The sequence below is a fragment of the Mycobacterium sp. MS1601 genome (genome assembly GCF_001984215.1).
GTDB lineage: Bacteria > Actinomycetota > Actinomycetes > Mycobacteriales > Mycobacteriaceae > Mycobacterium.
Map to the genome: position 1 here is coordinate 1592189 of NZ_CP019420.1, position 110566 is coordinate 1702754.

The window sequence follows — 110566 nt, forward strand, 5'->3', positions numbered from 1 at the left end:
AGACCTGACACTCTTCGACTACCTGACACTGAGCCACATCTCCGAAGCGCCCGAGCGCCGGATCCGGATGAGCGAGCTGGCATTCCTGGCGAACGGGTCGCTGTCGCGACTGTCCAATGTGGTCAAGCGTTTTGAGCAACGCGGCTGGGTGACCCGCTCCCCGGATCCCGACGACGGCCGCTACACCGTCGCCGAGCTCACCGACGCCGGGTACCGCCTGGTGGTCGAGGCCGCGCCGATCCATCTGCGTGCCGTGCGCGAACTGGTGCTCGACCGGCTCACCGCCACCGACCTGCGGGCCATGACCAGAATCGCCGACAAACTGCGGGTGGTTCCGGACGATCTGCAATAACGACTACAGACTGAACGCCCGTGGCGGTCCGGCGAGCGCCGCCTTCGCCTCGACGCCCATGGTGTCCAGGATCTCGATGTCCCCGGCTTCCAGGCCATCTAGCGCCAGCCGCACGAGGTCTGCCGGATCCTGCACCACGCCGTCGGCGAATTCGATGCCGTGACGTTCGGCGAAATCGAAAAGCGTTTGGGTTCCCACCAATCCGGGCACCAGCGCCGAAACAAGCGTGCCCTGGCTTTCGAGTTCGATCCGCACTCCATTGGTCAGGCCCCACTGTGCGGATTTGGCGGCGGCGTAAGCGGTGTTGCCGTCGACGGTGGCCCATGCCGCTGCGGACAGCACGTTGAGGATGGCTCCGCCACCATTGCGGGCCAGGATCGGAGCGAAGGCGCGGATCATCGCCAGGGTGCCGTAGAAGTTCGAGTCCATCGTCGATCGGATGGCGACCATATCGCCGGTCAGCAGATTTCCGCCGGCGGTATCGGCGGCATTGTTGATCAGCACGTCCACGTCGGCCGCCTGCGCCGCCGCCGCTTCCACCGAGGCTTGGTCGGTGATGTCGAGGCGCAGCAGTTCCGCACCGGCGATCTCGACCAGCTCGGGACGGCGCGCCGTGGCGTACACCTTGGCGCCACGGCGCAGCAGTTCGGTGGCGAAGTGATGACCTATCCCCCGGTTCGCGCCGGTGACCAACGCGGTAGCACCCTGCAACTTCATCTGTCCTCCAAAGATTTTCGCACCACAACACAAGATGACCATGCGGTCACTTTGACTCGAGCCACGGTGCCACAAGATGACCGGCCGGTCAACTTGGTAGGCTCGAACGATGCCCGCCCCCGCGCAGATGCCGCCCGCAACCGCCAGTCACTGCTGGCGGCAGCCGAGGCAGAGTTCGCCGAGCGCGGACCGGCCGCCTCGGTGGCCGACATCGCCCGACGGGCCGGGGTGGCCAAGGGAACGGTGTTCCGGCACTTCGCCACAAAGGAGGACCTGATCGCCTCCATCGTCATCGGGCACGTCCGCACCCTCGCCGACACGGCCCGACAGCTCGTCGACGCCGCCGACCCCGGTGCCGCACTGCTGGAGTTCCTGACCGTCGCCGCCGATCAGCGTCAACAGCACGACCTGACGTTCGTGCAATCCGCCAGCGGCGACGATCCGCGTGTGACGGCGGTGGTGGACCAGCTACACACCCATCTCGGCACACTCGTCGACCGCGCCCGCGATGCCGGAGCCATCCGCTCGGACATCACCGAAAGCGATGTGTTCCTGCTGCTGTGCGCTCCGGTGCACGTCGTCGAAAACCTCTCCACCCCAGCACCATTGCTGTGGCAGCGCTATCTGGCCATCATCTTCGACGGGTTACGTCCCGAGGGTGCACATCCACTCCCCCAGCCGGCTCCGGTGCTGCGCTAGGCCGAGATGATCGAGAACATCACGATGTTCTGATCGCGGTGGGGATCCTGCAGCATGTCGCAGGCCAGAGTCAGCGGCCCGAGATCGCGGTGTTCGACGTGCTTGATCATGTGCGTCCCGGTGACAACCGTTGCGTCATTCCACAATTCGGCGAACTCAGGGCTCTCGTTGAGCAGATCGGCGATCAGCTTCCGCGTCTGTTCGTCACGTGGATAACGGGCCAGCGTCGCCCGCAACTGCCCCACCACCATGCGCGAGAACTCCGCGGAATGCGTCATACCGTAGTGCGGCGTCATTCCCACCGGAGGCAGGAAGTGCCGCCGGGCGATATTGCGTTCCGCCGGCGCAAGAGCGCCGAAGTCCTCCATCAGCAGCGTCGCTTGCGGATTCCAGGCCAGGACGTCAAACCGCGCGCTCAGCACAATGGCGGCGGTGGTTCCCAGACCCTGCACCAGTTTCGCCACGCTCGGGGTGACCTCCGTGCTGGGCTCGCTGCCCCGGGGCACGGCACGCCCCATCAGTTCGAAGAGGTGCCGTCGCTCGTCGTCGTCCAACCGCAGCGCGTCGGCGATGGCACTGACCACCTGATCCGACGGTCCCGCACCACGGCCGCGCTCCAGGTTCGTGTAGTGGTCCACCGAGATGTGCGCCAACTGCGCCACCTCTTCGCGCCGCAATCCCGGCGTCCGGCGACCACGGTTACCGAACCCGAAGGCGCGCGGATCACGATTGTCGCGAACCGCCCGCAGGTAGCGCCCTGCTGCTAGTCCGTCCATGTGTCGATACTGGCACGCTCCTCACCAGGGCACGACTTCTCCCTGGTCACTGAAGAACAGGCCGGTCTGCAGGGGCTCTGAGAGCGCAACCCCGACGATGCCCGCGGCCCCGTCGGCGGGATCACCCGCGCCCTCCATCGGTTCGCCGTTGCTCAGCCCGGTGGCCCGGTAGCCGGGGCTCACCGAAACCACGGCGATGTTCTCGGCGGCCAGCTCTTTGGCGTACAGCACGGTGAGCATGTCCAGCGCGCTCTTGGAGGCCTGGTAGGCGGCGGTGGCCACGTGACTGAAGGGCCAGCCCGGGTCGTTCACCAGCCGGGTGGACCCGAGCTCGCTGGAGACGTTGAGCACCCGGGCTCGGTCCGACGCCCGCAGCAGCGGCAGGAAACCGTTGGTGACGGCGGCTACGCCGGCGACATTGGTGTCATAGGTGCGCTGCAGGGATTGTCGGCTGACACCTGAGGCGGGCCGCAAATCGCCGGCGATGGCGGCATTGTTGATCAGCAGATCCAGCCGTCCGTGGGTCTGGTCGACCCGTCGCACCGCGTCGTCGATGGTCTGGTCGTCGGTGACGTCGATGGTCAGCTGCACCACGTCCAGCCCCTCGGCGGCGAGCTTCTCGGCAGCTTCGGTGCCGCGGCCGGGATCACGGCTACCGAGCAGGACCTGGACTCCGGCCTGGGCCAGCTGACGTGCGAGATGGAATCCGATTCCGGTGTTGGCTCCGGTCACCAGGGCGATGGTGTTCTCTTGTGTGGTCATGCCTCCAGCACAGCCGAAACCGGACCGGCCTGGCAGGGACAAGCTCTACCCCCGTGCGGGAGGAATAAATCACGGGAAGAGCTGCGTGGCCAACGTCTGGCCGATCGGCAGCGCCGAGGTGGCAGCCGGTGACGGCGCGTTGAGCACGTGGATGCTGCGCGGCGACGTCTTCAGTAGGAAGTCGTGGACCAGGCTGCCGTCGGGGCGCACAGCCTGGGCCCGGATGCCGGCTTCCATCGGGACCAGATCATCGAGCGTGAGCTCGGGACAGTACTTGCGGCACTGTGCGAGGTAGCCACGCTTGAACAGTGAGTTGGACAGCTCCCGCGCTCCGGTGCGGATGTTGTTCCTGGCCAGTTTCCACATCCCCGGGTAGCGCAGGTACTCGGCGACATCGGCCGGCGCCACGGCCCCCTTGCGGTAGCGCTCACGGGCGAACCCCAGCACGGCGTTCGGCCCCACCGTGAGGTGACCATGCATTGTCGGACTCAAATGCACACCCAGGAAAGGCAATTCGGGATCCGGTATCGGATAGATCAGGTGCTCGACGAGCCCGTTGCGCGCCGTAGGTAGCGCGAAGTACTCGCCCCGGAACGGGATGATCTGGACCTCGGGCTCCAGGCCGGCCATGGCCGCCATGCGGTCGGCTTGAAGCCCGGCACAGGCGACGAGGTTCGTCGCGGTCCAGGTCCCGGCGGCGGTGTCGACACGCACGTGCTCGGAGGTCTCGGCGATGCCGGTGACTGCCACTCCGGTCTCCACGATGCCGCCGGCAGCCACCACCAGCTCGGCCAACACCTGCGACACCCGCCGGTAGTCGATGATGCCGGTGGTGGGCACCTCGATGGCACCGCAGCCACGCACGTGGGGCTCGGCACGGCGCAGCTCTGCCGCATCCAGTAGTTGGACGTCCAGACCGTTGACCTTGGCCCGCTCGAACAGCGCCAGCATCCGCTGCTGTTCGGACTCGTCCGTGGCGACCAACAACTTGCCGGTGACGCGAAACGGGATATCGTGCTCGCGCGCAAAGGTTTTGGTGTCCTCGGCACCCTGTTTGCACAGGGTGGCCTTCAGACTGCCCGGCTCATAGTAGATCCCCGAGTGGATGACGCCACTGTTGTGCCCAGTCTGGTGGACAGCAACCCCGGCCTCCTTCTCCAGCACTGCCACGGTGATGCCGGGGCGGCGTTGCTGAAGCTTCCACGCCGTCGCCAGCCCGACGATGCCGCCACCGATGACGACGACGTCGACAGATTCATGCACCGAGTCATTCTGTCACGCCCCAGCACACAGAATCTTTCACAGGTCAGCTGGCCGCCTTGGGTGGTGGTTGGTGTGGGGTGTACCACCACCAGTCGCAGCATCCTCCGCCGGGGCCAGGGTTGGGTGGTGGCGTGGTGGTGTGGTGGTTTTGGTGAGACGCCGGTCTTTGCCGCCACCAGGGAGGCGATGGAGCGGTAGCCGGTGTTGCCTGCCAGTCCGTTACGGTCGATCTCGGCGACGATATCGACGATGCGCCCGTCGATGGCATTGCGGTGACCCGACAACTCGGCCAGTTCCTCGAACAACGCTTCCATCCGCTGCTTGGGTCTCACCCCATCAGCGGCGAAAGACGTTGTTTCAGTGGACATGCCAACATCAAAACAGAGATCACCGAGAAGAAAGTCGCCACCATGCGCCCTAGATCAGGATGGTCAGCGGATTCTCGATCCGGCGCACAAACGCCGCCATCCACTGTGCGGCCACCGCACCGTCGATCACCCGGTGATCGGCAGACAGCGTGACGGTCATGACGGTCCCGACTGCCAACTCACCATCGATCACCACCGGTTTCTGCACGGCACCACCAACGGCCAGGATGCCGGAGTGCGGTGGGTTCAGGATCGCCGAAAACTCGCTCACCCCGTACATTCCGAGGTTGGACACCGAGAAGCTGCCGCCTTCGAGTTCCTGCTGCTTGATCCTGCCGTCGCGTGCGCGGCCGGCCAGATCAGCGACCTGCGCCCCAATACCCGAGATCGAAAGACGGTCCACCCCACGGATGACCGGGGTCAGCAGTCCGCCGTCCACCGCGACGGCCACCGCGATGTCGGCGCTCTCGAAGCGCCGGATCGAGTCGCCGTTCCAGATCGAATTGGCCTCGGGCACTTCCAGTAAGGCGCCGGCCACGGCCTTGAGCACGAAGTCGTTGACCGACACCTTGACGGTGCCGGTGTTGTTCACCGTCTTGCGCAATTCGAGCAGGGCGTCCACCCGGCACTCTGCGGTGACATAGAAGTGCGGCACCGTGGTCTTGCTCTCGGTGAGCCGCCGTGCGATGGCCTTGCGCATGCCGGTCAGCGGGAGGTCGGTGAACCCGGTCTGGGTTGTGATGGGCTCGGCGACCCGCGGCGCAGGTGCAGGTGCCTCGGCCACGGCGGGAGCGGCGGCCGGGGCGGGCAGCTTCTCCAGATCCCGGCGCACGATGCGGCCGCCCGGGCCGGTCCCGGTGACGGAGTGCAGGTCGATGCCCTTCTCCTTGGCGATCTTGCGCACCAAAGGCGTGGCGAACAATCGCCGGCCGTTGGTCTGCGGCGGGGCCTGTACCGGAGCTTCGACTGGCGCCTCCAGCACCGGGGCCGCCGACTCCGGATCACGGGTGACCGAAACGTCAACGGTCTCGCCCGGCGCACCCACCACGGCGATGGGTTCGCCGACGGCAATGGTGACACCGGGCTCGGCAATCAGCTGCGCCAGTACGCCGCCCACCTCGGCGGCATACTCCACAACCGCCTTCTCCGTTTCGATTTCAGCGATCGGGTCACCGATGCTTATCTCCTGCCCGACGCTGACCAGCCAGGTCTGGATGATGGCCTCGCCGGTATTGGCCAGCACCTCGGGCATACGGACGACGGTGGCCATCAGTTGCCACCCATCCCGGTGCGCATCTTCTCCAGGCCTGCCACCACTTCCTCGGTGCGCGCGATGGCCGCACGTTCCAGCACTCGCGAGATGCTCGGCGACGCTTCTTCGCCGGAGACCCGCTCCACGGGTTGATCCAGCCAGTCGAAGAGGCGGCGTTGGATCTCGTCGGCCAGCCAGCCGCCGTAGGAGCTGCCACGGGCACCTTGTTCGACGATCAGGACTGCGTTGGTCTTCTTGACGCTGACTTCGATGGTGTCCCAGTCGATGGACGCCCGGTCCAGCCAGCGCAGGTCTATCAGCTCGGCGTCCATCCCGGTCTGTTCGATGGCCTCGGCGCAGTGCGCCACCATCGACAGGTAGCTGATCACGGTGACGTCATTGCCGGTGCGGCGCACGGCCGCGGTGCCGGGCGGGATGATGTAGTCCAAGTCGACATCGGGCACCTGGTCAGCTGTGCCGTAGAGATCGACATGCTCGATCACGAGCACCGGATCCTGCAGTGCGAGTGCGGAATTCATCAGGCCGACGTAGTCCGCGGCGGTAGAGGGGGCGACGATGCGCCAACCGGGGCTGGTGGCGAAGATGCCGGCCGGGTCCATCAGGTGCTGGGAGCCGTAGCCCGACCCCATCGCCACTTTGGTGCGCAGCACAAACGGCACCGGGTTGTCACCACCGAACATGTGGCGGGCCTTGCCGATCTGGTTGAACACCTGGTCGGCGGCCACCCACATGAAGTCGGGATACATGAACTCCACCACCGGCCGGAACCGGCCGTCGAGCGCCAGACCGCCACCGAGCCCGGTGAAGGCGTTTTCACTGATGGGTGTGCCCACCAGCCGGTTGTCGCCGTACTTGGCCAGACCTTTGGTGGCACCGTTGGTGCCGCCGCCCAGGCGGTGCACGTCTTCTCCGAAGATGACGATGCGCTCGTCGGTGGCCATTCGGCGGTCCATCACACCGGCGACGGCTTCGACGAATTTCGTCTTGCGCCAAGGCCCGTCATATGACGTCGGCTCCAGCACGTCGAGCGAGTCGAGCTCGGAGGCATCACCGCGCACGCCCACGTTGACAAAGCCTGGGTCGGGCCACAGTTCGGGACGGATGCGGCGCTTGCCTGCGGTGTCGGGGTCGGGCTCCAGCAATTGAGCCATCGCATCGGTCATCGCCTGCCGGGCCTGGCGGCGCAGTTCGGCCACACCGGCGTCGTCGATGAGACCGAGCTTGATCATCTCGGAGGCGGTCTTGTCCAACGGGTCGCGGCTGCGCCACTCCGCTTCTTCAGCCTTGTCCCGGTAACCGAAGGCGCTTCCGGGGTAGGGGCCGTTCTGGTGGAAAAACCGGTACACCTCGGCTTCGATGACGGCGGGGCCTTCACCGCTGCGCATGCGTTCGGCGGCTTGCTCGGTGGCCAGGTACACCGCCAGCGGATCCATGCCGTCCACCCGCCAGCCGGGGATGCCGAAACCTTGCCCTCGCACCGACAGCCGTGGATCGGCGGTGATCTCGTCCACTCGGGTGGACACTGCGTAGAGGTTGTTCTCGATGAAGAAGCAGAACGGCAGCTTCCAGGCGGCAGCCAGATTCATCGACTCGAGCACCGAGCCGATCTGACTGGAGCCGTCGCCGAAGTAGCTGATGGTCAGATCTGTTGTACCACTGTGTTTTTGAGCCCATGCGTTGCCCGCACCCATGGGTACGCCGCCGCCGACGATGGCGTTGGTACCCAGTGCGCCGGCTTCGAACCACTGAAGGTGCATCGAGCCGCCGCGGCCGCGGCAGTAGCCCTGCGCCAGGCCCAGGATCTCGGCCAGCGTCTGCTGCAGCACTCGCTGAATCTTCGGTGTGACAGCGGCGGCCGGGTCGATCACCCCGCCGGACACGTGAGTCAGGGCTTTGGCCAGGAATTGGTGATGGCCGCGATGTGAACCGTTCACGGCATCGGCGGAGCGCAGTCCGACAATGGAACCCACCGCGCCGCCTTCCTGCCCGATGCTCGAGTGGGCGGGGCCGTGTACCAGGCCTTCCCCGGCCAGTTCCAGAACGGCCTCCTCGAAGGCTCGGATCAGGTGCAGCTCGGCGAGCATGCTGCCGAGCAGCACCGGGTCAGCCGCCTTCCAGTCCTCCTCCGTGGTCGCCAGTTCGATCCACGGCGAGCCGGTTTCCAGTCGAGTTTCGGTTGGCATGGCCCTCATCTCCATCGGTGTGATGCGCGTCCCAACCATAACCCGATTGGATGCACTTTTGCCATACACGGTTCTCTTCTGTCGGCGTTTGGCTTATAGTCTGATCTAATTGGATGCACTTCAGAAGGGTCTGCAATGCCACTGCCTGGCCTGGTCGGCACTGATCACATCGGCTTCACCGTTCCGGATCTGGACAAGGCGCACGACTTCTTCGTGCGAGTCCTGGGTTGCACCCACGTGTACACACTCGGCCCCTACGCACACGAGGACGATTGGATGCAGGTCCATCTGAACGTCCACCCCCGCACGGTGATGCGCGAACTGCGCTTCTATCGGTGCGGCACCGGAGCGAACTTCGAGGTGTTCGAGTACGAGCCCGCCGACGGCCAGGCCCCGCAACCCCGCAACAGCGATATCGGCGGCCATCATCTGGCGTTCTATGTCCACGACATCGATGCCGCAGTGGGCTACCTGCGCTCCGAGGGCATCGAGGTGCTCGGCGATCCGACGGCCAGCCGCAACGCCAGTGAAGGACAGCGTTGGGTGTACTTCCTGAGCCCCTGGGGCATGCAGTTCGAACTCGTGAGCTTCGAACAGGGCAAAGCCTACGAAGCCGACGCCGAAGTGCTGCTGTGGAATCCGAATCATCCGGCAGACTGAACAACCGATGACACAGCCACTGATTCGCGACGGCGTCACCGGTGCCCGGGTAGCCGACGAGCTGCGCCAAGCCATTCTGCGTGGGGTGTACCCGCCAGGGACCCGGCTGCGCCAGGTCGAGCTGGCCGACGAATACGGCGCCAGCCGCGTGCCGGTGCGCGAGGCGCTGCGCATCCTGGAGGCGGACGGCCTGGTCACCTCGGTGGCCAATGCCGGCTCGTGGATAGCCCGGCTGAGCCTCGACGAGTGCGTCGAGCTGTATCAGGTCCGGGAACGGATCGAGCCGTTGCTGCTGCGCTACAGCATGCCGAAGCTCTCGGACTTCCAGATCGAGCGGCTCGCCGAGCTGGCCGAGCAGATGCGCGCCACCCGCGACGTCGAGAAGTTCCTCGAGTTGGATCGCGCGTTCCACCTCGGCAGCTACGCCGGGGCCGACACCACGTTCCTGAACCCCACCGTCGAACGACTGTGGAACACCACTCAGCACTACCGCCGTGCGTTCACCCGGCTGCTCGACGACGAGAGCAACCGCATTGTGCACGACGAGCACCACATGCTCGTGGCCGCCCTTCGCGAGCGTGATTGTGACGAGGCCGAACGTGTTCTACTCGGCCACATCCGGCGCACCCGCCGCCAATTGGCCCGCCATCCAGAAGTTTTCGAGTAGTCCCCGCCAACGAACAGGAATTCTCATGGCAATCGAGACCATCAACCCGGCCACCGGCGAAACCGTGGAGACGTTCGAGGCGCATTCGGCCGAGGAAGTGCAGCGGCGGATCGCCCAGGCCTTCGATGCCTTCCACCAGCTCAAGAGCACCACCTACGCTCAGCGCGCCGCGTGGATGCACGCCACGGCCGAAATCCTGGAGGCCGACGTCGACAAAGCGGCGGAGATGATCACCCTCGAAATGGGCAAGCCGATCGGCCAGTCCCGCGCCGAAGTGCTCAAGTGCGCCAAGAACATGCGCTTCTACGCTGACAATGCCGAATCCTTCCTCGGCGCAGAAGGCCTGGCCGACCCGTCGTCGGTGAGCGCCTCGGAGGCCGGCACGGTGTGGCAGCCGCTGGGTGTGGTGCTGGCGGTGATGCCGTGGAACTACCCGCTGTGGCAGGTCATCCGGTTCGCCGCGCCTGCGCTGATGGCGGGCAACACCGGCCTGCTCAAGCACGCCTCCAACGTGCCCCGCAGCGCGCTGTACCTCGACGAGCTGTTCGAACGCGGCGGCTTCCCGGCCGGGTCGTTCCGCACGCTGCTCATCGGTTCGCGTGAGGTGGCCGCGGTGATCGAGGACAGCCGGGTCAAGGCCGTCACCCTCACCGGTTCCGAACCGGCGGGACGTTCGGTGGCCGCAACCGCCGGCAATGTCATCAAGAAGGCGGTGCTGGAACTCGGCGGCTCCGACCCGTTCATCGTCATGCCCAGCGCCGACCTGGAAGCCGCGGCTACCACCGCGGTGAAGGCCCGCGTCTCCAACAACGGCCAATCCTGCATCGCCGGAAAGCGATTCATCGTGCACGCGGAGGTGTATGACGAGTTCGTGGACAAGTTCGTGGCGAAGATGAACGCTCTCAAGGTCGGCGATCCGATGGACGAAGCCACCGATGTGGGCCCGTTGGCCACCGAATCCGGCCGAACCGATGTCGCCGAACTGGTGGACGACGCCGTGGTCAAGGGAGCGCAAGTACTCGCCGGCGGGAGTGCCCCGGATCGCGGCGGCTGGTACTACAACCCGACCGTGCTGGCCGGCCTGACCGACGACATGCGGATCGTCATGGAGGAGACGTTCGGTCCGGTGGCCTCGGTCTACAAGGTGGCCGATCGTGACGAAGCGGTGCAGGTGGCCAACCAGACCACCTTCGGGCTGAGCTCCTCGGTGTGGAGTGACGAAGCCGAAGAACAGGATTGGTTCATCGGGGCGCTGGACGCCGGCGCGGTGTTCCTCAACGGAATGACGGTGTCCTATCCCGAGCTGCCCTTCGGCGGTATCAAGGACTCCGGTTACGGCCGTGAGCTGGCCGCAGCCGGCATCCGCGAGTTCTGCAACCTCAAGACGGTCTGGAAGGCCTGACATGTCTCGCATCAGCTACGTGCGGCCGGAGCACGTCACCGACCCGGAACTCGCCGAGATCCTGGACCAGTCCCGGCGGTTCGGCACACCACGGCTGGAGAGCCAGGCCATCCGCGCGCACGTGCCTGCGGTGTTGCGGACATTCACCGCGTCCTGGCAGCAGACCTTTCGAGACGGCGTGCTGGACCACTCGGTCAAGGAGCTGGCGCGGGTGTTCATCGCCAAGAGCCTGGACTGCGGGTACTGCGCCGGGCAGCGCTCGCATCTGGGCGCCGAAGCCGGTTTGACCGAGCGGGAGTTCGACGAGGTGATCGAGTTCCGGGACTCGACCGTGCTCGGCGACCGGGAGAAGGCCGCGCTGCGGTGGGCAGAGGCCATCGCCTGGGATCCGGGACTGGCCGACGACGAACTGTGGGCCGATCTGCATGCCCATTTCACCGAGCCCGAACTCGTCGAGCTCGGCTACTTCATCGCCCTGACCATGGGTCAGCAGAAGTTCCTCAAGACCCTGGACCTGCGCCACGGTGACCTCGGTACCGATAGCCTGGCCGGGCTGGCGCCGGAGGTCGCTGCGGCGTTGCGGAGTTGAGCCGACGTCCGGTGTTATCCAGGCTCGGTGCGGCGTTCCGCCAGCGCAGCCAGACGGCGCAGGCATTCGCGGTTGCGCGGCCACGCGGCAGCCAGGGCGATCTTGCGCGGCACCAGATTCAGCGGTCCACCCAGTGGCACCTCGGACATGTCGACCACACATCCGCCATCCGCGGTGTCCGACAGCCGCAACGACACCCGCGCCGCGAAGGCCGGACGCCCCTTGGCCAGTAGCACCAACTCGCTGACCGGAACGCACACCTCCACTTCGGTTTCATCGTCGAGGGCCAGCGGCCACACGCCGATCGTGTGGTGGATCTTCGACCCCGGCACCGGCCACGCCGGGTCGACAGCACGCATTCGGCTGTTCCCGACCACCCACTGTGAGTAGGTCCAGCCGTCGGCCATCACATCCCACACTGCACGTCGCGAGGCGGTGGTCTGGCATCGGACCGCGAGCGCGTCGTCAAACTCTCGTGCTGTGTTCACGCGGGCCGGATACCCCTCATCCGGCCGCCGAATCGAGCCGGACCCACCGGGTTCGTCTGGCCCGAACCCGAGGAGTGGTACCCAGGGCCTCCGCCGCAGGACAGGAGCCGCCGGTGCGCGAGCAGCGGGCCTGCGGCAGTCCAACGTAAAGTGCGGCGCCCCGGTGAGGGGCGCCGCACTTCCGTCTGCGGGCGAGGGGTCCCGCTGGATCAAGAGCGCGAGCTAGTATTCGTTGGCGACGAAGAGTTCCTGGGCGGGGAACTTCGTCAGGATCACCGGGCCGTCGTCGGTGACCACCACCTCCTCCTCGATCCGTGCGGCCGAGGTCCCGTCAGAGGCCGGGCAATAGGTCTCCATCGCAAACACCATGCCCGCCTGAATCTCCAACGGATTCTCCAACGAGTTCAACCGCGAAATGATCGGCCGCTCATGCAACCCCAGGCCCAGGCCATGAGCGAACTGCAACCCGAACGCCGCCATCTCATTCTCGAACCCGAAATCCTGCGCCTTGGGCAGCAACCGGGCGATCTGATCCGACCCCACCCCCGGACGGATCGCGTCGATGGAACGATCCATCCACTCCCTGGCCGTCTTGTAGGCATCACGCTGGCTCTGCGTGGCCGACCCCACTCCGAACGTCCGGTAATAACACGTCCGGTACCCGTTGTAGGAATGGATGATGTCGAAAAACGCCTGATCTCCCGGGCGGATGATCCGATCGGTGAAGTTGTGCGGGTGCGGATTACACCGCTCACCGGAGATGGCGTTGACGGCCTCCACCTGATCGGAGCCCAACTCGTAGAGTCGCTTGTTGGCCAGTGCCACGATCTCGTTCTCGCGCACACCGGGTTTCAACACATCCACGATGTCCTGATACACCCCGTCGACCATGGCCGCGGCCTGGTTGAGCAACATGATCTCGTCCTGGGATTTGATCACCCGCGCGTCGAGCATCGACTGCTGGGCATCCACCACCGACAGACCCTGACGCTGCATCTCGAACAGAAACGGCGGCTCCACGATGTCCATACCCACCGGCTCACCGGCCACCCCGGCCTCGACCAACAGTGCCTTGATCTCGGTGACCGCATCGCGCATCAACCCGGCCTCAGGAGCCACCGCACCGCGGAAGCCCAGGAACCCGGCCCGCCAGTTCTCCTGCGGCAACCACGGGCTGTAGAGCTTGTGATGACGCACCGCCGACCCGAAGTCCCACAGAATGGGTTCCCGGTCGCGGGTCAGCAGGCAATAGCGAATCATCTTGTCGCCCAATGCCCCACCGATCCACGTCTGCGTGGTGTACCGGATGTTGTAGAAGTCGAACAGCAGGAACGCACCACAGCCAGAGGCCTCCAGCGCCGCCTTGGCCCGCCCGATCCGGTAATCGCGCAACCGCGCGAAATCCACCCGCTCCTCGTAGTCCACACCCATGTGCCCAGGAGCGCCCAGCGGACGCAGCGTCACCGGAGGAGCCTTGGGCTCATGCAGAGCCGTCATGACTGGTGCACCGGCGGCGTCAGTCCGTCGTCGACCGTCACGTTCTCGGGTGAGAGTTCGATGCCCGCGCCACGGGCCACCTCCAGTAGCAGTGTTGCGAAGTCTTCCTCCACACCGACACCGGCACCGGCGGCCTGTGCGACGATCTGCCTGGTGGCCGAGGCGATCGGCATGGGCGACTTCAATACGTTCGCCGCCTCCAGACCGAGGTCGAAGTCCTTCTGCAGCAACCCCATCGTGAACGTCGGGGAGAAGTCCAGGTTGACGAAGGCCGGAGACTTGTACTTGGTGAACGTCGATCCCATCACCGAATCGTTGAGGAACTCCAGGAAGTCGGCACGGCTGACACCGCCCTTCTCCACCAGCACCGTAATCTCGGCCAGACATTGTGTCACCACACCGAGCATCAGGTTGTGGGCGATCTTCACCAGCCGCGCCACCTCACCTTCACCCACGTAGGTGACACCGCGGCCGAACACCTCCAGCACCGGGCGCACCGACTCGAACACCTCACGCGGCCCCGACACGGCCACCGTGAGCTTCCCTGCCGCAATCACTTTCGGGTTGCCGCTGACCGGGGTGGCCAGGAAGTCGCAGCCGCGGGAGTTGGCGGCCTCGCGGATCTTCGCACTCGCCTCGGCCGACACGGTCGATGAATCGGCGATCACCCGCGGCGACACCTCACCGGTGAGCAGACCACCCTCACCGAGCATCACCTGCTCCAGATCCTTCGACGAGGACACCATCGCGAACACCAGATCACGATCAGCCAGATCCACCGGCTGGGTCACCACCTTGGCGCCCTTTTCCGCCAGCGCAGCAGCTTTGGAGGCGGTCCGGTTGTACACCGTCACGTCATAGCCGGCGTCCAGCAACCGCGTCACGAGCTGGGCACCCATCCGGCCTGCGCCGATCCAGCCGATCTTGAGGTTTGTGGCAGACATGTTCAGTTCCTTTTCTTTCTTAGGCGGTTGCCGGGGTGTCGGACGTGCTGGGTGCATGCACCGCACCACCGAAGTAGAGATCTGCGATCTCGGGATTGGACAGAACGGACTGCGCCGGGCCGGTCAGGAGCACCCGACCGCTTTCCATGACGATGCCGCTGGAGGCCATGCGCAGGCCGAACCGGACGTTCTGTTCGACCATCAGGATGGCTTTGCCGCGCGCCCGCATGATGGCGACTGCTTCATCGATCACGGTGAGAGACTTGGGATCCAGGCCCAGCGATGGCTCGTCGAGAAGGACAAGCTTGGGATCGAGCATCAGCGAGCGGGCGAACTCCACCATGCGGCGCTGGCCGCCGGAGAGGTTGCCGCAGCGGACGCCGGTCTTGTCCTTCACCAGTGGGAACATGTCGAGCACCTGGTCGTAGCGCTGTTTGACCAGGGAGCGCTGCCTGCGGATGACGTAGGCGCCCATCAGGATGTTCTCCTTGACGGTTAGCGTCGGGAACAACCCGTTGCTCTGCGGTACCTGGGTGACACCGCATTCCAGCACCTGGTCGGGCGCCAGGCCCGTGATGTTCTTGCCATCCAGCGTGATCTTGCCTGCGCTGGGTTTGAGGATGCCGCTGACCGCGCGCAGCACGGTGGACTTCCCGGCGCCGTTCGGGCCGACGATACAGCCGAGCTCGCCCGGCCCCACCTCGAGATCGACACCTTGCAGGACGTTGCCGCCGCCGTAGCCGGCGACCACACCTTCGAGCTTGATCATGAGCGATTCCCTTCAGAGACAGAGACCTTGGACGGTGCCTCGAGCAGGTAGTCGTCACCCAGGTAGGCGTCGAGCACCAACGGGTCCTTCTGGATCTGTTCCGGGCTTCCTTCGGCGATCACCGCACCACGGGCCAGAACCCGGATCGGGTTGCACAGCCCCACCACGAACGGCATGTTGTGTTCGACCAACAGGAACGTCTTGCCGCCTGCGTTGAGTTCGCGGATCAGGTCACCCATGCGTTCGATCAGCGTGGGGTTGATACCACCGGCCGGCTCGTCGAGCAGGATCAGCTTCGGATCGAGCATCAGGACCTGGGCCAGTTCGACCAGCTTCTGCTGGCCGTAGGACAGTGCCCCGGCGCGGGCGTCCCGGTAGGCCGTCATGCCGACGAACTCCAGGAGTTCCTCTGCGCGACGGGCTTCCGAGCCGCTGACAGCACCGAGGCCGAGCTGCGGCACCGAGAAATTGCGCAGCGGGGCGACGACGTTCTCCAGCACGGTCATCTCCCGGAACAACCGGGTGATCTGGAACGTCCGGCCCAGCCCGTGGTGGGCACGCGACCACGGCGAGATGTTGTCGATGCGCTGGCCGTCCAGCAGGATCTCGCCCTTGTCCGGGGTCATGACGCCCGAGATCAGGTTGAACACCGTGGTCTTGCCGGAGCCGTTGGGCCCGATGAGCGCGGTGATGGACCCTTCGGGAACGGTGAAGCTGCAGTCGTTGACGGCGTGGTTGCCCCCGAAGCTCTTGTGCAGCCCCTTGACTTCCAGCAGCGTCTTGCCGGTGGGCTCGGGTCTGCGGATCTCGGTACGCACCAAAGGGCGGTCCAGCGGGTTGAGCCGCGCGCCGGACAGGCCAACGGTGCCCTTGGTTCTGGCCTTCTCGATCAGCAAGGCCACGGTCGGCAGGATGCCCTTGGGCAGCAGGATCACCAGCAGCACCAGCAACCCGCCGAAGAGCACCAGGCGGGCGTTGCCGCCGCCGAAAGCCTGGTTGGCGTAGATGTTGACGGGCTGGATGATGAAGGCGCCCAACACCGGACCCCACAGGGTTCCGCGTCCGCCGAGAATGACCGCCAGCACGATCAGCGCACTGGTGATGATGGAGAACATGCCGATCGGGTCGACGAAGGACAGGTAGTAGCCGTACACCGAGCCGGCCATGCCGACGAACAGCGCCGAGAGCCCGAAGGCCAGCAGCTTGTAGACGGGCGCGTTGACACCGATGGTGCCGGCCTTGCCCTCGTCCTCACGGATGGCGATCAAGCCCATGCCGAACTTGGTGCGCCGGATCCACCACGTCATCAGCACCGAGGCAGCCAGCAGTGCGACGAGGATCAGGTGGAAGGGCCAGTTACCCCAGGCTTCGGGCCAATCCGGCAGCGGCAGAGTCAGTCCCGCGGTTCCGTTGGTGACCGATACCCACTCGATGGCGACGAACTGGATGAGGAACAAAAACGCCACGGTGATGATGACGAACGCGGGACCACGCGACCGGTAGGTCACCAGGCCGAGCAGCATCGCGATCAGTGCGGCGACCACGCCGGCCAGCGGAACCCAGACCAGTGGTTCGATGTCGGGAAACCGGTTGGCCATGATGGCGCCGACGTAGGCGCCGATGCCGATGAACGCACCCTGGCTCAGCGACAGGTAGCCGGTGAAACCCGTGATGACGTTCAGGCCGCTGGCGCCGATGGCCAGCACCAGCGACAGGATGACGATGTTCTGTGCAGACATGCTGGGCGACAACGGGAACAGCAGGATCACCACTGCTGCGACGGTGAGCACCGCGCGGGTGGCCCATTTGTGCAGCTTCGGATCGAGCAGTTTGGACTTCGTATCTGAAGTCGTGGTGTCTGAGGTCATGCCACGGCGTCCTCTCTGAGTCGGGTGCCCAGGAGCCCCTGCGGACGCGTGATCAGTACGACGATGATGACCAGGAACGGCACGGCTACGGGCCAGGCGGCGCCGACGTAGGCCGTGGCCGCCATCTCTCCGATGCCGATCACCAACGCGCCCAGTACGGCACCGGGCAGGCTGCCGAGACCACCGAGCACGACGATCGCGAGAAGCCTTGCGATCCACTGGTAGTGGGTGCCAGGCAGGAACGGATAGATGGTCGAGAGCATCGCTCCGCCCGCGCCCAGAGTGGCCACGCCGATAGCGAAGGTGAGCGCGGCGATGGTGGCAACGCTCACCCCCACCAGCAGGGCGCCGCCTTCGTTCGACGAGGCGGCCCGGATGGCACGGCCCGTCCAGGTGTGGTTGAGCAACAGGTACAGCCCGCCCATCACCGCGACCGCGATGACCGCGGCGATGAGCATGGCCTGTGGCACGTAGATGGATCCCAGTGACAGCGATGCGTCGGTGTAGGACACCACCACGGTGGACGAGGTGTTGCCCCAGATGAAGCCCATGATTCCCTCGAGCATCAACGCAATCCCGAAGGTGGCCAACACCGTCATCGTGACGTGTGCGCCGCGGACGTGGCGGATCACCAGAACATAAACCAGCCAACCGAATCCGAACATGATTACCATGACGATCGGGATGGACAGCAGCGGATCGAGGCCGAGCTGGCGCCACAGGGTGAAGGTGAGGAACGCCGCGAGCACGGCGAACGCGCCGTGGGCGAGGTTGATCACCCGCATGACCCCGAAGATCAGGGTCAGGCCCGAAGCCATCAGCGCGTACAGCGCGCCGACGAGCAGGCCCAGGATGAGCGTTTGGACGAGGGAACCCATGAGATCAGATGTCCCCGCCGCGCCAGCGGAAGATGCTCTGCGACGTGGCGACATCGGTGGGCAGCACCACCTGGGATACCCCGGCCTGCCACTGTCCGACCAGGAAGTCACCCTTGGGGCTGCCATCGGAGTTCCAGCTCAGCGAACCCAGAAGAGTGTCGACGCTGTTGCCGCGCAACCATTCTGCCAGAGCTGCCTGGTCATCGATAGACCCCACGGCCTCGACCGCCGCGGCGAGCACCTGTCCGGCGGCGAAGCCGTCGGCAGCGTCCTCGGGCGGGCTCTGACCGAACTTCTCCTCGAAGCGCTTGACGAACTCGGCGTTCTGCTTGGTGTCCGACAGGGGGCTGTAGCTCGACGAGAAGAACACACCCTCGGCGTTGTCGGCGCCGACGGCATCCAGGTACTGCTGGCCGTAGGTGGGCGAGCTGCTCTGGTACAGGATCTCCGGCTGGTAGTTCGCACGGTTCATCGAGCGGATCATGTTGACCCCGTCCTCGAATTGGGCGCCCTGGACCACGATCTCGGCTCCGGCATCACGCATGGCGTTGACCACGGAGTCGAAGTTCTTGGTGGTGGCGGGGTACTGGTCCTTGTAGACGGTCTGGATTCCGGCCGCCGAGAGGATCTTCTCGGCGCCCTCGACCACCGGGCCGGCGAACGGATCGTCCAGCGTCGGATAGGCGGCGGTCTTGGGGCGCTGCTCCGGCGGCAGGGCCGCGATCCACTCGGCGAAGACCTTGGCCTGGTTGGTGGCGATGGCCTGCTGCGAGAAGAAGATGTAGGAGAACCCGCGGTTGAACATGTCCGGCGAGCCGCAGGACGGGCAGACGAACAGCATCTTGTTCTTCTCGGCAATGGCCGAGGCGGGGATGTTCAGCAGGGAGGACTGGCTGCCGAGCAGCAGATTCACCTTGTCCTGCGAGATCAGGTTGTTGTAGTTGGAGACCGCTGTCTCCTGCTGGGTGGCATCGTCCTTGATGACGATCTCCACCTGCTTGCCGAGCAGACCGCCGGCCTCGTTCGTCATCTCGACCCAAGTCTCGTACCCACGCTGGGTGTCGAGACCGCCCTGGCTGAATTCGCCGGTCAGCGGCAGTGAGGCGCCGATCTTGATGGTCTCACTGTCACCGGCGTTGTCCGCCGTGCAGCCTGTGGCTGCGAGCCCGATCGCGGCGGCCGCCGCGATCGCGCGAAATGCAGTGGTGATGCGCATGTCCAACCTCTCTGTCAGACCGATTGCCCCAACGAGCTCAAATGTTGTGTGGCTCACTTGCAATCGATTGCAGTGAATCGTCACACAGCACCGATACGGGTGTCAACACTTTTGCATGTGTCGGATCGTTCGACGCTTCCAGGGATCGGACGCACCGCCTATAGTCACCCGCAATCGATTGCACAAGCAATCAACCGGCCGTGACATCGGAGTGCACATGACTGTCCCAGGGACCATGCCGAAGCCACACACATGATCCTCATCGTCGCCGCGTTCGTAGCGATGGTCGACCGGTCGGCAATGCCGCCACTGGTACCGGTGATCGCCGACGACCTGGGCACCAGCCTGGAAGCAATCGGCCAGTCGCTGACGGTGTACGCAGTCTGCTATGCCGCATTCCAGTTGCTGTGGAGCACACTGGCGGCCCGGTTCGGCCGGGTGCGGATACTCGTCGTCTCCACGACGCTCGGCGGACTGGCCAACGTGGCAACAGCATTCACCTACGACGCGCTCAGCTACAGCGTGGCCCGCGGCGTGGCAGCTGCCATGTTCTCGGCCACCATCACGACAGTGCTCATCTACTACGGCGACACCCTGACGGTGAAACAGCGTGCGGTGGCCACCGCCAATCTCGCCGCGGCCATCGCGCTGGGCCTGGCGGCGGGCACCCTCGCAGCCGGGGCCATCACCCAGTGGTTCGGCTGGCGCTGGGTGTACGTGGTGATCGCGGCGCTCTCTTTTGCGCTGGCCGCGGTGCTGCCCCGCCTTGCCGAGACCGTCGGCGACACCCGAGAGCGGCTGATCCCGTCACTGCGCCGCCTGGCCGCCAACCGCTGGGCCGTCACCGTCCTGGTGTTCACCGTGGTCGAGGGCGCGCTGCTGGTCGGGGTGTTCAACTACCTGGCGGTGGCACTGCAGGCGACGGGCACGGGGGTGCTGGCCGCCGGAGCGGCGACAGCCGCGTTCGGAGCCGCGGTGGTGGTGATCAGTCAGTTGATGAAGTTCATCCTGGGCCGCTGGCCGGCCTGGGTGCTGATCCTGATCGCCGGGGTTGCCACCATCGGTGCCTACGTCGCTGTGGCACTGTCGATCTCCTTCACCACGGTGCTCACGGCGGCCATTCTGCTGGGCCTGGCCTGGGCGGCCGGGCACACCACGATGCAGACCTGGATGACCGATGCCGCCGCCGACAGCCGGCCCATCGGGATGTCCTTGTTTTCCATCGCGCTGTTCGTCGGGGCCTCCCTTGGCGCGGCGGCCGGTAACGTCGCCGCAGGCCACCAGGGTTTCGAGGTACTGTTCACCGTCGCGGCCGTGGTGGCGGTGGCCTACACAGCCGCGACCAGCACAGCCCGCGCCCGCTACGTGGAGAAGGAATAGGCCTCGGCGATGTCGTCGAGTTCCGGCATCGGCAGGAAGCGGCGGCGCAAGTCCACGAGCGTGGCCACCGCAGCCGGGTCCACACCACCGTCGGCGATCAGCCCCCGCAGCGGATCACACAGCACCGCGACATGGGCCGACGGGTCTGCCAGACCGAGCAGCCGTGCCGCGGATTCGGTTGCCTGCGCGGTCAGTTCACCCGAGACGATGGCACCCGCCGTGTCGGTGAGAGCCGCGGCCAGGCGCAGCACCGCGGCCGCCCCCGGCGCCTGACGCATTCGCGCCATGACGGTACCCAGGTAGGGCCCTAGCTGGGCGACATCAGCCAACAACACACATCCGTCCGCCTGGGCCGCTAGCTCGTTTCCGGCGTTGAGCACGGTGACGTCACAACCGCCGGTGTGCAATGCCCTGGCCCGCTTGGGGGTCGATCCGAGTGCCACGATCTCGAACTCCTCGCGGGCGCTCCCCTGCGCCTCCAGCAGCGCGTATGCGACGAAGGCGAAGCCCGAGTTCGGGACGTCGACGCCCAGGCGCCCACCCGCCAGCTCGTCGACGTCGGAGGCGCCGGGGCGGGCCGCGAGGCACAGCCCGAGTCCGCGGTCCAGCCCGGCGACGATCTCGACATCGAGCAACTCGCCCAACGGATTCGCCGGCAGGAAGCGGTAGGCCAGCACGTTGTCGGGACTGGTGAAGACGGCGTCGTACTCACCGTCGCGCAACGCTGCGAACTGCGCGGGTGACGAGGGGACGGGTCGGTCGGTCACCTCGAGGTCGACGGCCGCCAGGCGGCCGGTGGAACGAGCGACATCGAGAAGAACCGACGGGCTGAACACGCCGAGAGTGAGGTGATCCATGGCCTGCAATCGATTGTGAGAACCGGACGGCTGGAGCTTACCCGGTCAAAGCAGTTCGCGGCCAAGATCTTCCAGCATCACGATGGCGGCATTGCGGCCCGGCCCGCCAGTCACCGATCCGCCGGGGTACGTCGTGGCACCCGTCTGGTACAGCCCGGGGATCGGCGTGCGGTGAGCGGCCCATCCCGGTGCGGGGCGTTGCGGGCCGGAAAACGTGATCCCCCGGTCCCCGCCGTGCCAGGCGCCGTTGACCATGGCCGGATTGGACTCCTCGAACTCCCGGGGCCCCTTGACATATTCGGCGAGTACGACGTCATCGGTGAACGACGGGCACATCCACCGCGTGAGTTTCTTCAGTTCGACCGCCCGCCTCGCCATCACGTCGGCGTACTCGCGCCCGGGCGGCATGACGTGCCCGACCGCGTGGAGCAGCTTGACCGTGTGATGCCCGGCCACCGGGACCCGGCTGGGGTCCACCAGCGTGGGCGTGGCGACCAGCAGAAAGCCGATCCGGTCCTGCCAGTCACCGTCATAGGCGATCCTGGCGTGATCCAGCACGTCCTGCGGCCAGCCCGCGTACCCGGCGGACACCGCGGAGACCGGCCCGTCCGGCGTCTCGAACACCGGGGGCGCCGTGGTGCCCAGGTACACCGCAAAGCCGGCCGCGCCCGGGTCATAGGTGGAGACGCCGTAACGCCATGCCTGGTCCCAGCTTCCAGCAGGAGCCATCTCGGTGAGCCTCTTGACGTGGATCGTCGACAGCACGGCCACCTCTGCGCGGAACTCGCGGCCGTCATCGGCGCGGACACCGACACACCGTCCGTCCTCGAGAATCAGCGAGTCCACCATCACGTCGGTTTCGATTCGCCCGCCATGGGATTCCAAACAACGCACCAGCGCATCGGTCAGCTGGCCGGACCCGCCCAACGGAATCGACCACCCCTTCTCCTGCCGCCCGCCGATGATCGAATACGCCAACGGTCCGGTGCCGGCAGCATCCGGTCGCACAAAAGTCTGATACGCCTGCCAGAGCATGTAGGACCGGATGTAGCGGTTCTCGAACTCGTGCCGGATCACCTCCCACGACGACATCACCCGGCGCCGCTTCCAGACGTTACCCATCGGGTGGTCATCGAGCATCCGGTCCAGACTCGGGCCGCGGCCCAGCGGGCTGAACTGGGCGCGGTTGAAAAGGTGTGACACGTCCCGCCATTCGGCGATCAAGCGGCGATAGGCGGTGGCGTCGGCTTTCGAGAACCGGCTGATCGACTCGACCGTGCGCTCCAGGTCGAGCCAGTGCGTGAACTGGGTACCGTCCGGAAACACCACGTGTGCAACGGGATCCGGATGCGCGTACCGAAGGCCGTGGTCGGCCAGCAGCCCCAGTTCGTCATCGACCATCAGCGGGTTGCCCTGGATCAGGGTGTGGCCGGTGGAACACGAGTCCACCAGATAGCCCGGAGCAAGCATCTCCTCGGTGGCCGCTCCACCGCCGGGGATGCGGCGGGCGTCGACGGCCAGCACGCGGTAGCCGGCCCTGGCGAGGTAGCACGCGGTGATCAGGCTGTTGTGGCCGGCGCCCGCGACGACGATGTCTGTGGTCATGAACTGATCGCAACACCGGCGATCCATCGCGTCCAACGAATGTTTGCGATCTGTCCAATCGACATCACAGATGATTCAATGTCGGCATGGAGCTTCGCCAGCTCGAACATTTTGCGGCCGTGGCCGCCGAGCGCAACTTCACGCGCGCCGCCCAGCGGGTGCATGTTGTGCAATCGGCCCTGTCGGCGTCGGTGGCGAAACTGGAGAAGGAACTGGGCATAGCGCTGATCGACCGGTCCCGACGTCAGATCACACTGACCCCCGCCGGCGAGGCGTTTCTCGACCAGACCTACGAGGTGCTGTCGGCAGCCAAACGCGCCAGGAGCACCGCCGCGGGCTACCGGGGCCAACTGGCGGGAACGGTGAAGGTCGGCACCCTGATGTCCTCTGGCGCACTGGATCTCCCCGCGGCTCTCGGGCGCTTCCATCGCCGCCACCCCCTGGTGAACGTGAGGTTGCGCCAGGGCACATCCGGCTCCGCGGGCCACGTCGCCGACGTTGCCGACGGAAACCTGGATCTTGCACTGGTTTCCACACCGGGCATGCCGACACCCCTTGTCGACATCCGGGAACTCGGTCGCGAACCCATGACCTTCGTGTGCTCACCCGAGCACCCGCTGGCCGACAGAACACGAATTCGCCTCACCGATCTCGTGGGCCAGCAGCTGATCCAGTTCGCCACGGGCTGGGGCGTGCGCCGGGTGCTCGATCAGGCGCTGGCCGCGTCGGGACTCGAAGTCACAACCGCCTACGAAGTCGCGGACTACGCCACAGCCGCCGGTCTGGCGCGCCACCGCCTGGGTGTGACCATCCTCCCCGCCCCCGAGGCACGCAGATTCCCGGATCTGTGCCAGATCCTGTTGAGTCCCGTCGTGACGTGGACGCTGTGCCTCGCGTCGGCTCCGGCCAGACATCTCAGTCAGGCCGCGGCCAGTCTGGCAGAAGAACTGATCAAAGAGGCAGAGGCTACTGCGCTTCTGCCGGCGCAGGACCGGTAGACCCCCGCACCACCAACGTCACCGGCAACGTCAGCGTCGCACCATCCTGGCCGCCACTTTCGATGCCCCGCAACAACAATCGCGCCGACTCAGCCCCAATATCACGCAGCGGCATGTGCACGGTGGTCAGCGGCGGCCAGAAGTCCTCGGCGAACGGCATGTCGTTGAATCCGACCACTGAGACGTCTTCCGGGCACCGCAGCCCCTCGGCACGCAGGCGCCGGATCAGCCCCAACGCCACCAGGTCATTGCCCGCCATCAACGCAGTCGGATGAATATCGTTGTGCGTCAACAGAAGTTCAGCGGCCTGGAAGCCGGCTTCGATGGTCAGCGCGTCGGCATAGATGGTCTCGTGCTCCACCCCCGCCGCGGTGGCCGCGGCTTCGAACGCCTCGGCCCGCGAGCGGGTGGTGGAGAAATTGAGGGGTCCGGCGGCATGCACGATGCGGCGGTGCCCCAACTCCACCAGGTGCGCCACAGCCAACTCGATACCGCGCGCGTTGTCTCCACCGACCAGCGGGAAGCCACCGATGCCGGAACCCCGGTTCACCAGTACCACTGGCACTCCGGCGGCCGCTGCCTCGTCGACCACCGGCTGGTCGTCGAGGCGACCCGTTGCCAGGATGAAGCCATCGACCCGGCGTTGCAGCAACGACTCGAACACCGAGATCTCCACGTCGTCATGGGAATCGGTGTTGGCGATCAGCACGGTGTAGCCCTGCGCCTGCAGCACATGCTCGATACCGCGGATGATGGGCGGAAAAATCGGGTTCATCAGGTCGGGGATGATGACCCCGATGGTCATCGACTTGCTGGTGCGCAACCCACGCGCCATCGCGTTGGGAACGTAACCGAGCTGCCGCGCCGCCTTCTTGACCCGTTTGAGGGTCTCGACATTCACCTGGTCCCGGGTTTGGGCGTTGAGTGCGCGAGACACCGTCGCTTTGTGGACCTCGGCCAAACGTGCCACATCGTCGATGGTCACCCGTCGCGGCATACTCTCCCCTCCCTCCAGAGGAGTCAGAGTACCGCCGCGCCGACATCCCCATGCAATCGTTCGCAGATGGATGCATTCCGCGTCGCGCTCTCCCCCCTCGTACCTCGGGGCTCGTCGACCGGCTCCGACACCAGGCCGGCCCTCTCTCCCCCCTCGTACCTCGGGGCTCGTCGACCGGCTCCGACACCAGGCCGGCCCTCTCTCCCCCCTCGTACCTCGGGGCTCGTCGACCGGCCCCGACACCAGGCCGGCCCTCTCTCCCCCCTCGTGCCTCGGGGCTCGTCGACCGGCCTACGCTCGTCAACCATGACGGTCCACCGCCTGCAGCCCTATACCACCACGGTGTTCGCCGAGATGTCGGCACTGGCTGCGCGGATCGGCGCAGTCAACCTGGGTCAGGGGTTTCCCGACGAAGACGGACCGGCAAGCATGTTGAAGTCCGCCCAAAACGCGATCGCCGACGGGGTGAACCAGTACCCACCAGGCCCAGGCATCCCCATGCTGCGGCAGGCGGTCACGCGACAACGCAAGCGCAAGTACCACGTCGAGTACGACCCCGACTCCGAGGTGCTCATCACCGTGGGAGCCACCGAGGCCATCGCCGCCGCCATCATCGGCCTGGTTGAGCCCGGCTCCGAGGTACTGCTGATCGAGCCGTTCTATGACTCCTACTCCCCCGTGGTGGCCATGGCCGGATGCCACCGCGTCACCGCACCACTGGTACCCGACGGCCGCGGATTCGCCCTGGATCTCGACGCTTTGCGCGCGGCAGTGACACCGCGGACCAAGGCGCTGATCATCAACTCGCCGCACAACCCCACCGGACTGGTCCTCCACGACGAGGAGTTGAAGGCCGTCGCGCAGATCGCCGTGGACGCCGACCTGCTGGTGATCACCGACGAGGTCTACGAGCACCTGGTCTTCGACGCGCGCGAGCATCGGCCCCTGGCCGCCTATCCCGGGATGGCCGAGCGCACCCTCACCATCTCGAGTGCCGCCAAGATGTTCAATGCCACCGGCTGGAAGATCGGCTGGGTCTGCGGGCCGGCCGATCTCATCGCCGGCGTCCGGGCGGCCAAACAGTTCCTCACCTATGTCGGTGGTGCGCCGTTCCAGCCTGCGGTGGCACATGCGCTGGACAACGAGGACATCTGGGTGGATGCCTTACGGGATTCCTTGCAGGACAAGCGAACCAGGCTTTCGACGGCGTTGGCGGACATCGGTTTCGACATGCACACCAGTGCGGGGACCTACTTCGTGTGCGCCGACGCCCGGCCGCTGGGTTACCAGGACAGCACGGCGTTCTGCGCTGAACTTCCCCACCGGGCCGGAGTGGCGGCCATTCCGCTGTCGGCGTTCTGCGACCCGAAAGGACCCTACGCCGCGCAGTGGAATCACCTGGTGCGCTTCGCCTTCTGCAAGAAGGACGCCACCTTGGACGAGGCGATCAGACGGCTACAGATCCTGCGCCGCTGACAGCCTGCACCTCACACGAAGATCAACCAGGCGATCAACGGCACCACACCGATCATCAGGATCGCCCACAGCAGCAGTGCCTTGAAGAAAGTCCGCTCATCCTCCGAAGTGGCACTGGCCATCAGCAACGCGCCAGTGGTGGACATCGGACTGACGTCCACCACCGACGAGCTGATCGAGATGGCGGTGATGACACCCAGCGGGGACAGGCTGGGATCCATGGCGATCGAGCCGATCAGCGGACTGACGACACCGAGAGTTCCTGTCGTGGAAGCGAAAGCTGAGATCACCCCGACGACGTAGCTGGCAATCAGGGCGGTCAACGACGGGTTCTCGATGCTGGAGATTCCGGACTGCAAGTGCTCCAACGCACCGATTTCTTCCATAACACCGATGTAGGTCACGATGCCGGTGACCAACAGGATGGCCGACCACGGCATGCTGTCGATGGCTTGCTTCTGGACGCCAGGCTGGAAGACGATCAGCACCAGCGCAAGGATCAGCGATGCCACACCCACATCGATGCCCAGCACGGTCGTCAGGATGAGCAGCGCCACGAGCGCAGCCAGAGTCAGCAGCCGCACGGGAGTGACGGCCACCGCCACGGCCGACGTCGACTCCACGACCGTATCTGGTTTGACCGCGGTAGCCGTGCCCACTGAACCTGCGCCGTCCGGTTCCGCACCGGTCCTGTCAGGTTCGGGTGCGGTGGCTCCATAAGTCCGCGTCTCGAGATCGCGTCGGTCCTTGCGCCGCTTCAGCAGCGTCTGCACCGCGAGGTAGGCAAGAACGGCCAGTACTGCGTTGAACAGGAAGCAGTAGATGTAGAGCAGCCCCGAATCACCGGCGGCGCCGGCGTCGGCCAGCATCTGGTTGGACAGCACACCGAAGGGGTTCACCGGTGAGAACGCACCGGCATTGGCACCCTGGACGATCACCAATCCCATTGCCAGCGTGCTGATCCCGAAGCGTTTGGCCAATCCCAGCGCGACCGGGGCCACGATGGCGACCGCGGCCGGGGTGAACGCACCCGCCGAACACAGCGCGGCGGTGAGCAGGAACATCATCACCGGAATCAGGTGCCTGCGTCCCCCTGCCGCTCGCTCGGCCCAGTACGCCAGCAGGTCGATGGTGCCGTTGACACGCATGATGCCGAACAGCAGCGTGGCACCGACGAGGATGAAGAACAGCCCGCTCGGGAATTGTGCGATGACATCTTTTGTCGGCAATCCGAAAACCAGGATGCCCATGATGAAGGCCGACACCGTGGCGATCAGGCCGGCGTTGATGGGGGTGAAGGAGCCGATGGCGAAGGCCGCAACCAACACTCCGAAGGCGAGCAGCGACATCGTCATCGCGACACCTGTCCTCCGACCTGGACCGCGGTCAGCGCGCCGGCCAGGAGCTTGCCCGCGCCGCTGATCCGCGGCTCGTGGCCCAGAGCTGCGAGGATCTCGGATGCGGTCGCTGTCGCCGCGGTGATCACCGGGACACCCAGTTCGTCTTCGGCGGCCTGCACCGCAGGCAGTGACGGCATCTGAACGCAGGCCGACAGCACCACCGCGTCCACGCCGTCACGCAACAGATCGCGCGCAATGGCGGGCAGTCCGCTCGGGTCGAGCCGGCCGACTGCCAGGTTGTCCGATACCTCCAGGCTCACAGCGTCCACGACCTCGATGCCGGTCGCGGCGATGTAGTCACGCACCATCTGGGTGAGCGGCTTCATGTAGGGCGTCACCATCGCGATCCTGCCGAATCCGTGCGCGTGCAAGGTGCGCACCAGCGCACCTGCGCTGCTCGTCACCGCCGCGGGGTGCCCGGTGGCCGCGGCTGCGCGTTCGATCACCGATTCGGACTCGACGTGCGCCGACGGCCCCTGTGCCATCACCGCAACCAGACAGGCGTAGGCGATCACGTCAACGTCGGCATCTGCGACCGCGGCCGCGCAGTCGGCGGCCTTTCCGACCATGGCCAACAGTTCTTCGCGGTTGACGTTTTTCATGCCGGCGCGTGCCGAATGGAACGTGTAGCGGTGCCCGGTTGCCGCGGTCTGCCGCGCGAACAGCTCCGGCAGTTCGGTTTCCATCGTCGTGTTGGAGCTGGGCACGATCAGGCCGATCCGCGAAAGTCCAGCTGGTTTGGGGGAATCGCAGCTGATTCCCGTCGTGACGTCGTTCATGTTCTCCCTCGTAGTGCCGATTCAGCGGCACCGGTCGCATAAATTGGGTTTAGAACCCACAAAGTGGGATGGGATCGGAACCCATGATGCGGGCTGACGCGGGGAGAGTCAACTGGATCACGTCAAGAGGAAGAGGTGTCGACGCGCACAAACCTGCGCGGACGCCAGACCGCGCTACAAAAACGCTGGTGGAGACCGGTGACTACAACTCGTGGCCGAGGGCGGCACTAGCCGTACGGGCGGCCTCCATCACCAGAGGCGCCAACCGAGGCACATCGTCTTCGGTGACCCGCTGAGTCGGAAACCCGAGGCCCAAAGCTCCGGCCAGCCGACCCTGATGGTCGAACACCGGGGCGCTGATGGACCCCACACCCTCGTGCCTCTCTCCGAACGCTGCGCAGAAACCCTGTTCCCGGGTGCGCGCCACCTGTGCGTCGATCTCGGCGAAGGACCCTGGCGTGTACTCGGTGAACTTCACCAAATCGGAGTTCTCCAGCGCAGTCGGCGCGGCCGGGTCGAACGCAAGGAACACCTTGCCGGGCGCACCGGCATGCAGTGGCATCACCTGACCCACGATGAACGGCCGGATCACCACGTGGCGCGTCTCGGCGACCGCGACGATGGTTCGGAATGCCCCGTCGCGCACATAGAAGCACGCCGTCTCACCGGTCAGATCGCGCAACTCCTGGAGCACCGGCTTGACCAACCGCACGACATCCAAGCCGACGGTGCCCGCAGCGGCCCACCGCACCAGCCCCAGACCGACGCGGTAGTGGTCGCCATCCCGATCGAGGAACCCTTCGCGCACCATGTTCTGCACCAGCCGCTGGCACGTGCTCGACGGCAGGCCGGTCATACGGGTGATCTCCTGCAGGGTGGGCTCGGGGGCATCTATCGAGAAACAATTCAGGATGTCTGCGACTTTGCGCAGCACCAGCGTCGGAGCGGCCTTACCGGCGTCGTCCACCGTCACCCTGCCCTCGCCCCCGAATAATCACCACACCAGCTGTCGAAACCTTGGTGATTATAGGGAAGTGGCGACCGCCGCCGGATCAGACCGCGATGGACTCGCCGGATCTGAAGCCCCGGAGCACATCTGCCGACAGCAATCCGTGGGAGACGGCGCTGGACGTGCACGAAGCCCGGTTGGCCGCACCGAGTTTCACCGATGCGCTCTCCAGGTGATGCCCGGCGGTACGGGCACTGATGAACAGGTGGGCGGCAATCTGCGGGTTGGTCAGCCCACATACCGCCAAGGTGAGCGCGTCCAGTTCCCGCGGCGTGATGCCCATCGGCAGCGCGGCTCGCGTCACCAACAACACCGCCCCCAGACTGTCATCACGGAAGCGCTTGGAGGTGCCGATACGGCGGATGTGCAGCCAGGACGTGCCGTCATGATGGCGCAGCACCTCCGGCTTGACGGCCGGCCCCGCCGCCAGGAAGGCGACAGCCAACTCACTGACCAGCAGCGGGTCCAGCGGCGAGTCGAAGGAGTCGCCACCCCGCAGCAAGTGTGTCCGCCCGAAATCGTCCACGGCCCAGGCCTGGGCATCCGGCGCCACCAGCTCGGCGACCATCCGCGGGCGCAACGAGAAGTCCAGCTGCTCGGCCATCTGCACACGCAGCGCGTTGATCTCGGCCACATCGTCATCGCTGGGATATCGCGGGTCGTCACAGTTGACGTGGATGGTGCCCACATAGGTGCCGTCGGTGGTGACCAGGCGGGCGGACAGGCCTTCGTCGAACCCGGCCGGGCGGAACACGTTGTTGACCGAGTAGCCCTGGCGGTAGTCCGGGAAGTCGCGCCAGCGCAACGCACCCAGCCCTCGCACCCGCATTGTCTCGAAAAGGGGGTCGTTCTCCACGAACCAGCTGTTGAAGTGGTCCATCACGGGTTCGGGATAGTCGTGGTTGGCAACGCCGACGTGCCGGCGCTGAATCGGATCCCACAGGCAGATGGCCGAGGCCGACGATTGGGCACGGGCAGCCAGCGCCCCCAGCAGATCATGGGCACGGGTCTCGATGCTGCTGGAGCTGCCCAGCACTTCACCGTAGATCCCAGCCACCACGCCATCATCAGCAGCCGGTGTTTCCGGTATGTTTCACGGCGACTGCGCGGGGGAAACGGTTGCCGGCAAATGGGAGATTCCTCCCATGGACCCTCCGGCCTGGCATTTCTACGCTCGTCACCCATGAACAGGACATTCCGTGTCACCGCCGCCCTGCTGGCGACCACCACCGTGCTGGCCGCATGCGGTAGTCGCGCCAGCGATGAACCCGTAGCAGCTGCCGAAGGCTGCGTCGACACCTCCGGGCCCGAGGTCACCATCGGCGCCATCAACTCGCTGTCCGGCGGTCTCGCCGTCAGCGAGTCCGTCATCCACGACGCCATCGTGATGGCCGTCGACGAGATCAACGCAGACGGCGGGGTGCTGGGCAAGCAGCTGGACCTGCTGTCCGAGGACGGCGCCTCCGACCCGACCGTGTTCGCCGAAAAAGCCAACAAGCTGGTCAACAGCGACTGTGCCGCAGCAGTTTTCGGCGGTTACACCTCTGCAAGCCGCAAGGCGATGCTGCCGGTGTTCGAGGACGCCAACGCGCTGCTGTACTACGGCCAGCAGTACGAGGGTCTGGAATCGTCGCCCAACATCTACTACACGGGCGCCACCACCAACCAGCAGATCATCCCGTCGCTGGACTACCTCAAGGAACAGGGCGTCAAGTCGCTGTACCTGGTCGGCAGTGACTACGTGTTCCCGCGCACCTCCAACGCCATCGTCAAGGCCTACGCAGCGGCCAATGGCATGGAGATCAAGGGTGAGGACTACGCGCCGCTGGACAGCACCAACTTCGCCACCATCGTCAACAAGATCCGCACCGCCGACGCCGATGCCATCTTCAATGTCGTGGTCGGAGCATCCCTGACGTCGTTCTTCCGCGAGTACAACAGCGCGGGCCTGACCGCGGAGACCATGCCGGTGATGTCGATGTGCGTCGGCGAAGAGGAAGTCAAGAGCATCGGCGCCGACACCCTGGTGGGACAGCTGTCGTCGTGGAACTACTACGAGACCCTCGACACCCCGGCCAATCAGAAGTTCGTCGCCGACTTCAAGGCCAAGTACGGCCCCGACCGGGTGACCTCTGATCCCATGGAGTCCGCCTACACCGCGGTGTACCTGTGGAAAGCCGCTGTGGAGAAGGCGGATTCGTTCAAGGTGGCCGACATCCAGGCAGCGTCCGGCGGCGTCACCATCGACGCACCCGAAGGCTCGGTGACCATCGACGGCGAGAATCACCACGTCACCAAAACCGCTCGCATCGGCGTCGTCGCACCGAGCGGTTTGATCGACCAGGTGTGGGAATCGCCCGAACCCATCACCCCGGATCCCTTCCTGAAGAGCTACCCCTGGGCCGAAGGAATCACCGGCTGATGCACCTGACTCCCAAGGACGAGGACCGCCTGTTGCTGTTCCTGGCCGCTGAACTGGCGCGCAAGCGCAGGGCGGCCGGGCTGGCACTCACCTACCCCGAAGCTCGGGCCCTGATCGCCGACGAGGTGGTGGAGGCCGCCCGCGCCGGCGCGTCGGTGGCCGACGCGGCCGCTCATGGCGCTCAGATCCTCACCGAAGACGACGTGCTTGCCGGTGTCGCCGTCTTGATGGGCTCGGTGCAGGTGGAGGCGTTCTTCGACGACGGACAGAAGCTGGTGACCGTACATGACGCCATCCGGCCTGGATCCGGTTCCGCGACAGTACAACCCGGTGAGATTCTACCTGAAGAGGGTGAAATCGAGCTGAACGCCGGACGGCCCGGTGTCACGGTGACCGTGGTCAATACCGGCGACCGGCCGATCCAGGTGGGCTCTCATTTCCACTTCTTCGAGGCCAACCGCGCGCTGCGGTTCGACAGAGCCCTTGCCTTCGGCAAGCGTCTGGACATCCCGTCCGGCACTGCGGTGCGGTTCGAATCGGGTGAGACACAGGAGGTGTTGTTGACGACATACGGAGGTGAGCGGGTGGTCATCGGGCAGAACTGCATGACCAACGGATCCACCACCGGCTCCCCCGAGCCTCATCTGACCGCGCTCCTGCAGGCGGGCTACCTGAACCAGGAGAGTTAGATGGCATACCGCATCAGCCGAGCCCGTTACGCCGAACTGTTCGGCCCCACCACCGGTGACCGGGTGCGCCTGGCCGACACCGAACTGCTGGCCCGCGTCGAGCACGATCACACCGTCTACGGCGACGAGGCCGTGTTCGGCGGCGGCAAGACCATGCGTGAGGGCATGGCTGTGCACGGTGACATCACCAACGCCGAGGGAGCGCTGGACTTCGTCATCACCAACGTCCTGATCATCGACGCGGTGCTGGGAATCCGAAAGGCCGACATCGGTATTCGTGACGGAAAGATCGCCGGAGTCGGCAAGGCCGGAAACCCGCGCACCATGGACGGTGTGGATCCCGGAATGGTGATCGGCGCGGGCACCGACATCCGGGCCGGTGAAGGGATGATCGCCACCGCGGGCGCCATCGACGTGCACGTGCATTTCGACAGCGCCGGCCTGGTCGAAGAGGCCATCTCCAGTGGCGTCACCACCATGATCGGCGGCGGCCTCGGCCCCGTGACGGTGGGGATCACCTCCTCGGGTCCCAACAATCTGGCGCGGATGCTCACTGCGGCAGAGGCATTCCCGATGAACTTCGGGTTCATCGCCAACGGCAGTTCGTCGAGCACCGCACCGCTGATCGAGCAGGGGCTGGCCGGCGCCATCGGCTACAAGATCCACGAGGACTGGGGCGCCACCCCTGCTGCCATCAAAGCGTCCCTGGATGCCGGCGACGAGCTGGATCTGCAGGTGCAGATCCACACGGATACGTTGAACGAATCCGGATTCTTCGAAGACACCATGCGAGCCATCGGCGGCCGCGCCATCCACACCTATCACGCCGAAGGCGCCGGCGGCGGGCACGCCCCCGACATCATGCGGGTGGTCGGTGAATCGTATTGCCTTCCGTCATCGACGAATCCGACGAACCCCTACACGTTGAACACCTTCGACGAGCACCTCGACATGGTGATGGTGTGCCACCACCTCAACCCGAGGATCCCCGAGGATGTCGCCTTCGCCGAGTCCCGGATCCGGCGTGAGACCATCGCCGCCGAAGATGTGCTGCATGATCTGGGGGCCATCTCTGCGATGGGGTCGGACTCCCAGGGCATGGGTCGAATCGGTGAGACAATCGCCAGGACATGGCAATTGGCTTCCCATATGCGCGCCACCCGCGGTGCACTACCGGCTGACGACGGCACCGGATCCGACAATGCCCGCATTCTGCGTTATGTCGCCAAGTTGACCATCAACCCGGCCAAGTTGTTCGGGATCGATCATGTGGTGGGCTCACTGGAACCCGGCAAGCTCGCCGATATCGTGCTGTGGGAACCGAAGTTCTTCGGCATCCGGCCTGAGGTGGTGTTCAAGGGCGGGTTCCCGGCGTGGTCGGTGATGGGTGAAGCCAACGCTTCGCTGATGACGTGCGAGCCGTTGAAGTACCGGCCGCAGTGGGCCGCGTTCGGCAAGACACCCGCGGATGTGTCGGTGAACTTCGTGGCCGCAGCAGCCGAATCGTCGGATCTGGCTGCCCGGCTGGGTCTGGCTACCCCTCTGGTGGGGTGTCACGGTTCGCGGTCACTGACCAAAGCCGATCTGCTGCACAACGATTACCTGCCGGCCATCACCATCGACCCCGACACCTATCGCGTGGAGGTCGACGGCCAGGTGTGCGACAGCGTGCCCATGCAGTCGGTGCCGCTGGGCCGGCGCTACTCGATCAAGTAGGAGGTTCTGATGTCCGACCCCGTGCGAATCGGAATCGGCGGTCCCGTCGGCTCCGGAAAGACACGCCTGGTGGAGTCGCTGGTTCCGGAGCTGTTCGCAGCCGGGTTCAGCGTTGCGGTGATCACCAACGACCTGGTGACCGACGAGGACGCCCAGCGGGTGCGGCGCAGTGGCGTCATCGACCCGGCGCGGGTTCTGGCCGTCGAGACCGGAGCGTGCCCGCACACCGCGATCCGGGAGGATCCGTCGGCCAACCTTGCCGCCATCGCCCGGTTGTCGGCCACGTTCGACGATCTCGACGTGGTACTGGTGGAATCCGGTGGCGACAACCTCGCCGCGACCTTCACCTCCGATCTGGTGGACTACTGGATCTTCGTCATCGACACCGGAGCCGGTGACGACATCCCACGCAAGAACGGAATCGGCTTGCTGCAGGCAGATCTGTTGGTGGTCAACAAGATCGACCTGGCCCCTTACGTCGGTGCCGACCTCGAACGGATGCGGCACGACTGTGCGGCGGCGCGGCCGGTGAAACCGACGGTGTTCACCGACCTGCGCTCCGGCCAGGGGCTGTCCGACGTCATGACGCAGTTGGTGTCCGGTGCCATGCTGGAGCCGGTGTCGTCGTGATCCCGGCCGGCACGCTGGGGCTACGGGTAGCGGTCGACGGGTCCGGCCGCACCCGCGCTGCGTCGATGCAGCAGCGGTATCCGCAGCGGATGACGACGCCGCTGTACCACGACGAGGCATTTCCGGACGCCGCGATGGTGTGTGTGCAGAGTCCCAGCGGCGGAACATTCTCCGATGACGACCTGCGGACAGACGTCCATGCCGAGCCCGGTTCCCATCTGCGGCTGACCACCCAGGCCGCCACCCAGGTGTTCGCCGGCCGCGGCACCGGCTCCCGCCACCGACTCAGCTTCTGTGTTGCTGGTGCTGCCACGCTGGAGTATCTCCCCAAAACTGTCATCCCGCACAGGGATTCGTCATTCACCCAGGTGATGGACATCGAGGTGGATTCCGCCGGACGCTACCTCGGATGGGAAGCTCTGGCGGCGGGCCGGATCGGTCATGGCGAGCGATACCGCTACCGCAGCTACCGCAGCGCCGTCAGGGTCTCGGTCGACGGCCGCACAGTGGCCCGCGACCTGGTGCTGCTCGAGCCGCCCTCCGCCGCCCGACTGGTCGACGCCGACTATCTCGCGACGCTGATGGTGGTCGCGCCCTCCTTCTCCTCCGGCACACTGTTGTCGGTCGTGCGGTCGGTGCTTTCCGAATCCCCGGTGCGGGGTGGTGCCAGCGAGCTGCCGTCATCGGTGGGAATTCTCGTTCGTTTGACCACCGATCATGCGCCGGATCTGCACCGCACTCAGCAGGCCCTGCTCGACGCCATCCGAGGGAAGGTTCTCTTGTGAACGCCGACGCCATCCTGGGTTACATCACCGACCCCGCTTTCGCCTCCCGTCGTGTGCATCATGTGGACATCGGGTGGGGTGATGCCGTCAAGCCTCGGCAGCTGGTGACTGCCGATACCGGTGTGCGGGTGCGGATCCTGATGCCGCGCGGCACGTTTCTGCACGACGGCGCGGTGATCGCCGACGACGGCGAGCAGGTGGTGGTGGTGCGTCGGCCCGCTGAGCCCGCTGTGGTGGCACGGTTCGACCAGAACGATCCGCGTGCCATGCTTTTGTTGGGGTATGTGCTGGGCAATCAGCATGCGCCCGTCGACATCTCTGCCGACTCGGTGGCAGCACCGCTGTTCACCAGCGCCCACGCGGCCGAGCATCTGCTGGCCGACCTGGGTGTGGTGGGCAAGGTCGCCGACGTGCCCCTGGCTGCCGACGGGTGGTCTCGAACCTCCGCCTCCCACGCCCATTCTCATTCCCATGACTGACAACCCCGCCGCTCTGGCGCTCTGGATGCAGTTGCACGACAGCGCCTTTCCCGCCGGCCGAATGGTGCACAGCAACGGGTTCGAAGAGTGGCTGGCGTTGCATCCCTGCGCGCGCGGTGCGGAGATCGAAGTGTGCGCACTGGACTACCTGACGTTCGCGGTGGCCACGCTGGATGCGACGGTGACGGCGGCGGCCTGGCGTGCGACACCCTCCATGGTGACGCTGTGTGAGCTGGACACCGTGCTCACGTCCTACAAGTTGACGGGCAACGCGCGGTCCGCCTCTCAGACGGCGGGCCGTCAATTGGCGGTGACCGCGCAGCAGGTCGGACTGTGCTCCTCAGACGGATATCTCACGGCGGTGATTGCCGGGTCCACTCCCGGAAACCTCGCGGTGGTGGAGGGTGCCGTTCAGGCCGCGATCGGCGTCAGCGTGCACACCGCGGTCCTGGGTTCGTTGCGGTCCGCACTGGCCGCAGTGCTGAGCGCCGCCGTCCGGTTGGGACGTCTTGGCCCGCTGGAAGCGCAACGGATCCAGGTCCGCAGTGTCGAAGGTGTCGTCGCACTGGCGGACGCCGCCTGCTCGCGTCCGCTCGAAGAGATGGCGAGCACCACCATGCAACTCGAGATCGCCGGTATGCGACACGAGAATCGATCACAGCGGCTGTTCGCCAGCTGAGTTTCTAAGTGGTGGCGAGTCATCGGTATCTGTGGCGTTGGTCGGGGTTGTGTGGTCGATGATGTAGGTGCGCTGGACGGCGGTGACGTCGACGGGGGTTTCGGTGGGGTGGGCGTCGTTGTAGGCGCGCTCTGCCTTGATGCGGTAGGCGCGTTCCCGGGCGCGGTTGCGTCTTCGGTGTTTGGGGATTTTGCCGATCTTGTCCGGCGGGTTCGGTTGCGGTGGTGGGGTGTCGATGGGCGCGCTGGTGGTGCTGATGGTGGGGAAGAACAGGCGGCTGCCCGGCTTGGACGTGTAAGTCCGGCCGCTCGGGGTGGTGAAGATGATGGTGCCATCGGGACGCTGTTCGTCGGACCAGCCGGGCCAGAACGTCTTGCCGAAATGGTGTGTACGGCAATACATTTTTCCTCCGGAGGCATGTGTCTTACCGGCGGGCCACGGTGTCGTGTGATCCCAATCGCAGAACTGCGCCGGCCGATCGCAGTTCGGTCCCCGGCACGTCAGATCCCGGGCTTTGCACCACTGTTCCAGGGCTGCGGAGGCCCGGTAGTGGTCTTCGGGATCGATTCCGGGTGGTGTGAGGTACCGAACCTTGGCGCCTTTGGCGATGAGCGCAGCGACCAGCGCCGCCGGGACTGCGCCGAACCCGACGAGAATGCCCGGCGGCGGATTGACGAACGCAGCGGGTGTGACCGGTCGGTCTTTGTCCGGTGACATCGGTTCGAGGGTGGCGGCTTCGGCTGCGGCGTCGGTGTCGGGTGAAACCGGTTCGGCAGCCGCAGCTTCGGCGGTGTCGCGCTCTGAGTCAGCGTCGACTACAGGCATGTCGACGTGCTGGGACTGTGCAGTCTTACGGCACTCAGCCTTGAAGACCTGCTCGCTGGAGCTGGTGGCGTCGTCTTCGGCGTCCGATGTCGGTGCCTCATCGGGGTGGACACGGGTCCCGTCGGGAAGGACGCGGGTGCCGTCCGGATAGCGAAGGATGACATTCATCGGCCGCTGGTTCGGGTCAGCGGGTAGCGGGCTGTCGCCGTCCAGGAAGGGATCGGGTTCGGCGTCGAGGGTGGCGGCTTCACCGTAGATGTGGACGAACACGTGCGAGGCCCGACCATCGTCATCAACGGCGGGACACGTAGGTGAGCCGCATTCACACGCCAGATGGAGGTATCCGGCGCCGAGCGCGCCGTGGGCATCTGCACGGCGTTGATCCAAGGTCCTGGGATCGTTGGTGCAGACGCCTTGGGCCATGAGGGTGATGCGTTGCCAGTACAGCGCCGCGTCGACACCTTTGAGCCGCACGACGATGGTGGTGACCCCGTCTTTGGTTTCCAGGATGTCGACACCGCGATCACGCACCCGCACCCGCACTGTCCGCAGCGCGGCGGGGTCATACCGGTGGACCCAGACATCGATGGCGTCGTCGAGTTTCTTCACCGACAACCTGCCCCACCCCTCGGCGGCCTCGGCGATGTGGGTTTCCACCTGCGCCAGCAGGTCTGCGTCGACGATGTTGCCGGTGCGGTACACGATGCGCCGGGCGAGGTATTCCGAGATCTGACCGACCAACAGCAAGGCGGCGATCTTCGGCAGCTTGGTCGCCAACGCCACCCCGAGTTCCATATCGCCGGACGCACGCCCGGGTGAGGTTCCGGTGGCCAGGGCGACTTCGTTGGCCGCCGATTTCCAGGCCGCTTCAGTGTCCTCGTCGGTGTCGTGGTCGTCGGTGTAGTTGCGGCGGGTCTTTTCGGCGATGAGCAGGAGTCGGTGTCCGGACGCAGACGCGATCGCCGTGGTCCACTCCGTGATCGCAGTATCCAGCGCAGTGTCACTGAGGCTGGACCGCCCTGCGGAATCGGGAAGATCGGCGAACATGTCCTCACGATATCGACCCGGTCCGACAAGAAATTGTCAGCCAAAACAGAAGTGACAGATGAGAATTCACACCTCGACGAGCGCGAAACCCACGCGAATCCATCGGCGTGTCCACCGGCGACACGCACGCTCGGCAAAACCTGAGGCCTAGAGTTCGGCGGCGATCGCCGAGTTCGCCTCCAGATCACCGGGTTCGGAGCGCAGCGGGCTCAGCACCACGTCCGTCGCACCAGCATCTAGATAGCGGCGCAGGTGCCGGGACACGTCGGCAGCAGACCCGACAGCAGCCAGGTCCGCCACCGACGACACACCCTCGCGGGCGATCACCTTCTGATACGACGGGATGGTTTCGTAGAACGCCAACTGCTCTGCGGCATAGGCCCTTCCGGCGGACTCGTCGTCGGTCACCAGAACGGGCACCATCGCGACCACCTTCGGTGCGGGCCGGCCGGCGGCAGCCTTGACCAGGGTGGGCACGATGAACTCCCCCACTGTGCGGGGGCCCGCCAGATACGGCAGGGTTCCGTCGGCCAGCTCACCGGTGATCTGGAGCGCCTTGGGCCCCATGGCCGCCACGTAGATCGGGATGGATTCGCCGCCGGGCACCGCCACCGGCCATGTCGGGCTGGCCCCGAGTTCACTGCCCCGGAAGTCGACGGCACCGGTATCGAGGATCGACCGCAGCACGGTCAGGTGCTCGCGCAACCGCGTCACCACATTGGGCCACGTCCGGCCAAAGGCTGCCTTTTCGACATCCGGCGCGCCGAGTCCCAACCCCAGGGTGAACTGGCCGTGGGATGCCGCCTGAGCGGTCTGTGCCGCCGCGGAGATCAACAACGGATGTCTCGGGTTTATGGGCACCACCGAGGTGCCGACACCGAGACCGGGCACGGCGGCACCGATCAGGCCGGCCAGAGCGATCGCGTCGATGTCGACCCGCTGGGCTATCCAGATCTGACGGACTCCGGCTTCATACACTCGCCGCGCACGAGCGATGGCGTCATCGACGGTGTTGGCTGCCGTCAAGTCCGGATTGAGCACAACTCCTGTGGCCATGCCTCCGTGCAACCAGGCTCACAGAGCGACTATTTCCGCAGACTCCTGTTGATTCGAAACCTTGCGCAACCATTCACTGGGTGCCATGCCGAACTGGCGGCGGAAAGCCCTGGTGAACGTGCCGGCCTCACTGAAACCGCTGGCACGGCAAGCGTGATGAACCGTCGACCCGCTCCGCAGCAGCGTGCAGGCCAGCTCCAGCCGCTTGCGCCGGATCTCGGTTGCCGGCGACCGACCGTCCTCGGACAGCAGCTGCTGCACCAGACGCAGTGACAGATGAGATTCTCCGGCCAGTACCGCCGGGGTGAACGCAGGATCGCGGAACCTCATGCTCACGTGCGCCAGCAGGCGCGCCCGCATCTCGGCGCGCGACGGCGCGCCGGCGAAGTCCCGGCGGCGGACCGCCATCTGATCGGTGACGTCGGTGAACGACAACAGCTTGGCCCCTCCGTCACCCAGGGGCCGGATGGACCAGGTGACCGGGATGGGCCGCCCGACGCGGGTGAAGAACAGCTCGGGGTGGGAGCCGACATGCGTTCCGCGGTGGTCCACGATCGGGCAGCAGTGTGGGGCATAACGCGACCCGTCCGGTCGCCACTGATGCAGGGTGTCGTGGCTCGGAGCACCGATCACATCACCGACCGAGGCGTAATCGAGCACGCTGACGGCCGCCTTGTTGGCCAAGGCCACCGTGCCATCCGCCTCGATGACCCACAACGGAGTGGGAGCGGCGTCGACGACGGCGGACAACAGACCCGCGTCGACAGTCCCCATGGCATCCGACGCTAGGAGCGCCGAGTTGCGCGGTCTTTCCCCCGCCGTAACACCCTGGTTAACCCGATGCCCCTCTGCGCGAAATGCCGGATGGCGTGCGCGTCCTGCCGTTGTCGCAGCCCAGCTCAAGACGATCCGATGGAGACAACCACGGACAAGGAGAAACTCATGGCGTACGACCCCGCCTCACCGGCGACTGCAGAAATCGAAGCCCGGCGGATTGCCACCGGCCTCACCTGGCAGAAGATCGCCGACCACATCGGACGGCCGCTCGTCTGGACCACCGCTGCGTTGCTGGGCAGCCACCCGGTACCCGCCAAAGAAGCAGCGGCCGTGGGTGAATTGCTCGGCCTGAGCAATGAGACCGTTGCAGCAATCCAGCGCCAGCCCTACCGGACCGCGGACACGTCACTGCAGAGCGACCCCACCATCTACCGGTTCGTCGAGCTGATCAACGTCTACGGTCCCGCCTTCAAAGCGCTGATCCACGAAGAGTTCGGCGACGGAATCATGAGCGCCATCAACTGCAACGTGAATTTCGAGCGCCGGGCGGACGCCGGCGGTGACCGCGTGGTGGTCACCATCGACGGCAAGTTCCTGCCTTACCAGTGGTGAAACGGAGACACTGACATGTCCTATGTGACACCGAAAGAACTCGCCAAACGCATCATCGACGCCGGCGAGGCCAAAGTCTTCATGTCAACGCGCGACACCTTGATCCGCTCCTACATGGCCGGGGCCATCCTGGCTCTGGCCGCCGCATTCGCCGTCACCATCACCGTGAACACCGGCCAACCGCTGCTCGGGGCGGTGCTGTTCCCCGTCGGTTTCTGCATCCTGCACCTACTCGGCTTCGACCTGCTCACAGCCGTTTTCACATTGGTGCCACTGGCATGGCTGGACAAGCGCCCCGGCGTGACAATCGGTGGGCTGCTGCGTAACTGGGGCCTGGTGTTCGTGGGCAACTTCGCCGGCGCCTTCACCGTGGCGGTGCTGATGGCCATCTACTTCACCTACGGATTCTCCGTCGCCCCCGACGCGGTGGGGCAGGCCATCGGCGAGATCGGCCACGGTCGCACCGTCGGTTACGCCGAACACGGTGCCGCGGGCATGTTGACGCTGTTTGTCCGCGCAGTACTGTGCAACTGGATGGTGTCCACCGGTGTGGTCGGCGCCATGATGTCAGACAGCGTGTCCGGCAAGGTGATTGCAATGTGGATGCCGATCATGGTGTTCTTCTACCTCGGGTTCGAACACTCTATTGTCAACATGTTCCTGTTCCCGTCCGGGCTGCTTCTCGGCGGTGACTTCACCATCGGGGACTATCTGGTGTGGAACGAGATCCCCACAGTCCTGGGCAATCTGGTGGGTGGGCTGACATTCGTAGGCCTGGTCATCTACACCACCCACGGCAAGACGCAGCCACCACGCAACCGCGGCAAGGAGTTCCTGCCGTCGGCCACCCAACCCGCGTGACGCCGAGGCCCCCGTCCCGCAGATCTCACCAGGAGATGCGGGATGGGGGGCCCGACCTGGTGACTTCGCCACACATCCAGACGTAGATTGGCGGCGTGAAGACAACCATCGTCGGCAACACCATGCCGATCCTCGAACTCACCCTGGACACCGGTGAGGCGATCGTCGCCGAGGGCAGCGACGTCTCCTGGTTCACTCCGGGTTTCGCCATCGAGACCTCCACCCGTTTCGGATCCGGCGGCCGGGGTGGTTTCATGAGCGGCCTCAAGCGCATGCTCGGCGGGGGTCAGCTGTTCCTCACCCAGTACACCGCGCAGGCTCCGGGCCGGCTGATCGCGTTGTCGACCAACCTGCCCGGCGTCATCCGGGAACTGCGCATCGACCCCGCCGACACCTACATGGTGGGCAACGGCGCATACATGGCCAGCACACCTGACGTCGAGGTGTCGGTGGGGCTGCAGCAGAAGCTGGGCGCCGGCATCTTCGGCGGGGCTGGTGTGGTTTTCCAGAAGCTCAGCGGCAACGGGGTGGCATGGATGCAGGTGGCGGGCGAGCTGGTGGAGTACGACCTGCCTGCCGGCCAGTCGTTCATGGTCCACCCCGGCCACCTGGCCATGTACCGGGCCGAGATGCAGCTGAGCTTCGCCAGCGTCCGCGGGGTGAAGAACAAGATGTTCGGCGACTCACTGTTCATGGCCGAACTGCACGGTCCGGGCCGGTTCTGGCTGCAGTCGATGACCGTCGCCAAGCTGGCGGCCGCCATCGAGCCCTACCTGCCGGACAAAACCAGCGACGGCAACTGATCAGCGTGCCAGCAACATTCAGCTCTTCTTGACCTTCAGTACCTGTTTGCGCAGGCCGTCGGTGGCGGTCTCCATGCCGCCCTTCATCGTCTTCTTGACGAGGAAACCGGGCAGCTTCACCGACAGGTCGATCGACATGTCGAACGTCACGCGGGTCTTGTCGCCGTCGGGGACCAACGTGTAGCTGGCGTCCTGCTGCTTGAGCTGACCAGAGGACACCAGCGTCCAGCTGACCTTGTCTTCGGCCCAGGTGTACTCGATGACCTGCTCATCGGTGAGCCCGGCAGCCTTCACCACGTTCTTGACCTGCTTGGGCTTGCCGTCCGGGTAGGTCTCCAGAATCTCGGAGCGCTGGAACTGCGGCGACCACTCGGGCGTGGACTCGACGTCGGCGATGACGTCGAGGATGTCCTCGGGCGTGGCTTCGATGACGACTTCGCGGGAATCGGTGACTGCCATGGCCCGAACACTAGCGAGCCGCGCTGAGACCCGGTCGCGTTTCCCCCATCGGCACTAGTGTCGAAGACCATGAGCGTGGATATCGATCCGACCCTGGCACCCAGCGGGACCGGCTGTGTGGAATGCGACGAAGCCGGCGGTTGGTGGGTGCATCTGCGCCGCTGCGCGGCCTGTGGCCACATCGGTTGTTGCGACGACTCGCCGATGAAGCACGCCAGCGGTCACTGGCGCGAAACCGGCCATCCGATCATCCAGTCCTTCGAGCCGGGTGAGGACTGGTTCTGGGACTTCTCCACCAATGACTACTACGAGGGTCCGGAGCTGGCGCCGCCCGACTCCCGGCCCGCCGACGAGACGGTGCCTGGTCCTCGCGGGCGGGTGCCGTCCGACTGGTTCGAGCAGCTGCAGCGCCTGCGCGGCTAGGCCGAGTGCTGGTGCAGGCAGATCTCCGCACAGACGGCTTCGATGGCGGGAGCCTGCACCACGATCCGCTTCTTGCGCCACACCCTGGTGCTGGTGGCGGTGAAGGTGACGCAGTGCTGTGCCTCGGCAATCCTGTTGTAGCCGTGTAGCTCTCGGATCGCCACCGTGTCGTCGAAACGGTGCCCCAGGTCGTCGTCGCTGAAACACGCGGTGTAACAGACGGTGAACAGCCAGCTGCGGTCGTCTCGCTGCTGGCTGCGGACGGTCATCCCGTCCCTGCCGATGCTGGCCATGACACGATGGTCCCGCGCGCCGGCGGCGGTCACACGCGTAGTGCGCTACTCGCCCCTCATGGCTTTCTCGAACTCCACACTCATCTTCTCGGCGAACAACGTCACCGCCTTCAGCGGCCGCAACATCACCATGAACTCGTCGATCAGCCCGTCTGGCCCGGTGTGCAGGAAGTCGCAGCCGTTGATCTCCAGCTCCCCCACGCGGGCGGTGAAGATCAACGCATGGTTCTCGGCGTCGCCGAACTCGCGCACATAGGTCAGGTCCTCGAACACCCGTGACACCGCACCGAGGATCACCGCCAGCATCTCGCGGCCCTGGTACGGCTTGTGGGCGATGGGACTGCGGAACACCACGTCGGGTGAACACATCGGGGGATGGCGGCGAAGTCGCCGGCTTCGACGGCGGCGCGGAAGGGGTGCATGTCTCCTACTTGGTCTTGGTCTCGAGTTGTTCCAACAGCTTGAACGACAGAAACGTCATGGGCCCGTGATCGGCGAAATCCGCTGCGACGTTGCCTGCGATCCCGCCTTCCAGCGACAGCTTGCTCAGCAGATCCAGTTTGAGCTGTGCCGACCCCTCACTGAAGTCCAGATCAGCGAGGTCAACCCACACCACATTCGGACGGGTGGTCGACTCGTAGATGTACCGCTTGTTGGTCAGGTCCAGTACAACCTGCCAAATGGTCTGTGATGCATCGGGTTTACCCGGATCGGGGATGCGGAACGGCTGTGCCGCGTTGCGGATCACACTGAACATGCCCGCCACCGCCTCGAGCTGACTGGCCGGTTGCGGCAATCGCGACACGTAGTAGGCAGCTCGAGCGAAGCGGTGTTCGGCCACGGTGTCGCCGGGAAGCGGTAGGTCACCGCCCAGACCCTCCCACTGCTTGAGTAACTCGAGCTGCTGATCGTAGGTGGGAGAGTTGGTCATCACGTGAAAGTCGGGGCTGTGATAGACCGTCGCGTGCCCGCCGATGTACTCGATGACGGCCGAATCGCCGGTTGCGTCGTCGAGCGCGAGATGAATGGTGGGCGGCTCACCGCCCGTGGGGTCGGGCATCTGGATCACCTGAACATCGTTTTTCGTCACCCAGTCAACAGCCTCGGCGACGGTCGCACAGTTGTCGAGAAAGTACTGCAACCAGGTGGCCTGACTCAGCGCCGGACGCGAGTCGTCGTACTGTCCGTACGTCGATTCGGCCAGCCAGAGCACATGGCCGGCCAGCCCCGCCTCGTTCATGCCGTCCACCGAGATCATGTCGAAGGCCGTGGCGATAACGCTTCCGTATTTGGACGTCCACGTCAGCCGGCCCGCAACGCCATCGTCGCGGGTCACGCCCCGCGGCTGCTTCCACAAGTTGGTCATCAGGTCCCGGTGAAAGTCCATGTTGCGTCCAACCAGGACCGCACCGGCGGCATCGGGCCACATCACGCGAGTGCACATGGCCCACACCCTAGTGCGCGTCGAAAAGCAGACGGGCCGGCCACCCGAAGGTGACCGGCCCGCTGCGGGGTATTCAGTTGGCTTGTTACGGAGCGGTCTGCCCAGGAATGCCCTCGTAGGCGATGTCGCCGGTCTCGAGGTTCTTCTTGGTCAGCTCGACCAGGCCGTCGAGGAACTGCTGCCGCTCGGTGACGACGTGCTGGATGGCGACGTCGACGTTGTCCTGGGTGATGGCCGGCATGATGTACACGGGCTCGGTGTTGACGTCTTCGCCCTTGACGATGGCGTTGGCCACGGCCAGACCGGCCGACAGCTCCACGGTGCCGTTCTGCAGCGACGTGCCGATGAACTCACCGCTCTTGACGGCGTTCAGGCCGTCCTCGATGCCGTCGATGCCGACGATCGGCACGTCGGTGCGACCGGCTTCCTTGAGCGCCTGCAGGGCGCCCAGGCCCATGTCGTCGTTCTGCGAGACCACGCCGTCGATCTGCGGGCCGAAGCTCGAGATCCAGTTCTTCATCTTGTTGACGGCCTCGTCACGCTTCCAGTTGGCGGTGTCCTTGGCCAGCACCTTGATGTCCGGGTACTTGGCCAGCACGTTGTCGATGCCCTTGCCGCGGTTGATCTCACCGGAACCACCGAGGGGGCCCTGCAGGATCACGATGTTGCCGCGGCCGCCGAGGCGGTCGGCCATCATCTGCATCTCCTGCTCACCGGCGGCCACGTCGTCGGGCTGCACGTTGCCGGCCAGGTCGGGGGTCTCCAGTGCCGCGTTGACGGCCAGCAGCGGGATGTTCTTCTCCTTGGCCGCTGCCACCTGTGGCGCCAGCGAATCAGCCTGCACCGGAACGACGATGATGGCGTCGACGCCCTGGTTGATCAGGGAGTCCACCTGGCTGGCCTGGGTGGAGACGTCGTTGTTGGCCGAGTTCCACACCAATTCGATGTTGTTGGCCTTGGCATAGGTGTCCATGCCTTCCTTACCGGCGGTGATGAACGAGCTCATGTCGTACACCGTCACACCGATACGGGTGGTGTCGCTGTTGGCGGCGTCGTCGCCGGCACCACAGGCAGTCAGCCCGAGGCCCAGTGCACCGGCAGCGGCGACCGCGCCGATCTTGGTGATCAGTTTCATTGGTTCTCTTTCTCTTTCGTGCTGTCGGTTCGGGGATTACGGGGCGGTCTGACCGGGGATGCCCTCGTAGGCGATGTCGCCGGTTTCGAGGTTCTTCTTGGTCAGTTCAGACAGGCCGGCCAGGAACTCGGCACGCTTGGTGACGACGTGCTCGATGGCGACGTCGACGTTGTCCTGGGTGATGGCAGGCATGATGTAGACGGGCTCTTTGTTGACGTCCTCACCCTTGGCCAGGGCGTTGGCCACAGCCAGACCGGCGGACAGCTCCACGGTGCCGTTCTGCAGCGAGGTGCCGATGAACTCACCGCTCTTGACGGCGTTCAGACCGTCCTCGATGCCGTCGATGCCGACGATCGGCACGGTGCGACCCGATTCCTTGAGCGCCTGCAGCGCACCGAGACCCATGTCGTCGTTCTCGGCCACCACACCGTTGATCTGGTCACCGAAACCGGAGATCCAGTTCTTCATCTTGTTGACGGCTTCGTCGCGCTTCCAGTTGGCGGTGTCCATCGCCAGCACCTTGATGTCCGGGTACTTGGCCAGGACGTTGTTGATGCCTTCGGTGCGCTGCAGCTCGCCAGACTGGCCCAACGGACCCTGCAGGACCACGATGTTGCCGCGGCCGCCGAGCGCGTCGGCCATCATCTGCATCTCCTGCTCACCGGCGGCCACGTCGTCTGGCTGCACGTTGCCGGCCACGTCCGGGCTGTCCAGCGCGGCGTTCACCGGCACCAGCGGGATGCCCTTCTCCTTGGCCGCGGTGACCTGTGGACCCAGCGAATCTGCCTGCACCGGAACCACGATGATGGCGTCGACACCCTGGTTGAGGAAGGAGTCGACCTGGCTGGCCTGCGTCGCAACATCGAGATTGGCCGAGTTCCAGACCAATTCGATGTTGTTGTCCTTGGCGTACTGATCCATGCCCTCTTTGCCGGCGGTGATGAACGAGCTCATGTCGTACACCGAAACGCCGATTCGGGTGGCTCCGCCTTCTCCGCCCGACGCGGAATCGTCACCAGCCCCACATGCGGTCACACCGAGCCCCAGCGCCGCGGCCGAGGCAATGGCGAACATCTTTGTCCCCAGTCTCATCTGCCTTCTCTCCCATATTCTTTCGGTTGGTTGTGTCAGAACTCGTGGAGCGTCAGGTTCTTCGTTTCGAAGACCAGACGTCGATCGCCACGGCGGACACGATCAGCACACCCTTGATCACGTCCTGCCAGTAGGCCGGCACCACCAGGATGTCCAGGCCGTTGTTGAGGGTCTGGATCATCAACAGGCCCAGGGCCGTTCCCCAGATGGAGCCGCGGCCACCCATCAGGCTGGCGCCGCCGATGACGACGGCGGCAATGGCGTCCAGCTCGTAGCCCTGGCCGAGGTTCGGCGGGCCGGAGATGACGCGCGAGGCCAGCATGACGCCGGACAGACCGGCCAGCAGACCCGACAGGGCGTAGACGCTGAAGAGCACGTTCTTGGCGTTGATACCGGCGATCTCGGCGGCGTTACGGTTACCGCCGACGGCGTACACCCGCATGCCGTAAGTGGTGCGCTTCATGACGACGGCCAGCGCGATGATGCCGATGATCATCAGCAGCACGGGGATCTGCAGACCGAGGATCTTGGTGTTGGCGATGGAGCCGAACTCCGCGGGCAGACCGTTGATGGGGGCACCGCCGCCGATCACATAGGCCGCACCCGAGCCCGCCGTCAGGGTGCCCAATGTCGCGATGAACGGTGGAACGTTCAAGCGCGAGACCATCACACCGTTGAGGCAGCCGACCACAAGACCCACCAGCATGGCGACCAGCACAGTCATCCACACCTGGCCGGGGTTGGCTTTGGCGGTGGCCGCACCGGCCATGGCCGATACCGCGATCACCGAACCCACCGACAGGTCGATACCGCCGGTGAGGATCACCAGCGTCTGTCCCAACGCGATGAGAGCGAACGGCGCGGCGGCCACCAGGATGGTAATCAGGTTGTCCGGGGTGGCAAAGCGCGCGCTGCGGTAGCTGAAGTAGCAGATGACCAGCAGCAGGATGATGAACATCGCGTACCGCAATGCCATGGCACCCAGCCAGTCCCGGGAGAAGAGTTTCACCGGCTCACCGGTGACCGGGGACGCCACCGTGGTGGTGCCCCCAGACTCCGGAGCGGTGTCTTCCTTGGTGGTCATGATGCAGCCTCCTGGTTTCCTGTGTCGGTTCTGGCCTCGAGTGCGGTCGCCAGTCGGAACACCGACTCCTGGACCTCCGGATGGTCGAGAGCGTCTCGGTCGAGCTCGCCGACGAGTTCGCCGCCTCGCATGACGAATGCGCGGTGGGACAACCCGACGACTTCCGGCATGTCCGATGACGCCATCAACACGGCCATGCCTTGTTCTGCGAACTCGGTGATGATGCGGTAGATCTCACTGCGGGCACCGACGTCCACACCACGGGTGGGCTCGTCGAGCAGCAGCACGTTGACCGTGCCGGTGAGCCAGCGGGCCAGCACCACCTTCTGCTGGTTGCCGCCGGAAAGTGTGCCTACTTCCTGGGAGAGCCCGCGGCTGCGCAGCCGCACCGACTTCATCACCTCGGAAATCTGTTTGGTACGTGACTTGCCCTTGAGCCAGCCGCCCACCGAGAACGCCGAAAGTCTTGGCAGCGAGCCGTTGTCGAGCACACTCATCGACAGCACCACACCAGAGAGCTTGCGGTCCTCTGGGACCATCGCCATGCCCTCGGTGATTGCCGCCGCCGGGGCGTTGCGCTTGACCAGCTTGCCGCGCACCAGGATCTGACCGCTGTTGGAATGCCGGGCGCCGAAGATCGCCTCGAGCAGTTCGGTGCGTCCCGCGCCCACCAGGCCCGCCAGACCGACGATCTCACCGGCCTTGACGCTGAAGGACACCGGACCGTTGGCACCCTCGACCATGAGGTCCTTGACCTCGAGCACGGTGTCGGTGCCGGGTTCGGGACGATCAGGGAACAGCGCCTCGAGCTCACGGCCGATCATCGCGGTCACGATGTCGTCGTCGGAGACTTCTGCGATGGTCTTGTCCAGGATCAGGCCACCGTCGCGTAGCACCACCACCCGGTCGGCGATGGCGCGGATCTCGGCCATCTTGTGGGTGGTGTACACCATGGCGACGCCGTGTTCGCGCAGCTGGCGCACGATCTTGTACAGGCCCTCGACCTCACGCTCGGAGATCGCCGAGGTGGGCTCGTCGAGCATCACCACCTGCGCTCCCGTGCGTGCTGCCTTGACGATTTCGACGATCTGACGCAGGCCCACCGGCAGGCTGCCCATACGGGCACTCGGGTCGATGGCCACACCGAAAACGGCGAGCGCATCACGGGCCTCGTCGATCATGGCCCTGCGGTTGAGGAACGGCCCGGTCTTGATCTCCCGTCCCACGAACAGGTTTTCGTAGACCGTCATGTCCTCGATGGACGCCAACTCCTGCGGCACAATCGCGACGCCGTGCTTGACGGCGTCCTTGGTGTTCCCGCCGGTGATTTTCGCGCCCTTGACCGTGACGGTGCCGTGGTCGGCGGTGTACTGACCGCTGATGATCTTCATCAGCGTCGACTTACCCGCGCCGTTCTCGCCGGCCAGGGCGGTCACGGTACCCGGCTCCAAGTTCAAGGTGATGCCCTTGAGCACCGGCACCCCACCGAACGCTTTCTGGATGTCTTCGCATTCAAGCAGCGCCGCCATGGCTAGCTCACCTCTCCACCCATGGGGCCCACCGTCACGAGCACTTTGACGTTCTCCGCATCGGCCGACGCGGCGAACGCGTCCGCGGAATGCTCGAAATCGAACTCTGCACTGATGATCTCCTCGATGGGCACGGCTCCCGAGGACAGCAGCTCGATGGCCGCCTCGAAGTCCTCGCGCACGAACATCAGGTTGCCGATCAGGGCCAGTTCACGATCCTGGATCAGGCCCAGCGGTACCGGGGTGGCGCCTTCGGCGACGCCGACGATCATCACGGCACCGCCCTTGTCCACCAGGTCGACGGCCTGGGCCACCGAGCTCTCGCGGGATACACAGTCGATCACGACGGCGGCTGGGCCACCCAGCAGTTCCAACGCCGTCTGAACCGCATCGGGTGCGGTGGGATCGAACGTCCCTGCGGCGCCCAGGCGTTCGGCGCGCGCCCGCTTGGATTCCAACAGATCCGCCACCACGACCTTGGCGCCGGCGTGTTTTGCCGCGAGCAGGACGAACAGGCCGATGGGTCCGGCGCCGATCACCACGACGGGACGGTCCTTGAGGTCGCCGACCGCTTCGGCGGCCCGGCGCACCGTGTGTACCGGGGTGGCCAGCGGCTCGACCAGGATGGCGTGGCGGTCGTCGATTTCGTCGGCCAGCGGGATCAGCCGGTCGATGGCCACGCTGAACGTGTCGGCCAGCGCTCCGGGAGTCTGGCAGCCGAGCACCAGCAGGTCCTTGCAGATGTTGTAGCGGCCGGCCTTGCACTGGGTGCAGTGCCCGCACGCCAGATTGGGCTCCACCACAACGCGTTTGCCGATCCAGGATTCATCGACCCCGTCACCCACCGCGTCCACCACGCCCACGGCCTCGTGGCCGGGGCGGTAGGGCAGGTCGATGAACGGGTGCCGACCGCAGGCGGCGTGCAGGTCCGAGCCGCAGATGCCGACGACGGTGGTGCGCACCCGCGCCTCGCCCGCGGCAGGCTGCTCTTCGTCAACGGTCTCGATGGTGATGTCGTCGAGCGCGCTGACGACAACTCTCCTGTTGGTCGCGCCGCGTCCTACCATGCGGTGTAACCCCCGTCGGCCACCAGCACCGAACCGGTGATGAAGGACGAGGCGTCGCTGGCCAGGAACACCACCGACGGGGCGATCTCCTCAGGCATGGCGTAGCGCAGCATCGGGGTGTCGTCGATCCAGTGCTGCTTGAACTCGGGCCGGTCCACTGGCGCCATCTCGGTCTTGCAGTAGCCCGGGGCCAGTGCGTTGACCCGGATGCCCAGCGGACCCCATTCGGCGGCAAGGGATTTGGTGAGGTGGTGCACCGCGGCCTTGGAGGCGTTGTAGGCCGGCTGCATCTGCGGGCGGTTGACGATCATGCCCGACATCGAGCCGATGTTGATGATGGAGCCGCTGCCGCGCTCACGCATGTGCTTGCCCGCCTCCAGCGAGCAGGCCCACAGCGCCTTGACGTTGAGATCGAACACCGCGTCCCACTCGGACTCCTTCACCGTCCACGACTCGCCGTGGTAGCAGGTGCCCGCGTTGTTCACCAGGATGTCGAGGTGCCCGAGCGCCGAGATGGCGTCGGCGGTCATCGATTCCACGTCCTCGGACTTGGTGATGTCGGCAGTGATGGCGTGGAAGGTGTGGCCTTGAGCAGCCGCTTCCGCGACCACTTTCTCGTTGCGTTCAGCACTGCGGCCGGCGATGGCCACTGTGGCACCCGCCTCCGCGAGCCCGAAGGCGAAAGCCAGGCCCAGGCCCTGGTTGCCACCGGTCACCAGTGCGGTGCGGCCGGAGAGATCGAACGGGGAACGCTTGCTCATGAGGGGTTCACAATCGACTTGAGGCTGGCAGGGTCGGTGTCGCTGTCGAGGGCGTCGGCGACGTGGTCGAGGTCGTAACGCCCAGTGACCATAGCGTCCAGATCCACCGCACCCGAATTGACCAGATGAATTGCCGCAGGCCAGGTATCGGTGTAACGGAAGACGCCGGTCACGGTGATCTCCAGATTGGCGATGTGGCTGACCGGCAGCGGGTACTCGTCGGCACCCATGCCCACCAGCACCACCTTGCCGGCCGGTCCGACGGCCTTGATGCCACTCTGCACCGCCACCGCCACACCGGTGGCGTCGACGAAGGCGTCCACCGGCTCGATGACCGAGACGTCGACGGCGGCGGGGTCGAGCACCTCGGTGGCGCCGAACTTCAATGCCTTCTCACGACGCGACGGCACCAGGTCGGTGACGACGATGCGCGCGGCCCCGAACGCCTTGGCGGCCTGGGCACAGATGACGCCGATGGGACCGGCGCCGGCGATGAGGATCGATGAGCCGGGCACGATGCCGGCCTTGCGCATGGTGGTGATGGCCACCGACAACGGCTCCAGCAGCGCGGCGGCATCGTCGGACATGGAATCCGGTACGGCGTAGGCGAAGTCCTCATCGATGATGACGTAACGGCAGAACGCGCCGTCGATCGGCGGGGTGGCGTAGAACTTCATCTCGGGGCACAGGTTGTAGCGGCCGGCCTTGCACTGCTTGCACCGGCGGCAGGGGTGCTGCGGCTCCACCGCGACCCGCTGACCGATGCGACCGGGGTCGACGCCTTCACCGACAGCGGTGATACGGCCCGACAACTCGTGCCCCAGGATCATCGGGTCGTTGACCACGAAATCGCCGATGCGGCCGTGGCGGTAGTAATGCACGTCCGAGCCGCACACACCCACGGCGGCAACCTCGATCAACACCTGATCGGGGCCAGGGACCGGCACCGGACGCTCCTCGATGACCAGGCTGCCCGGACCGGTCATCACGCTGGCGCGCATGGTTTCGGTAGTTGTCATTTCGCTCCTTCTCCTGATGCTGGTCCGGCGAGCAAGGCTCGGCCGACGACGATCGAACTCGCCCCAGCGGTGACGCACAGTTCTGCTACGGATTCGGTGACGCCGCCGTCCACCGCGACCGGAAGGTCGCCTGCGCACGCCGTCACCACAGCCAATCTGCCGAGCGCACAACGATTTTTGGTGCCCGGTTCGATGAGCATGACCAGCACGCCGTCCGGCCGTGAGGGCCACTGCGGTGCTGATGCTTCGTCGAGCCCATCCCACTCACGCCACAGCGCGATCCACGCCTGGGCCCCGGCGGCGCGGATAGCCGCCGCCCGTTCGTCGGTGAACGCGGCCCATGGCACAAACACCACTGCCGGCCGCACCGCGAGCACGGACTGCAGGATGGTGTCGACGAAATCAGCGGAGCCGATCAGGTGCACCCCGATGCGGGCGGGGTCCACGGTATCGGCGATGCGATTCAGCTCGGTGAGGCTGACGCCGGCGGGCAGACCCTCGGACTCGGCCATGACATCCACGTGGACATCCAGCTGTGCCGCAGAAAGTGCCTGGGCCGCTTCGACTCTGGCTTCAGGAGCGGCGGCATAGACCGAGCCGGCGAGCTGACCGCGAAACTGCTTGTGCCACGGCGCCAACAGTTCTGTGGCCATCATCGGTCCACCCCGTCGATCAGCGTGGACTGCGCCACCGTGGCCCAGCGCGTCCGCAGCGCGGCGACATCGCGACCACTCTTGCGTGGTGTGGCGGCGCCCAGCACCGGCGGCTGCCAGCGTTTGGCCACATCGATCAGGGTGCCGACACCGCCGCCCGCCAACACGGCCGCCGCCTGGACACATGCGCCGCGGGCGGTGGCCTCGTCGGCGTCGAGGGTGATGACTTCTTCGCCGGACAGGTCCGCCAGCAGTTGGCGGGTGGCCTTGGAGCGGGCGCCACCACCGACGGCGGTGATGCCGCTGGAGAATTCGACGCCCCCGGCCCGGAGATGATCGCGCCCGCTGAGCAGGGAGAGCAGCGGCCCTTCGACAAAGGCGCGGGCCAGTTCTTCGCGGCTGGTGTGCGAGGTGAGGTCGACGAAAGCACCATGTGCGTCAGGGCGATTGGGCTTGCGCTCACCGTCGAAGAACGGCACCAGCACCGGCCCCTGGGTATCGCCGGCGGCGAGCGCCAGCTGTTCGAGGCCGGCCAGGTCGGTGCCGAGCAGACGCGCGGCGAGGTCACCGACGCGGGCGGCGTTGAGCGTGCTGACCAGAGGCAGGAAACCGCCGGTCAGGTCCGCAACACCGTCGATCATCCCGGTCGGGTCGAACACCGGGGTTCGCGAGGACGTGGCGACGACGCCCGAGGTGCCGATGCCGAAGTACTGGTCACCGTCGGTGAGCCCGAGGCCCAGGTAGCCGGCGTGCTGGTCGCCGCCTCCCGGTGCCACCACCACACCCTCGGGGAGGCCGAGTTCGGCGGCGGCGGCCGGGCGCACGGTGCCCGCGATGTCGGTGGGGCCGAGCACTGTCGGCAACTTGGGCGCCCAATCACGGTCGCCTGCAGCCAAATCCAGGTATTCGGTGATCCACTGGCCGTTGCCCGCGTCGAAGTAGCCGGTACCGGAGGCCTCCGAGCGATCGGTCACCCGCTCACCGGTCAGCCAGTACGTCAGGTAGTCGTGCGGAAGCAGGATGGTGGCGATGCGGTCCATCAGTTCCGGCTCGTGCTCGGCCACCCAGGCCAGTTTGGCGATGGTGAACGCGGCCGTGGGTACCGAACCGATGCGCTGCACCCAGTTCGCGGCGCCGATGCGCTCGGTCAGCTTTGCCAGATTCGGAGCACCGGTGGTGTCGTTCCACAGCTTGGCCGCCCGCAACGGCTGGCCTGCGGCGTCCAGAAGCACCAGGCCGTGGCACTGCGCGGCCACCGAGATCGCGCGCACCACAACCGGTTCGGCACACCCGGCCAGCGCGGCTCTGGTGGCCGCGATGAATGCCGCAACCCAATCGAGTGGGTGCTGTTCACTGCTCGGCGGGAAGGCGGGGGGATGCGGCGCGGACCCGGCGCTGTAGAGCCGCCCGGTGTCCGCGTCGCGCACCTCGACCTTGCACGACTGCGTGGACGAATCCACGCCCAGGACAACAGAAGACGTCATACCCGCACCACCGGCGCGGACTCGTCCCCCGGCTGCACCCCGCGGTGTCCGACACCGCCTGCGGGGTGGCTCTCGACGACATCGGCCAGGGTGTGGCCGCGCATGGCCATGGTGACCACGGACAGCGCATCACCCCAGGCACCGACGGCCAGAGTGCTGGCCATCGCGATCATGTCACCGGGGTCGGCGTCCGGCGGAGTGGCGGGCAGCGCGGCCACCGTGGTGGCGGCCAGCGCGAACGGCGACTCGGGGTTCTCGGTGAGGGCCACGACGTCGATACCGCGCTGCACGAACTTCGCGGTCAGGTTGGTGAGTTCACTGGATCGGCCGGTTTTGGAGATGGCGAGCACCAGATCGGAGGCGGTGACAGCACCCATCCCGCCGTGCAGGGCGTCCATGGCGGGCAGATACACCGAGGGCGTTCCGCACACCGACAGCAGGTGCGCCAGACGCTCGGCCATGATGCCCGAGGTGCCCGACCCGGTGGTGACGATCTTGCCGGGGGTGGCCACCACCCGGCGAGCCACCTCGGCGACTCCTGCTTCCACGGCGCCCACGAGCGCCGACAGCGCCCGGGACTCCCGGGACAGCACATCACCGGCCAACGCGGCCAGCTCTGTGTCGTCCATGCTCATTTGATCTCTCCGATACTCAGATGATCTTGTGATCCAGATCATGCAGGGCCTATGCTCATATGTCAATACGCCTGCACATATGAGCAGAGCGGTGGGATATGCGTCAATTTCGCGGCTTACACTGCGTCGATTGAGCTCAATGAGAATCTCCGAGGAGGGCATCGATGGGGCCGGATGAGCTGTTCCAACGTGCCGTCATCGCGCGTCGCTACTACCTCGAAGGCCGGACTCGCATCCAGATCGCCGAGGAGTTCGGCATCTCCCGCTTCAAGGTGGCCCGCGAACTCGATGAGGCACTGGCCTCCGGGATGGTCCAGATCACCATCCACAACCCCGGCTCCATCGACGTCGAGCTGTCCACCGAGCTGCAGCGGCGGTTCAACCTCCGTCACGCCTATGTGGTGCTGACCGACGAGAACAGCCCGGCCGAACGGGTGGACGCCGTCGCCAAGGCCACAGCCCAACTGCTGCAGTCGATCCTGCGCCCCGAAGACGTCATCGGCGTCGACTGCGGACGCACCCTGACCAAGATCGCCGACCACATCACCGCGCTGCCCCGCGCCGACGTCGTGCAACTGACCGGCATGGCAGGCACCCTCACCTCCAACGGGGTCGACCTGGTACGCCGCATCACCGAGATCAGCGGCGGACGATCCTGGCCCATGTACGCACCGCTGGTGGTCTCCGACGCGCGCACCGCCGAAAGCCTCACCGGCACGCAGCAGATCCAGGAGACCCTGGCCCGGCACAACAAGGTGACCTGCGCCGTCGTCTCCGTCGGCGCCTGGTATCCCGGCGCCTCTCAGGTCTATGAGCTGCTGACCCCGGAGGAAACAACCGAACTCGGTCAGGCCGGGGTGTGCGCCGAGACCTGCGCGCTGCTGCTGGACTCCGACGGCGTGCGGGTTTCCGGCCTCGACGAACGCCGGATGGGCGTCGACGAGGCAATCCTGCGCTCGATCCCCACTGTCATCGCCTTGGCGACAGGCTCGTCCAAGATCGCCGCCACCCGATCGGTCCTGATGTCCGGACTGATCAAATCGTTGGTCACCGACGCCGAAATCGCCTCCGCGGTGCTGGCATCATGACCGTCGAAAACCGCCGCAGAAACAACAGATTGGTGCAGCTATGTCACGGCAGTCCGTAGACCTCGATTTCCGCCTCGATGGCCGCGTGGCCCTCGTCACCGGTGGAGCCTCGGGAATCGGCGCCGCCATCGCCTCCGCCCTGGCCGCCAAAGGCGCCACCATCGCCGTCGCCGACCTGGGCGACCCGACCGATGGCAGCCGCGGATTCCATTGCAATGTCGCCGATCCCGCATCGGTGGCGCAGACCGTCGACGCGGTGATCGAGGCGTTCGGCAAGATCGACATCCTGGTCAACAGCGCGGGCATCGCCCGACTGGCCCCGGCCGAGGAACTCTCACAGAAATTCTGGGACGACACCATCGCCGTCAACCTCAGCGGCACATTCCAGATGAGCCAGGCCGTCGGTAAGCACATGCTCGCCGCCGGCCGCGGGGTCATCATCAACATGGCCTCGCAGGCCGCCACCGTCGCCATCGACGAGCACGTCGCATACTGCGCGTCCAAGTTCGGCGTCGTCGGTATCACGAAAGTCCTTGCCGCAGAATGGGCCGGGCGTGGAGTGCGGGTCAACAGCATCTCCCCCACCGTCGTGCTGACCGACCTGGGCATCAAGGCGTGGGACAACCCCAAAGGTGACGCGCTGAAGAAGCTGATTCCGACCGGCCGGTTCGCCTACCCGGACGAGATCGCCGCCGCGGCGGTGTATCTCGCATCGGACGCGGCCGGCATGGTCAACGGTGCCGACCTCGTGATCGACGGCGGGTACACCATCACATAGGTGGGTACTCGGACCAGATGAAAAAAGAGAATGCTGAAAACGACGTGATCAGCGATCCGGGCAAGGGCGCTGACGACCGCACCGACTGGGCCGACGAAGGTGGCGCCACACCGGAAGGGCCGGCCACCGACCCCGACGACGCCTGACCCTCAAACCGGAAGGGCAGGCCACCGACCCCGACGACGCCTGACCCCATGACGAAATCAGTGGCCGCCCTGAACTCCGGGGCGGCCACTGGGGGTTATTTCGTCTGTGGAGTCAGCCGTGGGGGGCTTCCTTGATCATCGTGTCCTCGTTGCCCACGATCTGGCAGTAGCCCTGGGCAGCCACACGGGTGGCCGTGATCTCCAGGTTCGACGGGTCGGTACCGTTCTCGTCCTTGAGCATCTTGCTCACCGACTCGTTCTGGTCCTTCTCCTCGGCGGTGAGGAAGTCCTTGCACTTGGTGTCCCCACCCTGGTTGATCACCCCGCCCGAACAACCGCTGAGCAGAGCTACCGCGGCCAATCCTGATGCCGCGAACATCACCAAGCGCACCATGTGCACACCTCCCGAGTCGTGTTACGGCCCCTTTAATTGCCGTAAACACGCGGGGTCAAACCTGTGAATCGTGGACTGTGATGAGCCCGTGACGTCAGTAGCCCCGCGATTGCCATGTGCGCTGGTGGCGGTGATCAGACGGAATTGCCCGACATCGAGCTTTCAGAACTACTACAGGCTTGTGGCAGGGAACCTCGCCGAAGGTGATGGCAGCGCAACGGACGCCACCGACGAACTTGGTGGCCAGGGCCGGGATCGAACCGGCGACCTTCCGCTTTTCAGGCGGACGCTCGTACCAACTGAGCTACCTGGCCGGAAGGCAACCGAAATGCCTCACGTCGCAAACTTGCGACCCTGACGGGACTCGAACCCGCGACCTCCGCCGTGACAGGGCGGCGCGCTAACCAACTGCGCCACAGGGCCTTGCTTACCTGCGTGTACTGCTTGCTCCGACGTTACCGCCGACGCGTACCCCCAACGGGATTCGAACCCGTGCTACCGCCGTGAAAGGGCGGCGTCCTAGGCCACTAGACGATGGGGGCCTAAATCCGAATCTCTCCGGGGCCTCACGACGCTTTCGCGTTGGGAGCTTCGATAGCTTAGGGCACAGATCGCCAAATCCTCAAACTCGCTGTCTGGAGACGTTGTTCAGAGCACCCGCGGGCACCCGCTATCCTGTGACATCGCGCCCCTATAGCTCAGTTGGTAGAGCTACGGACTTTTAATCCGCAGGTCCCAGGTTCGAGCCCTGGTGGGGGCACTCAGCATCTCAGGTCGGCCGGCGGTTGCACCCGGTCGACGAAGAACGCGATCAGCGGACCGTCGATGCACTCCACGCCGGTGAACGCGACCGTGTGCTGCTCTCCGTCGTAGGTGATCAAGGGCGCGCCCAGCTGTGCCGCCACGTCCACCCCGTTCTGATACGGGGTGGCCGGGTCACCGGTGGTGGACACGACGACGACCTTTCCCGGGCCGGGTGAAACCGGCGGCTTGGCCTCCGATGCGGGTTTCACCGGCCAGAACACACAGTCCGGCCGGGGCGCGAATCCCGTGAACTGTCCGTAGCTGTCGAAGGGCGAGAGTTCGCGTGCCTGACGGTTGACGTCCGCCCACACCGCGGGGTCCGGCGAGTACGTGTCGTCCACACAGTGCACGGCGCTGATCACGTCCTCCACATTCGGGTACCGCCCCTCGGGATCGCGACCCAGGTAGGTGTCGGCCATGTCCAACAGAACGTCGGCATCGGCGCCGTCACGCAGTGCGGTCAGCCCCTCAGTCAGCGCCGCCCATTCCTCGGTGCTGTACATCGCCGCGCCGGTGGCCAGCAGCGCATCCGCGTAGCTCAATCCGCGCGGATCCGCAGTGGGCGCCGGTGCCGCCACCAAGGGATCGACCAACTCCCTGTACCGCGTGACGGTCAGCGCCGGGTCCGTGCCCAGCGGGCAGTCGAGCGCCTGTGTGCAATCAGCCGCGTACGCCTCGAAAGCCTGCTGCATCGCGGCCGCGTCGTTGAGTGTGTCCTCGATGACTGACTCCCCCTGTTCCACCACCCCATCCAGCATCATGGCGCGCACACGCTCCGGGAACTGGTCGGCGTAGGCGGTCCCCAGCCGGGTGCCGTACGAGTATCCGAAGAAGTTGATCTGCTCCTCGCCCAGAGCCGCGCGAACCGCGTCCATGTCGCGCGCCGTGTTCTCGGTGCTCATCCCGGCGAGGAAGGGAGCTCCCATCTGGTCCAGGCAGCGCTGGGCGTACTGGCGACTCAGCTCCTCGATGCGAGCAACGCCGGCCGGGCTGTAGTCCACCTGCGGATCACGCCGCCTGGCGTCCACGTCCGCGTCTGTGTCACACCGCAGCGCCGGAGTGGAGTACCCGATACCCCGGGGGTCGATGGCGACCAGATCGAAGCGTTCACCGATCTCGGTTTCCCCGAGTATGACGGCGAACCGGGTCATCACATCGATTGCCGAGTCTCCTGGCCCACCGGGATTGGAGATCAGCGTCCCGATCCGCTCGCCGGTGGCCGGAATTCGCATCACAGCCAGATTGGCCTGTGGGGCTTGAGGATTGGCGGCATCACTCCAGTCGACCGGCACAGAGACAGTGGTGCACTCCGCGGTGGGCACATCCGCGGTGTCAACCCAGTCGTCGCAGGGGCCCCAGGGCAGCGCAGCCGCCGGCTCGGCGTGTGCAGGCCCTGCCCAAACCAGCGGCAGCACCACCGCCAGCGCACTCGCCATTACCGTTACCGTCCGCACACCCGACCGCCCTGACATGCGGTCATGCTGTCACAGAGACACCCCAGTAACAGCAGACACACTGACGGCGATACTCACCTCGAACGAATCTGCCCGGGCCGCTAGGGTCATGGGCAGTCTGCCGCCGACGACCGAGGAGCCTTGATGTTCAGCCGCCTGACCACCGCCTCGGCGATCGTCGCTGCCGCCTTGGGCAGCACGCTGGCTCTGAGCACAGGCACCGCGACCGCCTCACCCGCGCAGGACGAGCAGTTCGCCAACATCCTCACTCAGCTCGACATCCCTCATGAGTCCCCCGAGCAGGCGGCGACACTGGGCAACCACATCTGCCGACTGCTCGCCGAGAACGGTGCCGCAGGCCCCAACCCGGTGCCGGTGGTGCGCGGGGTCGTCACCACCCTCACCAACGGTGGCCTCGAGAAGGGCCAAGCCGTGCAGGTGATGCGTGCGTCGGCGGCCATCTACTGCCCGCAGTTCGGCTCCGTCATGGGTCGGTAGCCCAGCTGGACAACCGGCTGATCCACGGGGACAACCTCGACATCTTGCGCGCCGAGGTCGCTGATGCGTCGGTGGACCTCATCTATGCCGACCCACCCTTCAATTCCAATCGCGACTACGCGACGTTCACCGACACCTGGCGCTGGGACGCGACCGCGTATGCCGACGTGATCAGCCGGCTGCCAGACCGACCCGCGCGCATCCTCGAGGCGTTCCACACGCTGCTGGGACCCAATTCGGCGCTGGCCTACCTGGTGCACCTGGCACCTCGCCTGGCCGAACTGCACCGGGTGCTGGCTCCGACCGGATCGCTGTATCTGCACTGCGATCCGACCATGAGCCACTACTCAAAGGTGCTGCTCGACGCCCAGTTCGCCGGGGACAGCGGCGGATTCCTCAACGAAATCGTGTGGAGCTACCGCACCGGCGGCACCAGTAGGCGGTGGTTCGGCCGCAAGCACGACATCCTGCTCCTGTACGTGAAAGACTCTGCGGCGCATACCTTCAACGCGAGCAAGGAAAAGTCGTACCTGACCCACCGCTACGGGTTCAAGAACGTCGAGATCTTTCGGGAACCCGCCCCGGATTCGCGCTACTACACCATGGTGGGACTTCGCGACGTGTGGTCCATCGACGCCCTTCGCGGCAATCAACCCGAGGCTCTGGGCTATCCGACCCAGAAACCGGTTGCGCTGATGCAGCGTATTGTCACCACGTCCAGCAACCAGGGCGACCTGGTGCTCGATCCGTACTGCGGCAGCGGCACCACTCTGGCCGTCGCCCAACAACTCGACCGCCACTGGCTGGGCATCGACATCTCTTCTACTGCAATAGAACTGAGTGCTCGACGACTGAAACCCTGACGGGTTGGGCTCCGTCTTCGGAGCGCTGCGTAGCCGCACCGAGGACGAATGCTGCGACACCCACGATCAGTGCCACCAGGAACGAGACCACGAAAGCCAGTAACAGAACCGAGCGACCGGAGCGCCGGTTGCGTTGCACCGGAACAGGAATCGGGATCGGGACAGCTACCGGCGACGGGCTCATGGGCGGGACCGGCCGCAGCGGTGGAATCGGACCGGTCACCGGGTCGCCGCCGATGTTGTTGAGCTCGGCCCGCATGGTCTCGGCGTTGTGGAACCGGGCCGACTCCTCCCGCGCCATCGCACGGTCCACCAGCGCCGACAGCTGCGGGTCGATGTCGGGACGTAGCACCGACACCGGCGGCGGCGGGTTTTCGGTGATGGCCTGCGCCAACGCCACCAGATTCTCCTCCGGAAACGCTCGTCGCCCCGTCAGCGCCTCGTAGCCGACCACCCCGACCGCGTAGAGGTCGTCGGCCACCGTCGCGTCACGTCCGGCCAGGCGCTCCGGGCTCATGTAGGCCATGGTGCCCATGATCTGGCCGGTCTCGGTGCGGTGGGTGTCGGGGCCCTTCGCCAGACCGAAGTCCGCCACCTGAGCTTCACCGCTGGCGGAGAACAGGATGTTGGCCGGCTTGATGTCACGGTGCATGATCCCCATGGCGTGCGCAGTGCCGAGTGCCTTGAGCACGTCGTCGAGCATGGCCCGCACGTACTCCGGCGGCACCGGGCCCTGGGCGATCAGGTCTGCCAGGCTGCGGCCCGGCAATCGTTCCATCACGATGAACGGGGTGCCGTTGTGTTGGCCGCTTCCGTAGACAGTGACGATGTTGGGGTGTCGCAGCGCTGCCGCGGACTGCGCCTCCACCCAGAATCGGCGGAGGTAGTCCGGGTGGGAGTTGTAACCGGGATACAGCAGCTTGATGGCCACCGGCTGGCCCGTCTGCACGTCCCACCCTTCCCGCACCTCGGCCATGCCTCCGCGGCCGAGGATTCCCCTCAGCTCGTAGCGGCCGCCGAGCAGCTCGGGGGCATACATGGATCCACCGTAGCCGGTCGACTCTTCTTCCCCGGACAGTCCTGCGCCCCGGCGTCCGTGTCGGGGGTGGCCTCGGTCACCTTCTCGTCGGCGGCGCGTAGATCAGTGCGGGTGTCTGCGTTCCCAGGCCTTGGCCACCCAGGAGGTGCCTCGCAGCATCAACATCGCGTAGCCGACGGCCAGGGGCGGACCGATCAGCCAGGCTGTGACCATTGCTGACATCGGCACCCCTTCCAGTGAGGTGCACTCATCTGATCACGATCCGGTCGCGTAGCTGCGCTGACGCGCCGCCGAACCTCAGATGTCCGGGCAGTAGTGCATTCCGTTGTCGCGGTGCGCCGCCGGCGGCAGGTTGCGCGCCGGCGTGTGCACCAACGGAGCGTCTTCGGGAAGCCTGCCGGTGGCGCGGTCCCACGCCGAACGCGCCCGTGGATGCATGCGGTGGCGCTTCGGCACCACGGCGAAGACCAGCCCGATCAGCGTGCCCAGGCGGCGATGGATCCACTCGTCGCGCGCCGACCAGCTGTAGCCCATCAAGGTCCGGATCGCCGGGTCGTAGAGGCCAGTGGTGAACCAGACGAAGAACGGCTTGACGAAGAACCGCCGCTGCAGCGCCCACATCCAGTCGGGCATCAGCGCCGCAAACGGCGGCTTCGGCAGATCGTCGAGATTCAGCACTTCCCGCGCGGCCCAGTTGTTCTCCAGCACCTCGGTGGTCATGTGCCGCCAATACTCCTGGAAGTCCTCCCAGGTGTCGGGCACGGGTCGCATGCTCATGCCGTACATCCGGTACCACTGCTTGTGCTCTTCGAACAGCTGCCGCCGGTCGGCGTCGGAGAGCCCGCCCCAGCACAGCCGCTCGGCAACGATCAGCGTGCCGACGAAGAACGTGGAGTGGGCCCAGTAGAAGACATCGGGGTTGAGCGCGGAGTACCGCCTGCCCTGGCCATCGACCCCCTTGATGCCCACGTGGTAGTCGCGTACCTCGGCACCGGTCTTGGGTGCGCGGTCACCGTCGAACACCACCCCGCCGATGGGATACAGCGAGCGCAGCAGCCGCGGCCACCGCTCGGTGAAGAAGATGGAGTGCTGCTCGACGGCTGCGCCCAGCTGCGGATGCATGTTCTGCATGGACCCGGCCCACGGCCCCTGCAGCATGCCGCGCCAGTCACCGAAGTATTTCCAGGTGAGACTGTCCGGACCGAGGGGTTGCGGTGGAGCCTGATACCCCGCTGCCGAAACCGGACAGCCCGCTGCTGCCGCATCACTGGCCAGCGGCGATGCACCGGAAGTATCTTGAGTCACCAATGGAAAGTCCCATCGTCGGTCGAGCAAAGTGACTACGCGAGTTGTCAGGAGTTTAGGAGCGCAGTGACGTCCGGTCAAAGCCGTGGCCGTTGGTCCGGTGTCCCATTGGAAGATCGTCAGGCCCGCAGGCGTGACGAACTGGTGGATGCGGGCATCGATCTGCTGGGAGGCGAAGGGGGGCCCGCGCTCACCGTGCGAGCCGTCTGCCGCCGAGCCGGCCTCACCGAGCGCTACTTCTACGAGAGCTTTTCCGACCGCGACGAGTTCGTCCGCGCCGTGTACGACGCGGTGTGCACCAAGGCGATGTCGACGCTGGTCTCGGCATCGACACCCCGGGAAGCGGTGGAGCGATTCGTCGCGCTGATGGTCGACGACCCCGTTCGAGGCCGGGTTTTGTTGATGGCACCCGAGGTGGAGCCGGTGCTCGCCCGGTCCGGGGCCGAGTGGATGCCCAGCTTCATCGACCTCCTGCAACGGAAGCTGACCACCATCACCGACCCGGTGCTGGCACACATGGAGGCCACCAGCCTGATCGGCGGGTTGAGCGCCCTGTTCACCGCGTATCTCGACCGGCGACTGTCGGCCACCAGGGAGCAGTTCATCGACTTCTGCGTGGATACGATCGTCAGCCGCGCCGCGGTTTCCTGACCTCCGGGAAACGGCACGCGGGGCGTCCGCATGACTGCGCTCACACATCACATTTGGGTACGCATCTGGACACACCAGGCGGGGGAACTTGAATGGTACTGAGTGACACAGATATATTGACTGCAACCAACAGGTACAGATAACCGGAGGACGCATGTCGCAAGACCTGACCGACCTGCAACTTCTTCACGAGCTCGAGCCCGTGGTCGAGCAGAAGATCAATCGGCACATGGCGATGCGCAAGGACTGGAATCCCCACGACTACATCCCGTGGCAGGAGGGCAAGAACTGGTACGCCCTCGGCGGCCAGGACTGGGAGCCCGGCCAGTCGAAGCTGTCCGAAGTGGCGCAGACGGCAATGGTGCAGAACCTTCTCACCGAGGACAACCTGCCCTCATATCACCGCGAGATCGCGATGAACTTCAGCATGGACGGTCCCTGGGGCTACTGGGTCAACCGCTGGACCGCCGAGGAGAACCGGCACGGCATCGCGCTGCGGGACTACCTGTTGGTCACCCGTGCCATCGATCCCGTCGAACTCGAGATCACCCGTATGGAGCAGGTCACCCGTGGCTTCTCCCGGGCCAGAACCAGCAGGGCGACCTGTTCGCCGAGAGCCTGTTCGACTCGGTGATGTACGTGTCGTTCCAGGAGCTCGCGACCCGCGTCTCGCACCGCAACACCGGCAAGGCGTGCGACGACCCCATTGCCGATCAGCTGCTGGCGCGCGTCTCGGCCGACGAGAACCTGCACATGATCTTCTACCGCGACGTCTCGGCCGCCGGCCTGGACATCGCCCCCAACCAGGCGATGAAGTCGCTGCACCGGGTGCTGCGCAACTTCAAGATGCCCGGGTACACCGTGCCGGCGTTCCGCCGTAAGGCCGTCATCATCGCCGTCGGCGGCGTTTACGACCCCCGAATCCACCTCGACGACGTGGTGATGCCCATCCTGAAGAAGTGGCGCATCTTCGAGCGCGAGGACTTCACCGGTGAAGCTGCCGCCCTGCGCGACGACCTCGGGCTGTTGATCGAGGAACTCGAAGAGGCCTCGGCCAAGTTCGAGGTGGCCAAACAGCGTCGCCTCGAGCGCGAGCGCCAGGTGGCCGAGAAGAAGGCCATGAAGAACCTCCTGGTCACCACCGCTTCGACCGCGTGACAGCAGTAACCACCGAATCGGCCCGATCCGCTGCCCTGCGGATCGGGCCCTTCGCGTTACCCAGCCCAGTCGTGCTGGCTCCCATGGCCGGTGTGACAAATGTCGCGTTCCGAACCCTGTGCCGCGAACTCGAACTCGAACGCATGGGGACGGTGAGCGGGCTCTACGTCTGCGAGATGGTCACCGCGCGCGCCCTCTACGAGCGGCATCCGGTCACCATGCACATGACGACGTTCGCGCCGCAGGAGTCGCCACGCTCGCTACAGCTCTACACCGTGGACCCGCACTACACGTACGAAGCCGCTCGCATGGTGGTGCAGGAGAACCTGGCCGACCACATCGATATGAACTTCGGCTGCCCGGTGCCCAAGGTGACCCGGCGCGGAGGCGGCGCCGCATTGCCCTACAAACGGCGACTCTTCGGGCAGATCGTGGCAGCCGCGGTCAAGGCCACCGAGGGCACCGACGTTCCGGTCACCGTGAAGTTCCGCATCGGGATCGACGATCAGCACCACACCCACCTCGACGCGGGCCGCATCGCCGAATCCGAGGGCGCCGCAGCGGTGGCTCTGCATGCCCGCACGGCGGCTCAGCGATACTCAGGCAGCGCGGACTGGGAGCAGATCGCCCAGCTCAAGCAGCACGTGACCAGCATCCCGGTGCTGGGCAACGGCGATATCTTCTACGCCGAGGATGCCGTGCGCATGATGAGGGAGACCGGCTGCGACGGGGTGGTGATCGGTCGTGGTTGCCTCGGCAGGCCCTGGCTGTTCGCCGAGCTGTCGGCCGCATTCAGCGGCACGCCGATGCCCACGCCACCCACCCTGGGCGAGGTCGCCTCCATCATCGAGCGTCACGGGCAGCTGCTGTCCGAGCATTTCGGCGAGGACAAGGGCATGCGCGATATCCGTAAGCACGTGGCGTGGTACCTGCACGGTTTCCCGGTCGGCTCTGATACTCGCCGCGCTCTGGCGCTGGTGAAAACGCGCGACGAACTCGACACCCTACTCGCCGGGCTGGACGCCGACGTCCCGTTCCCGCGGGCTGCCGAAGGCCCGCGAGGTCGGCAGGGCTCGCCGGGTTCGGTCACGCTGCCGGAGGGTTGGCTCGACGATCCGGATGACTGCACGGTCCCGGCGGGAGCCGACGCCATGCATTCCGGAGGCTGAATCGAGACTCACTCGACACAAGACTTCTCAGCTTGCGTCAGTAACATGTGAACGTTCCCGCGCTCAGGTGGCGGAGTGAGCTCTTGTGCTGCTAAAGACTAGGGAAACTTTTGACGCGACACAGAGTCGTGCACCGCGTCCGCCCGATCCTGGGCATGCAGACCTCATCAGAGTCGGAGGCCGGATACGGACATGAGTGACGGCGACAACGCCACTCCTGGCCAGCACCGGGCGTCGGAACCTGACGGGGACAATCAGTGGCTTACCGGAACCCCGCGGCCGATGCCAGGCGCCGCGCCGTGGGAGCGTGCATCGGATTTGGTTCCGGACTTCTCCGGCGGCGCTGACGACGACGGCCCTGACACAACCGATGACGATGACGCCATACCTCCCGGTGCCGTCACCGTCGCCGACCTGTTCGCCAAACTGACCGGCGATGTACCCGCAGCCCTGCAACGTGCACGGACACCCTCCGAGGAAACCGCGGACGCCGAGACCGATCCGCCGACCATGCCCACCGTGTCGGCCTACGCCTCGGAGATCCCCGATCTGGGCGCGCTCGGCGGCACCCGCACAGCGTCCGAGGACCCCGCAGACGAGACGACGGTCCTCCCCGCGATCATCGAGGACCGGCTCCCCGCACTGCGCCCAGATACCGAGCTCGGGCTGCTACCTCCACCCAAGCCGCCGAAACGCCGGCGCAACGCGCTGCTGGCCGGCCGCGTGGTCGCCGCCCTGGTGGCCATCGTCGCGCTGGTCCTCACCGGCGCAGCCTGGCAGTGGAACTCGACGAAGAACAACAACCTCAACAACGTCGCCGCCCTCGATCTCGACTCCCGCGATATCGTCGATCCCAATGCCCAGTTCGGTGACGAGAACTTCCTGATCGTCGGCACCGACAGCCGGTTCGGGGCCAACGGCGAGATGGGCGCGGGCACCACCGAGGACGCCGGCGGCACCCGCTCTGACACCGTGATGCTGGTCAACATTCCCGCCAACCGCGAACGGGTGGTCGCGGTGTCGTTCCCCCGCGACCTCGCCATCACCCCGATGGAATGCGAGCCGTGGAACCCCGAGACCGGTGAGTACGGCCCGCTCTACGACGAGACCACCGGCTCCTACGGACCGGATAGCTGGTACACCGAGACCAAGTTGAACTCCGCCTACGCCTACGGCGGACCGAAGTGTCTGGTGAAGGTGATCCAGAAGATCTCGGGCCTGTCGATCAACCGGTTCATGGCCGTGGATTTCGCCGGGTTCGAGAAGATGGTCGACGCGCTCGGCGGCGTCGAGGTCTGCTCACCCACGCCGCTCGAGGACTACGAGCTGGGCACCGTGCTGGCCACCGCCGGCCGGCAGGTGGTCAATGGCGACACCGCGCTGAATTACGTGCGGGCCCGTCAGGTCAAGACCGAGTTCAACGGTGACTACGGCCGCATCAAACGCCAGCAGCTGTTCCTGTCCTCGCTGTTGCGCTCGTTGATCTCCAAGGAGACCTTCTTCTCGCTGAAGAAGCTCAACAACGTCGTCAACACCTTCATCGCCGACAGCTACGTCGACAACATCGGCACCAAAGACCTGGTGGATCTCGGACAGTCCCTCCAAGGCATCGCCGCCGGCCGCATCACCTTCGTGACCGTGCCCACCACGGGCTATGCCGACGAGTGGGGTAACGAGCAGCCCCGTACCGATGACATCAAGGCGCTGTTCCAGGCCATCATCAACGACGAACCGCTGCCCGGCGAGAACGACCAGAACGAGACCACCACGCCGGTGACGTCCAGTGAGATCGCCGCGATGGCGCCCACCACCGAGACACCCGCACCGGCGGACTCCTCGACGCGGATGGTGGACGCGGTGACCGTAGACCCCAGCGAGGTCAGCGTCCACGTGTCGAACTCCACCGGCCAGACCGGCCTCGGCTCCTCGGCCAGTGCCGGGTTCCAGCAGTACGGATTCACCGTCGACACCCCTGACGATCATCCGATCGCACTCGAGCGCACCACGGTGATGTACGCCCCCGGTAACGAGCAGGCGGCGGCCACTGTCGCCTCCGCGCTCGGTGTGCCCGCGGTGGAGTCGATGACCGGTTTGGGCGACACGGTGGACGTGGTCCTGGGTTCGGACTTCACGTCGGTGGGCACCCCCGAACCTGCGGGCTCGTCGATCAGCATGGAGGTCACCCGCGGTGAGACCACCAGCGCACCGACCGAACTGCCCGAAGACCTGACCGTCACCAACGGCGCCGATACCACGTGCGAGTGACCTCCGACCGCGAGTAGCAAACGACCCCACCCAGGGGTCTTGTGTCATTCACCCGTCGTTCACCTGGCACATCATGCCTTTTTGCACCTGGCCAACGTAGGCTTGGCACATGCGTACCGCTTATCAGGAGCAACTTGCTTCGCTCGCAGCGCGACTCGGGGACATGTGTGGTCTGGCGGGAGTTGCCATGGAACGAGCCACCCAAGCACTGCTACAGGCCGATCTCGTACTCGCCGAACAGGTCATCACCGACCACGATCAGATCACCACGCTCAGCACGCAAGCTGAGGAGCAGGCTTTCCACATCCTGGCGTTGCAGGCCCCGGTGGCCGGCGATCTGCGCGCCATCGTCGGCTCCATCCAGATCGTCGCCGACATCGACCGGATGGGTGCTCTGGCACTGCACGTCGCCAAGATCGCCCGCCGCCGTCACCCACAGCACGCCCTGCCTGAGGAAGTCAACGGCTACTTCGCCGAAATGGGCCGGGTGGCAGTGGAACTCGGCAACAGCGCCCAGGAGGTGCTCAAGACCGGTGACCCAGAGAAGGCCGCCCGCATCCGCGAAGAAGACGACGCGATGGACGACCTGCACCGGCATCTGTTCACCGTCCTGATGGACCGGGAATGGAAGCACGGCGTTGCGGCGGCTGTCGATGTGACGCTGCTGGGTCGCTTCTACGAGCGTTTTGCCGACCACACCGTCGAGATCGCGCGCCGGGTCATCTTCCAGACCACCGGAGAACTGCCCGTCGACGGCGACCTGTACTCGACGCACTGAGCCGGCCGCAAAGAATAATCCCCTGAAACCTGGTGGGTTTCAGGGGATTACCTTTTGTGCGGCGTTCCTACCCGAAGCGGCCGGAGATGTAGTCCTCGGTGGCCTTCTGGGTGGGGTTGGAGAAGATCTTCTCGGTGTCGTCGACCTCGATCAACTGGCCGGGCTTGCCCGTGGCCTCGAGGTTGAAGAACGCTGTCTGATCGGACACACGAGCAGCCTGCTGCATGTTGTGCGTGACGATCACGATGGTGAACTCCTGCTTGAGCTCTGAGATCAGGTCCTCGATGGCAAGGGTGGAGATGGGATCCAGCGCCGAGCAGGGCTCGTCCATCAACAGCACATCGGGCTGCACCGCGATGGCACGAGCGATGCACAGCCGCTGCTGTTGACCACCGGACAGGCCACCGCCGGGCTTGTCGAGACGGTCCTTGACCTCGTTCCACAGGTTCGCGCCCCGCAGCGAGCGCTCGGCGGTCTCGTCCAGGGTCTTCTTGTTACGCACACCCTGCAGCTTCAGACCGGCCACCACGTTGTCACGAATCGACATGGTGGGGAACGGGTTCGGGCGCTGGAACACCATGCCGATGGTCTTGCGCACCCCCACCGGGTCCACACCGGAGCCATAGATGTCGTCGCCGTCGAGCAGCACCGAGCCCTTCACGTATGCACCGGGGATCACCTCGTGCATCCGGTTCAGGGTGCGCAGCACGGTCGACTTGCCGCAGCCCGACGGGCCGATGAACGCGGTCACACTGCGCGGCGGCACTGCCAGGGACACGTTCTGCACGGCGTGGAACGAGCCGTAGTAGATGTTGACGTCTTTGAGGTCGAGACGCTTGGCCATATCAGTTGACTCCTAGACCTTTTTCGGGGCAAAGAATTTGGCGATGAACCGGGCGCCCACGTTGAGCACGGCGATGACGACGATCAGCGTGAAGGCGGCACCCCAGAGTCGGTCGGTGGGAACAGGATTGGCACCCGCACCTGCCGACGTCTGGTCGAACATCATGCCGGGCAACGAGCCCATGAAGCCGCCGAACATGTCGAAGTTGATCGCCTGGGCGTAGCCCACCAGGATCAGCAGCGGGGCCGTCTCGCCCATCACGCGGGCCAGCGACAGCAGGATGCCGGTGACGATGCCCGACAGCGCTGTTGGGATGACGATCGCCGAGATGGTCTTCCACTTCGGCACCCCCAGTGCGTAACTGGCTTCACGCAGATCCATCGGGACGATGCGCAACATCTCCTCGGTGGAACGCACGATCACCGGGATCATCAGCAGCACCAGTGCCAGCGACACGGCCAGGCCGGAACGCTGGAATCCCAGGGTGGCCACCCACAGCGCGTAGATGAACAGCGCCGCCACGATGGACGGGACTCCGGTGAGGATGTCGACCATGAAGGTGGTGAGCTTGCCCAGCCGGGTGCCACCGCCATACTCCACCAGGTAGATGCCGACGAAGACACCGATCGGAATGGAGATGATGGCGCAGACCAGCGCCTGCAGCAGCGAGCCGACGATGGCGTGGTAGGCACCGCCACCGGGAGCGAACGCCGTCATGCCGGCCTGGGAGTTCAACCACCAGGTGCTCGACATGACAGCGCCGATGCCCTTGGAGATGACCGTCCACAACACCCACACCAGCGGCACCATGGCAACCAGCACCGAGGCGGTCACCAGCACGGAGGCCAGGTTGTTGGTGAACTTGCGGCGCCCGCTGACACTTTGGAATGTCGGCGACTTCAGCGGCCGATCGAGTGTCGAGGTCATGATGCGGACCTGTCCTTTCCGGAAACCGCGGCGCGGGCCAGCGAGTTCACCACGAACGTCAGGATGAACAGCACCAGGCCGGCCGCGATGTAGGCGCCCGCCTTGTACTGGTCGTTGAACTCCGATGCCGCAGAAGCGATCTTGCTGGCGAAGGTGTAGCCGCCGTCGAACAGCGACCAACCAAACATCGTCTGGGTGCCGCGCAGGATGATCAGCAGCGCGATGGTCTCACCGAGTGCGCGACCGAGGCCCAGCATGGCCCCCGAGATGTAGCCGGACATCCCGAACGGCAGCACCGTCGTGCGCACCACCTCCCAGCGAGTGGCGCCCAGCGCCAATGCCGCCTCGATCTGGCCGCGTGGCGTCTGGACGAACACCTCACGGGTGACGGCGGTGATGATCGGCAGGATCATCACCGCAAGGACGATGCCCGCGGTGAAGATGGTGCCGCCGCCGGCCACCGAAGCGTTACCGGTGTCGAAGAGGAACAACCAGGACATGTGCTCGTTCAGCCAGACCGCGACCGGGCGGATGGCGGGCGCCAGCACGTACAGGCCCCACACGCCGTAGATGATCGACGGCACCGCAGCCAGCAGGTCCACCAGGTAGGCCAGCGGGCCCTTGACCCTGGCGTGAGCGTATTGCGTCAGATAGATCGCGATACCGAGAGCCACCGGCATCGCCAGAACCAAGGCGAAGACGGACACGAACACCGTCACCTGCAGCAGGTCGAGGATGCCGAAGTGCATCGCCGAGGTGTTGGTGGTGACCCAGTTCCCACCGAAGAGAAAGAAGTTCTCCTCGTTGCGGGCGAGAGCCGGGATGGCGCGCCACAGCAGGAAGAAGCCGATCGCCGCGATGATGACGACGATCAGGACACCGGAGCCCTCCGACAGCAGCCGGAAGATCCGATCGCCGGCACGGACCTTCGTGCCGCCTCTGGACGGATCGGTGGAGATGGGTTCCGGCTCAGGGAAGGGCATGGCCATGGCCTCGCCCGAACCCGCGTTGAGCGGATTTGGTGTTGTCACTTCGACCCTATCGGTCATTGGTCTTCGCACCCAATCTTCTCTTCAATCCTGCTGCGGCGCTACCGATGACCTACGCCGTCGAGCCGATGGCGTCGATGGAGGTCAGCAGCCGCTCCTTGAAGGCAGCCGGCAGCGGCACGTAGCCGGCCGAGGACAGGTTGGCCTGGCTGTCGTTGGCGGCCACGGAGAGGAAGGACTTCACCGCTTCGGCCGTCTCGGCGTCGTAGCCGTTGGAGCAGACGATCTCGTAGGTGGCCAGGACCAGCGGGTAGGCGCCGGCTTCCTTGATGCCGTAGATCGAGTCGAGGTTCAGCGCCAGGTCATTGCCCTCGCCGCTGAACTCGGCGGCGTCGATGGCCTTGCCCGCGGTCTCGTCGGTGAGCTCCACTGCGCCTGCGCCGGAGTCGATCTGCGCGAACGGCAAGCCCGCCTGCTCGGCGAAGCCCTTCTCGACATAACCGATGGAACCGGGGGTGGCCTGCACAGCCTGCACCACACCGGCGGACTTCTGGGCGCCTTCACCGGCGCCACCCTGGAACTCGCTGCCGGCTTCCTTGGTCCAGGACTCGGGAGCGGCGGCGATCAGGTACTTCTGGAAGTTGTCCGTGGTACCCGAGGAGTCCGACCGGAAGATCGGAGTGATCGGGCTGTCGGGCAGGGTGGCGCCCGAGTTCAGTGCGGCGATGGCCGGGTCGTTCCACTTGGAGATCTGGCCCTGGAAGATCTTGGCCAGGGTGTCGCCGTTGAGCACCAGCGAGTCGACACCCTCGACGTTGTACGCCATCGCGATGGGGCCGAAGACCAGGGGCAGGTGCCATGCCGGATTGCCACCGCAGCGGGCCGCAGCCTGCTCGATCTGCTCGTCCTTGAGCGCGGAGTCCGAACCGGCGAAGTCGACGTTTCCGGCGATGAACTGCTCACGGCCCGCACCGGAACCGGTGGGGTTGTAGGAGAGGTTCTTGCCCGAGCAGGCCTGACCCCAGGCCTGGTTGAACAGCGCGACGGCGTTCTGCTGGGCGGTCGAGCCCTCAGCGGTCAGTTCGTTCTTGCCGCCGCAGTCGGCGGAGCCCGCCGCAGCCGTGCCGCTGCCGGCCGAGCCGGACGACTCCGTGGAGCCGGTGTTGTTGTCGCTGCCGCAGGCTGTGAGAGTCAGCCCTGCGATGGCGGTCGCCGAAACGGTGGTCAGAAATGCCTTGCCGAAGAAGTTGCGCTTCACTTTCCCGCTTTCTCATGAGCACGCCGGTTCTTCTCGACCGGCCTTGAAGTGCTTTTCCTCCGGGGAAGTTATGCGGCGGTCATGGACGGCACACCCATGGAAGATGAACGCGAGGTGAACAGCCTCATGAACGACGGCTTTCGCCCGGCTGTGAGTCAGCCAATGGTGGGCGATATCACCCAGAAGTTGTGGTAGAGGCCCGATACGCGGTGTCGACGCTGTAGATGCTGAAGCCCAGTCGTTCGTAGGTGCGCACCGCCGCGGTGTTGTCGGATTCGACGTAGAGCAGCACGGTGGGATCGGCGGCGTCGGCCAGTTTCCGGGCCAGGTACTGCAGGCCGAGCACGGTCAGAGTGTGCCCGAGCCGCTTGCCCTGGGCATCGGGGTCGACACCGACGATGTAGACCTCACCAATGTCGTGACCAGAGCCACCGCTGTGGATCTTCGTCCAGTGGAACCCGAGCAACCGCTCACCGGAGTCGTCGTAGGCGAGGAACAGGCCGGCCGGGTCGAACCAGGATTCGGCCTTGCGTACGGCGATGTCAGCGGTGGACCAGCCGCCCTGCTCCGGATGCCAGGAGAAGGCGGCGTTGTTGACGCGCAACAACTCGGCGTCGTCGGCCGGGCCGGCATAGGTCCTGACCTGCACCCCGGCGGGAATCTCGACGTCCGGGACATCTGTGGCCGAACGGCGCATCTGTAGCAGGCTGCGCACGGGAAACAGGCCGAGCGCCGCCGCGGTGGCTTTGGCCGCATCGAGTGTGCCGTGCGCCCAGAAGCTGTTGTCACCGCCGGTCTGCGCCAGGGCGGCCCGGATCAACGAGGTACCGATGCCCTTGCGGCGAGCCCGCGGATGGACCACCAACTCCGCCATCTCCGGGGTGAGGTTCAGGTAACCCTGCACCGCACCGGCGTCGTCGATCGCCACCAGATGCCGGGTGAGCTGCTGTCCGAGCTCCCGCAGCACTTGATCACCGACAGGCGCAACACCGTCGAATTCGGTTGCCGCCGTGATGATCTCACGCACAGCAGACTGCTCGTCGGCGGACAGCACCGTCCGCCAGTGCGGCTGGATCACTTGCGCAGCTGCTCGGCCAGCGGCCCGCTGAGGTCGTCCGACGGATCGCCGAAGTCGTCGTCGTCATCGAGGTCGTCTTCACCCAGATCGGCTTCGGCCGCGGTGGGCGGCCGGCCACGCGCCGGGCGCACCGCCTTGTAGCCGACATTGCGCACCGTGCCGATCAGCGACTCGTACTCCGGACCCAGCTTCGCGCGCAGGCGCCGCACGTGCACATCCACCGTCCGGGTGCCACCGAAGAAGTCGTAACCCCACACCTCCTGCAGCAACTGCGCCCGGGTGAACACCCGGCCCGCGTGCTGCGCGAGGTACTTCAGGAGTTCGAACTCCTTATAGGTGAGGTCGAGCGGACGGCCGCGCAATCGCGCCGTGTAGGTCCCCTCATCGATCACCAACTCGCCCAAGCTGACCTTGCCCGCGCTCTCCTGGCTGGCAGTTCCGCCGCGGCGACCGACGAGCAGTCGCAGCCTGGCGTCGATCTCCGCCGGGCCGGTGCTCGGCAGCAGGATCTCATCGAGACCCCACTCGACGTTGACCGCCACCAGTCCGCCTTCGTTGACCACCGCGACCACCGGCACCGAGGTGCCGGTGGAGCCGAGAAGCCTGCAGAGGCCGCGCGCGGCTGCCAGGTCGGTACGTGCGTCGACGATGGCCACGTCGGCTGTGCCAGCCTCCAACAGCGAGGAGACTTCCGTCGGCGCCGACCGAACAGTGTGTGCCAACAGGGACAACGAGGGCAGAACTGACTCTGGATGCGGGTCGACCGTGAGTAGCAGTAGATCCAACTGACCCTCCAGCAACCGAGAGAACATCTCCCAGATTCATGGCCGACACATCGCTGTTACCGACCGAGATCCCCTAACGATAGCGCCCAACCTGCTCTTTGGCCGGGTTGAGGGGGTTGCGGACCCGCCACCACGTGTTACGTCCTGCGCGTGGGCCACAATGTTCGGCGTGCGCAAACTGCTGATCGGCCTCGGCGCGGCGGTCGTTTCGGTCATCCTCGGAGCCGTCGGCGTCGACTTCGGCGCGGCCATCAGCGCCGAATACCGGCTCTCTCAGACCGTCCGCACCGCCGCACGGCTGAGCTGGGACCCGTCGGTGGCCATCCTCGGCTTTCCCTTCATCCCCCAGGCTGCGCAGGGACACTACGACGAGGTGGAGATCCGCGCCCACGACGTCGAGCACCCGGAGGTCGGCAAGGCGGCGCTGGAAGCCACGCTGCACTCCGTCGATGTCACCCAGTCCGGCTGGCTGATCAACCCCGGCGCCCGATTGCCGGTCGGCAAGGTGGAGAGCCGCATCATCATCGACTCCGCCCACCTCGGCCGGTACATGGGCATCAAGGACCTGATGGTCGAAGCCCCGCCGGTGGAGACCAACGACGCCACCGGCGGCACCACCGAGTCGGGCATCTCCGGCAGCGAGGGCCTGGTGTTCACCGGGACCCCCGACGCCGCCGATTTCACCGAACGGGTCAGTGTCGCGGTGGACCTGTCGATCACCGGCAGCGATCAGACCACCCTCGAGTTCATCCCCACCGGGATCCTCACCGGACCCGGCACCGCCGACGAAGAGGTGCCAGAAGACAAAGTGGCCGCGGTGCTGGCAGCCTTCGAGGCCACCCTGCCGAACCAGAAGCTGCCTTTCGGGGTGGCCCCTACTGCCCAGGGCGCGCGCGGATCGGACATCATCATCGAAGGCATCGCCGAGGGACTAACGATCACCCCGGAGGAGTTCAACCAGAGGTGACCCCCGGGATGTACACCGCTGTTGCACTCGTGCTGGCCCTGGGTGTGGCCACCGTGGTGGGCTTGCTGCTCAACCGTCGATCGGGCGCTGTGCGTCCCACCAGCGACGACGTCGCCGAAGTGGATGTCAGCGACCTCGGCCTTTCCCGTACCGGCCCCACGATCGTGCACTTCAGCGCAGTCTGGTGCGGGCCGTGCGCGGGGGTCAGGAAAGTGGTCAACCAGGTGTGCGCCGACAGCCCGGGTACGGCGCACGTAGAGATCGACATGGACGCCGATCCGGCCGCGGCCAGGCGGCTGTCGGTGCTGTCGCTGCCCACGACGTTCATCTTCGACGCGCAGGGTAAGCAGCGCTACCGCCTCTCCGGAGTGCCCAAGGCCGCTGACCTGCGCTCCGCCCTTGCATCGCTATTGGCCTGACCAGGGTGTCATTGGGTATGGTGTGCGTCGTGTCAACCCGACTCGAGCTCGTGCTCACCAAGCGCCGCGCAGTGGACCTGTGCCGCGTTGCGGGTTGTTGCTGTTGTTGTTGTAGCTGCTGAACAGCCGCGCTCTACCGCGCCGCCTTCGGAGCAGACCTGTCCGGACTGCCTCCAGCCAGCCTTCCGACACAACAGATCTCACGCATGAGGAGCACTCTCCAGTGGCACCCGATCTCGAACAGGCCTATATCGACTCGGTCGATGTGCGCGGCCCTCGCTTCGTCGCTTGGGTGACCACCGGCGTCCTGATCGCCACATTGGCGCTCTCGGTGGTCAGCTCGAGCGTGGCGGCTGTGGTGCTGGGACTGCAGGCACTGGTTTTCGCCGTCGGTGCAGGGCGCGGCCCGAAGCAGCATCCCTACGGTCGCGTCTTCGCCGCGGTCGTCGCTCCCCGGCTGGGTCCGGTATCCGAGAAAGAACCGGTGCCGCCGCTGAAGTTCGCCCAACTCGTGGGTTTCGCCTTCGCAGTCCTCGGCACCGTCGGCTTCGCCTTCGGCTCCCCACTGCTGGGCACCATCGCGACGGCGTTCGCGCTGTTCGCAGCCTTTCTCAACGCAGCCTTCGGCATTTGCCTCGGTTGCCAGATCTACCCGCTTGTCGCGCGCCTGCGCACCCCCGTAATCAACTGAAGCGAGAGGAACCACTCCATGGCACGCTCCGACGTCCTGGTCTCCGTTGACTGGGCCGAGAGCAATCTCGATGCACCGAACATCGTCTTCGTCGAGGTCGACGAGGACACCAGCGCGTACGACGGTGGTCACATCACCGGCGCCGTCAAGCTCGACTGGAAAACCGATCTGCAGGACCCGGTCCGTCGTGATTTCGTCGACGCCCAGCAGTTCTCCAAGCTGCTCTCCGAGCGCGGCATCGCCAACGACGACACCGTGGTGCTCTACGGAGGCAACAACAACTGGTTCGCCGCCTACGCCTACTGGTACTTCAAGCTCTACGGCCATGAGAACGTCAAGTTGATCGACGGCGGCCGCAAGAAGTGGGAGCTCGACGGACGCACGTTGTCCAGTGAGGCCGTGAGCCGTCCCCAGACCAGCTACTCGGCCAAGGATCCCGACCTCAGCATCCGCGCATTCCGCGACGAGGTCATCGCGTCGATCGGCACCAAGAACCTCGTCGACGTCCGCTCCCCTGACGAGTTCTCCGGCAAGATCCTGGCACCGGCTCACCTGCCGCAGGAGCAGAGCCAGCGTCCCGGGCACGTCCCGTCCGCCATCAACGTTCCGTGGAGCAAGGCCGCCAACGAGGACGGCACCTTCAAGTCCGACGAGGAACTGGCCAAGCTGTACGGCGACGCCGGCTTGGACGGCGAGAAGGAGATCATCGCCTACTGCCGGATCGGTGAGCGTTCGTCGCACACCTGGTTCGTGCTGCGGGAGATCCTGGGACATCAGAACGTCAAGAACTATGACGGCAGTTGGTGCGAATACGGTTCCCTCGTGGGGGCCCCGATCGAGTTGGGAAGTTAAGAACATGTGCTCAGCCCCTAAGCAAGGCCTGACCCTGCCCTCCAGCGTCGACCTCGAGAAGGAGACGGTGATCACCGGACGGGTCGTCGACGGCAGCGGCCAGACCGTTGGCGGCGCCTTCGTCCGCCTGCTGGACTCCTCTGACGAGTTCACCGCAGAGGTCGTCGCCTCGGCCACCGGTGACTTCCGGTTCTTCGCGGCCCCCGGTACCTGGCGGGTGCGGGCGCTGTCCAAGGCCGGTAACGGCGACGTGGTCGTGGTGCCGGACGGCGCCGGGATCACCGAAGTCGACGTCAAGGTCGCTTAAAACTCCTCCCCGCGGGCGTGCGTGATGATCACGTCGAAATGTGTGCAATCACGCACGCTCGCGCGAGGGCCCGAGGGCGTCACAGCCCAGAGAAGGAACTAGACTCGACGCCGTGGTGCTGTTCTTCGAACTCCTGCTCGTCGCGGCCGTTGTCGTGATCACCTGGTTCGCCCTGTACGCGCTGTACCGGCTTGTCACCGACGAGTCGTGACTGACGCTGAATCGCAAGCAGGTCCAGGCGACCGTGCGGTAGCCGCCGCGGCAGAGCGTGCCAAAGAGACCGCGGTGCGCAACATCCCCGCGTTCGGCGATCTGCCGCTGCCCCCGGATACCGCCAATCTGCGCGAGGGTGCGGACCTCAATGATGCTCTGCTTGCGCTGTTGCCGTTGGTCGGAGTCTGGCGCGGTGAGGGTGAGGGCCGCGGTGCGCAGGGCGACTACCGGTTCGGCCAGCAGATCGTGGTCTCCCATGATGGTGGCGACTATCTGATCTGGGAAGCGCGCTCCTGGCGCCTGGATGACGACGGCGCCTACCATTCCGTCGGACTGCGTGAGACCGGTTTCTGGCGGTTCGTCAACGACCCGGCCGATCCGAACGAGACCCAGGCCATCGAACTGCTCCTGGCCCATTCGGCGGGCTACGTCGAGTTGTTCTACGGTCATCCGCGCAACCAGGCCTCATGGGAGCTGGTGACCGATGCCCTGGCCCGCAGCAAGTCCGGGATGCTGGTCGGCGGCGCCAAGCGGCTCTACGGCATTGTCGAGGGCGGCGATCTTGCCTATGTCGAAGAGCGCGTGGACGCCGACGGTGGCCTGGTCCCGCATCTGTCGGCCCGGCTGTCCCGGTTCGTGGGCTGACAAACCCTTGCCCGTGTTTCGCGCTGCGGCATATGCGCTTGCGGTGACGACAGTGCTGACGGCCTGTGGGTCGACGCCGCCCGAGCCGCAATCCCCCACCGTCGAGCCGTCGACCGAACACGGGTCGTTCGCGCAATGCCTGGCCGAGCACGGCATCGAGCAGCCACCCGGACCTGCACTGGGCCCCGCTCCCGGCCCCGCGGCGCCACCACCGGATGTCGATCCGGCCGCATGGGAGCAGGCCATGGCCGCCTGTTCCGAGCTGGCTCCGGGACCGGGTCCCTAACCGAGCAAGGGCGGCACCGCGCCGTCGGCCAGCCAGCGCGCCTCGAGCACTGCCAATGCGCCTGAGTCCCGCAGTTCGTCGACGGCCTGCGATACACACGGGGTGAGGCGGCTGAACTTGTCGAGCATGATGCCGAACTGCTCCACCTGCTCGACGTCTGAGGGCAGGCGCCCGACCACCAGCCCGTCCTCGAGTTCGTCCTGCACCGCCATGGCGGTGGGGAGATCCAGTACAAGCGCGTCGATCTGACCGGATCGCAAGGCCATCTTCGCCTCGACGTTGGTGTTGTACACCGCGATTGGTGTGCTGCCACCCACCGCGCTCGCCGCGGCGGCGCTGGTGGTGCCCGCCTGCGCACCGAGCTTCACCGTCCGCAGATCGGCCAGGGTGGTGGCGGACGCGGCAGCAGAGGTCGCCACGGTGACCACAGCCTGCGCCACGTCGTAGTACGGCGAGGAGAAGTCGACGAGTTCGCGCCGCTGGTCGGTGATGGAGAACTCGGAGAGATTGGCGTCGAAGGACTTCGGGCCCGCAGCCATCGCGGTGTTGAAAGGCACCCGCACCCACCGCACCTCGTCGGCGGTGTAGCCGAGTTTGTCGGCAACAGCGTATGCCACTGCGGATTCGAACCCGTCACCGTTGGACGGGTCGTCGCCGATGTACCACGGCGGATAGGCCGGCTGGTCCGTGGCCATGGTGAAGATTCCAGCGTAAAGCGTTGGCAGAGCAGACTTTTCACACTTGAGCGGTGGCACGCTCGGCGTCGGGGCGGCCGAACAACCGGTCAGCGCAGCGATCAGCACCGCCAGCACCGGGAATCGCATACCGACATTGTTGCTCTCAGTCGCGTCCCACGCCGCCCAGCCGGGCAAGAAACTGCCTGGTACGGGCTTCCTTCGGTGCGTCAAGCACCTGCTGCGGCGGACCGGATTCCAGGATGCGCCCACCGTCGAGGAAACACACCACGTCGGCGACTCGTCGCGCGAAACCCATCTCGTGGGTCGCCATCACGATGGTGCGACCCGAGGCGGCCAGTTCCGAGAGGAGCTCGAGTACCTCGGCCACCAGTTCAGGGTCCAGGGCACTGGTGACCTCGTCGAGCAACAGGACCCGCGGGTCATAGGCCAGCGCCCGCGCAATCGCCACCCGCTGCTGCTGTCCGCCGGAGAGCCGGTCGGGGTAGGCGTCGGCGCGGTCGGCCAGCCCGACACGCGCCAGCAGCTCACGGCCCCGCTGCTCGGCGTCCCGGCGGTTGCGCCCGTGCACCACCCGCGGCGCCAGGGTGATGTTGTCCAGCACCGTCATGTGCGGAAACAAGTTGAACGACTGGAACACCATGGCCATGGACCGGCGTACCTCGTCGGCGTTGATGCGCGGGTCACTGATGTCGCGGCCGTCGAGGAAGATCTGCCCGTCGTCGATCTCGTCGAGCAGGTCGATGCACCGCAGCAGAGTCGACTTTCCCGAGCCCGATGCACCGATGAGCACCACCACCTGATGCTCGGCGACGTCCAGGTCGATCCCGTCGAGCACGGCGCGGTCGCCGTAACTCTTGGCGACACCGCGCAGGCTCAGCACCGGGTCGCTCACAGAGCCCCCTGCCGCAGCGCGGCCCGCCTGGTCGCCCAGTCCGCCAACCGCGCCGACGGCACCGCCAGCGCGACGAACAGCAGACCCGCCACCACATACGGCGTGAAGTTGTACGACGTGGCCACCTGGATCTGTGCGGCGCGCACCGCGTCGACAGCCCCGAGTACAGAGATCAGGCCGCAGTCCTTCTGCAGTGCGACGAAGTCGTTCAGCAGTGCCGGGGTGACCCGCCTGGCAGCCTGCGGTAGCACCACCAGTCGCATGGTCCGGCGGTAATTCAGGCCCAGCGAGCGGGCCGCGGCCAGCTGCGACGGGTGTACCGAGTCGATGCCCGCCCGAAAGACCTCGGCCACCAGCGCGGAGTAGACGAGCACCAGAGCAAGGCCACCGAGCAGCACGGGGTTGTTCGGGATGCCCTCCAGCCGCAACCCGGGCAGGCCGAAGCCGATCAGGTAGAGCACGATCAGCAATGGCAGACCGCGGAACAGGTCGATGTAGCCGATGACGGCTGCGCGAACGGGGAACCACACCGGCCCGTGCAGAGTGCGCAGTACCGCCAACAGCAGACCGAACGCCAGGATCAGGATCTCGCAGACCACCAGAACCCGGACGTTGAGCCAGAGCCCGTCCAGCACTGCGGGCAGGCTGTCCCAGCCGATCCGCAGGTCGAAGAACGAGTCGCGGACCCGGGGCCATCCGGGCGAGGCCGTCACGCCCACGGCGACGACGGCGGCGAAAACCAGCGTCGAGGCCAGTGCCATCAGCGTCGAGCGCCGCGCCCTCGACCGGTGGTACGCGCGGCGCTGTTCGGCCAGCGCGGTCACGTCAGTACGGGAGCATTACCGGCTTCGTCGAGCCACGTCTGCTGCAACTCGGCGAGGGTACCGTCCGAACGCAGTTCGTCGACGGCTGACGAGACACACGCCGTCAGCGGGCTGCCCTTGTCCAGGACTATGCCGAACTGTTCCGGGGTGTCTGTCTCGGTGGGCAGCTGGCCGACGATGACACCGCCGTCGAGTTCGGCCTGGACCGCAAAGGCCGTCGGTAGATCCAGGACCACCGCGTCGATCTGGCCGCTGGTCAGTGCGGCTTTGGCGTCCTCGTTGTTGTTGTAGACGCTGATCGGCTGGGCGGGCGCCAGCGCCTCTGCGGCGGTGTAGCTGGTGGTGCCCACCTGGGCGCCGAGTTTGAGCGCCTTGAGTGCGTTGAGGTCCTTGACCGCGGCCGCCGGTGACGACGCCACCGTGACGACGGCCTGCGTGACGTCGTAGTAGGGCGTCGAGAAGTCGACGGCCTGCTTTCGCTCCTCGGTGATGGAGAATTCCGACAGATTGGCGTCGAAGGTCTTGGCGCCCGGCGCGATCGCCGCGTTGAAGGGCACCCGGACCCAGGTCACCTCCTCGGGGGTGAAGCCGAGTTTGTCGGCGACGGCGTAGGCCACCGCGGACTCGAACCCCTTACCGCTGGCCGGGTCGTCGTCGACGAACCAGGGTGGGTAGGCGGGCTGGTCGGTACCGAAGGTCAGGGTCCCGGCGCTGAGCGTCTGCAGGGAATCCTTGGCGCAGCTGTCGCCTCCGGTACTGGTGGTGGGTGCTGCTGCTTCCTCGGCCGGCGCGCAGCCGGCCAGGATCGTCACGACCACCGGCAGCCAGGTTTTTCGCATCGCCGCATCATCGCTCACCGTGCTTCGGTGCGCCACCAATCCGCGCACCGGTGATCGATATTCAGGGGCCGAGGCGGGAGAAAAAAATGGGCGGCCCCGAGCCGTGGATCCTGGTTGGACAAACCAAGGGCTCGGGGCCGGGTGGCTGCTCGGAATTCGCCAGCGCTCGCAGGTGAATCCTCAGCCTGGTGCTGCTAGCTAGCAGCCACCTCACATGTCCATAAGTCACTCAAAATCTCGGACCACCTCCCTTCTTGTGTACCGACGAACGTACTCGCGTATTCAAGGACCGACAACCGATTTAGCGGTCAGCGATCGCAGACGATCGCCGAGTCCACCAAGCCGGCCACGTCGGCCTCGGGCGACGGCGGCGCCAACTGCCGGCCGTCGAGGGTGTGCACCCTGGCCGCTAGCGTGATCGCCGAGATGAGCCAAACACCTTGGGCAGCAAAGAGATCCGCTGGTCGCAGCGCTCGGTAGTCGCAGTCGTAGCCCTTGGCCCGGGCCACCTCGAACAGCGCCTGCTGTGTGGTGCCACGCAGGATCGGATACCACGGCGGCGGCGTCAGCAGACAGGTCCGCCCGTCGGCGCCGTCGACACTGTCGGTGGCGATCACCACTGTCGAGCGTGGGCCTTCGAGGATGAAGCCGTCAGAGCTGACGAACACCACGTCGTCGGCGCCGGAGTCGGCGGCGTGGCGCAGGGCCGCCATGTTCAGCGCGTACGACAGCGTCTTCGCTCCGGCCAACAGCCATGGCATCGAGTCCGCCGCCGACGGCAGCCCCCGGTCCAGACACAACGCCGACACCCCGTCACGACGGGCTGTGGCGATACGAGCCGGCAGCGGGTTCACGCTCACGTAGGCCGTCGGCGGCGAGCCACCTTCCCGGCCCCGGCTGTAGACCAGCCGCAGCGCCGCCTCGTCATCACTGTCGGCCGCCCAGCACCCGGCCGCCGCGTCGATGGCAGCCCGCCACGCCGCCAGATCCGGTTTCGGCAGCTGTAGGGATTTCGCCGAGGCCTCCAACCGACGGAGATGCGACTCGACCAGACAGGCGCGGCCGTCGCGGACCAGCAGCGTCTCGAACACACCGTCGCCGCGGACTGCCGCCAGGTCGTCGGCGTACAGCAGCGGAGCCTGCGGGTCGCACACCGTTCCGTCAAGAGTCACCAGCACAGCCATGGGGCCCAAGCCTAATCCGGGTGGGAACCGGGAATAACCGGCGTCGATGCACCGTAGAGTTGAAATGTGTCTGCCGTGCCCGCTCCCGAAACCGGTCCCGACGCCGGAGCCGTCTGGCATTTCGGCGACCCCTTGGGTGAGCAGCGCGCCGGCGCCGCGGTGGTCGACCGCTCGCACCGCGCGGTCCTGACGCTGGCCGGCGGCGAGAGGTTGACGTGGCTGCACAGCATTTCCAGCCAGCACGTCAGCGCCCTGGCCGACGGTGCCACCGTCGAGAACCTGAGCCTCGACGGCCAGGGCCGGGTGGAGGACCACTGGATTCAGACCGATCTCGGCGGCGTCACGTACCTCGACACCGAGCCGTGGCGCGGCCAGCCGCTGCTGGACTTCCTGCGCAAGATGATCTTCTGGGCCGACGTGAAGGTCGAACCGGCAGACCTGGCGGTGCTGACGGTTTTCGGTCCGGATGTGACGGCCGCCACCCTTGGGATCGATGCGCTGCCAGGGCCGACGGCGCTGCCCCTCTCCGATGGCGGCCTGGTGCGCCGGAGGGGTGCCGACGAGTTCGACCTGCTGGTGCCCCGTACGCAACTGAGTTCACGGCTCGAGGCCCTGGAGCGGGCAGGTGTGCGACAGGTTGGTGTCTGGGCCTACGAGGCGCGCCGGGTGGTGGCGCTGCGGCCCCGTCTCGGCGTGGACACCGACGAGCGCACCATTCCGCACGAGGTCCGCTGGATCGGCGGCCCCGGCGAGGGCGCGGTACACCTCGACAAGGGCTGCTATCGCGGTCAGGAGACGGTCGCTCGGGTGCACAACCTGGGCAAGCCACCGCGGATGCTGGTGCTGTTGCACCTCGACGGCTCCGCCGACCGGCCCGCCACCGGGGATCCGGTGCTGGCCGGTGGCCGCGCGGTCGGTCGTTTGGGCACGGTGGTGGACCACGTAGATCTCGGCCCGGTGGCGCTCGCGCTGGTCAAGCGCGGGCTGCCGGTGGACACCGAACTGATCACGGGTGGCGATGTGCAGGTGGCCGCCGTGATCGACCTCGACTCACTGCCTCCCGCCGATGTCGTCGGGGCTGGCCGGGCAGCCATCGATCGGCTGCGTGGCCTGGCGTGACGTCCCTCGACACTCACCGCCGACGGGCCTGCCAGCGCAGCCGGTCGGGGCACGGTAAAGTGAACGCAGGACAATAAACACACAGATCGGAGCCGCTCACATTGTTGGGCCGCTCCGTTATTGCGCGAGGGGGTTCCCCCATGGGCCGCGGCCGGGCAAAGGCAAAGCAGACCAAGGTTGCTCGAGAGTTGAAGTACAGCTCTCCGCAGACCGACTTCGAAAGGCTCCGCAAGGAGCTGTCGGGGCCGGAGGCGGACGACGCCAACGACGTCGATGACGGCGTACTGGATGACCGCTGGAGTGACGAAGACGCCTGGCGGCGCTGAGTTCCCCCTCGGCAAGGTGTGAGCCCCGCGCCCCTCAGAAGCGCGGGTGCTGCCCACTCAGAGTGGCGCGAGGTCCATCCTTCGCACCTTTGCCGATGGTCCCCAACGTCCAGCAGTTCAGATGCCTTGCGGTCAAGATGGCCAACGCGCGATCGGTGTCCTCCGGCGCGACCACGGCCACCATACCGACGCCCATGTTGAACGTCTTTTCCATCTCCACACGCTCGATCCGCCCACGCTGGGCGATCAGGCCGAAGATGGGTGCAGGTGTCCACGTGCCGCGGTCGAGTTCGGCGACCAGTCCGTGCGGGATCACCCGCTCCAGGTTGCCGGCCAAACCGCCACCGGTGACGTGACAGAACGTCCGTACCTGCGTCTCGGCCGCGAGCGCGAGGCAGTCCTTGGCGTAGATCTGGGTAGGTTCCAGCAGCTCTTCGCCGAGCGTCCGGCCGAACTCCTCGACGTGGCCTGACAGGCTCATCCGGTCGATCTCCAGCAGCACCTTGCGGGCCAGTGAGTATCCGTTGGAATGCAGACCTGAGGAACCCATCGCGATCACCACGTCGCCCGGGCGCACCCGGTCGGGGCCCAGCACGTTGTCGGCTTCCACCACGCCGACACCCGTGGCCGACAGGTCGTAGTGGTCGGGGGCCATCAGGCCGGGGTGCTCAGCGGTCTCACCGCCCAGCAGCGCACAGCCGGCCTGGACACAGCCTTCGGCGATGCCGGCCACGATGGACTGCACCTTTTCGGGGTCCACCTGGCCGATGGCGATGTAGTCCTGCAGGAACAGCGGCTCGGCGCCGCACACCACCAGGTCGTCGACCACCATGGCCACGAGGTCGAGGCCCACGGTGTCGTGCTTGTCCATGGCTTGGGCGACGGCGAGCTTGGTGCCCACACCATCGGTCGAAGCCGCCAGCAGCGGTTCCCGGTAATCGCCGCGGAGGGCGAAGAGTCCGGCGAAGCCGCCGAGGCCACCACGTACCTCGGGCCGAGTCGCCTTCTTCGCCCAGGGCTTGAAGAGTTCGACGGCCCGGTCCCCGGCCTCGATATCGACTCCGGCCGATGCGTAAGAGATACCTTGTTCTTCAGCGCGATCGGTCATCGTGCCTCAATCTACCGGTCCCGGGCCCAAGCCGGTATCGGCCGGGGGTCTCGGCGCTTGTTTCATCAGCGGTGTTCGCGGCTACGCACAGGAGTGGATTCAGCTCAGGTGCAGTGTCTGGTAACAGGTTCCACCGGCTATATCGGTGGTCGGTTGATCCCAGATCTGCTGGCCCGCGGCCACAAGGTCCGCGCCATGGCCCGCACCACGAAGAAGCTCGACAACGTACCGTGGCGTTCCGACGTCGAGGTGGTCACCGGTGACCTCACCGACCCCGACTCGTTGAAAAGCGCGTTCACCGCTGTCGACGTGGTGTTCTACCTGGCGCATTCGATGGGCACCTCCGACGATTTTGTCGAGGAGGAGCGCCGCGCGGCCACCAACGTGGTCGAGGCGGCCCGGGCGGCGGGGGTCCGACGGCTGGTCTACCTCAGTGGGTTGCACCCCGGTGATACCGAGCTGTCCCGCCACCTCCAGTCCCGCACCGCGGTGGGTGACATTCTGCTGGAATCCGGTATCGAAACCGTCGTACTGCAGGCCGGGGTGGTCATCGGTTCGGGCTCGGCCTCGTTCGAGATGATCCGTCACCTGACCGAGCTGTTGCCGGTGATGACCACACCGAAGTGGGTGCACAACCGGATCCAGCCGATCGCGGTGCGTGATGTGCTGCACTACCTGGCCGAGGCGGCGACGGCCCCGGTGCCGCGATCGCGAACCTGGGACATCGGCGGTCCGGATGTGCTCGAGTATGGGGAGATGATGCAGGTCTACGCCGACGTGGCGGGCCTGCGCCGTCGCGGCATCGTCGTTCTGCCCTTCCTGACGCCGACGATCGCAAGTTGGTGGGTGGGTCTGGTGACGCCGATTCCGCCCGGTCTGGCGCAGCCGCTGGTGGAGTCTCTGCATTGTGACGCGGTGGCCGACGAGCACGACATCGATGCCGTCATCGCGGCCCCGGGCGACGGGCTACTGCCCTATCGGGAATCGGTGCAGCGTGCCCTCGAGTACAGCGAGCAACGCGGCTGCGAGCCGTCCTGGTCGCCGGACAGTCCGGCGGCACCGCGGCCCAGTGATCCGGACTGGGCGGGCGACCTGGTGCTGCGCGACAGCGTGTCGGGAACGACGGGTCGCAGTCCCGACGCCACCTGGCGGGCTCTGACCCATCGCGGACACCGCTGGCAGGCGCAGTCACAGGTTCAGGGCGCATCCGCCCGGTTGGTGGACCGCGGGCGGCTGCCCGGGGTGCTCACCCTCACCGTGGAGGTCAGCCCGCGCACCGACGGCCAGACCGATTTCACCCAGACGGCGACGTTCGCCCCACGGGGTCTTCCGGGACGGCTCTACGCCGTCACCGTGTGGCAATTACGCCGGAAGCTGTTGCGTCGCAACCTCGACAGCTGAGGCCGGGTCAGGGGCGACGCAGCGCGGAGGCGTTGTCGTTGTCCTGCTGCACCACTCCGGCGCGGGCAGCGTTCGACAGCATGTGCTCGATGACGTTCTTGCCGAGTGCGGTCTCGCTGGGCAGCTCGATCGGGTAGTTGCCGTCGAAGCAGGCCGCGCACAACCGGGACGCGGGCTGCTCGGTGGCGCTGATCATGCCGTCGATGGAGATGTAACCCAGGGTGTCCGCACCGATCGCGTGCCGGACGGCTTCGAGCATCTCACCGCCGCCGTCGTTGGCAGCGTTGGCGATCAGTTCTGCCGGGGAGGCGAAGTCGATGCCGTAGAAGCAGGGCCATTTGACCGGCGGTGAGGCGATCCGGACATGTACCTCGACGGCGCCGGCCTCGCGCAGCATCCGGATCAGCGCGCGCTGGGTGTTGCCGCGCACGATCGAGTCGTCCACAACCACCAGCCGCTTGCCGCGGATCATGTCCCGCAGCGGATTCAGCTTGAGCCGGATGCCCTGCTGGCGGATGGTCTGCGACGGCTGGATGAACGTGCGACCCACGTAGGCGTTCTTCATCAGGCCCTGGCCGAACGGGATACCCGACTCTTGGGCGTACCCGACGGCCGCCGGCGTGCCGGACTCCGGCACTCCGATTACGAGGTCGCCGTCGACGGGCTGTTCACGAGCCAACCGGCGGCCGATGTCGACCCGGGTGGAGTGCACCGACCGGCCACCGATGGTGCTGTCGGGACGAGCCAGGTAGACGTACTCGAACACACACCCTTTGGGGGTGGGGTTGGCGAAGCGGGTGGACCGAACCCCGTCGGCGTCGATGGCCAGCAGCTCACCGGGTTCGATGTCGCGGACGAAGGAGGCGCCCACGATGTCGAGCGCGGCGGTCTCGGAGGCCACCACCCAGCCGCGGTCCAGCCGACCCAGTGACAGGGGGCGCACCCCGTGCGGATCACGGGCGGCATAGAGCGTGTTCTCGTCCATGAAGGTCAGACAGAAGGCGCCGCGGACGGTGGGCAGCAGCTCCAGGGCGGCCTGCTCCAGGCTGGAGTCGGCGGCGCCGTGCGCGAGCAGCGCTCCCAGGATGTCGGAGTCGGTGGTGGCGGCAGTTTCGCCGCGGTTGCTCATCAGGCCTTCGTCGCGGGCACGAGCGGCCAGCTCAGCGGTGTTGACCAGGTTGCCGTTGTGGCCAAGCGCCACCCCGGTACCCGCGGCGGTGTTGCGGAACACCGGTTGGGCGTTTTCCCAGGTGGTGGACCCGGTTGTGGAGTAGCGGCAGTGCCCGACGGCGACGTGGCCGGGCATCGCGGCCAGGGTCTGCTCGTCGAAGACCTGGCTGACCAGCCCGAGATCTTTGAACACCAACACCTGCGAGCCGTCGGCGACGGCGATACCGGCAGCTTCCTGACCGCGGTGCTGCAGGGCGTACAGGCCGTAGTAGGTGAGCTTGGCGACTTCTTCGCCAGGAGCCCAGACGCCGAATACGCCGCATTCTTCGGCGGGTGCGTTCTCGAGTTCGATCGGTTCAGCGGTCACGTGGGGGCTGCTCCTGGGAAGCGTTCGGGTGACGCGCCCAGTCTACGGTCTGATGCCGACGCATTCATACCGGTGACGAGGCGGTTAGCGTGTCGTCCAACGCCGCGCCGTGTTCGGCCATTCCGCGGTGACCAGCAACGTGCAGCAAAACAGCCGATTTCGGGCTGATGGTCGTGATCTCCGTCACTCGGCGCCCAGGGGTACCACCGGCAACCAGAGGTTGATCTCACCGGCCCGCGATCCCGACATCTGCACCCTTCCCCGGGCCACCGCGTCGGACAGAGTGAGCAGCCCGCAGGCCAGCAGCAGCCAGGTGCGGGGGTCGGTCTCCACCACGTTGGGTGGGGTGCCGCGGGTGTGACGGGGACCTTCGACGCACTGCACCGCGACGAACGGCGGTACCCGCACCTCCACCGAGGCGCCGGGCGCCGAGGCGGCCAGACTGCGCGCGGTGAGCCGCACCGCGTCGGCGAGAACCGAGCGTTCCGGCGCCGGGGCCGAGTCGTCTCGCAGCCAGGCTTCGGTGGCCAGGACGGCGGCGCGCGTCTTGGTGGGGTCGGCGGTGTTGCGAGCGGGCATGGCTCCAGTATTGACCTCAACTGTTGTTGAAGTCCTAGCGTGGGGTCATGGCCTTCAAACCGCACGAGATCGAGTACCTGAAGTCGGCCGACCTGGGCCGGCTCGCCACCATCCAGCCCGACGGCACTCTGCAGAACAGCCCCGTCGGGTTCACCTACAACGAGGAGCTCGAGACCATCGACGTCTCCGGTTACCGGATGTCACGCAGCCAGAAGTTCCGCAATCTGGCGACCAATGCCGTCGTGGCGTTCGTGGTGGACGACATCGCGTCACGTAACCCGTGGCGGGTCCGTTGCCTGGAGATACGCGGCACCGCTCAGCAAGCCGAAACTCAGAACACCGCAACAGAATCCAACGGTGATGGGCTGGACTCGGCGATCATCAGGATCACACCGCGCCGGATCATCAGCTTCGGCATCGACGACACCGAGACCGAGCCGCACCTGCTGACCACCGACAGCAGGGACGTCCCCACCACCGCGGACTAGCCAAGACGGCCGTCGTGGGCCTGCACCAGCAGAGCCGCGAGGGCCCCGGCCTCGTTGACGGCCAGGTGCGCCAGCGCCGGTGCCAGCAGGCTCCCGCTGCGCTCAGCCAGCATGGCGAACACCCAACCCGCCAGCCCGGTCACCAGCACCGTGCCCACCACCGGCTCCCCCGCCGCCCGCGCATCCGCAATGTGACTGAGCCCGAAAGCCATGGCCTGCAACAGTTTGCCCCGTCGCGTCCCGAAGCCTCGGGCTGCCAGGACGCCGAGCACCCCGCGGTAGGCCGCTTCCTCGGACCACACCGTGCCCAACGGAATCTCGACGGCCAGCCACCACCACGCCGGGGTGGGCAACTCACGCTCTCGCATCGCTTTTCGCACTTGCGGCAAAGCTGTGGTCGCCGCCACTCCCGCAGCCACCACAGCCGCTGCGGCCACACCGTGCGCCACCCCGGAGCGTGGCCGCGGTCTGGCCCCGGCCGCCAGGGCCAGACCCGTTCCCAGGCCGGCCTGGATCAGCGGGTGCCTGCGGCCGGGGATCTGCAGGCCGGCGGTCAAACTCCAACCCACGAGACCGGCCGCGAACGCAAGGGCGCGTCGTTGGTCACGGTTCATCGGCGCCGGCCGTCTCGTCCAAATCGGCGCGGATCCGCTCGGTGTCGGCCGGCGTCCACCCCGGCGGCGGAGCCACTGCCACCCAACCGTCGAGTACGGATTCGCCGTAGTTGTGGCCGTGCCCGCCGGGTACCGAGGAGGCGTTGGTCATGTCGGCGCTCACCTGCCAGAAGGTCACGATGGGATACCACCGCATGGATTCGGTTCGATCGCGGACCGGAGCTTCCCGGAGCCAATCCGGCCGGGAGAACAGCAGATCCGGCGACCACCACACGATCGGGTCGGAGGGATGTTGCAGGAACAGCACCCTGGTGCCCTCCCACGGCGCGGCGGTGTCGGCGACTATCTGGGCCGGATCATTGGCCGGTGAGAACCGGACCGTCCGTCCGTCGTCGTAGCGCGGATGCACTTCGGGGGTACCGGGATCGCGGCGCACCACCAGCGCCTTCCACAGCGGGCTGGCGTTGGGCGGACCCACCCACAGCACCGAATCGAATCCCATCCGGGAGATGTCCGGCAGGAAGCCGAACGCCGCCTGCCCGGCCATCGAACCGAGGCTCTCGCCGTAGAGCACCAGTTTCGGCCGCTGTTCCGCAGGCAGCCGCACCCAACGCTGGTGCACGGCGTCGATGAGCATGCGACCCGAGTCCATCGACGTTTCGCGGTCGCCCAGGAACGAGATCCAGCTGGGCAGATAGGAATATTGCAGCGCCACCATGGCGGTGTCGCCGTTGTACATCAGCTCCAGTGCCCTGGCGGCCACCGGATTCACCCAGCCGGTGCCGGTGGTCGGAACGATGACCAGCAGTTCACGCTCGAAGGCGCCGGTGCGTTCCAGTTCCGAGAGCAGTACCGCCATCCGCTGCTCGGCGGTCTCGGCGGTCTGCAGCCCCGCGTACACACGCACCGGTTCCAGCGCCGGCCGGCCGTTCACCCGTTCCAGTTCGGCGGCGTCGGGTCCACCGGCCACGAAGTTGCGGCCCTGGTAACCGAGGGTGTCCCACGCCGCGAAAGAGTCTGGGCTGCCGGATCTCTGGGGCGCCAGTGGCTGTTCCACACCGTCGCGGGTGGTGTAGTCCTGCGGCTGGAACACCCGGTTGGCGCCGGCCAGGAAACCCCGCAGCAGCACACCGTTGACCAAGGTGATCACCACCACCGCCACCACCGCGGTGCCGATGAACAGTGCCACCTCGTCGTTGACCCGCCAGCGTCGAATCAGAAAACGGGCCATCACCTTCACCGCGTCCAGCAGGATGCGTGCGACACCTACCAGGACGCCGCAGACCACCGCAGCCAACAGCACCGTCCGGTAGTAACCCGCCGTGGCCGGCCCCTCGATGCCCATCAGCGCGGAGACCTGGCGCTGCCAGGCCGCGGCGGGCACCACGATCAACAGGCAGGCGGCCACCGACCCGACCACCGTCGCGGCTTTCAACGCATACAGCACCCGCCTGGGCGGTGGCCACCACGTCCTGCGGCGAAGCACCAAGCGCCGAAACAGTTTTCCGACAAGCACACCCAGCCCGTAACCGATCGCGGCGTTGATGCCACCGATCAGTCCGGCGAACAGCCAGTCCCGCGGCAACAGCGACGGGGTGAGCGACAGGCAGAAGAACAGCGCACCCACCGCGGCACCGAAGAAATCCAGTCGCACCAGTCCCCAGGCCCACTCGAGCAGGGGATGGCGCTCCGGGATCATCGGGTCGCCGTCATCACAACGGCGTCATCCGAACAGGGCCGGCAGCACGCCTTCCCAGGTGCTGCGCAGTTCGGTCAGCGGAATGCTGAACTGGCCCTGGACCTCGACGCTGTCAGAACCCTGATCCACCACACCGATGCGGACAGCGGGCAGCTGGCGCGCCTCGCACATCGAGACGAAGCGACTCTCCTCGGTGCGCGGCACGGCGACCAACACCCGGCCGCTGGACTCGGAGAACAGCTGCACAAACGCATCCGAGCCTTCGGGAAGCAGGATGCGGCAACCGGTTTCGCCGGCCAGCGCCCCCTCGACCACGGCCTGCATCAGACCGCCTTCGGAGAGATCGTGCGCCGCCGAGATCAACCCGTCGCGCGATCCCGCTGCCAGCACCTCGGCCAGCAGCTTCTCGCGGGCCAGATCCACCTTGGGTGGCACGCCACCGAGGTGACCCGCGGTGACCTGCGCCCAGATGGAGCCGTCGAACTCGTCACGGGTGTCGCCCAGCAGGATCAGCGTCTCGCCCGGCTCGGTGCCGAAACCGGTGGGGATGCGGCGGGCCACGTCGTCGATGACGCCGAGCACGCCCACCACCGGCGTCGGCAGGATGGCCGTCGCCCCGGTCTGGTTGTAGAAGCTCACGTTGCCGCCGGTGACCGGAATACCAAGGGCCGCACAGCCATCGGCAAGACCGCGCACCGCCTGGGAGAACTGCCACATGACGCCCGGATCCTCGGGGAGCCGAAGTTGAGGCAGTTGGTGACGGCCACCGGCGCGGCGCCGGTGACGGCGACATTGCGGTACGCCTCGGCCAGTGCCAGCTGCGCCCCGGTGTAGGGGTCCAGCTGGGTGTAGCGGCCAGAAGCGTCGGTGGACAGCGCGATACCGCGGCCGGTCTCCTCGTCGATGCGCAGCACCCCGCCGTCGGCGTGCTCGGACAGCACGGTGTTGCCGCGCACGTAGCGGTCGTACTGCTCGGTGATGAACGCCCGACTGCACAGGTGGGGGCTGCCCAGCATGGCCAGCACGGTGGACCGCAGTTCGTCGCCGGTCTGCGGGCGGGGCAGCGCCGCGGTGGTGTCGGCGATCAGCGCGTCCTGGGTGTCGGGGCGCTGGACGGGACGCTGGTAGACCGGGCCCTCGTGGGCCACGGTGCGCGGCGGGACATCGACGACGGTCTCACCGTGCCAGGTGATGTGCAGCCGGTCGCCGTCGGTGACCTCGCCGATCACCGACGCCAGCACCTCCCACTTACGACAGATCGCCATGAACGCGTCCACGTTCTCGGGTGCGACGACGGCGCACATACGTTCCTGGGACTCGCTGGAGAGAATCTCGGCGGGGGTCATGTACTTGGCCCGCAGCGGCACCTTGTCCAACTCGATGGCCATGCCGCCGTCGCCGGCGGCGGCGAGTTCGGAAGTCGCGCAGGACAACCCGGCACCGCCGAGGTCCTGGATGCCGATCACCACACCGGCGGCGTACAGCTCGAGACAGCACTCGATGAGCACCTTCTCCATGAAGGGGTCGCCCACCTGCACGCTGGGGAGCTTCTTGCGGCCGGCACCGGACTCGTCACCGCCGAAGGTCTCCGATGCCAACACCGACACGCCGCCGATGCCGTCGAGGCCGGTACGGGCGCCGAACAGGATGATCTTGTTGCCGGCGCCGGAGGCGAACGCCAGATGCAGGTCCTCCTTGCGCAGCACGCCGACACACAGCGCGTTCACCAGGGGGTTGCCCGCGTAGGACTCGTCGAAGACGGTCTCGCCGCCGATGTTGGGCAGGCCCAGGGAGTTGCCGTAGCCGCCTACACCGCGGACCACGCCGTCGAGCACCCGGCGGGTGTCGGGGGCGTCGGCGGCGCCGAAGCGCAGCTGGTCCATCACCGCAACCGGGCGGGCGCCCATGGCCATGATGTCGCGCACGATGCCGCCGACGCCGGTGGCCGCGCCCTGGTAGGGCTCGACGTAGGACGGGTGGTTGTGCGACTCGACCTTGAAGGTGACGGCCCAGCCGTCACCGATGTCGACAACGCCGGCGTTCTCACCGATGCCGGCGAGCATGCCCGCACGCATCTCGTCGGTGGTGGTCTCGCCGAAGTAGCGCAGATGCACCTTCGACGACTTGTACGAGCAGTGTTCGCTCCACATCACCGAGTACATGGCCAGCTCGGCATCGGTGGGTCGGCGGCCGAGGATGTCTCGGATGCGCTCGTATTCATCGTCCTTGAGGCCCAACTCGCGGAAGGGCTGCGGCTGATCGGGGCTGGCGGCTGCCCGCTCCACCGTATCGAGGTCTTGGGTGAGCTCAGACGTCACCGGAACAGCTTATTCGCTCCGCGCACGGGCGAACGCCCGCGCCGCCGCCGGGGCGCCGAATCCGTGCAACAACACGCTCCCCAGCACCACGACCACCAGGATCAACAGGATGGTGTTCTCGTCGCCGCCCTCGATCACATTGAAGGCCAGCAGCCCGAACACGATCGACGAGGCCCCTCGCGGTCCCAGCCAGCCCAGCAGCAATCGCTGCGACCAGGGGAAACCGGATCGCAGCATCGCCAGCTCGACCGGGAGCATGCGGATGAGGGTCAGGGCCAGCAGGCAAAACACCACAATGCCCACCGTCAGGTCGGCCCGCCAGTATGCGATCAACGCCACACCGCCCAGGACGAACCACATCGCCGACGTCAGCAGAAAGCCGATGTCGTCGAGCAGTTCCAGCTCGTGCTCGGGATCGGCCGAGTGCCGGAAGACGTGATAACCGATGCCGCACAGGAAGGCCGCCACGAAGCCGTTGGCGCCAACAGCGAGGCTCAGCGTGTAGGCCAGCGCCGGTGCCACGACGACGATGACGCGCCCCGATTGCCGGGTGGTGAGGCCGGCCCGGTCCGCGGCGTTGGCGGCCACGGCCAGCCCGGCTCCGACGCCCAGCCCGACGACGATGGCCAGCACCGCGTGCGGCACCGCACTGCTGACCTGTTCCCAGAGGGTGTCCGCGCCGTCCTGATGGTCGGCCATCGCCAGTGCGAAGACGAAGACCGGCGAGATGATGCCGTCGTTGTACCCGGCCTCCACGTTGAGCAGTTTCCTGACGCGGGAGGGCACCTGCACGTCGCGGATGGTGTTCGGGGACGGGGCGAAGTCGATGGGCACCACAATGCAGGCGATGATCAACACGATGGGCCACGACAGCCCCGGCAGCAGCCACAGTCCCAGTGCCACAGCCAGTGCGAGACTCAGCGGCAGCGCGAGGAACAGTAGCCGCGTCGCTGACCGCGGGTAGGCCCCCAGCAGCCCGGATCGGATGGTGTTGGCGTCGACGAAGAGCAGCACCGCGAGGATGATCTGCGCAGCGTGCTCAGCGGTCTCCGAGTTCAGCGTGTCCGCGAGGGTTCCGTGCGTGGTGTACTCCACCACCGCCCCCGCGAGCACCAGCAGCAACGGCGAGGAGATGCGCAGGCGTTCCAGACGCGCCGCGGCCAGCCCCCACGCTGCCAACACGATCGAGATGACGACGATCGACAGCAGCACGCAGCAATCTAACCAGCGGCGACTGATCAGTCGCTGGGCGCCGCCACGCAGAAGGCGTTGCCGTCCGGGTCCGCGAACACCACCCAACTGAACTCGGGCCCGAAATCATGCCTGCCCGTTTCGACGGCCCCCAGCGACACCAGGCGCTGCACTTCCTGTTCGAGGTCTCGCGCCGAGAAGTCCAGGTGCACCCTGTTCTTCCCCGGCGTCGGATCCTCGACGCGCTGGAAACCCAGCCTTGGGCCCGACTCCTGTACCACCATCACGAACTCGCCCGGGGCCACCGCATTGACGGTGCCCGCCACGGCCTCGGCCCACCACTGCGCCAGACGGTCAGGGTCGGTGCAGTCGAACGTGATCATCTCCACGGCCAAGCTCATTGACGTCATGTCCGCCAGGCTAGGTCAGCCCGGTGACAGAAAAGCCCGGAGTGCCGCGGCGTAGGTGACCACATCGTGTGCCCCCATCAGCTCACGCGCCGAGTGCATGGCCAGCTGCGGGGCGCCGACGTCGACGGTGGGGATACCGGTGCGCGCCGACGTCATGGGCCCGATGGTGGAACCGCACGGCAGGTCCGCGCGGTGCTCGTAGCGCTGCAGCGGCACCCCGGCCTGGCGGCAGGCCAGCTCGAATGCCGCGGCGGTGCGCCCGTCGGTGGCGTAACGCAGGTTGGGCTGCACCTTGAGTACGGGTCCGCCGTTGACCTCGATCAGGTGACCCGGTTCGTGGCGATCCGGGTAGTTGGGGTGGGTGGCGTGGGCCATGTCGCCGGAGGCCACCAGGGAACCGGTGAGCACCCGCAGGAAGTCCTCCCGCTGTCCCCCGGCAGCGAGCACGATCCGCTCCAGCGTCGTGATCAGCAGATCGGACTGCGCGCCGTGATCCGATGTCGACCCGACCTCTTCGTGGTCGAACAGGGCAAGCACCGGGATGTGCGCTCCGGGTGCTGCGGACAGGAACGCTTCCAGCCCGGCATAGCAGGTGCCCTGGTTGTCCAGCCGGGGCGCGCTGATGAATTCTGCGTGGGTGCCCCAGACCACCGATGGTGTGAGGTCGTGGGTCATCAGGTCGAAAGCGAGCACGTCGGTGGGGTCGATGCCCGATTCGCGGGCCACGTGATCGACGAACGCCCCGGGACCGCCCGTCGCCCACACGGCGTTGACGTGCCGCTGCGGATCCGGTGACACCCCCTTGCGGTCATCGGAGAGGTGGATCGCCAGTTGCGGCACCCGCAGCAACGGCGCGTCGATCCGCACCAGGTGGTGGGAGATGCCCACACCGTCGCGAACCGACAGCCGCCCGCTGATCCCGAGGTCACGATCCAGCCAGGAGTTCAGCCATGCTCCGCCGTAGGGCTGCAGCGCCACCAACGTCCACCCCGCCACCGCCCGATCGGGGTGCTGTTTGACCCGTAGGTTGGGGCTGTCGGTGTGCCCGCCCACCACTCGGAACGGCCTGCCGGTGTCGCCTTCGCTGTTCCAGGCCACCAGCGATCCGGCGCGCAGTACGAAGTACTGACCGTTGCCCGGCCACAGCTGCGACTCCGACAGTTCGGTGTAGCCGGCGGCACGCAGCCGCGCCGCCACGGTCTCACACACGTGGTACGGCGACGGTGATGCGTCGATGAACTCACACAGGTTCTGGGGGCTAGCAGGCATATTCACCATCTTTGTCGCTCCGAACGCAGCCGTTGCCGTTAGGGTCACATCGTGCCTGACGGACAGCCCCAACCGATCCTGGCGCCGTTGACCCCTGCGGCCATCTTCATGGTGGCCACCATCGCCGACGGCGGCGAGGAGACGGTGCACGACGCGCTCGCCGACCTGTCGGGCCTGGTGCGCGCGGTTGGGTTCCGCGACCCTTCCAAGCACCTGTCGATGATCACCTCGATCGGCTCCGACGCCTGGGACCGGTTGTTCACCGGACCACGCCCGGCGCAGCTGCACCCGTTCGTCGAGATCACCGGTCCGCGCCATCATGCGCCGTCGACGCCGGGAGACCTGCTGTTTCACCTGCGCGCCGAAACCCTGGACTTCTGTTTCGAACTCGCCGGCCACGTGATCCGGTCCATGGCGGGCGCGGTGTCGGTGGTCGACGAGGTGCACGGATTCCGGTTCTTCGACAACCGGGACCTGATGGGTTTCGTCGACGGCACCGAGAACCCCGACGGCCCGGTGGCCGTCAACGCCACCGCCATCGGCGCCGAGGATCCTGATTTCGCCGGCGGGTGTTACGTCCACGTACAGAAGTACGTGCACGACATGAGCGGCTGGAACGCGCTCAGTGTCACCGAGCAGGAGCACGTCATCGGACGTAGCAAGCTCGAGGACATCGAACTCGATGACGCCACCAAACCCGCGAACTCCCATGTGGCGCTGAACGTCATCTCCGACGCCGACGGCAACGAACTCAAGATCGTCCGGCACAACATGCCGTTCGGCGAGATCGGCAAGGGCGAGTTCGGCACCTACTACATCGGGTACTCGCGTACGCCCGCGGTCACCGAACGCATGCTCAACAACATGTTCCTGGGTGATCCGCCGGGCAACACCGACCGCATCCTGGATTTCTCCACCGCACTCACCGGCTGCCTGTTCTTCAGTCCGCCGGCCGATTTCCTGGACGACCCACCGCCCCTTCCCGAAGCGGGGCAGGCGCAGGAAGCCATCGAAACACCCTCGTACCGCGGCTCATTGGCGATCGGCAGCTTGAAAGGAAGACAATGAACAACCTCTACCGCGAGCTGGCTCCTGTCACCACCGCGGCCTGGGCGGAGATCGAGCTCGAGGCCACGCGAACCTTCAAGCGCCACATCGCCGGTCGCCGGGTGGTGGATGTCAGCGAGCCGGGCGGTCCGGTCACCGCGGCCGTGAGCACCGGGCATCTGCTCGATGCACCGTCACCCAGCGACGGCGTGGTCGCCCACCTGCGGGAAAGCCGTCCGCTGGTGCGGCTGCGGGTGCCGTTCACGGTCAACCGCACCGACATCGACGACGTCGAACGCGGGTCGCAGGACTCTGACTGGGACCCGGTGAAGGAGGCCGCCCGCAAGCTCGCGTTCGCCGAGGACCGGGCCATCTTCGAGGGCTACGAGGCGGCGGGCATCGGCGGCATCCGCAAGTGCAGTTCCAACCCCGCACTCGCATTGCCCGAGGACCCGCGAGAAATCCCGGACGTCATCGCCCAGGCCCTGTCGGAACTGCGACTGGCCGGTGTCGACGGCCCGTACGCGGTGTTGCTCTCGGCGGACGTCTACACCCAGGTCGCCGAGACCACCGCCCACGGGTATCCGATCCTCGAGCACATCAACCGACTGGTCGACGGGGACATCATCTGGGCCCCGGCCATCGACGGTGCGTTCGTATTGTCCACGCGCGGTGGCGATTTTGATCTGCAGCTCGGTACGGACGTGGCAATCGGATACCTGTCGCACGATGCCGAGACCGTGCAGCTGTACCTAGACGAGACGCTGACGTTCCTGTGCTACACCGCCGAGGCGTCGGTGTCGCTCAGCCGCCCGTAGCCCGCCCGACTGTGAAGATCTGCTCAAGATCTGCGCAGGATTGTCCGTCGCGCATCGGCTAGCCGGTGGCACGGGGCACCATGAGTCTCATGGAACACCCATCCGAGCAGGCGAAGGGCTATCGCGCGCTGGTGGTCGACGACGAGATGCCGCTGGCCGACGTGGTGGCCAGCTACCTGGAACGTGAGCATTTCGAAGCCGTGGTGGCCGGCGACGGGCTGGAGGCCGTCGCCGTGGCCCGTGAACTGGACCCCGACGTCGTCGTCTTGGACATCGGCCTGCCGGGGATCGACGGCCTCGAGGTGTGCAGGCAGCTGCGCACGTTCTCCGACGCCTACGTGGTGATGCTGACCGCTCGGGACACCGAGATCGACACTCTCCTCGGCCTCACCGTCGGGGCCGACGACTACATCACCAAACCCTTCAGCCCGCGCGAACTCGTTGCACGCATCCGGGCCATGCTGAGGCGGCCTCGGGTGCTGCGGTCCCCCGCCGAGCCTGCGAGCACACCCCCGCGCCGATTCGGTGCCTTGAGCATCGACCTCGACGCCAGGGAAGTCCGTGTCGACGACGAGCCGATCCTGTTGACCCGCACCGAATTCGACATCCTGGAGGCGCTCTCGAGCCGACCGGGCAAGGTGATGGGGCGGCGACAGTTGCTCGAGATCGTGCGCGACGGCCCCTGGGTCGGCAACGAGCACCTGGTGGACGTCCACATCGGGCACCTGCGGCGAAAGCTCGGCGACGACGCCAGCCGGCCACGCTTCATCACCACCGTGCGCGGCGTGGGATACCGGATGGGCACCGCGACATGACCGGCTTCGGGCCCCGGCTACTGGCCGCGCAGGCTATCGTCGTGCTCACCGGCGCAGCCACCACCTGGGCCGTTGCCGCGGTGGTGGGCCCGCCCCTGTTCCGTGAGCATCTGCACAGGGCCGGGGTGTCGATGCATTCCCTGGAACAGCTCCACGCCGAGGAGGCCTATCGGTACGCCACCATGCTGTCCATCGGCGGGGCACTCGCGGTGTCGGCACTGGCCGCGCTCGCAGTCAGTTGGTATGTCAGCAGGCGGCTGCAGAGGTCCATCACCGAGGTTGCGGCGGCGGCGTCCTCGGTGTCCGAGGGAGACTACGACATCCGGGTGTCACCCCCACGGCTCGGGGAGGACTTCGACGCGCTGGCGGGCGCCTTCAACCGGATGGCCACCCGTCTGCAGGCAGTCGACTCCACTCGGCGGCAGTTGTTCGGCGACCTGGCACATGAGATCCGCACTCCTGTCGCGGTTCTGGAGGCCTATGTGGAGGCGCTCGAGGACGGCGTGCGCACCCTGACCCCGCAGACGGCGACCATGTTGCGCGACCAGACCCGGCGTCTGGTCCGGTTCTCCGACGATGTGGCCGCCCTGGCTCAGGCCGAAGAGAGCGCGGTCGCGATGACCTACGGGTCCATCGACGTGGGGCGGCTGGCACGCCGATGCCTGGCCGCCGTGCAGGAACGGTACGGCGGCAAAGGTGTGGAGTTGCGCCTGCGCGTCGACGACGACGTGCCGTCCCTGTGGGGCGACGAGCAGCGGCTGTCCCAGGTGCTGGCGAATCTGCTGGACAATGCGTTGCGCCACAGCCAATCCGGAGGCGCGGTCGAACTCGGCTGTACCCGCGACGGACACCATGTGCTCATCACTGTCGCCGACACCGGTGACGGTGTGGCCGCCGAGCACCTACCCCGCTTGTTCGAGCGGTTCTACCGTGCCGATGCCGCCAGGGACCGCGAACACGGCGGCGCCGGCATCGGTCTGGCCATCGCCAAGGCTCTCGTCGAGGCGCACGGCGGCACCATATCGGCCACCAGTGCGGGTCAGGGAGCGGGCGCGACGTTCACCGTCCGGTTGCCCATTTCCTAACGGCTACCCAGGATCTCACGCATCGTGGTGATCTCGGCTTGCTGCGAGGACACGATGTTGGTCGCCATCTCGATGGCCGCCGGGTACCCACCGTTGTCGATCTCGCTCTGGGCCATGGTGATCGCGCCCTCGTGGTGTTGGATCATCTGCTCGAGGAACAGTCGGGTGGCATCGGCGCCCTGCGCACCTGCCAGAGCGGACATATCGTCGTCGGACATCATCCCGTGGCCGCTGCCCGACATCCCCGGCATGCCCATGTCGTGGCTCGGCATGGACATCGAGCCCCATTCCCGCAGCCAGGCCTGCATGGTGTCGATCTCCGGGCCCTGAGCATCCTTGATCTGCTGGGCCAACGACGTCACCCGCGGATCGATGCCCTGCTTGCCCAGCAGCAGGTCACTCATCTCGATGGCCTGCTGATGATGCGGGATCATCATCATGGCGAACATCATGTCGGCTTGATTGTGCGCGACAGCGCCACTGGACACAGATGTCGACGGTGGCGGCGGAGCCGATGCCGCCTGGGTGTCGGTCGCCGTGTTCGAACATGCGCTGACGACAAGAGCCGCGGCCGTCAGCGCTGCCAGGCTGAAGCCATATCGGTTGGGCTGCATCGTGATCCTCCCTCGAACGTGCCCGAGTTGCCGGGTGATTCCAGCTTCGGGCGCGCGAGTATGGGTCGATTCGCCTTCCGATGAAGGTTCGATGAAGACGGGACCGTCAGGCGGTCAGCACCGCGTCCAGTGCGGAGTAGAAGATGCCAAGGCCGTCATCCGACGGCCCGGTGAGCGCCTCGGTGGCGTGCTCGGGATGGGGCATCAGGCCGACGACGCGGCCGTTGGCGGAGCTGATGCCTGCGATGTCGCGCTGCGAGCCGTTCGGGTTCTCGGCGTAGCGGAACACCACCCGGCCTTCGCCTTCGAGCTCGTCGAGCACGGACTCGGGCGCCACGTAGCGTCCCTCACCCGACTTCAGCGGCACCAGGATCTCGGCGCCGGGGTCGTAGCGCGACGACCACGCCGTGGTGGTGTTCTCCACTTTGAGCCAGATGTCGCGGCAGACGAAGTGCAGGCCGGAATTGCGGGCCAGTGCGCCGGGCAGCAGACCGGACTCGCACAGCACCTGGAAGCCGTTGCAGATGCCGAGCACAGGCATGCCGCCTTGGGCGGCTTTGATCACCTCACCCATCACGGGGGCAAACCGGGCAATGGCTCCGCAGCGCAGGTAGTCGCCGTAGGAGAAACCGCCGGGCACGATCACCGCGTCGACACCCTTGAGGTCGGCGTCGGCGTGCCAGAGGTTCACCGACTCCGCGCCCGCCAGCCTGGCAGCGCGGGCGGCGTCGACGTCGTCGAGTGTGCCGGGGAAGGTGATGACGCCGACGCGGGCGCTCACGCCGGTTCCCTGGTGACGGTGAAGTCCTCGATCACAGTATTGGCCAGCAGCGATTCGGCGATCTCGGCGAGCGTGTCGTCACTGACACTGTCGTCGACCTCGAGCTCAAACCGCTTGCCCTGCCGCACATCTGAGATCCCGCCGTGTCCGAGACGACCGAGGGCACCGACGATTGCCTGGCCCTGCGGATCGAGAATCACGGCCTTGGGCATCACATGGACTACTACCCGGGCCACGTGGGCTCCTTACTGGTCTTCTTTGCGATACGTCTTGCGCGACGGACTCGATTCTATCCACACGACGACAGGTAGGCCTCGCACAGTGGTGCGGTGATCGCGTCGAGCACGCGTCCGTCGGCAACCGGGGCCCACGGCACCGCCTGCTCCGCGCTGGACGGCACGGTCCGCCACACCACCAGTTCGGTGATCGAACTGCTCTGCGGATGGGCCACCAGGTACTGGTGGGCGATGGTGGGTCCGGAGATCACCGCGGCCATCCGCACGTCATCGACGGTGGTGATGGACGGTGACAGCCCGGGTACCGCGCAGGCTCGCAATGCCGCCACCGCGAAGTCGAACACCGACATGGCCATCTCCCCACCACGCCAGGTTTCACCCCGCCAGTGCAGTACCTGGGCCCGCATCTGCCACTGCCCCGGCGGCGCCGTCACCTCCGCTCTGGCGGCCACCACAAAACTGCGGGGGTCGTCGGTGGGCAGCGGCGTCGCACAGAGCTCTTCGGAGTAGAAGCGGGGTTGGCGCACCGGCACCGCCAGGTCAGCGAGGTCCGGCCAGTGCAGATCGTCGGCCAGGGGCAGCGTGTGCACTGCGGGCCAGGCAGTTGCGGGGATCGTGTCGCAGGTGGGTGGGCAGGTCTCCGACCGTGGCAACGCACGCGCAGTCGGCGTCACCACCAGCACCCATCCCACCAGCACACCGGTCAGGATCAGTCGGACCATCGCACCCCCTCGACTCCCCGGAGCACAATCGTAGGCATGGAACTGACGCATTTCGGGCATTCGTGCCTTCTGGCGAGCTTTCCGGACACCACGATCCTGTTCGACCCCGGGACGTTCTCGCACGGCTTCGAAGGCATCACCGGCCTTTCTGCCATCCTGATCACCCATCAACATCCCGACCACGCGGACCCCGAGCGACTGCCCGCGCTCGTCGCGGCCAACCCGCAGGCCAAGCTCTATGCCGACCCGCAGACCACACAACAGCTCGGCGGCGCGTGGCAGGCCGTCCATGTCGGTGATCAGCTCAGCGTCGGCGGGTTGACGGTGCGCGGTGTGGGCGGCAGGCATGCCGTCATCCACCCGGAAATCCCTGTCATCGACAACATTTCATACCTCGTCGGCGACGGCGAGCATCCTGCCCGGCTCATGCATCCCGGTGATGCGCTGTTTGTGCCCGACGAGCCCGTCGACGTGCTGGCCACCCCGGCCGCGGCGCCGTGGATGAAGATCTCCGAAGCCGTCGATTATCTGCGGGCCGTCGCACCCACCCATGCTGTGCCGATCCACCACGGTGTCGTGGCCCCCGAGGCGCGGGGCGTCTACTTCGGCAGGCTCACCGAGATGACCGACACGGACTTCCGGGTGCTGAAGGAAGAGACCGCGACAGCACTGTGACCCGGTTGGTGTTCACCGGTCACATCGCCGGCTTCGGCACCCTGGCCGGTGTCCGGGTGGTGGTCGGGATGTGGCGTCAGTCGCCGTTCGGCAGTTTCTCCGACGTCATGGTGCAGACTCCTGACGGCGTGCGGACACTGCTCGCCCCCACTGCCGAGGTGGCCGAGTTCGTTTCCACCACATACTCATTCGACGACGTTGTGATCGCCGCGGTGGAGACGGTGATGGCGGCCGGGCGGGTGGATGTCGCCGGTGCCGGCCTGCGGGCCACCTTGACGGTGGGCGGACCCGCACCGCTGGACCGGCTGCTGCGCCTGGTGCCGGGATCGGTGGCGACGGCCCCGTGGTGGCTACGGGCCGTCGACCCGCTTGCCAGTCGGCTGGTGCCCGGCGTGCATACCGCGGGCACGGCGGGCAACGGCCGCCGCGAGTTCTACGGCGTCCGACGAACCCGTCGCATCACCGCGGTCTCCGGGCGCTTCGGGGTGCTGGCGCTGGGCGGCCTGGCCGATCTGTTCCCACCGGTCGAGTTCGGCTTTTCCTCGGCTCCCCCGCTGCCGCAACTGGTGTCCGTCACCACCACCATCGAGCTGTGACTCACGGTGGATCCGAGAACCCGCGCATCACGTCGTTCAGCGGCGGGACCCGCCAGTTTGTACCGTATACGCAACAGCGGTGGTCGTATAACGGAAAGGGATGCACGGTGACCTCTGGGGGGCAATCCAAGCGTGTGCTCGACGAGTTGCGCAGCCAGGTCGTGACCGGCGCCATCGCGCCCGGGGTGACCATGTCGCAGACCGAACTGGCCGCGCGGTTCGGGGTCAGCCGCATTCCGCTGCGCGAGATCTTGCCGCCACTGGCCAGTGAGGGCCTGATCCGCATCGGAGATGGCGGCGCGGTCACCACCACGCCGCTCAGCGTCGCCGAACTGCAGGAGATCTACGAGATCCGCGAGAACGTCGAACCGCTGCTCACCAAGATCGCGGTACCCAATGTGGGTCGCGCGGAAGTGCTTCGCATGCGGACCGTCCTGGCCCGTATGCAGGAGACTTCCGATACCTGGGAGTGGCTGACCCTCAACGCCCAGTTCCACGGAATTCCGTATCAATGCGCCCACCGCCCCCGGTTGCTGGGGCTGGTCAATCAGTACCGTGCGCTGGCAGATCGCTACATCTATGTGTTGGTCGAGGTGCTCGGCAACGCCAAGGAGATCGACCGCCAGCACGCCGGGATCCTGGAGGCCGTCGCAGCGGGCGACGCCAAGGCCGCTGCGGAACTGACCCGTCAGCACCTCGCCGACAGCCACGCCTTTGTGCTCAGCTACCTGCTCGAGAAGGACTGAGCCAGCATCCGTTCCAGGGATTTCGGCGTGTTTCCGGTCGCTCAGCGGTCGGAATCACGCCCAAATCACGAGATATCCCGGGCGGCACCACGGCCCGCCGCCCGGCCGGAGAAGATGCAGCCGCCCAGGAAGGTGCCCTCGAGCGCACGGTAGCCGTGCACACCGCCGCCGCCGAAACCGGCCACCTCCCCCGCGGCGTACAGGCCGGGGATGGCCGCACCACCGTCGCCGAGCACCCGGGAATCCAGATCGGTCTCCAACCCGCCCAACGTCTTTCGCGTCAGGATGTGCAACTTGACCGCGATCAGCGGCCCCGCCTTCGGATCGGTGAGCCGGTGCGGGGCGACCACGCGGGTGATCCGGTCGGCCAGGTAGGCCCGCGCCCCGCGGATCGCGGTGATCTGGCCGTCCTTGCTGAACCTGTTGGTCACCTCGCGGTCGCGGGCGGTCACCTCGGCTTCCACCTTGGCGAAGTCGAGAGGTTCGACATCAGGTAGCGCGTTCATCTTCGCGACCAACTCACTCAGGGTGGCTGCACTGACAAAGTCGACGCCACGGTCGACGAATGCCTGGACCGGTGGTGGCGCACCGGGCTTGACCCGTTGCAACACCTTGCGGATGTCACGACCGGTGAGATCGGGGTTCTGCTCCTGCCCGGACAGGCTGAATTCCTTCTCGATGATGCGCGCGTTCAACACAAACCACGTGTAATCGTGACCGGAAGCCACAATGTGTTCGAGCGTGCCCAGAGTGTCGAACCCGGGGTACAGCGGGCCGGGCAGCCGCGTGCCGGTGGCGTCGAGCCAGAGCGACGACGGGCCGGGCAGGATCCGGATGCCGTGGTTGGGCCAGATCGGATGGTAGTTGGTGATGCCCTCGGTGTAGTGCCACATCCGGTCCCGGTTGATGACGCGGGCTCCGATGGATTCGGTGATGCCGATCATCCGTCCATCGACGTGCGCGGGCACCCCTGCGAGCAGCTGATCGGGCACCCGGCCCATCCGGGTCGGCCAGTTCTTCCGGATCAGATCCAGGTTGTGGCCGATTCCACCGCTGGTGACCACTACCGCCGACGACCGGAACTCGAACTCGCCCACTGCTTTTCGTGACGATGCCACACCTCGCGCCGCCGTTGACGGTTCCAGCACCGTGCCACGTACACCGGTCACCGCCCCGGCATCGACCAACAGTTCGTCGACCTGATGGCGGTGCGCGAAACGCACCCGAGAGTTCCCCAGCAGTCGGCGGGCGAACACGTCGACCAGCCCCGGTCCGGTGCCCCAGGTGATGTGGAATCGCGGCACCGAATTGCCATGTCCCAGAGCGTCGTACCCACCGCGTTCGGCCCAGCCGACCAGAGGGAAGATCTGGTGCCCGCGCTCATGCAGCCAACTGCGTTTCTCACCCGCCGCGAAGTCGACGTAGGCGTGTGCCCACTGCCGCGGCCAGTAGTCCTCGGGACGGTCGAAACCCGCGGTGCCCAGCCAGTCCTGCAGTGCCAGCTCGTGGCTGTCTTTGATGCCGAGGCGACGCTGTTCGGGGCTGTCGACGAAAAACAGGCCGCCGAACGACCAGAATGCCTGGCCCCCGAGGTTGGCTTCGTTCTCCTGGTCCACCAGCAGCACAGTCTTGCCGCGTTCGGCCAGCTCACAGGCGGCCACCAACCCGGCGATGCCCGCTCCGACCACGATGACGTCAGCGTCCATGACGCCAACCGTACTGACTCGGCGGTGGTCCGGGCCTGTTTCCCGGCTCCTTGCGCTCCGTCAGGCAGCGTCCAGTAACGCAGGACGGGGTGACCACTGGTAGACGGTCGGGGTGCTGCCGTGCAATAACGCCAGATCCACGGCGTCGAGGACCGCCTGCCGCGGGCCCGGCTTGCGCAGCTGACGCGCCGAGACGGCCAACCGCACGATGCCGCCGCGGCGGGCGGTGCGCTCCGCGGAGAGCACCAACGTGCGGCACCACCACGGCTCTGTCAGGAAGCCCGCCCCGATGCCGAGCACCCTGGTGCGCACCGTGGTCCCACGCACCAGGTCGGTGATGCCCGACAATCCGGCCAGCAGGCGAAACCCGTTGCGCGGCAACACTGTGATCACTCCGGGCGACACCGACCAGCCCGGAGCCGCGAACAGCCGGGTGCGCAGCCCCACGTGGTCGAGAATCCGGTCGGCGGCCATCAGCCGTAGATTGGCCTCGTGCGCCTGCAGCACGGCGAACTCGCTACGGCGCAGCTTCGTGGCAGCCTCGTCATAACCATGCAGCACCAGCGCATCCCCGGCGTTGCGGCGCTCGGTCAGCCACTGCACGGTCGGGGCGTCGGTGTCCAGCCGGTAGCCGCCTTTGAGCCGCGGCGCGATGAACAGCGACAGCGGCACCGACCTCTCGGCCAATTGCTCGCGTAGCGCCACCACATCGCCCAGCACGCGGTTGTCGATCCCGGACACCGAGACGATCAGTTGCCCACCCATGCCCGAAGTGTGACAACCGCAGGTGTCCAGTCGGTGTCAGACACGTGTGCACCAGCCGTCTAGTTCGGCAGCACTGCCTCGATGGCGCTGATCACCTCGGGGGCATCGGGGACAGTCTGGGGGCGAAACCGGTTCACCACCGTCGCACCGGGCGCCAGCAGGAACTTCTCGAAGTTCCACTGCACGTCGCCCGCGGCGCCGTCGGCGTCGGCGGTCTTGGTGAGCTCGGCGTACAGCGGATGCTGCTGCGCACCCTTGACGTCGGTCTTGGCCAGCAGCGGGAACGTCACTCCGTAGGTGGTGGAGCAGAACGTCTGGATCTCCTCGGCGCTGCCGGGCTCTTGCCCCATGAACTGGTTGCACGGTACGCCGAGCACGGTCAGGCCGCGGTCGGCGTAGTCGCGGGCCAGCTGTTCGAGGGCGCTGTACTGCGGGGTCAGTCCGCATTTGGAGGCGACGTTGACCAGCAGGACAGCGCGGTC

Annotated in this window: 115 protein-coding genes, 4 tRNA genes and 3 pseudogenes (2 of these 122 cut by a window edge); 50 read left to right on the plus strand and 72 right to left on the minus strand. The window is 66.3% G+C overall.

Annotated elements, in window-relative coordinates; all coding sequences use genetic code 11:
• A protein-coding gene (locus BVC93_RS07780; RefSeq protein WP_083740886.1) for a MarR family winged helix-turn-helix transcriptional regulator crosses the window boundary here: on the plus strand, window positions 1–352 show its 3' portion. It extends 44 nt beyond the left edge of the window; 352 of the gene's 396 nt are visible here — the last part of the coding sequence; its start codon lies off the left edge, out of view; it ends in the stop codon at window positions 350–352.
• Between the two features lie 3 nt (window positions 353–355).
• Here BVC93_RS07780 and BVC93_RS07785 read toward each other — a convergent pair whose 3' ends face one another.
• Window positions 356–1069, minus strand: a complete 714-nt coding sequence (locus BVC93_RS07785) for an SDR family NAD(P)-dependent oxidoreductase (protein ID WP_083736665.1) — start codon at window positions 1067–1069, stop codon at window positions 356–358.
• 93 nt (window positions 1070–1162) lie between these two features.
• Between BVC93_RS07785 and BVC93_RS07790 the strand changes: the two genes are divergently transcribed.
• A complete protein-coding gene (locus BVC93_RS07790) occupies window positions 1163–1768 on the plus strand; it encodes a TetR/AcrR family transcriptional regulator (RefSeq protein WP_236950289.1) in 606 nt (201 codons plus the stop codon).
• Here the strand turns inward: BVC93_RS07790 and BVC93_RS07795 are convergent.
• From BVC93_RS07795 to BVC93_RS07820, 6 genes and pseudogenes are all read right to left on the minus strand, one after another.
• Window positions 1765–2544, minus strand: coding sequence for a helix-turn-helix transcriptional regulator (locus BVC93_RS07795; RefSeq protein WP_083736667.1), 780 nt, complete (start codon window positions 2542–2544; stop codon window positions 1765–1767). The two genes, BVC93_RS07790 and BVC93_RS07795, sit on opposite strands and share 4 nt — an antisense overlap.
• A gap of 21 nt (window positions 2545–2565) precedes the next feature.
• Window positions 2566–3306 carry an SDR family NAD(P)-dependent oxidoreductase gene (locus BVC93_RS07800; protein ID WP_083736668.1) on the minus strand — a complete coding sequence of 247 codons (741 nt, stop codon included), beginning with the start codon at window positions 3304–3306 and terminating at the stop codon, window positions 2566–2568.
• Between the two features lie 69 nt (window positions 3307–3375).
• On the minus strand, window positions 3376–4569 hold the full coding sequence (lhgO, locus tag BVC93_RS07805) for an L-2-hydroxyglutarate oxidase (RefSeq protein WP_083736669.1): 1194 nt from the start codon (window positions 4567–4569) through the stop codon (window positions 3376–3378).
• 125 nt (window positions 4570–4694) lie between these two features.
• Window positions 4695–4937: pseudogene (locus BVC93_RS07810) on the minus strand (hypothetical protein); the annotation flags it as partial.
• A gap of 49 nt (window positions 4938–4986) precedes the next feature.
• Window positions 4987–6207, minus strand: coding sequence for a dihydrolipoamide acetyltransferase family protein (locus BVC93_RS07815; protein WP_083736670.1), 1221 nt, complete (start codon window positions 6205–6207; stop codon window positions 4987–4989).
• On the minus strand, window positions 6207–8393 hold the full coding sequence (locus BVC93_RS07820) for an alpha-ketoacid dehydrogenase subunit alpha/beta (RefSeq protein ID WP_083736671.1): 2187 nt from the start codon (window positions 8391–8393) through the stop codon (window positions 6207–6209). The genes BVC93_RS07815 and BVC93_RS07820 overlap by 1 nt, the downstream gene beginning before the upstream one ends.
• Window positions 8394–8528: 135 nt before the next feature.
• Here BVC93_RS07820 and BVC93_RS07825 point away from each other — a divergent pair, with 135 nt between their 5' ends.
• The 4 genes from BVC93_RS07825 to BVC93_RS07840 are packed head-to-tail and all read left to right on the plus strand — an operon-like array spanning window position 8529 to window position 11711.
• Complete coding sequence (locus BVC93_RS07825; RefSeq protein ID WP_083736672.1) at window positions 8529–9053, plus strand: VOC family protein; 525 nt, start codon at window positions 8529–8531, stop codon at window positions 9051–9053.
• Between the two features lie 7 nt (window positions 9054–9060).
• Window positions 9061–9720 carry a GntR family transcriptional regulator gene (locus BVC93_RS07830; RefSeq protein WP_083736673.1) on the plus strand — a complete coding sequence of 220 codons (660 nt, stop codon included), beginning with the start codon at window positions 9061–9063 and terminating at the stop codon, window positions 9718–9720.
• A gap of 25 nt (window positions 9721–9745) precedes the next feature.
• A complete protein-coding gene (locus tag BVC93_RS07835) occupies window positions 9746–11122 on the plus strand; it encodes an NADP-dependent succinic semialdehyde dehydrogenase (RefSeq protein ID WP_083736674.1) in 1377 nt (458 codons plus the stop codon).
• Window position 11123: 1 nt separating this feature from the next.
• Window positions 11124–11711, plus strand: a complete 588-nt coding sequence (locus BVC93_RS07840) for a carboxymuconolactone decarboxylase family protein (protein WP_083736675.1) — start codon at window positions 11124–11126, stop codon at window positions 11709–11711.
• Window positions 11712–11725: 14 nt separating this feature from the next.
• Here BVC93_RS07840 and BVC93_RS07845 read toward each other — a convergent pair whose 3' ends face one another.
• The 7 genes from BVC93_RS07845 to BVC93_RS07875 form a co-directional block, all read right to left on the minus strand.
• Complete coding sequence (locus BVC93_RS07845; protein ID WP_236950420.1) at window positions 11726–12118, minus strand: SRPBCC family protein; 393 nt, start codon at window positions 12116–12118, stop codon at window positions 11726–11728.
• A 303-nt stretch (window positions 12119–12421) separates the two neighbouring features.
• Window positions 12422–13696, minus strand: a complete 1275-nt coding sequence (locus BVC93_RS07850) for a M24 family metallopeptidase (RefSeq protein WP_083736677.1) — start codon at window positions 13694–13696, stop codon at window positions 12422–12424.
• On the minus strand, window positions 13693–14640 hold the full coding sequence (locus BVC93_RS07855) for an NAD(P)-dependent oxidoreductase (RefSeq protein WP_083736678.1): 948 nt from the start codon (window positions 14638–14640) through the stop codon (window positions 13693–13695). Before BVC93_RS07855 ends, BVC93_RS07850 begins: the two co-directional genes overlap by 4 nt.
• Before the next feature lie 19 nt (window positions 14641–14659).
• Window positions 14660–15409 carry an ABC transporter ATP-binding protein gene (locus tag BVC93_RS07860; RefSeq protein ID WP_083736679.1) on the minus strand — a complete coding sequence of 250 codons (750 nt, stop codon included), beginning with the start codon at window positions 15407–15409 and terminating at the stop codon, window positions 14660–14662.
• Window positions 15406–17277, minus strand: a complete 1872-nt coding sequence (locus BVC93_RS07865) for a branched-chain amino acid ABC transporter ATP-binding protein/permease (RefSeq protein ID WP_083736680.1) — start codon at window positions 17275–17277, stop codon at window positions 15406–15408. The genes BVC93_RS07860 and BVC93_RS07865 overlap by 4 nt, the downstream gene beginning before the upstream one ends.
• The gene (locus tag BVC93_RS07870) at window positions 17274–18155 is read right to left on the minus strand and encodes a branched-chain amino acid ABC transporter permease (RefSeq protein WP_083736681.1); all 882 of its coding nucleotides are present in this window, start codon (window positions 18153–18155) and stop codon (window positions 17274–17276) included. Before BVC93_RS07870 ends, BVC93_RS07865 begins: the two co-directional genes overlap by 4 nt.
• Before the next feature lie 4 nt (window positions 18156–18159).
• The gene (locus tag BVC93_RS07875) at window positions 18160–19371 is read right to left on the minus strand and encodes an amino acid ABC transporter substrate-binding protein (protein WP_083736682.1); all 1212 of its coding nucleotides are present in this window, start codon (window positions 19369–19371) and stop codon (window positions 18160–18162) included.
• A gap of 252 nt (window positions 19372–19623) precedes the next feature.
• Here BVC93_RS07875 and BVC93_RS07880 point away from each other — a divergent pair, with 252 nt between their 5' ends.
• A complete protein-coding gene (locus BVC93_RS07880; protein ID WP_083736683.1) occupies window positions 19624–20751 on the plus strand; it encodes an MFS transporter in 1128 nt (375 codons plus the stop codon).
• Here BVC93_RS07880 and BVC93_RS07885 read toward each other — a convergent pair.
• A complete protein-coding gene (locus BVC93_RS07885) occupies window positions 20733–21608 on the minus strand; it encodes a hypothetical protein (protein ID WP_083736684.1) in 876 nt (291 codons plus the stop codon). The two genes, BVC93_RS07880 and BVC93_RS07885, sit on opposite strands and share 19 nt — an antisense overlap.
• A 45-nt stretch (window positions 21609–21653) precedes the next feature.
• Entirely contained in the window at window positions 21654–23213 is a 1560-nt protein-coding gene (locus BVC93_RS07890) for a phytoene desaturase family protein (RefSeq protein ID WP_192860222.1), read from the minus strand.
• Window positions 23214–23299: 86 nt separating this feature from the next.
• Between BVC93_RS07890 and BVC93_RS07895 the strand changes: the two genes are divergently transcribed.
• Window positions 23300–24211, plus strand: a complete 912-nt coding sequence (locus BVC93_RS07895; protein WP_083736686.1) for a LysR family transcriptional regulator — start codon at window positions 23300–23302, stop codon at window positions 24209–24211.
• On the opposite strand, the gene BVC93_RS07900 is transcribed toward BVC93_RS07895, so the two are convergent.
• Window positions 24180–25196, minus strand: a complete 1017-nt coding sequence (locus BVC93_RS07900; protein WP_206780395.1) for a LacI family DNA-binding transcriptional regulator — start codon at window positions 25194–25196, stop codon at window positions 24180–24182. The two genes, BVC93_RS07895 and BVC93_RS07900, sit on opposite strands and share 32 nt — an antisense overlap.
• 318 nt (window positions 25197–25514) lie before the next feature.
• On the opposite strand from BVC93_RS07900, the gene BVC93_RS07905 reads away from it, so the two are divergent.
• The gene (locus tag BVC93_RS07905) at window positions 25515–26684 is read left to right on the plus strand and encodes a pyridoxal phosphate-dependent aminotransferase (protein WP_083736688.1); all 1170 of its coding nucleotides are present in this window, start codon (window positions 25515–25517) and stop codon (window positions 26682–26684) included.
• 11 nt (window positions 26685–26695) lie between these two features.
• On the opposite strand, the gene BVC93_RS07910 is transcribed toward BVC93_RS07905, so the two are convergent.
• From BVC93_RS07910 to BVC93_RS07925, 4 genes are all read right to left on the minus strand, one after another.
• Entirely contained in the window at window positions 26696–28039 is a 1344-nt protein-coding gene (locus BVC93_RS07910) for an SLC13 family permease (protein WP_083736689.1), read from the minus strand.
• Window positions 28036–28863, minus strand: a complete 828-nt coding sequence (locus BVC93_RS07915) for a maleate cis-trans isomerase family protein (protein WP_083736690.1) — start codon at window positions 28861–28863, stop codon at window positions 28036–28038. The genes BVC93_RS07910 and BVC93_RS07915 overlap by 4 nt, the downstream gene beginning before the upstream one ends.
• 202 nt (window positions 28864–29065) lie before the next feature.
• Entirely contained in the window at window positions 29066–29836 is a 771-nt protein-coding gene (locus tag BVC93_RS07920; RefSeq protein WP_083736691.1) for an IclR family transcriptional regulator, read from the minus strand.
• Window positions 29837–29915: 79 nt separating this feature from the next.
• A complete protein-coding gene (locus tag BVC93_RS07925) occupies window positions 29916–30929 on the minus strand; it encodes a helix-turn-helix transcriptional regulator (protein ID WP_083740887.1) in 1014 nt (337 codons plus the stop codon).
• A 126-nt stretch (window positions 30930–31055) separates the two neighbouring features.
• Between BVC93_RS07925 and urtA the strand changes: the two genes are divergently transcribed.
• From urtA to BVC93_RS07960, 7 genes are read left to right on the plus strand one after another with little or no spacing between them, the layout of a single operon-like run.
• Window positions 31056–32294 (plus strand): urea ABC transporter substrate-binding protein, encoded by a 1239-nt coding sequence (urtA, locus tag BVC93_RS07930; RefSeq protein ID WP_083736692.1) that lies wholly within the window; start codon window positions 31056–31058, stop codon window positions 32292–32294.
• Window positions 32294–32983 (plus strand): urease subunit beta, encoded by a 690-nt coding sequence (locus BVC93_RS07935; RefSeq protein WP_083736693.1) that lies wholly within the window; start codon window positions 32294–32296, stop codon window positions 32981–32983. The genes urtA and BVC93_RS07935 overlap by 1 nt, the downstream gene beginning before the upstream one ends.
• Entirely contained in the window at window positions 32984–34699 is a 1716-nt protein-coding gene (ureC, locus tag BVC93_RS07940) for an urease subunit alpha (RefSeq protein ID WP_083736694.1), read from the plus strand.
• A 9-nt stretch (window positions 34700–34708) separates the two neighbouring features.
• Window positions 34709–35329 carry an urease accessory protein UreG gene (gene ureG, locus BVC93_RS07945; RefSeq protein ID WP_083736695.1) on the plus strand — a complete coding sequence of 207 codons (621 nt, stop codon included), beginning with the start codon at window positions 34709–34711 and terminating at the stop codon, window positions 35327–35329.
• Window positions 35326–36114 carry an urease accessory protein UreD gene (locus tag BVC93_RS33510; protein ID WP_236950290.1) on the plus strand — a complete coding sequence of 263 codons (789 nt, stop codon included), beginning with the start codon at window positions 35326–35328 and terminating at the stop codon, window positions 36112–36114. Before ureG ends, BVC93_RS33510 begins: the two co-directional genes overlap by 4 nt.
• Window positions 36111–36593 (plus strand): urease accessory protein UreE, encoded by a 483-nt coding sequence (locus tag BVC93_RS33515; RefSeq protein ID WP_192860223.1) that lies wholly within the window; start codon window positions 36111–36113, stop codon window positions 36591–36593. Before BVC93_RS33510 ends, BVC93_RS33515 begins: the two co-directional genes overlap by 4 nt.
• The gene (locus BVC93_RS07960; protein ID WP_083736698.1) at window positions 36586–37272 is read left to right on the plus strand and encodes an urease accessory protein UreF; all 687 of its coding nucleotides are present in this window, start codon (window positions 36586–36588) and stop codon (window positions 37270–37272) included. Before BVC93_RS33515 ends, BVC93_RS07960 begins: the two co-directional genes overlap by 8 nt.
• Here the strand turns inward: BVC93_RS07960 and BVC93_RS07965 are convergent.
• The 3 genes from BVC93_RS07965 to BVC93_RS07975 form a co-directional block, all read right to left on the minus strand.
• Window positions 37249–39144, minus strand: a complete 1896-nt coding sequence (locus tag BVC93_RS07965; RefSeq protein WP_083736699.1) for a DUF222 domain-containing protein — start codon at window positions 39142–39144, stop codon at window positions 37249–37251. The two genes, BVC93_RS07960 and BVC93_RS07965, sit on opposite strands and share 24 nt — an antisense overlap.
• Window positions 39145–39291: 147 nt before the next feature.
• The gene (locus tag BVC93_RS07970) at window positions 39292–40200 is read right to left on the minus strand and encodes a TIGR03564 family F420-dependent LLM class oxidoreductase (RefSeq protein ID WP_083736700.1); all 909 of its coding nucleotides are present in this window, start codon (window positions 40198–40200) and stop codon (window positions 39292–39294) included.
• A gap of 18 nt (window positions 40201–40218) precedes the next feature.
• On the minus strand, window positions 40219–40974 hold the full coding sequence (locus BVC93_RS07975) for a helix-turn-helix domain-containing protein (protein WP_083736701.1): 756 nt from the start codon (window positions 40972–40974) through the stop codon (window positions 40219–40221).
• Window positions 40975–41142: 168 nt separating this feature from the next.
• On the opposite strand from BVC93_RS07975, the gene cynS reads away from it, so the two are divergent.
• The 3 genes from cynS (at window position 41143) to BVC93_RS07990 (ending at window position 43253) form a co-directional block, all read left to right on the plus strand.
• Window positions 41143–41589, plus strand: coding sequence for a cyanase (gene cynS / locus BVC93_RS07980; RefSeq protein ID WP_083740888.1), 447 nt, complete (start codon window positions 41143–41145; stop codon window positions 41587–41589).
• Between the two features lie 15 nt (window positions 41590–41604).
• Complete coding sequence (locus BVC93_RS07985) at window positions 41605–42450, plus strand: formate/nitrite transporter family protein (protein ID WP_083736702.1); 846 nt, start codon at window positions 41605–41607, stop codon at window positions 42448–42450.
• A 95-nt stretch (window positions 42451–42545) separates the two neighbouring features.
• Window positions 42546–43253, plus strand: coding sequence for an AIM24 family protein (locus BVC93_RS07990; RefSeq protein WP_083736703.1), 708 nt, complete (start codon window positions 42546–42548; stop codon window positions 43251–43253).
• Window positions 43254–43271: 18 nt separating this feature from the next.
• Here the strand turns inward: BVC93_RS07990 and BVC93_RS07995 are convergent, their stop codons facing one another.
• On the minus strand, window positions 43272–43712 hold the full coding sequence (locus BVC93_RS07995; RefSeq protein ID WP_083736704.1) for an SRPBCC family protein: 441 nt from the start codon (window positions 43710–43712) through the stop codon (window positions 43272–43274).
• Between the two features lie 69 nt (window positions 43713–43781).
• Between BVC93_RS07995 and BVC93_RS08000 the strand changes: the two genes are divergently transcribed.
• On the plus strand, window positions 43782–44135 hold the full coding sequence (locus BVC93_RS08000) for a UBP-type zinc finger domain-containing protein (RefSeq protein WP_083736705.1): 354 nt from the start codon (window positions 43782–43784) through the stop codon (window positions 44133–44135).
• On the opposite strand, the gene BVC93_RS08005 is transcribed toward BVC93_RS08000, so the two are convergent.
• The 13 genes from BVC93_RS08005 to BVC93_RS08065 all read right to left on the minus strand — a co-directional run bounded on the left by BVC93_RS08005 (window position 44132) and on the right by BVC93_RS08065 (window position 56325).
• On the minus strand, window positions 44132–44428 hold the full coding sequence (locus tag BVC93_RS08005; RefSeq protein ID WP_157516817.1) for a hypothetical protein: 297 nt from the start codon (window positions 44426–44428) through the stop codon (window positions 44132–44134). The genes BVC93_RS08000 and BVC93_RS08005 overlap by 4 nt on opposite strands.
• A gap of 45 nt (window positions 44429–44473) precedes the next feature.
• Window positions 44474–44797, minus strand: a complete 324-nt coding sequence (locus tag BVC93_RS08010) for a nuclear transport factor 2 family protein (RefSeq protein WP_197687535.1) — start codon at window positions 44795–44797, stop codon at window positions 44474–44476.
• A gap of 58 nt (window positions 44798–44855) precedes the next feature.
• Window positions 44856–45872: a linear amide C-N hydrolase gene (locus BVC93_RS08015; protein ID WP_083736707.1), complete on the minus strand. Its 1017-nt coding sequence runs from the start codon at window positions 45870–45872 to the stop codon at window positions 44856–44858.
• An 85-nt stretch (window positions 45873–45957) separates the two neighbouring features.
• Window positions 45958–47007, minus strand: a complete 1050-nt coding sequence (xypA, locus tag BVC93_RS08020; protein ID WP_083736708.1) for a sugar ABC transporter xylitol/L-sorbitol-binding protein XypA — start codon at window positions 47005–47007, stop codon at window positions 45958–45960.
• A gap of 36 nt (window positions 47008–47043) precedes the next feature.
• Window positions 47044–48099, minus strand: a complete 1056-nt coding sequence (locus tag BVC93_RS08025; RefSeq protein WP_083736709.1) for a substrate-binding domain-containing protein — start codon at window positions 48097–48099, stop codon at window positions 47044–47046.
• A 52-nt stretch (window positions 48100–48151) separates the two neighbouring features.
• A complete protein-coding gene (locus tag BVC93_RS08030) occupies window positions 48152–49183 on the minus strand; it encodes an ABC transporter permease (RefSeq protein WP_083736710.1) in 1032 nt (343 codons plus the stop codon).
• Entirely contained in the window at window positions 49180–50712 is a 1533-nt protein-coding gene (locus BVC93_RS08035) for a sugar ABC transporter ATP-binding protein (protein WP_083736711.1), read from the minus strand. Before BVC93_RS08035 ends, BVC93_RS08030 begins: the two co-directional genes overlap by 4 nt.
• A gap of 2 nt (window positions 50713–50714) precedes the next feature.
• Window positions 50715–51779, minus strand: a complete 1065-nt coding sequence (locus tag BVC93_RS08040) for a zinc-dependent alcohol dehydrogenase (RefSeq protein ID WP_083736712.1) — start codon at window positions 51777–51779, stop codon at window positions 50715–50717.
• Window positions 51773–52540, minus strand: a complete 768-nt coding sequence (locus tag BVC93_RS08045; RefSeq protein WP_083736713.1) for an SDR family NAD(P)-dependent oxidoreductase — start codon at window positions 52538–52540, stop codon at window positions 51773–51775. Before BVC93_RS08045 ends, BVC93_RS08040 begins: the two co-directional genes overlap by 7 nt.
• On the minus strand, window positions 52537–53559 hold the full coding sequence (locus BVC93_RS08050) for an NAD(P)-dependent alcohol dehydrogenase (RefSeq protein WP_083736714.1): 1023 nt from the start codon (window positions 53557–53559) through the stop codon (window positions 52537–52539). Before BVC93_RS08050 ends, BVC93_RS08045 begins: the two co-directional genes overlap by 4 nt.
• Entirely contained in the window at window positions 53556–54215 is a 660-nt protein-coding gene (locus BVC93_RS08055) for a ribulose phosphate epimerase (protein WP_083736715.1), read from the minus strand. The genes BVC93_RS08050 and BVC93_RS08055 overlap by 4 nt, the downstream gene beginning before the upstream one ends.
• A complete protein-coding gene (gene xylB, locus BVC93_RS08060) occupies window positions 54212–55696 on the minus strand; it encodes a xylulokinase (protein ID WP_083736716.1) in 1485 nt (494 codons plus the stop codon). Before xylB ends, BVC93_RS08055 begins: the two co-directional genes overlap by 4 nt.
• Window positions 55693–56325, minus strand: coding sequence for an SIS domain-containing protein (locus BVC93_RS08065; RefSeq protein ID WP_236950291.1), 633 nt, complete (start codon window positions 56323–56325; stop codon window positions 55693–55695). The genes xylB and BVC93_RS08065 overlap by 4 nt, the downstream gene beginning before the upstream one ends.
• A 170-nt stretch (window positions 56326–56495) precedes the next feature.
• Here BVC93_RS08065 and BVC93_RS08070 point away from each other — a divergent pair, with 170 nt between their 5' ends.
• From BVC93_RS08070 to BVC93_RS34490, 3 genes are read left to right on the plus strand one after another with little or no spacing between them, the layout of a single operon-like run.
• A complete protein-coding gene (locus BVC93_RS08070; RefSeq protein ID WP_083736718.1) occupies window positions 56496–57419 on the plus strand; it encodes a sugar-binding transcriptional regulator in 924 nt (307 codons plus the stop codon).
• A gap of 40 nt (window positions 57420–57459) precedes the next feature.
• Entirely contained in the window at window positions 57460–58197 is a 738-nt protein-coding gene (locus BVC93_RS08075; RefSeq protein ID WP_083736719.1) for a GolD/DthD family dehydrogenase, read from the plus strand.
• 17 nt (window positions 58198–58214) lie between these two features.
• Window positions 58215–58343 (plus strand): hypothetical protein, encoded by a 129-nt coding sequence (locus BVC93_RS34490; protein ID WP_257788987.1) that lies wholly within the window; start codon window positions 58215–58217, stop codon window positions 58341–58343.
• Window positions 58344–58455: 112 nt separating this feature from the next.
• On the opposite strand, the gene BVC93_RS08080 is transcribed toward BVC93_RS34490, so the two are convergent.
• From BVC93_RS08080 to BVC93_RS08095, 4 genes are all read right to left on the minus strand, one after another.
• Complete coding sequence (locus tag BVC93_RS08080) at window positions 58456–58737, minus strand: hypothetical protein (RefSeq protein ID WP_083736720.1); 282 nt, start codon at window positions 58735–58737, stop codon at window positions 58456–58458.
• Window positions 58738–58974: 237 nt separating this feature from the next.
• Window positions 58975–59051: transfer RNA gene (locus tag BVC93_RS08085), tRNA-Phe, on the minus strand.
• Window positions 59052–59086: 35 nt separating this feature from the next.
• Window positions 59087–59160: transfer RNA gene (locus BVC93_RS08090), tRNA-Asp, on the minus strand.
• A gap of 46 nt (window positions 59161–59206) precedes the next feature.
• Window positions 59207–59279, minus strand: a tRNA-Glu gene (locus tag BVC93_RS08095).
• A gap of 145 nt (window positions 59280–59424) precedes the next feature.
• Here BVC93_RS08095 and BVC93_RS08100 point away from each other — a divergent pair.
• A tRNA-Lys gene (locus BVC93_RS08100) sits at window positions 59425–59497 on the plus strand.
• 1 nt (window position 59498) lies between these two features.
• Here the strand turns inward: BVC93_RS08100 and BVC93_RS08105 are convergent.
• Window positions 59499–60977: an alpha/beta fold hydrolase gene (locus tag BVC93_RS08105; RefSeq protein WP_236950292.1), complete on the minus strand. Its 1479-nt coding sequence runs from the start codon at window positions 60975–60977 to the stop codon at window positions 59499–59501.
• Between the two features lie 162 nt (window positions 60978–61139).
• On the opposite strand from BVC93_RS08105, the gene BVC93_RS08110 reads away from it, so the two are divergent.
• Window positions 61140–61493 (plus strand): DUF732 domain-containing protein, encoded by a 354-nt coding sequence (locus BVC93_RS08110; RefSeq protein ID WP_083736722.1) that lies wholly within the window; start codon window positions 61140–61142, stop codon window positions 61491–61493.
• 44 nt (window positions 61494–61537) lie between these two features.
• Window positions 61538–62356: a DNA-methyltransferase gene (locus tag BVC93_RS08115; protein WP_192860224.1), complete on the plus strand. Its 819-nt coding sequence runs from the start codon at window positions 61538–61540 to the stop codon at window positions 62354–62356.
• On the opposite strand, the gene BVC93_RS08120 is transcribed toward BVC93_RS08115, so the two are convergent.
• Together BVC93_RS08120 and BVC93_RS08125 are read right to left on the minus strand one after the other, a co-directional pair.
• Window positions 62316–63395 carry a serine/threonine-protein kinase gene (locus BVC93_RS08120; protein WP_083736724.1) on the minus strand — a complete coding sequence of 360 codons (1080 nt, stop codon included), beginning with the start codon at window positions 63393–63395 and terminating at the stop codon, window positions 62316–62318. The genes BVC93_RS08115 and BVC93_RS08120 overlap by 41 nt on opposite strands.
• Window positions 63396–63692: 297 nt before the next feature.
• Window positions 63693–64700 (minus strand): oxygenase MpaB family protein, encoded by a 1008-nt coding sequence (locus BVC93_RS08125; RefSeq protein ID WP_083736725.1) that lies wholly within the window; start codon window positions 64698–64700, stop codon window positions 63693–63695.
• A 66-nt stretch (window positions 64701–64766) separates the two neighbouring features.
• Here BVC93_RS08125 and BVC93_RS08130 point away from each other — a divergent pair, with 66 nt between their 5' ends.
• From BVC93_RS08130 to phoU, 5 genes and pseudogenes are all read left to right on the plus strand, one after another.
• Window positions 64767–65351, plus strand: a complete 585-nt coding sequence (locus tag BVC93_RS08130) for a TetR/AcrR family transcriptional regulator (RefSeq protein WP_083736726.1) — start codon at window positions 64767–64769, stop codon at window positions 65349–65351.
• Window positions 65352–65505: 154 nt separating this feature from the next.
• Window positions 65506–66509 (plus strand): annotated as a pseudogene (locus tag BVC93_RS08135) (acyl-ACP desaturase).
• Between the two features lie 83 nt (window positions 66510–66592).
• The gene (dusB, locus tag BVC93_RS08140) at window positions 66593–67678 is read left to right on the plus strand and encodes a tRNA dihydrouridine synthase DusB (RefSeq protein WP_236950293.1); all 1086 of its coding nucleotides are present in this window, start codon (window positions 66593–66595) and stop codon (window positions 67676–67678) included.
• Window positions 67679–67870: 192 nt separating this feature from the next.
• The gene (locus BVC93_RS08145; protein WP_083736727.1) at window positions 67871–69943 is read left to right on the plus strand and encodes an LCP family protein; all 2073 of its coding nucleotides are present in this window, start codon (window positions 67871–67873) and stop codon (window positions 69941–69943) included.
• Between the two features lie 109 nt (window positions 69944–70052).
• A complete protein-coding gene (phoU, locus tag BVC93_RS08150; RefSeq protein ID WP_083736728.1) occupies window positions 70053–70721 on the plus strand; it encodes a phosphate signaling complex protein PhoU in 669 nt (222 codons plus the stop codon).
• 67 nt (window positions 70722–70788) lie between these two features.
• Here phoU and pstB read toward each other — a convergent pair whose 3' ends face one another.
• From pstB to BVC93_RS08180, 6 genes are all read right to left on the minus strand, one after another.
• Window positions 70789–71565 (minus strand): phosphate ABC transporter ATP-binding protein PstB, encoded by a 777-nt coding sequence (gene pstB / locus BVC93_RS08155; RefSeq protein ID WP_083736729.1) that lies wholly within the window; start codon window positions 71563–71565, stop codon window positions 70789–70791.
• Between the two features lie 12 nt (window positions 71566–71577).
• Entirely contained in the window at window positions 71578–72492 is a 915-nt protein-coding gene (gene pstA / locus BVC93_RS08160) for a phosphate ABC transporter permease PstA (RefSeq protein WP_083736730.1), read from the minus strand.
• A complete protein-coding gene (pstC, locus tag BVC93_RS08165) occupies window positions 72489–73541 on the minus strand; it encodes a phosphate ABC transporter permease subunit PstC (protein ID WP_083736731.1) in 1053 nt (350 codons plus the stop codon). The genes pstA and pstC overlap by 4 nt, the downstream gene beginning before the upstream one ends.
• Window positions 73542–73593: 52 nt before the next feature.
• Window positions 73594–74739, minus strand: a complete 1146-nt coding sequence (gene pstS / locus BVC93_RS08170) for a phosphate ABC transporter substrate-binding protein PstS (RefSeq protein WP_083736732.1) — start codon at window positions 74737–74739, stop codon at window positions 73594–73596.
• A 175-nt stretch (window positions 74740–74914) separates the two neighbouring features.
• The gene (gene mshD, locus BVC93_RS08175; protein WP_083736733.1) at window positions 74915–75817 is read right to left on the minus strand and encodes a mycothiol synthase; all 903 of its coding nucleotides are present in this window, start codon (window positions 75815–75817) and stop codon (window positions 74915–74917) included.
• Window positions 75814–76629, minus strand: coding sequence for a winged helix-turn-helix transcriptional regulator (locus tag BVC93_RS08180; protein ID WP_192860225.1), 816 nt, complete (start codon window positions 76627–76629; stop codon window positions 75814–75816). Before BVC93_RS08180 ends, mshD begins: the two co-directional genes overlap by 4 nt.
• A 142-nt stretch (window positions 76630–76771) precedes the next feature.
• On the opposite strand from BVC93_RS08180, the gene lmeA reads away from it, so the two are divergent.
• From lmeA to BVC93_RS08215, 8 genes are all read left to right on the plus strand, one after another.
• Window positions 76772–77569: a mannan chain length control protein LmeA gene (gene lmeA / locus BVC93_RS08185; RefSeq protein WP_236950294.1), complete on the plus strand. Its 798-nt coding sequence runs from the start codon at window positions 76772–76774 to the stop codon at window positions 77567–77569.
• A complete protein-coding gene (locus tag BVC93_RS08190; protein ID WP_083736735.1) occupies window positions 77566–77988 on the plus strand; it encodes a TlpA family protein disulfide reductase in 423 nt (140 codons plus the stop codon). The genes lmeA and BVC93_RS08190 overlap by 4 nt, the downstream gene beginning before the upstream one ends.
• A 17-nt stretch (window positions 77989–78005) precedes the next feature.
• Window positions 78006–78110 carry an Ms5788A family Cys-rich leader peptide gene (locus tag BVC93_RS34720; RefSeq protein ID WP_442929030.1) on the plus strand — a complete coding sequence of 35 codons (105 nt, stop codon included), beginning with the start codon at window positions 78006–78008 and terminating at the stop codon, window positions 78108–78110.
• Window positions 78111–78211: 101 nt separating this feature from the next.
• Window positions 78212–78679, plus strand: coding sequence for a DUF4395 domain-containing protein (locus tag BVC93_RS08195; RefSeq protein WP_083736736.1), 468 nt, complete (start codon window positions 78212–78214; stop codon window positions 78677–78679).
• Between the two features lie 18 nt (window positions 78680–78697).
• Window positions 78698–79531: a sulfurtransferase gene (locus BVC93_RS08200; protein ID WP_083736737.1), complete on the plus strand. Its 834-nt coding sequence runs from the start codon at window positions 78698–78700 to the stop codon at window positions 79529–79531.
• 4 nt (window positions 79532–79535) lie between these two features.
• Entirely contained in the window at window positions 79536–79838 is a 303-nt protein-coding gene (locus BVC93_RS08205) for a DUF1416 domain-containing protein (RefSeq protein WP_083736738.1), read from the plus strand.
• A gap of 207 nt (window positions 79839–80045) precedes the next feature.
• The gene (locus tag BVC93_RS08210) at window positions 80046–80696 is read left to right on the plus strand and encodes an FABP family protein (protein ID WP_083736739.1); all 651 of its coding nucleotides are present in this window, start codon (window positions 80046–80048) and stop codon (window positions 80694–80696) included.
• Between the two features lie 43 nt (window positions 80697–80739).
• The gene (locus BVC93_RS08215) at window positions 80740–80982 is read left to right on the plus strand and encodes a hypothetical protein (protein WP_335583123.1); all 243 of its coding nucleotides are present in this window, start codon (window positions 80740–80742) and stop codon (window positions 80980–80982) included.
• On the opposite strand, the gene BVC93_RS08220 is transcribed toward BVC93_RS08215, so the two are convergent.
• From BVC93_RS08220 to BVC93_RS08240, 5 genes are all read right to left on the minus strand, one after another.
• Window positions 80979–81677, minus strand: a complete 699-nt coding sequence (locus tag BVC93_RS08220) for a transporter substrate-binding domain-containing protein (RefSeq protein WP_236950295.1) — start codon at window positions 81675–81677, stop codon at window positions 80979–80981. The two genes, BVC93_RS08215 and BVC93_RS08220, sit on opposite strands and share 4 nt — an antisense overlap.
• Window positions 81678–81822: 145 nt before the next feature.
• Window positions 81823–82572, minus strand: a complete 750-nt coding sequence (locus BVC93_RS08225) for an amino acid ABC transporter ATP-binding protein (RefSeq protein ID WP_083736741.1) — start codon at window positions 82570–82572, stop codon at window positions 81823–81825.
• Window positions 82569–83396, minus strand: coding sequence for an amino acid ABC transporter permease (locus tag BVC93_RS08230; protein ID WP_236950296.1), 828 nt, complete (start codon window positions 83394–83396; stop codon window positions 82569–82571). The genes BVC93_RS08225 and BVC93_RS08230 overlap by 4 nt, the downstream gene beginning before the upstream one ends.
• Complete coding sequence (locus BVC93_RS08235; RefSeq protein WP_083740893.1) at window positions 83393–84235, minus strand: ABC transporter substrate-binding protein; 843 nt, start codon at window positions 84233–84235, stop codon at window positions 83393–83395. Before BVC93_RS08235 ends, BVC93_RS08230 begins: the two co-directional genes overlap by 4 nt.
• A gap of 308 nt (window positions 84236–84543) precedes the next feature.
• The gene (locus BVC93_RS08240) at window positions 84544–85413 is read right to left on the minus strand and encodes an aminodeoxychorismate lyase (RefSeq protein ID WP_236950423.1); all 870 of its coding nucleotides are present in this window, start codon (window positions 85411–85413) and stop codon (window positions 84544–84546) included.
• Window positions 85414–85485: 72 nt separating this feature from the next.
• Here BVC93_RS08240 and ygfZ point away from each other — a divergent pair, with 72 nt between their 5' ends.
• Window positions 85486–86538 carry a CAF17-like 4Fe-4S cluster assembly/insertion protein YgfZ gene (gene ygfZ, locus BVC93_RS08245; RefSeq protein WP_083736742.1) on the plus strand — a complete coding sequence of 351 codons (1053 nt, stop codon included), beginning with the start codon at window positions 85486–85488 and terminating at the stop codon, window positions 86536–86538.
• Between the two features lie 140 nt (window positions 86539–86678).
• Complete coding sequence (locus BVC93_RS08250) at window positions 86679–86864, plus strand: DUF3073 domain-containing protein (protein WP_083736743.1); 186 nt, start codon at window positions 86679–86681, stop codon at window positions 86862–86864.
• A gap of 34 nt (window positions 86865–86898) precedes the next feature.
• Here BVC93_RS08250 and purM read toward each other — a convergent pair whose 3' ends face one another.
• Window positions 86899–87972: a phosphoribosylformylglycinamidine cyclo-ligase gene (gene purM / locus BVC93_RS08255; RefSeq protein ID WP_083736744.1), complete on the minus strand. Its 1074-nt coding sequence runs from the start codon at window positions 87970–87972 to the stop codon at window positions 86899–86901.
• A 93-nt stretch (window positions 87973–88065) separates the two neighbouring features.
• Between purM and BVC93_RS08260 the strand changes: the two genes are divergently transcribed.
• On the plus strand, window positions 88066–89373 hold the full coding sequence (locus tag BVC93_RS08260) for an NAD(P)H-binding protein (protein WP_083736745.1): 1308 nt from the start codon (window positions 88066–88068) through the stop codon (window positions 89371–89373).
• 7 nt (window positions 89374–89380) lie between these two features.
• On the opposite strand, the gene purF is transcribed toward BVC93_RS08260, so the two are convergent.
• Complete coding sequence (gene purF / locus BVC93_RS08265; RefSeq protein ID WP_083736746.1) at window positions 89381–90910, minus strand: amidophosphoribosyltransferase; 1530 nt, start codon at window positions 90908–90910, stop codon at window positions 89381–89383.
• A gap of 183 nt (window positions 90911–91093) precedes the next feature.
• Window positions 91094–91489, minus strand: coding sequence for a sterol carrier family protein (locus BVC93_RS08270; protein WP_083736747.1), 396 nt, complete (start codon window positions 91487–91489; stop codon window positions 91094–91096).
• A gap of 47 nt (window positions 91490–91536) precedes the next feature.
• Here BVC93_RS08270 and BVC93_RS08275 point away from each other — a divergent pair, with 47 nt between their 5' ends.
• A complete protein-coding gene (locus BVC93_RS08275; RefSeq protein WP_083736748.1) occupies window positions 91537–91977 on the plus strand; it encodes a PPOX class F420-dependent oxidoreductase in 441 nt (146 codons plus the stop codon).
• Here BVC93_RS08275 and BVC93_RS08280 read toward each other — a convergent pair.
• The 6 genes and pseudogenes from BVC93_RS08280 to BVC93_RS08305 all read right to left on the minus strand — a co-directional run bounded on the left by BVC93_RS08280 (window position 91974) and on the right by BVC93_RS08305 (window position 99478).
• Window positions 91974–92591 carry an Rv0804 family intramembrane glutamic endopeptidase gene (locus BVC93_RS08280; protein ID WP_083736749.1) on the minus strand — a complete coding sequence of 206 codons (618 nt, stop codon included), beginning with the start codon at window positions 92589–92591 and terminating at the stop codon, window positions 91974–91976. The genes BVC93_RS08275 and BVC93_RS08280 overlap by 4 nt on opposite strands.
• Window positions 92581–94290 carry an alpha/beta hydrolase gene (locus BVC93_RS08285; RefSeq protein ID WP_083736750.1) on the minus strand — a complete coding sequence of 570 codons (1710 nt, stop codon included), beginning with the start codon at window positions 94288–94290 and terminating at the stop codon, window positions 92581–92583. The genes BVC93_RS08280 and BVC93_RS08285 overlap by 11 nt, the downstream gene beginning before the upstream one ends.
• 24 nt (window positions 94291–94314) lie before the next feature.
• Window positions 94315–96608: pseudogene (gene purL / locus BVC93_RS08290) on the minus strand (phosphoribosylformylglycinamidine synthase subunit PurL).
• A gap of 9 nt (window positions 96609–96617) precedes the next feature.
• Entirely contained in the window at window positions 96618–97820 is a 1203-nt protein-coding gene (locus BVC93_RS08295; RefSeq protein WP_083736751.1) for a cation:proton antiporter domain-containing protein, read from the minus strand.
• A gap of 26 nt (window positions 97821–97846) precedes the next feature.
• Window positions 97847–98200, minus strand: coding sequence for a VOC family protein (locus BVC93_RS08300; RefSeq protein WP_083736752.1), 354 nt, complete (start codon window positions 98198–98200; stop codon window positions 97847–97849).
• A gap of 24 nt (window positions 98201–98224) precedes the next feature.
• On the minus strand, window positions 98225–99478 hold the full coding sequence (locus BVC93_RS08305; RefSeq protein WP_083736753.1) for a M18 family aminopeptidase: 1254 nt from the start codon (window positions 99476–99478) through the stop codon (window positions 98225–98227).
• A 108-nt stretch (window positions 99479–99586) separates the two neighbouring features.
• Between BVC93_RS08305 and BVC93_RS08310 the strand changes: the two genes are divergently transcribed.
• The 4 genes from BVC93_RS08310 to BVC93_RS08325 all read left to right on the plus strand — a co-directional run bounded on the left by BVC93_RS08310 (window position 99587) and on the right by BVC93_RS08325 (window position 103243).
• Window positions 99587–100546, plus strand: a complete 960-nt coding sequence (locus BVC93_RS08310; RefSeq protein ID WP_236950424.1) for a Dyp-type peroxidase — start codon at window positions 99587–99589, stop codon at window positions 100544–100546.
• Complete coding sequence (locus tag BVC93_RS08315) at window positions 100543–101343, plus strand: family 1 encapsulin nanocompartment shell protein (RefSeq protein WP_083736755.1); 801 nt, start codon at window positions 100543–100545, stop codon at window positions 101341–101343. Before BVC93_RS08310 ends, BVC93_RS08315 begins: the two co-directional genes overlap by 4 nt.
• A gap of 89 nt (window positions 101344–101432) precedes the next feature.
• The gene (locus tag BVC93_RS08320) at window positions 101433–102158 is read left to right on the plus strand and encodes a response regulator transcription factor (protein ID WP_083736756.1); all 726 of its coding nucleotides are present in this window, start codon (window positions 101433–101435) and stop codon (window positions 102156–102158) included.
• Entirely contained in the window at window positions 102155–103243 is a 1089-nt protein-coding gene (locus BVC93_RS08325; protein WP_083736757.1) for a sensor histidine kinase, read from the plus strand. Before BVC93_RS08320 ends, BVC93_RS08325 begins: the two co-directional genes overlap by 4 nt.
• On the opposite strand, the gene BVC93_RS08330 is transcribed toward BVC93_RS08325, so the two are convergent.
• The 4 genes from BVC93_RS08330 to BVC93_RS08345 form a co-directional block, all read right to left on the minus strand.
• Entirely contained in the window at window positions 103240–103857 is a 618-nt protein-coding gene (locus BVC93_RS08330) for a DUF305 domain-containing protein (protein ID WP_083736758.1), read from the minus strand. The two genes, BVC93_RS08325 and BVC93_RS08330, sit on opposite strands and share 4 nt — an antisense overlap.
• A gap of 106 nt (window positions 103858–103963) precedes the next feature.
• Complete coding sequence (gene purQ, locus BVC93_RS08335) at window positions 103964–104638, minus strand: phosphoribosylformylglycinamidine synthase subunit PurQ (protein WP_083736759.1); 675 nt, start codon at window positions 104636–104638, stop codon at window positions 103964–103966.
• Complete coding sequence (gene purS / locus BVC93_RS08340) at window positions 104635–104874, minus strand: phosphoribosylformylglycinamidine synthase subunit PurS (RefSeq protein WP_083736760.1); 240 nt, start codon at window positions 104872–104874, stop codon at window positions 104635–104637. Before purS ends, purQ begins: the two co-directional genes overlap by 4 nt.
• 53 nt (window positions 104875–104927) lie before the next feature.
• Window positions 104928–105596 (minus strand): ATPase, encoded by a 669-nt coding sequence (locus tag BVC93_RS08345; protein ID WP_157516822.1) that lies wholly within the window; start codon window positions 105594–105596, stop codon window positions 104928–104930.
• Between the two features lie 36 nt (window positions 105597–105632).
• Between BVC93_RS08345 and BVC93_RS08350 the strand changes: the two genes are divergently transcribed.
• The 3 genes from BVC93_RS08350 to BVC93_RS08360 all read left to right on the plus strand — a co-directional run bounded on the left by BVC93_RS08350 (window position 105633) and on the right by BVC93_RS08360 (window position 107613).
• The gene (locus tag BVC93_RS08350; RefSeq protein WP_083736762.1) at window positions 105633–106271 is read left to right on the plus strand and encodes an MBL fold metallo-hydrolase; all 639 of its coding nucleotides are present in this window, start codon (window positions 105633–105635) and stop codon (window positions 106269–106271) included.
• Window positions 106268–106867: a hypothetical protein gene (locus BVC93_RS08355; RefSeq protein ID WP_083736763.1), complete on the plus strand. Its 600-nt coding sequence runs from the start codon at window positions 106268–106270 to the stop codon at window positions 106865–106867. The genes BVC93_RS08350 and BVC93_RS08355 overlap by 4 nt, the downstream gene beginning before the upstream one ends.
• Before the next feature lie 107 nt (window positions 106868–106974).
• Window positions 106975–107613 carry a GntR family transcriptional regulator gene (locus BVC93_RS08360; RefSeq protein WP_192860227.1) on the plus strand — a complete coding sequence of 213 codons (639 nt, stop codon included), beginning with the start codon at window positions 106975–106977 and terminating at the stop codon, window positions 107611–107613.
• A 65-nt stretch (window positions 107614–107678) separates the two neighbouring features.
• On the opposite strand, the gene BVC93_RS08365 is transcribed toward BVC93_RS08360, so the two are convergent.
• The 3 genes in view from BVC93_RS08365 to BVC93_RS08375 are tightly spaced (at most 60 nt apart) and all read right to left on the minus strand, a layout consistent with a single transcriptional unit that may run on beyond the window.
• On the minus strand, window positions 107679–109319 hold the full coding sequence (locus tag BVC93_RS08365; RefSeq protein WP_083736765.1) for an FAD-binding dehydrogenase: 1641 nt from the start codon (window positions 109317–109319) through the stop codon (window positions 107679–107681).
• A 60-nt stretch (window positions 109320–109379) separates the two neighbouring features.
• Window positions 109380–110084: a DUF2334 domain-containing protein gene (locus BVC93_RS08370; protein ID WP_083736766.1), complete on the minus strand. Its 705-nt coding sequence runs from the start codon at window positions 110082–110084 to the stop codon at window positions 109380–109382.
• A 59-nt stretch (window positions 110085–110143) separates the two neighbouring features.
• On the minus strand, window positions 110144–110566 hold the 3' portion of the coding sequence (locus tag BVC93_RS08375; RefSeq protein ID WP_083736767.1) for a glutathione peroxidase. 66 nt of this gene lie beyond the right edge of the window; 423 of the gene's 489 nt are visible here — the last part of the coding sequence; its start codon lies off the right edge, out of view — the gene reads right to left on this strand; it ends in the stop codon at window positions 110144–110146.

What these genes read in the sequence shown, in the direction of transcription:
- BVC93_RS34720 (WP_442929030.1), top strand. Translation starts at nt 78,006, where the DNA reads ATGGTGTGCGTCGTGTCAACCCGACTCGAGCTCGTGCTCACCAAGCGC.
- BVC93_RS08030 (WP_083736710.1), bottom strand. Translation starts at nt 49,183, where the DNA reads ATGACCACCAAGGAAGACACCGCTCCGGAGTCTGGGGGCACCACCACG.
- BVC93_RS08010 (WP_197687535.1), bottom strand. Translation starts at nt 44,797, where the DNA reads ATGTGTTCACCCGACGTGGTGTTCCGCAGTCCCATCGCCCACAAGCCG.
- BVC93_RS08220 (WP_236950295.1), bottom strand. Translation starts at nt 81,677, where the DNA reads ATGGCCACGGACCAGCCGGCCTATCCGCCGTGGTACATCGGCGACGAC.
- BVC93_RS08035 (WP_083736711.1), bottom strand. Translation starts at nt 50,712, where the DNA reads ATGGCGGCGCTGCTTGAATGCGAAGACATCCAGAAAGCGTTCGGTGGG.
- ureC (WP_083736694.1), top strand. Translation starts at nt 32,984, where the DNA reads ATGGCATACCGCATCAGCCGAGCCCGTTACGCCGAACTGTTCGGCCCC.
- urtA (WP_083736692.1), top strand. Translation starts at nt 31,056, where the DNA reads ATGAACAGGACATTCCGTGTCACCGCCGCCCTGCTGGCGACCACCACC.
- BVC93_RS08080 (WP_083736720.1), bottom strand. Translation starts at nt 58,737, where the DNA reads ATGGTGCGCTTGGTGATGTTCGCGGCATCAGGATTGGCCGCGGTAGCT.
- BVC93_RS07860 (WP_083736679.1), bottom strand. Translation starts at nt 15,409, where the DNA reads ATGATCAAGCTCGAAGGTGTGGTCGCCGGCTACGGCGGCGGCAACGTC.
- BVC93_RS07820 (WP_083736671.1), bottom strand. Translation starts at nt 8,393, where the DNA reads ATGCCAACCGAAACTCGACTGGAAACCGGCTCGCCGTGGATCGAACTG.
- BVC93_RS07970 (WP_083736700.1), bottom strand. Translation starts at nt 40,200, where the DNA reads ATGGCCACAGGAGTTGTGCTCAATCCGGACTTGACGGCAGCCAACACC.
- BVC93_RS08315 (WP_083736755.1), top strand. Translation starts at nt 100,543, where the DNA reads ATGAACAACCTCTACCGCGAGCTGGCTCCTGTCACCACCGCGGCCTGG.
- BVC93_RS08055 (WP_083736715.1), bottom strand. Translation starts at nt 54,215, where the DNA reads ATGATGGCCACAGAACTGTTGGCGCCGTGGCACAAGCAGTTTCGCGGT.
- BVC93_RS08045 (WP_083736713.1), bottom strand. Translation starts at nt 52,540, where the DNA reads ATGAGCAAGCGTTCCCCGTTCGATCTCTCCGGCCGCACCGCACTGGTG.
- BVC93_RS08325 (WP_083736757.1), top strand. Translation starts at nt 102,155, where the DNA reads ATGACCGGCTTCGGGCCCCGGCTACTGGCCGCGCAGGCTATCGTCGTG.
- BVC93_RS07800 (WP_083736668.1), bottom strand. Translation starts at nt 3,306, where the DNA reads ATGACCACACAAGAGAACACCATCGCCCTGGTGACCGGAGCCAACACC.
- BVC93_RS08105 (WP_236950292.1), bottom strand. Translation starts at nt 60,977, where the DNA reads ATGGCGAGTGCGCTGGCGGTGGTGCTGCCGCTGGTTTGGGCAGGGCCT.
- BVC93_RS08275 (WP_083736748.1), top strand. Translation starts at nt 91,537, where the DNA reads ATGGCCTTCAAACCGCACGAGATCGAGTACCTGAAGTCGGCCGACCTG.
- BVC93_RS08305 (WP_083736753.1), bottom strand. Translation starts at nt 99,478, where the DNA reads ATGCCTGCTAGCCCCCAGAACCTGTGTGAGTTCATCGACGCATCACCG.
- BVC93_RS08005 (WP_157516817.1), bottom strand. Translation starts at nt 44,428, where the DNA reads ATGGCCAGCATCGGCAGGGACGGGATGACCGTCCGCAGCCAGCAGCGA.
- BVC93_RS08200 (WP_083736737.1), top strand. Translation starts at nt 78,698, where the DNA reads ATGGCACGCTCCGACGTCCTGGTCTCCGTTGACTGGGCCGAGAGCAAT.
- dusB (WP_236950293.1), top strand. Translation starts at nt 66,593, where the DNA reads ATGGCCGGTGTGACAAATGTCGCGTTCCGAACCCTGTGCCGCGAACTC.
- BVC93_RS08050 (WP_083736714.1), bottom strand. Translation starts at nt 53,559, where the DNA reads ATGACAACTACCGAAACCATGCGCGCCAGCGTGATGACCGGTCCGGGC.
- BVC93_RS08145 (WP_083736727.1), top strand. Translation starts at nt 67,871, where the DNA reads ATGAGTGACGGCGACAACGCCACTCCTGGCCAGCACCGGGCGTCGGAA.
- BVC93_RS07830 (WP_083736673.1), top strand. Translation starts at nt 9,061, where the DNA reads ATGACACAGCCACTGATTCGCGACGGCGTCACCGGTGCCCGGGTAGCC.
- BVC93_RS08110 (WP_083736722.1), top strand. Translation starts at nt 61,140, where the DNA reads ATGTTCAGCCGCCTGACCACCGCCTCGGCGATCGTCGCTGCCGCCTTG.
- BVC93_RS08235 (WP_083740893.1), bottom strand. Translation starts at nt 84,235, where the DNA reads ATGCGAAAAACCTGGCTGCCGGTGGTCGTGACGATCCTGGCCGGCTGC.
- BVC93_RS08270 (WP_083736747.1), bottom strand. Translation starts at nt 91,489, where the DNA reads ATGCCCGCTCGCAACACCGCCGACCCCACCAAGACGCGCGCCGCCGTC.
- BVC93_RS07815 (WP_083736670.1), bottom strand. Translation starts at nt 6,207, where the DNA reads ATGGCCACCGTCGTCCGTATGCCCGAGGTGCTGGCCAATACCGGCGAG.
- BVC93_RS08370 (WP_083736766.1), bottom strand. Translation starts at nt 110,084, where the DNA reads ATGGGTGGGCAACTGATCGTCTCGGTGTCCGGGATCGACAACCGCGTG.
- BVC93_RS07855 (WP_083736678.1), bottom strand. Translation starts at nt 14,640, where the DNA reads ATGTCTGCCACAAACCTCAAGATCGGCTGGATCGGCGCAGGCCGGATG.
- BVC93_RS08320 (WP_083736756.1), top strand. Translation starts at nt 101,433, where the DNA reads ATGGAACACCCATCCGAGCAGGCGAAGGGCTATCGCGCGCTGGTGGTC.
- BVC93_RS08000 (WP_083736705.1), top strand. Translation starts at nt 43,782, where the DNA reads ATGAGCGTGGATATCGATCCGACCCTGGCACCCAGCGGGACCGGCTGT.
- BVC93_RS34490 (WP_257788987.1), top strand. Translation starts at nt 58,215, where the DNA reads ATGAAAAAAGAGAATGCTGAAAACGACGTGATCAGCGATCCGGGCAAG.
- BVC93_RS08330 (WP_083736758.1), bottom strand. Translation starts at nt 103,857, where the DNA reads ATGCAGCCCAACCGATATGGCTTCAGCCTGGCAGCGCTGACGGCCGCG.
- pstC (WP_083736731.1), bottom strand. Translation starts at nt 73,541, where the DNA reads ATGACCGATAGGGTCGAAGTGACAACACCAAATCCGCTCAACGCGGGT.
- xypA (WP_083736708.1), bottom strand. Translation starts at nt 47,007, where the DNA reads ATGAAACTGATCACCAAGATCGGCGCGGTCGCCGCTGCCGGTGCACTG.
- BVC93_RS08350 (WP_083736762.1), top strand. Translation starts at nt 105,633, where the DNA reads ATGGAACTGACGCATTTCGGGCATTCGTGCCTTCTGGCGAGCTTTCCG.
- BVC93_RS08120 (WP_083736724.1), bottom strand. Translation starts at nt 63,395, where the DNA reads ATGTATGCCCCCGAGCTGCTCGGCGGCCGCTACGAGCTGAGGGGAATC.
- BVC93_RS07835 (WP_083736674.1), top strand. Translation starts at nt 9,746, where the DNA reads ATGGCAATCGAGACCATCAACCCGGCCACCGGCGAAACCGTGGAGACG.
- pstA (WP_083736730.1), bottom strand. Translation starts at nt 72,492, where the DNA reads ATGACCTCGACACTCGATCGGCCGCTGAAGTCGCCGACATTCCAAAGT.
- BVC93_RS07985 (WP_083736702.1), top strand. Translation starts at nt 41,605, where the DNA reads ATGTCCTATGTGACACCGAAAGAACTCGCCAAACGCATCATCGACGCC.
- pstB (WP_083736729.1), bottom strand. Translation starts at nt 71,565, where the DNA reads ATGGCCAAGCGTCTCGACCTCAAAGACGTCAACATCTACTACGGCTCG.
- BVC93_RS07850 (WP_083736677.1), bottom strand. Translation starts at nt 13,696, where the DNA reads ATGACGGCTCTGCATGAGCCCAAGGCTCCTCCGGTGACGCTGCGTCCG.
- BVC93_RS08025 (WP_083736709.1), bottom strand. Translation starts at nt 48,099, where the DNA reads ATGAGACTGGGGACAAAGATGTTCGCCATTGCCTCGGCCGCGGCGCTG.
- cynS (WP_083740888.1), top strand. Translation starts at nt 41,143, where the DNA reads ATGGCGTACGACCCCGCCTCACCGGCGACTGCAGAAATCGAAGCCCGG.
- BVC93_RS08040 (WP_083736712.1), bottom strand. Translation starts at nt 51,779, where the DNA reads ATGGTAGGACGCGGCGCGACCAACAGGAGAGTTGTCGTCAGCGCGCTC.
- BVC93_RS08070 (WP_083736718.1), top strand. Translation starts at nt 56,496, where the DNA reads ATGGGGCCGGATGAGCTGTTCCAACGTGCCGTCATCGCGCGTCGCTAC.
- BVC93_RS07825 (WP_083736672.1), top strand. Translation starts at nt 8,529, where the DNA reads ATGCCACTGCCTGGCCTGGTCGGCACTGATCACATCGGCTTCACCGTT.
- BVC93_RS07935 (WP_083736693.1), top strand. Translation starts at nt 32,294, where the DNA reads ATGCACCTGACTCCCAAGGACGAGGACCGCCTGTTGCTGTTCCTGGCC.
- BVC93_RS08180 (WP_192860225.1), bottom strand. Translation starts at nt 76,629, where the DNA reads ATGTTCTCTCGGTTGCTGGAGGGTCAGTTGGATCTACTGCTACTCACG.
- BVC93_RS08365 (WP_083736765.1), bottom strand. Translation starts at nt 109,319, where the DNA reads ATGGACGCTGACGTCATCGTGGTCGGAGCGGGCATCGCCGGGTTGGTG.
- BVC93_RS08285 (WP_083736750.1), bottom strand. Translation starts at nt 94,290, where the DNA reads ATGATCCCGGAGCGCCATCCCCTGCTCGAGTGGGCCTGGGGACTGGTG.
- BVC93_RS07785 (WP_083736665.1), bottom strand. Translation starts at nt 1,069, where the DNA reads ATGAAGTTGCAGGGTGCTACCGCGTTGGTCACCGGCGCGAACCGGGGG.
- BVC93_RS08280 (WP_083736749.1), bottom strand. Translation starts at nt 92,591, where the DNA reads ATGAACCGTGACCAACGACGCGCCCTTGCGTTCGCGGCCGGTCTCGTG.
- xylB (WP_083736716.1), bottom strand. Translation starts at nt 55,696, where the DNA reads ATGACGTCTTCTGTTGTCCTGGGCGTGGATTCGTCCACGCAGTCGTGC.
- BVC93_RS07975 (WP_083736701.1), bottom strand. Translation starts at nt 40,974, where the DNA reads ATGGGGACTGTCGACGCGGGTCTGTTGTCCGCCGTCGTCGACGCCGCT.
- BVC93_RS07915 (WP_083736690.1), bottom strand. Translation starts at nt 28,863, where the DNA reads ATGAACGACGTCACGACGGGAATCAGCTGCGATTCCCCCAAACCAGCT.
- BVC93_RS07840 (WP_083736675.1), top strand. Translation starts at nt 11,124, where the DNA reads ATGTCTCGCATCAGCTACGTGCGGCCGGAGCACGTCACCGACCCGGAA.
- purM (WP_083736744.1), bottom strand. Translation starts at nt 87,972, where the DNA reads ATGACCGATCGCGCTGAAGAACAAGGTATCTCTTACGCATCGGCCGGA.
- BVC93_RS07880 (WP_083736683.1), top strand. Translation starts at nt 19,624, where the DNA reads ATGATCCTCATCGTCGCCGCGTTCGTAGCGATGGTCGACCGGTCGGCA.
- BVC93_RS08065 (WP_236950291.1), bottom strand. Translation starts at nt 56,325, where the DNA reads ATGGACGACACAGAGCTGGCCGCGTTGGCCGGTGATGTGCTGTCCCGG.
- BVC93_RS08345 (WP_157516822.1), bottom strand. Translation starts at nt 105,596, where the DNA reads ATGGTCCGACTGATCCTGACCGGTGTGCTGGTGGGATGGGTGCTGGTG.
- BVC93_RS07875 (WP_083736682.1), bottom strand. Translation starts at nt 19,371, where the DNA reads ATGCGCATCACCACTGCATTTCGCGCGATCGCGGCGGCCGCCGCGATC.
- BVC93_RS08250 (WP_083736743.1), top strand. Translation starts at nt 86,679, where the DNA reads ATGGGCCGCGGCCGGGCAAAGGCAAAGCAGACCAAGGTTGCTCGAGAG.
- BVC93_RS08300 (WP_083736752.1), bottom strand. Translation starts at nt 98,200, where the DNA reads ATGAGCTTGGCCGTGGAGATGATCACGTTCGACTGCACCGACCCTGAC.
- BVC93_RS07870 (WP_083736681.1), bottom strand. Translation starts at nt 18,155, where the DNA reads ATGGGTTCCCTCGTCCAAACGCTCATCCTGGGCCTGCTCGTCGGCGCG.
- BVC93_RS07965 (WP_083736699.1), bottom strand. Translation starts at nt 39,144, where the DNA reads ATGTTCGCCGATCTTCCCGATTCCGCAGGGCGGTCCAGCCTCAGTGAC.
- BVC93_RS08075 (WP_083736719.1), top strand. Translation starts at nt 57,460, where the DNA reads ATGTCACGGCAGTCCGTAGACCTCGATTTCCGCCTCGATGGCCGCGTG.
- phoU (WP_083736728.1), top strand. Translation starts at nt 70,053, where the DNA reads ATGCGTACCGCTTATCAGGAGCAACTTGCTTCGCTCGCAGCGCGACTC.
- BVC93_RS08015 (WP_083736707.1), bottom strand. Translation starts at nt 45,872, where the DNA reads ATGTGCACTCGCGTGATGTGGCCCGATGCCGCCGGTGCGGTCCTGGTT.
- BVC93_RS07890 (WP_192860222.1), bottom strand. Translation starts at nt 23,213, where the DNA reads ATGACCACAGACATCGTCGTCGCGGGCGCCGGCCACAACAGCCTGATC.
- BVC93_RS07885 (WP_083736684.1), bottom strand. Translation starts at nt 21,608, where the DNA reads ATGGATCACCTCACTCTCGGCGTGTTCAGCCCGTCGGTTCTTCTCGAT.
- BVC93_RS07910 (WP_083736689.1), bottom strand. Translation starts at nt 28,039, where the DNA reads ATGACGATGTCGCTGCTCGCCTTCGGAGTGTTGGTTGCGGCCTTCGCC.
- BVC93_RS07905 (WP_083736688.1), top strand. Translation starts at nt 25,515, where the DNA reads ATGACGGTCCACCGCCTGCAGCCCTATACCACCACGGTGTTCGCCGAG.
- BVC93_RS07895 (WP_083736686.1), top strand. Translation starts at nt 23,300, where the DNA reads ATGGAGCTTCGCCAGCTCGAACATTTTGCGGCCGTGGCCGCCGAGCGC.
- BVC93_RS08205 (WP_083736738.1), top strand. Translation starts at nt 79,536, where the DNA reads ATGTGCTCAGCCCCTAAGCAAGGCCTGACCCTGCCCTCCAGCGTCGAC.
- BVC93_RS07845 (WP_236950420.1), bottom strand. Translation starts at nt 12,118, where the DNA reads ATGGCCGACGGCTGGACCTACTCACAGTGGGTGGTCGGGAACAGCCGA.
- BVC93_RS07865 (WP_083736680.1), bottom strand. Translation starts at nt 17,277, where the DNA reads ATGACCTCAGACACCACGACTTCAGATACGAAGTCCAAACTGCTCGAT.
- BVC93_RS07960 (WP_083736698.1), top strand. Translation starts at nt 36,586, where the DNA reads ATGACTGACAACCCCGCCGCTCTGGCGCTCTGGATGCAGTTGCACGAC.
- ureG (WP_083736695.1), top strand. Translation starts at nt 34,709, where the DNA reads ATGTCCGACCCCGTGCGAATCGGAATCGGCGGTCCCGTCGGCTCCGGA.
- BVC93_RS08310 (WP_236950424.1), top strand. Translation starts at nt 99,587, where the DNA reads ATGGTGGCCACCATCGCCGACGGCGGCGAGGAGACGGTGCACGACGCG.
- BVC93_RS07795 (WP_083736667.1), bottom strand. Translation starts at nt 2,544, where the DNA reads ATGGACGGACTAGCAGCAGGGCGCTACCTGCGGGCGGTTCGCGACAAT.
- BVC93_RS07995 (WP_083736704.1), bottom strand. Translation starts at nt 43,712, where the DNA reads ATGGCAGTCACCGATTCCCGCGAAGTCGTCATCGAAGCCACGCCCGAG.